General features: G+C 64.7%; 95 protein-coding genes (2 of these 95 only partly in view). 61 read left to right on the forward strand and 34 right to left on the reverse strand.

The features are described from left to right. The 13 genes from HSDC_RS01245 to HSDC_RS01305 all read left to right on the forward strand — a co-directional run. Positions 1 to 527, forward strand: partial view of an N-acetylglucosamine-6-phosphate deacetylase gene (locus HSDC_RS01245; protein ID WP_064698109.1) — the 3' end only. It extends 595 nt beyond the left edge of the window; 527 of the gene's 1,122 nt are visible here — the last part of the coding sequence; its start codon lies off the left edge, out of view; its stop codon occupies positions 525 to 527. Next, positions 511 to 1,530: an SIS domain-containing protein gene (locus tag HSDC_RS01250; protein WP_211612770.1), complete on the forward strand. Its 1,020-nt coding sequence runs from the start codon at positions 511 to 513 to the stop codon at positions 1,528 to 1,530. Before HSDC_RS01245 ends, HSDC_RS01250 begins: the two co-directional genes overlap by 17 nt. A gap of 57 nt (positions 1,531 to 1,587) precedes the next feature. Beyond that, a complete protein-coding gene (gene ptsP / locus HSDC_RS01255; protein WP_064698111.1) occupies positions 1,588 to 4,140 on the forward strand; it encodes a phosphoenolpyruvate--protein phosphotransferase in 2,553 nt (850 codons plus the stop codon). Next, entirely contained in the window at positions 4,137 to 5,831 is a 1,695-nt protein-coding gene (gene nagE, locus HSDC_RS01260; RefSeq protein ID WP_064698112.1) for an N-acetylglucosamine-specific PTS transporter subunit IIBC, read from the forward strand. Before ptsP ends, nagE begins: the two co-directional genes overlap by 4 nt. Before the next feature lie 129 nt (positions 5,832 to 5,960). Then, positions 5,961 to 6,758 (forward strand): Cof-type HAD-IIB family hydrolase, encoded by a 798-nt coding sequence (locus tag HSDC_RS01265; protein ID WP_064698113.1) that lies wholly within the window; start codon positions 5,961 to 5,963, stop codon positions 6,756 to 6,758. Positions 6,759 to 6,907: 149 nt separating this feature from the next. Continuing rightward, positions 6,908 to 7,633, forward strand: a complete 726-nt coding sequence (locus tag HSDC_RS01270; RefSeq protein WP_064698614.1) for a response regulator — start codon at positions 6,908 to 6,910, stop codon at positions 7,631 to 7,633. 77 nt (positions 7,634 to 7,710) lie between these two features. After that, the gene (locus HSDC_RS01275) at positions 7,711 to 9,111 is read left to right on the forward strand and encodes an ATP-binding protein (protein ID WP_244534416.1); all 1,401 of its coding nucleotides are present in this window, start codon (positions 7,711 to 7,713) and stop codon (positions 9,109 to 9,111) included. Positions 9,112 to 9,240: 129 nt separating this feature from the next. Then, the gene (locus tag HSDC_RS01280; protein ID WP_244534397.1) at positions 9,241 to 10,479 is read left to right on the forward strand and encodes an AGE family epimerase/isomerase; all 1,239 of its coding nucleotides are present in this window, start codon (positions 9,241 to 9,243) and stop codon (positions 10,477 to 10,479) included. A gap of 255 nt (positions 10,480 to 10,734) precedes the next feature. Beyond that, on the forward strand, positions 10,735 to 12,012 hold the full coding sequence (locus HSDC_RS01285; protein ID WP_064698115.1) for an ABC transporter substrate-binding protein: 1,278 nt from the start codon (positions 10,735 to 10,737) through the stop codon (positions 12,010 to 12,012). 59 nt (positions 12,013 to 12,071) lie between these two features. Next, positions 12,072 to 13,013: a carbohydrate ABC transporter permease gene (locus HSDC_RS01290; RefSeq protein WP_064698116.1), complete on the forward strand. Its 942-nt coding sequence runs from the start codon at positions 12,072 to 12,074 to the stop codon at positions 13,011 to 13,013. Then, on the forward strand, positions 13,006 to 13,884 hold the full coding sequence (locus tag HSDC_RS01295) for a carbohydrate ABC transporter permease (protein WP_064698117.1): 879 nt from the start codon (positions 13,006 to 13,008) through the stop codon (positions 13,882 to 13,884). Before HSDC_RS01290 ends, HSDC_RS01295 begins: the two co-directional genes overlap by 8 nt. A 311-nt stretch (positions 13,885 to 14,195) precedes the next feature. After that, complete coding sequence (locus HSDC_RS01300) at positions 14,196 to 15,317, forward strand: ABC transporter ATP-binding protein (protein ID WP_064698118.1); 1,122 nt, start codon at positions 14,196 to 14,198, stop codon at positions 15,315 to 15,317. Positions 15,318 to 15,330: 13 nt separating this feature from the next. Continuing rightward, positions 15,331 to 16,569, forward strand: coding sequence for a YbiU family protein (locus HSDC_RS01305; protein WP_064698119.1), 1,239 nt, complete (start codon positions 15,331 to 15,333; stop codon positions 16,567 to 16,569). An 18-nt stretch (positions 16,570 to 16,587) separates the two neighbouring features. Here HSDC_RS01305 and HSDC_RS01310 read toward each other — a convergent pair whose 3' ends face one another. The 5 genes from HSDC_RS01310 to HSDC_RS01330 form a co-directional block, all read right to left on the reverse strand. After that, positions 16,588 to 17,646, reverse strand: a complete 1,059-nt coding sequence (locus tag HSDC_RS01310; RefSeq protein ID WP_064698120.1) for a YcjF family protein — start codon at positions 17,644 to 17,646, stop codon at positions 16,588 to 16,590. Next, on the reverse strand, positions 17,643 to 19,034 hold the full coding sequence (locus HSDC_RS01315; RefSeq protein WP_064698121.1) for a YcjX family GTP-binding protein: 1,392 nt from the start codon (positions 19,032 to 19,034) through the stop codon (positions 17,643 to 17,645). Before HSDC_RS01315 ends, HSDC_RS01310 begins: the two co-directional genes overlap by 4 nt. 27 nt (positions 19,035 to 19,061) lie before the next feature. Next, entirely contained in the window at positions 19,062 to 20,231 is a 1,170-nt protein-coding gene (locus tag HSDC_RS01320; RefSeq protein WP_064698122.1) for an MFS transporter, read from the reverse strand. Then, entirely contained in the window at positions 20,222 to 21,109 is an 888-nt protein-coding gene (locus HSDC_RS01325) for a GlxA family transcriptional regulator (RefSeq protein WP_064698123.1), read from the reverse strand. The genes HSDC_RS01320 and HSDC_RS01325 overlap by 10 nt, the downstream gene beginning before the upstream one ends. Before the next feature lie 155 nt (positions 21,110 to 21,264). Further along, a complete protein-coding gene (locus HSDC_RS01330; protein WP_064698124.1) occupies positions 21,265 to 22,860 on the reverse strand; it encodes a solute:sodium symporter family transporter in 1,596 nt (531 codons plus the stop codon). A gap of 226 nt (positions 22,861 to 23,086) precedes the next feature. Here HSDC_RS01330 and HSDC_RS01335 point away from each other — a divergent pair, with 226 nt between their 5' ends. Both HSDC_RS01335 and HSDC_RS01340 read left to right on the forward strand, forming a co-directional pair. Continuing rightward, complete coding sequence (locus HSDC_RS01335; RefSeq protein WP_064698615.1) at positions 23,087 to 23,632, forward strand: DUF924 family protein; 546 nt, start codon at positions 23,087 to 23,089, stop codon at positions 23,630 to 23,632. 51 nt (positions 23,633 to 23,683) lie between these two features. Continuing rightward, positions 23,684 to 23,926 carry a GlsB/YeaQ/YmgE family stress response membrane protein gene (locus HSDC_RS01340; RefSeq protein WP_064698125.1) on the forward strand — a complete coding sequence of 81 codons (243 nt, stop codon included), beginning with the start codon at positions 23,684 to 23,686 and terminating at the stop codon, positions 23,924 to 23,926. 91 nt (positions 23,927 to 24,017) lie between these two features. On the opposite strand, the gene gabT is transcribed toward HSDC_RS01340, so the two are convergent. Beyond that, positions 24,018 to 25,313 carry a 4-aminobutyrate--2-oxoglutarate transaminase gene (gene gabT, locus HSDC_RS01345; protein WP_064698126.1) on the reverse strand — a complete coding sequence of 432 codons (1,296 nt, stop codon included), beginning with the start codon at positions 25,311 to 25,313 and terminating at the stop codon, positions 24,018 to 24,020. Positions 25,314 to 25,346: 33 nt separating this feature from the next. Further along, complete coding sequence (locus HSDC_RS01350) at positions 25,347 to 26,792, reverse strand: NAD-dependent succinate-semialdehyde dehydrogenase (protein WP_064698127.1); 1,446 nt, start codon at positions 26,790 to 26,792, stop codon at positions 25,347 to 25,349. Positions 26,793 to 26,999: 207 nt separating this feature from the next. On the opposite strand from HSDC_RS01350, the gene HSDC_RS01355 reads away from it, so the two are divergent. After that, positions 27,000 to 29,459, forward strand: coding sequence for a DUF1266 domain-containing protein (locus HSDC_RS01355; RefSeq protein WP_064698616.1), 2,460 nt, complete (start codon positions 27,000 to 27,002; stop codon positions 29,457 to 29,459). A 293-nt stretch (positions 29,460 to 29,752) separates the two neighbouring features. Next, positions 29,753 to 30,397, forward strand: coding sequence for a C40 family peptidase (locus tag HSDC_RS01360; protein WP_244534398.1), 645 nt, complete (start codon positions 29,753 to 29,755; stop codon positions 30,395 to 30,397). 7 nt (positions 30,398 to 30,404) lie between these two features. On the opposite strand, the gene HSDC_RS01365 is transcribed toward HSDC_RS01360, so the two are convergent. Beyond that, complete coding sequence (locus HSDC_RS01365) at positions 30,405 to 31,283, reverse strand: LysR family transcriptional regulator (RefSeq protein WP_064698128.1); 879 nt, start codon at positions 31,281 to 31,283, stop codon at positions 30,405 to 30,407. Between the two features lie 87 nt (positions 31,284 to 31,370). Between HSDC_RS01365 and HSDC_RS01370 the strand changes: the two genes are divergently transcribed. Further along, positions 31,371 to 32,678, forward strand: a complete 1,308-nt coding sequence (locus HSDC_RS01370) for an MFS transporter (RefSeq protein WP_064698129.1) — start codon at positions 31,371 to 31,373, stop codon at positions 32,676 to 32,678. On the opposite strand, the gene msrA is transcribed toward HSDC_RS01370, so the two are convergent. After that, the gene (gene msrA / locus HSDC_RS01375) at positions 32,600 to 33,214 is read right to left on the reverse strand and encodes a peptide-methionine (S)-S-oxide reductase MsrA (RefSeq protein ID WP_064698130.1); all 615 of its coding nucleotides are present in this window, start codon (positions 33,212 to 33,214) and stop codon (positions 32,600 to 32,602) included. The genes HSDC_RS01370 and msrA overlap by 79 nt on opposite strands. 163 nt (positions 33,215 to 33,377) lie before the next feature. On the opposite strand from msrA, the gene HSDC_RS01380 reads away from it, so the two are divergent. Together HSDC_RS01380 and HSDC_RS01385 are read left to right on the forward strand one after the other, a co-directional pair. After that, the gene (locus HSDC_RS01380; protein ID WP_064698131.1) at positions 33,378 to 35,516 is read left to right on the forward strand and encodes a dihydrolipoyl dehydrogenase family protein; all 2,139 of its coding nucleotides are present in this window, start codon (positions 33,378 to 33,380) and stop codon (positions 35,514 to 35,516) included. A 26-nt stretch (positions 35,517 to 35,542) separates the two neighbouring features. Continuing rightward, positions 35,543 to 36,172 (forward strand): CDP-alcohol phosphatidyltransferase family protein, encoded by a 630-nt coding sequence (locus HSDC_RS01385; protein ID WP_064698132.1) that lies wholly within the window; start codon positions 35,543 to 35,545, stop codon positions 36,170 to 36,172. A gap of 153 nt (positions 36,173 to 36,325) precedes the next feature. On the opposite strand, the gene HSDC_RS01390 is transcribed toward HSDC_RS01385, so the two are convergent. Next, positions 36,326 to 36,808, reverse strand: a complete 483-nt coding sequence (locus HSDC_RS01390; RefSeq protein WP_064698133.1) for an FKBP-type peptidyl-prolyl cis-trans isomerase — start codon at positions 36,806 to 36,808, stop codon at positions 36,326 to 36,328. Positions 36,809 to 37,014: 206 nt separating this feature from the next. On the opposite strand from HSDC_RS01390, the gene HSDC_RS01395 reads away from it, so the two are divergent. After that, entirely contained in the window at positions 37,015 to 37,296 is a 282-nt protein-coding gene (locus HSDC_RS01395) for a hypothetical protein (protein ID WP_064698134.1), read from the forward strand. 71 nt (positions 37,297 to 37,367) lie between these two features. Here the strand turns inward: HSDC_RS01395 and HSDC_RS01400 are convergent, their stop codons facing one another. The 10 genes from HSDC_RS01400 to HSDC_RS01445 form a co-directional block, all read right to left on the reverse strand. Then, a complete protein-coding gene (locus HSDC_RS01400; RefSeq protein WP_064698135.1) occupies positions 37,368 to 37,835 on the reverse strand; it encodes an outer membrane lipoprotein in 468 nt (155 codons plus the stop codon). A 233-nt stretch (positions 37,836 to 38,068) separates the two neighbouring features. Further along, the gene (locus HSDC_RS01405; RefSeq protein WP_064698136.1) at positions 38,069 to 38,290 is read right to left on the reverse strand and encodes a hypothetical protein; all 222 of its coding nucleotides are present in this window, start codon (positions 38,288 to 38,290) and stop codon (positions 38,069 to 38,071) included. Between the two features lie 431 nt (positions 38,291 to 38,721). After that, positions 38,722 to 40,320: an isocitrate lyase gene (locus HSDC_RS01410; protein WP_064698137.1), complete on the reverse strand. Its 1,599-nt coding sequence runs from the start codon at positions 40,318 to 40,320 to the stop codon at positions 38,722 to 38,724. Between the two features lie 330 nt (positions 40,321 to 40,650). Beyond that, complete coding sequence (locus HSDC_RS01415; RefSeq protein WP_064698138.1) at positions 40,651 to 41,085, reverse strand: GNAT family N-acetyltransferase; 435 nt, start codon at positions 41,083 to 41,085, stop codon at positions 40,651 to 40,653. A 5-nt stretch (positions 41,086 to 41,090) separates the two neighbouring features. Then, positions 41,091 to 42,266: a cupin domain-containing protein gene (locus tag HSDC_RS01420; protein WP_064698139.1), complete on the reverse strand. Its 1,176-nt coding sequence runs from the start codon at positions 42,264 to 42,266 to the stop codon at positions 41,091 to 41,093. Positions 42,267 to 42,462: 196 nt separating this feature from the next. Beyond that, positions 42,463 to 43,842, reverse strand: a complete 1,380-nt coding sequence (purB, locus tag HSDC_RS01425) for an adenylosuccinate lyase (protein WP_064698140.1) — start codon at positions 43,840 to 43,842, stop codon at positions 42,463 to 42,465. 28 nt (positions 43,843 to 43,870) lie between these two features. Continuing rightward, positions 43,871 to 44,509, reverse strand: a complete 639-nt coding sequence (gene hflD / locus HSDC_RS01430; protein ID WP_064698141.1) for a high frequency lysogenization protein HflD — start codon at positions 44,507 to 44,509, stop codon at positions 43,871 to 43,873. After that, positions 44,506 to 45,618 (reverse strand): tRNA 2-thiouridine(34) synthase MnmA, encoded by a 1,113-nt coding sequence (gene mnmA, locus HSDC_RS01435; RefSeq protein ID WP_064698142.1) that lies wholly within the window; start codon positions 45,616 to 45,618, stop codon positions 44,506 to 44,508. Before mnmA ends, hflD begins: the two co-directional genes overlap by 4 nt. Before the next feature lie 184 nt (positions 45,619 to 45,802). After that, entirely contained in the window at positions 45,803 to 46,252 is a 450-nt protein-coding gene (locus HSDC_RS01440) for an NUDIX domain-containing protein (RefSeq protein WP_064698143.1), read from the reverse strand. After that, positions 46,249 to 46,854, reverse strand: coding sequence for a pseudouridine synthase (locus HSDC_RS01445; RefSeq protein WP_064698144.1), 606 nt, complete (start codon positions 46,852 to 46,854; stop codon positions 46,249 to 46,251). Before HSDC_RS01445 ends, HSDC_RS01440 begins: the two co-directional genes overlap by 4 nt. Before the next feature lie 279 nt (positions 46,855 to 47,133). Here HSDC_RS01445 and HSDC_RS01450 point away from each other — a divergent pair, with 279 nt between their 5' ends. From HSDC_RS01450 to clpA, 3 genes are all read left to right on the forward strand, one after another. After that, positions 47,134 to 49,368 (forward strand): NADP-dependent isocitrate dehydrogenase, encoded by a 2,235-nt coding sequence (locus tag HSDC_RS01450; RefSeq protein WP_064698618.1) that lies wholly within the window; start codon positions 47,134 to 47,136, stop codon positions 49,366 to 49,368. 206 nt (positions 49,369 to 49,574) lie between these two features. Then, positions 49,575 to 49,940 (forward strand): ATP-dependent Clp protease adapter ClpS, encoded by a 366-nt coding sequence (gene clpS, locus HSDC_RS01455; RefSeq protein WP_064698145.1) that lies wholly within the window; start codon positions 49,575 to 49,577, stop codon positions 49,938 to 49,940. Between the two features lie 138 nt (positions 49,941 to 50,078). Beyond that, complete coding sequence (gene clpA, locus HSDC_RS01460) at positions 50,079 to 52,358, forward strand: ATP-dependent Clp protease ATP-binding subunit ClpA (protein ID WP_064698146.1); 2,280 nt, start codon at positions 50,079 to 50,081, stop codon at positions 52,356 to 52,358. A 117-nt stretch (positions 52,359 to 52,475) separates the two neighbouring features. Here clpA and infA read toward each other — a convergent pair whose 3' ends face one another. The 3 genes from infA to aat form a co-directional block, all read right to left on the reverse strand. Further along, entirely contained in the window at positions 52,476 to 52,694 is a 219-nt protein-coding gene (infA, locus tag HSDC_RS01465) for a translation initiation factor IF-1 (protein WP_013332816.1), read from the reverse strand. 129 nt (positions 52,695 to 52,823) lie between these two features. After that, complete coding sequence (locus HSDC_RS01470) at positions 52,824 to 53,561, reverse strand: arginyltransferase (RefSeq protein WP_064698147.1); 738 nt, start codon at positions 53,559 to 53,561, stop codon at positions 52,824 to 52,826. Beyond that, positions 53,551 to 54,330, reverse strand: coding sequence for a leucyl/phenylalanyl-tRNA--protein transferase (aat, locus tag HSDC_RS01475; protein ID WP_064698148.1), 780 nt, complete (start codon positions 54,328 to 54,330; stop codon positions 53,551 to 53,553). Before aat ends, HSDC_RS01470 begins: the two co-directional genes overlap by 11 nt. A gap of 151 nt (positions 54,331 to 54,481) precedes the next feature. On the opposite strand from aat, the gene HSDC_RS01480 reads away from it, so the two are divergent. Continuing rightward, a complete protein-coding gene (locus tag HSDC_RS01480; RefSeq protein ID WP_064698619.1) occupies positions 54,482 to 57,685 on the forward strand; it encodes a DNA translocase FtsK in 3,204 nt (1,067 codons plus the stop codon). Between the two features lie 111 nt (positions 57,686 to 57,796). After that, complete coding sequence (lolA, locus tag HSDC_RS01485; protein WP_064698149.1) at positions 57,797 to 58,426, forward strand: outer membrane lipoprotein periplasmic chaperone LolA; 630 nt, start codon at positions 57,797 to 57,799, stop codon at positions 58,424 to 58,426. Positions 58,427 to 58,513: 87 nt separating this feature from the next. Here lolA and HSDC_RS01490 read toward each other — a convergent pair whose 3' ends face one another. Further along, positions 58,514 to 59,671, reverse strand: a complete 1,158-nt coding sequence (locus HSDC_RS01490) for an MFS transporter (RefSeq protein WP_064698150.1) — start codon at positions 59,669 to 59,671, stop codon at positions 58,514 to 58,516. A 130-nt stretch (positions 59,672 to 59,801) separates the two neighbouring features. On the opposite strand from HSDC_RS01490, the gene HSDC_RS01495 reads away from it, so the two are divergent. After that, a complete protein-coding gene (locus tag HSDC_RS01495; RefSeq protein WP_064698151.1) occupies positions 59,802 to 61,181 on the forward strand; it encodes an aminotransferase-like domain-containing protein in 1,380 nt (459 codons plus the stop codon). A gap of 1 nt (position 61,182) precedes the next feature. Here the strand turns inward: HSDC_RS01495 and HSDC_RS01500 are convergent, their stop codons facing one another. Next, positions 61,183 to 62,523, reverse strand: a complete 1,341-nt coding sequence (locus HSDC_RS01500) for a replication-associated recombination protein A (RefSeq protein WP_064698152.1) — start codon at positions 62,521 to 62,523, stop codon at positions 61,183 to 61,185. 179 nt (positions 62,524 to 62,702) lie between these two features. Here HSDC_RS01500 and HSDC_RS01505 point away from each other — a divergent pair, with 179 nt between their 5' ends. The 4 genes from HSDC_RS01505 to HSDC_RS01520 all read left to right on the forward strand — a co-directional run bounded on the left by HSDC_RS01505 (position 62,703) and on the right by HSDC_RS01520 (position 70,401). Beyond that, positions 62,703 to 63,248, forward strand: a complete 546-nt coding sequence (locus HSDC_RS01505; protein WP_064698620.1) for a hemerythrin domain-containing protein — start codon at positions 62,703 to 62,705, stop codon at positions 63,246 to 63,248. A 152-nt stretch (positions 63,249 to 63,400) separates the two neighbouring features. Then, positions 63,401 to 64,177: a glutamate racemase gene (murI, locus tag HSDC_RS01510; RefSeq protein ID WP_064698153.1), complete on the forward strand. Its 777-nt coding sequence runs from the start codon at positions 63,401 to 63,403 to the stop codon at positions 64,175 to 64,177. 82 nt (positions 64,178 to 64,259) lie between these two features. Further along, a complete protein-coding gene (gene trmA / locus HSDC_RS01515; RefSeq protein WP_064698154.1) occupies positions 64,260 to 65,366 on the forward strand; it encodes a tRNA (uridine(54)-C5)-methyltransferase TrmA in 1,107 nt (368 codons plus the stop codon). Positions 65,367 to 65,559: 193 nt separating this feature from the next. After that, positions 65,560 to 70,401 (forward strand): NAD-glutamate dehydrogenase, encoded by a 4,842-nt coding sequence (locus HSDC_RS01520; RefSeq protein ID WP_064698155.1) that lies wholly within the window; start codon positions 65,560 to 65,562, stop codon positions 70,399 to 70,401. An 82-nt stretch (positions 70,402 to 70,483) separates the two neighbouring features. On the opposite strand, the gene mgtE is transcribed toward HSDC_RS01520, so the two are convergent. Continuing rightward, entirely contained in the window at positions 70,484 to 71,836 is a 1,353-nt protein-coding gene (mgtE, locus tag HSDC_RS01525; protein WP_064698156.1) for a magnesium transporter, read from the reverse strand. A gap of 180 nt (positions 71,837 to 72,016) precedes the next feature. Here mgtE and HSDC_RS01530 point away from each other — a divergent pair, with 180 nt between their 5' ends. Further along, positions 72,017 to 73,054 carry a quinone-dependent dihydroorotate dehydrogenase gene (locus tag HSDC_RS01530; protein ID WP_064698157.1) on the forward strand — a complete coding sequence of 346 codons (1,038 nt, stop codon included), beginning with the start codon at positions 72,017 to 72,019 and terminating at the stop codon, positions 73,052 to 73,054. A 68-nt stretch (positions 73,055 to 73,122) separates the two neighbouring features. Here HSDC_RS01530 and rmf read toward each other — a convergent pair whose 3' ends face one another. Next, positions 73,123 to 73,329, reverse strand: a complete 207-nt coding sequence (rmf, locus tag HSDC_RS16315) for a ribosome modulation factor (RefSeq protein WP_073292025.1) — start codon at positions 73,327 to 73,329, stop codon at positions 73,123 to 73,125. Positions 73,330 to 73,588: 259 nt separating this feature from the next. On the opposite strand from rmf, the gene rlmKL reads away from it, so the two are divergent. Both rlmKL and HSDC_RS01540 read left to right on the forward strand, forming a co-directional pair. Further along, positions 73,589 to 75,790, forward strand: coding sequence for a bifunctional 23S rRNA (guanine(2069)-N(7))-methyltransferase RlmK/23S rRNA (guanine(2445)-N(2))-methyltransferase RlmL (rlmKL, locus tag HSDC_RS01535; RefSeq protein ID WP_064698158.1), 2,202 nt, complete (start codon positions 73,589 to 73,591; stop codon positions 75,788 to 75,790). Beyond that, the gene (locus tag HSDC_RS01540; protein ID WP_244534399.1) at positions 75,787 to 76,158 is read left to right on the forward strand and encodes a glutaredoxin family protein; all 372 of its coding nucleotides are present in this window, start codon (positions 75,787 to 75,789) and stop codon (positions 76,156 to 76,158) included. The genes rlmKL and HSDC_RS01540 overlap by 4 nt, the downstream gene beginning before the upstream one ends. 61 nt (positions 76,159 to 76,219) lie before the next feature. Here HSDC_RS01540 and HSDC_RS01545 read toward each other — a convergent pair whose 3' ends face one another. Next, positions 76,220 to 77,890, reverse strand: coding sequence for an electron transfer flavoprotein-ubiquinone oxidoreductase (locus tag HSDC_RS01545; RefSeq protein WP_064698159.1), 1,671 nt, complete (start codon positions 77,888 to 77,890; stop codon positions 76,220 to 76,222). Between the two features lie 384 nt (positions 77,891 to 78,274). Here HSDC_RS01545 and HSDC_RS01550 point away from each other — a divergent pair, with 384 nt between their 5' ends. The 8 genes from HSDC_RS01550 to HSDC_RS01585 all read left to right on the forward strand — a co-directional run bounded on the left by HSDC_RS01550 (position 78,275) and on the right by HSDC_RS01585 (position 85,117). Next, a complete protein-coding gene (locus HSDC_RS01550) occupies positions 78,275 to 79,027 on the forward strand; it encodes an electron transfer flavoprotein subunit beta/FixA family protein (protein ID WP_064698160.1) in 753 nt (250 codons plus the stop codon). Further along, complete coding sequence (locus HSDC_RS01555; RefSeq protein ID WP_064698161.1) at positions 79,024 to 79,950, forward strand: electron transfer flavoprotein subunit alpha/FixB family protein; 927 nt, start codon at positions 79,024 to 79,026, stop codon at positions 79,948 to 79,950. Before HSDC_RS01550 ends, HSDC_RS01555 begins: the two co-directional genes overlap by 4 nt. 159 nt (positions 79,951 to 80,109) lie before the next feature. After that, positions 80,110 to 80,877 carry a DUF3450 domain-containing protein gene (locus HSDC_RS01560; RefSeq protein WP_064698162.1) on the forward strand — a complete coding sequence of 256 codons (768 nt, stop codon included), beginning with the start codon at positions 80,110 to 80,112 and terminating at the stop codon, positions 80,875 to 80,877. Further along, the gene (locus tag HSDC_RS01565; RefSeq protein WP_064698163.1) at positions 80,874 to 82,262 is read left to right on the forward strand and encodes a MotA/TolQ/ExbB proton channel family protein; all 1,389 of its coding nucleotides are present in this window, start codon (positions 80,874 to 80,876) and stop codon (positions 82,260 to 82,262) included. The genes HSDC_RS01560 and HSDC_RS01565 overlap by 4 nt, the downstream gene beginning before the upstream one ends. Then, a complete protein-coding gene (locus HSDC_RS01570) occupies positions 82,243 to 82,779 on the forward strand; it encodes a MotA/TolQ/ExbB proton channel family protein (RefSeq protein ID WP_064698164.1) in 537 nt (178 codons plus the stop codon). The genes HSDC_RS01565 and HSDC_RS01570 overlap by 20 nt, the downstream gene beginning before the upstream one ends. Then, positions 82,772 to 83,176, forward strand: coding sequence for an ExbD/TolR family protein (locus HSDC_RS01575; RefSeq protein ID WP_064698165.1), 405 nt, complete (start codon positions 82,772 to 82,774; stop codon positions 83,174 to 83,176). Before HSDC_RS01570 ends, HSDC_RS01575 begins: the two co-directional genes overlap by 8 nt. After that, positions 83,176 to 83,970 (forward strand): energy transducer TonB, encoded by a 795-nt coding sequence (locus HSDC_RS01580; protein ID WP_064698166.1) that lies wholly within the window; start codon positions 83,176 to 83,178, stop codon positions 83,968 to 83,970. The genes HSDC_RS01575 and HSDC_RS01580 overlap by 1 nt, the downstream gene beginning before the upstream one ends. Before the next feature lie 4 nt (positions 83,971 to 83,974). After that, positions 83,975 to 85,117, forward strand: coding sequence for a tetratricopeptide repeat protein (locus HSDC_RS01585; protein ID WP_064698167.1), 1,143 nt, complete (start codon positions 83,975 to 83,977; stop codon positions 85,115 to 85,117). A gap of 54 nt (positions 85,118 to 85,171) precedes the next feature. On the opposite strand, the gene xthA is transcribed toward HSDC_RS01585, so the two are convergent. Both xthA and HSDC_RS01595 read right to left on the reverse strand, forming a co-directional pair. Next, positions 85,172 to 86,005 carry an exodeoxyribonuclease III gene (gene xthA / locus HSDC_RS01590; RefSeq protein WP_064698168.1) on the reverse strand — a complete coding sequence of 278 codons (834 nt, stop codon included), beginning with the start codon at positions 86,003 to 86,005 and terminating at the stop codon, positions 85,172 to 85,174. A gap of 2 nt (positions 86,006 to 86,007) precedes the next feature. Then, on the reverse strand, positions 86,008 to 86,244 hold the full coding sequence (locus HSDC_RS01595; RefSeq protein WP_064698169.1) for a hypothetical protein: 237 nt from the start codon (positions 86,242 to 86,244) through the stop codon (positions 86,008 to 86,010). Between the two features lie 148 nt (positions 86,245 to 86,392). Here HSDC_RS01595 and rhlB point away from each other — a divergent pair, with 148 nt between their 5' ends. The 3 genes from rhlB to HSDC_RS01610 all read left to right on the forward strand — a co-directional run bounded on the left by rhlB (position 86,393) and on the right by HSDC_RS01610 (position 90,920). Beyond that, positions 86,393 to 87,667 carry an ATP-dependent RNA helicase RhlB gene (gene rhlB, locus HSDC_RS01600; RefSeq protein WP_064698170.1) on the forward strand — a complete coding sequence of 425 codons (1,275 nt, stop codon included), beginning with the start codon at positions 86,393 to 86,395 and terminating at the stop codon, positions 87,665 to 87,667. Between the two features lie 224 nt (positions 87,668 to 87,891). Further along, positions 87,892 to 90,033, forward strand: coding sequence for an ATP-dependent DNA helicase DinG (gene dinG, locus HSDC_RS01605; protein ID WP_064698171.1), 2,142 nt, complete (start codon positions 87,892 to 87,894; stop codon positions 90,031 to 90,033). A 29-nt stretch (positions 90,034 to 90,062) separates the two neighbouring features. After that, positions 90,063 to 90,920, forward strand: coding sequence for an Nmad3 family putative nucleotide modification protein (locus tag HSDC_RS01610; protein WP_064698172.1), 858 nt, complete (start codon positions 90,063 to 90,065; stop codon positions 90,918 to 90,920). Positions 90,921 to 90,975: 55 nt separating this feature from the next. Here HSDC_RS01610 and HSDC_RS01615 read toward each other — a convergent pair whose 3' ends face one another. Continuing rightward, on the reverse strand, positions 90,976 to 92,055 hold the full coding sequence (locus tag HSDC_RS01615; protein WP_064698173.1) for a 3-deoxy-7-phosphoheptulonate synthase: 1,080 nt from the start codon (positions 92,053 to 92,055) through the stop codon (positions 90,976 to 90,978). Between the two features lie 327 nt (positions 92,056 to 92,382). Between HSDC_RS01615 and rpoE the strand changes: the two genes are divergently transcribed. The 11 genes from rpoE to acpS all read left to right on the forward strand — a co-directional run bounded on the left by rpoE (position 92,383) and on the right by acpS (position 103,127). Next, complete coding sequence (rpoE, locus tag HSDC_RS01620) at positions 92,383 to 92,991, forward strand: RNA polymerase sigma factor RpoE (protein WP_064698174.1); 609 nt, start codon at positions 92,383 to 92,385, stop codon at positions 92,989 to 92,991. 189 nt (positions 92,992 to 93,180) lie between these two features. Next, positions 93,181 to 93,924, forward strand: a complete 744-nt coding sequence (locus HSDC_RS01625; RefSeq protein WP_064698175.1) for a sigma-E factor negative regulatory protein — start codon at positions 93,181 to 93,183, stop codon at positions 93,922 to 93,924. After that, complete coding sequence (locus tag HSDC_RS01630) at positions 93,924 to 94,943, forward strand: MucB/RseB C-terminal domain-containing protein (protein ID WP_064698176.1); 1,020 nt, start codon at positions 93,924 to 93,926, stop codon at positions 94,941 to 94,943. Before HSDC_RS01625 ends, HSDC_RS01630 begins: the two co-directional genes overlap by 1 nt. Positions 94,944 to 95,100: 157 nt before the next feature. Continuing rightward, positions 95,101 to 96,537, forward strand: a complete 1,437-nt coding sequence (locus HSDC_RS01635) for a DegQ family serine endoprotease (RefSeq protein WP_064698177.1) — start codon at positions 95,101 to 95,103, stop codon at positions 96,535 to 96,537. Positions 96,538 to 96,713: 176 nt separating this feature from the next. Further along, positions 96,714 to 98,531 (forward strand): translation elongation factor 4, encoded by a 1,818-nt coding sequence (gene lepA, locus HSDC_RS01640; RefSeq protein ID WP_064698178.1) that lies wholly within the window; start codon positions 96,714 to 96,716, stop codon positions 98,529 to 98,531. 15 nt (positions 98,532 to 98,546) lie between these two features. Further along, positions 98,547 to 99,353: a signal peptidase I gene (gene lepB / locus HSDC_RS01645; protein WP_064698179.1), complete on the forward strand. Its 807-nt coding sequence runs from the start codon at positions 98,547 to 98,549 to the stop codon at positions 99,351 to 99,353. Positions 99,354 to 99,396: 43 nt separating this feature from the next. Next, positions 99,397 to 100,086, forward strand: a complete 690-nt coding sequence (gene rnc, locus HSDC_RS01650) for a ribonuclease III (RefSeq protein WP_064698180.1) — start codon at positions 99,397 to 99,399, stop codon at positions 100,084 to 100,086. Then, positions 100,083 to 100,982: a GTPase Era gene (era, locus tag HSDC_RS01655; RefSeq protein ID WP_064698181.1), complete on the forward strand. Its 900-nt coding sequence runs from the start codon at positions 100,083 to 100,085 to the stop codon at positions 100,980 to 100,982. Before rnc ends, era begins: the two co-directional genes overlap by 4 nt. A gap of 122 nt (positions 100,983 to 101,104) precedes the next feature. Beyond that, positions 101,105 to 101,806, forward strand: coding sequence for a DNA repair protein RecO (gene recO, locus HSDC_RS01660; protein WP_064698182.1), 702 nt, complete (start codon positions 101,105 to 101,107; stop codon positions 101,804 to 101,806). Positions 101,807 to 101,952: 146 nt separating this feature from the next. Further along, complete coding sequence (pdxJ, locus tag HSDC_RS01665; RefSeq protein WP_064698183.1) at positions 101,953 to 102,753, forward strand: pyridoxine 5'-phosphate synthase; 801 nt, start codon at positions 101,953 to 101,955, stop codon at positions 102,751 to 102,753. Beyond that, positions 102,750 to 103,127, forward strand: a complete 378-nt coding sequence (acpS, locus tag HSDC_RS01670) for a holo-ACP synthase (RefSeq protein ID WP_064698184.1) — start codon at positions 102,750 to 102,752, stop codon at positions 103,125 to 103,127. Before pdxJ ends, acpS begins: the two co-directional genes overlap by 4 nt. Here acpS and HSDC_RS01675 read toward each other — a convergent pair. Then, positions 103,067 to 105,793, reverse strand: coding sequence for an ATP-binding protein (locus HSDC_RS01675; RefSeq protein ID WP_064698185.1), 2,727 nt, complete (start codon positions 105,791 to 105,793; stop codon positions 103,067 to 103,069). The two genes, acpS and HSDC_RS01675, sit on opposite strands and share 61 nt — an antisense overlap. Positions 105,794 to 105,911: 118 nt before the next feature. On the opposite strand from HSDC_RS01675, the gene cysM reads away from it, so the two are divergent. Genes cysM through ppc form a run of 5 tightly spaced genes read left to right on the forward strand, consistent with a single transcriptional unit; the run spans position 105,912 to position 114,020 of the window. Further along, positions 105,912 to 106,808, forward strand: a complete 897-nt coding sequence (cysM, locus tag HSDC_RS01680; RefSeq protein WP_064698186.1) for a cysteine synthase CysM — start codon at positions 105,912 to 105,914, stop codon at positions 106,806 to 106,808. A 1-nt stretch (position 106,809) separates the two neighbouring features. Next, positions 106,810 to 108,249 (forward strand): methyltransferase domain-containing protein, encoded by a 1,440-nt coding sequence (locus tag HSDC_RS01685; protein WP_064698187.1) that lies wholly within the window; start codon positions 106,810 to 106,812, stop codon positions 108,247 to 108,249. Next, positions 108,242 to 110,518 (forward strand): GTP diphosphokinase, encoded by a 2,277-nt coding sequence (relA, locus tag HSDC_RS01690; protein WP_064698188.1) that lies wholly within the window; start codon positions 108,242 to 108,244, stop codon positions 110,516 to 110,518. The genes HSDC_RS01685 and relA overlap by 8 nt, the downstream gene beginning before the upstream one ends. Further along, positions 110,515 to 111,375 carry a nucleoside triphosphate pyrophosphohydrolase gene (gene mazG, locus HSDC_RS01695; RefSeq protein WP_064698189.1) on the forward strand — a complete coding sequence of 287 codons (861 nt, stop codon included), beginning with the start codon at positions 110,515 to 110,517 and terminating at the stop codon, positions 111,373 to 111,375. The genes relA and mazG overlap by 4 nt, the downstream gene beginning before the upstream one ends. Beyond that, the gene (gene ppc / locus HSDC_RS01700) at positions 111,372 to 114,020 is read left to right on the forward strand and encodes a phosphoenolpyruvate carboxylase (protein ID WP_064698190.1); all 2,649 of its coding nucleotides are present in this window, start codon (positions 111,372 to 111,374) and stop codon (positions 114,018 to 114,020) included. The genes mazG and ppc overlap by 4 nt, the downstream gene beginning before the upstream one ends. Before the next feature lie 99 nt (positions 114,021 to 114,119). Here the strand turns inward: ppc and HSDC_RS01705 are convergent, their stop codons facing one another. Both HSDC_RS01705 and HSDC_RS01710 read right to left on the reverse strand, forming a co-directional pair. Further along, positions 114,120 to 114,692 carry a hypothetical protein gene (locus HSDC_RS01705; protein WP_064698191.1) on the reverse strand — a complete coding sequence of 191 codons (573 nt, stop codon included), beginning with the start codon at positions 114,690 to 114,692 and terminating at the stop codon, positions 114,120 to 114,122. A 94-nt stretch (positions 114,693 to 114,786) separates the two neighbouring features. After that, positions 114,787 to 115,343: the 3' portion of a ketopantoate reductase family protein gene (locus tag HSDC_RS01710; RefSeq protein WP_064698192.1), read on the reverse strand. 352 nt of this gene lie beyond the right edge of the window; 557 of the gene's 909 nt are visible here — the last part of the coding sequence; its start codon lies beyond the right edge, outside the window; the stop codon is at positions 114,787 to 114,789.

The following is a 115,343-nucleotide window of genomic DNA, read 5'->3' on the forward strand; positions in this document are numbered from 1 at the left end:
CCTGTGGCTTTACCCACCTATTCAATGCCATGTCCGGATTGCACCACCGCAAGCCCGGCATGGTGGGCGCCGCCATGGCGCATGCGCAATACGCCGAGCTGATTCCCGATCTGCTGCATGTGCACCCCGGTGCCATCCGCGCCGCCCTGCGCTGTATTCCCCATCTTTATGCCGTGACCGACTCCACCGCCGCGGCGGGCATGCCCGATGGCGAATATCGCCTCGGCGAGCAGGCGGTCACCAAATGCCTGGGCGGCGTGCGCCTGGCCGATGGCACCCTGGCGGGCAGTACCCTCACCATGGACCAGGCGCTGCGCAACCTGGTCGGCCTCGGCCAGACCCTGGCCGAAGCCTCCGACCGACTTTCCCGCTATCCCGCCGATTTCCTGGGACGCCACGACCTGGGGCGCCTGACCGAGGGCGCGCATGCCGATCTGGTGGAACTGGATTCTCGATTGAACCTCAGAGCCGTCCATATCGGCGGCCGGCTCGTCGCAGAAGGAGACGCTCATGTCACTGATGCTTGAAGAAGCGCGCAATGCCCCGGAACGCATTCGCGGCCAATTGCAGCGCAACGCCGACGTGCTGGCATCACTGGGCGCGCAATTGCGCGAACGGCCGCCATCCGCCGGCATGACCGTGGCCCGGGGCAGCTCCGATCATGCCGCGGCCTATTTCGCCTATCTCTGCATGAAGCGGCTGGGTATTCCCGTGGCCTCGCTGCCGCCCTCGCTGTCGACGCTGGCCAAGGCGTCCTGGCATCTCGACGGGCAATTGGCGGTGGCTATCTCGCAGTCCGGCCAGAGCCCGGACCTGGTGGCCACCCAGGAAGCGCTGGCGCGGGGCGGAGCCCGAACCCTGGCGTTGGTCAACACGCCGGAGTCGCCGCTGGGCCGGGCCAGCGATCTCGAGGTGCCTTTGTACGCCGGCGAAGAGCGCAGCGTGGCGGCCACCAAGAGCTACCTGGCGACGCTCTCTGCCGCCGCCCAGTTGCTGGCTCACTGGACGCAGGATCAAGACCTGCTGGCCGCCCTGGATACCTTGCCGGAACGTCTGGGTCAGGCAGCCGACCAGGACTGGAGCGAGGCGGTCGAGGCGCTTGCCGGTGCCGACCGCCTGATGGTGATCGGTCGCGGTGCAGGCCTGGCAGTTGCCCAGGAAGCGGCCCTCAAGTTCAAGGAAACCTGTGCCATCCAGGCCGAGCCGTTCAGTGGTGCCGAGGTGCGGCATGGCCCCATGGCGCTGGTCGAGGCCGGCTATCCGGTGCTGGTGTTCGCGCCTCCCGGCGCCGAGCAGGCCGGATTGCTGGAACTGGCCGATTGGCTCGGCGACGTCGGTGCCCGGGTGCTGCTGGCCGGCGACGAGTCGGTGGCCGGGCGCCACCTGACGTTGAGCGATGCCGGTCACGAGGACCTGCAGCCACTGTCGGTGATCCAGAGTTTCTACCGCATGGCGGCGGAACTCGCCGAGGCCAGGGGTAGCGATCCGGATCAACCGCGGCATCTGCGCAAGGTTACCTGCACGTTGTAAGTCTCGGGTGTGACTTGTGCCTGAGGCTGCGACAACAACAACGTATCGGAGTCGATCATGTCTTCCTCCAAACTGACGCTGGTGGCTCCGGCCACTGGCATCGTGACGCTCTTGTCCGATGTCCCGGATCCGGTCTTCGCTGGCGGAACCCTGGGTGAGGGAATTGCCCTGGACCCCCTGGAAACCACCCTGCATGCGCCTTGTGACGGCGAGGTCGTGCAGTGTGCCAAGACTCGGCACGCCCTGAGCCTGCGAAGCGAGCAGGGCGTCGAAGTGTTGCTGCATCTGGGGCTGGATACCGTCGAACTGCAAGGGCGGGGCATCGATCTCCTGGTCGAGGTAGGGCAGCGGGTGAAAGCCGGTGACCCCCTGTGCCGTTTCGATCCCGAGTTGCTGGCCGAGCAGGCCAGCTCACTGATCACGCCGCTGGTGGTGACCGATGATGCTGGCTGGCGTCTGCGTCTCGAGGCGGGTGCCACGGGCGAGCGTGTCGAGCGCGGTGAAGCGCTGATGAGCTTGACGCCCGCCGAGACGTCCGTTGAGACCACGACCGAGCACACCGGGCCATGGCATGAGCGCCGTGTGACGCTGGCCCTGGAAGCTGGCTTGCACGCCCGGCCCGCCGCCAGGGTGCGTGCCATCGTGAAGCGACACGACGCTGAGATGCGGCTCGAGCATGGGAGCGCCGAGGCGCGTGGTGACAGCGTGAGCGCCCTGATGAATCTCGGCCTGGCCGAAGGTGACGAGGTCGTGTTGCGCGCTCGGGGCGATGAGGCCGAGGCTGTGTTGGCAGCTGCCGCCGAGCTGCTGACCACACCGGAGGGCGTCGAGCCGCCGAATGCAGCCGCCCCGGACGCTGCCGTTTCGGCACCTGTTGCTGAGGGGGAAATCGCCGGCCTCGTTGCCAGCCCTGGCCTGGCGATCGGCCCGCTGGTGGCGGTGAGCCTGCCGCTGCCGGCGGTGCCCCATGACGGGCGTGGCGCGGCGGTCGAGCGCGAGGCTCTGCGCGCTGCCCTGGAACGGGTTGGGCGCTCGCTGGAAAGCGCGCGCGAGCAGGCCGAACGTCAGGGCCAGCGCGCCGAAGCGGATATCTTCGAGGCACACCTGGCCTGGCTGGACGATCCGGGCCTGCTCGAGGCAGCCATGGCACGCATCGAGGCCGGGCGCAGCGCCGGCCAGGCCTGGCGTGAAGCGCTGGACGACGAGGCCGAGCAACTGCGTGCCACCGGCAACGCTCTGCTGGCAGGGCGCGTGGCCGATCTGCGCGACCTGCAACGCCATGTCATGGCCGAGTTCGCCGAGGCCGGGTCGGCCCCGCTGCCCGATGTGCCCGAAGGGGCCATCCTGGTGGCGGATGACCTGTCGCCCTCGCAGTTCGTCGATCTCGTCGAGCGAGCCCCCGCCGGGCTGTGCCTGAAAGGCGGCGGCACGACCTCCCATGTGGCGATCCTGGCCCGCGCACGCGGCATTCCCTGCCTGGTGGCAATGGGCGAGGCGCTCGAGGGCGTGGTCGGGGAGTGCGCGGTGCTTGATGCCCATGAAGGGCGACTCGAACCTGCGCCTGACGAGGCACGTCTGGCGACGATCCGCGACGCTCTGCGACGCGATGCCGAGCGCCGTGAGGCCGAGCGTGCCGAGGCCTTCGAGCCGGCGATCACGCGCGACGGACGCGAGGTCGAGGTGGCAGCGAACATCGGCGACAGTGGCGAGGCGCGCCTGGCGGCCGAGTCCGGCGCCGATGGTGTCGGCCTGATGCGTAGCGAATTCCTGTTCTTGGGGCGCCAGTCCGCGCCCGACGAGGCGGAGCAGTGCCACGAATACCAGACCAGCCTGACGGCACTCGGCGGCAAGCCGGTGATCATTCGCACCCTGGATATTGGCGCCGACAAGCAATTGCCCTATCTGCGCCTGCCCGAGGTGCCCAACCCGGCCCTCGGCGTGCGCGGGGTTCGGCTGTGGCATGACCAGGCGGCACTGCTCGACACCCAACTGCGTGCCTTGCTCGGTGTCGCCCCGCTGGATGCCCTGCGCATCATGGTGCCGATGGTCAGCGAAGTCGCTGAACTCGCCTGGGTACGCGAGCGGCTCGAGGCCGTCGTCTCGGAACTTGGCGTTGCCGAGAGGCCCCGTCTCGGTGCCATGGTCGAGGTGCCGAGTGCCGCCTTGTGCGCGGCGAGTCTCGCCGAACAGGCCGATTTTCTGTCCATCGGCACCAATGACCTGACTCAGTACACCCTGGCCATGGACCGTGAGGATCCACGCCTCGCGGCCCGCGCCGATGTCCTGCACCCCGGCGTGCTGCGCCTGATCCAGGCCACCATCGAAGGAGCGGCTGGACGTTGCCCGGTCGGGGTGTGCGGTGCGGCGGCCGGCGATCCGCTGGCTGCGTCCCTGTTGGTGGCGATGGGCGTCGATGAACTATCCGTCGAACCGGCCCGGGTAGCCGCCGTCAAGGCGATGATCCGTCGGCTCGATGCTGCCTCCCTGGCGCGCGAGCTGCCGGACCTGCTGGCGATGCCCGATGCCGCGAGCGTGCGTCGACGTCTCGCCGAACACCATGAATCTGCATTCGAGACCACAACAATAACCCCCGAGAGGATCCCCTCATGATTCAACAACTCGGCTCCCGTCTCATGGCCGGGCTGCAACTGCTCGGACGTTCCTTGATGCTGCCCATCGCGGTATTGCCCGTGGCCGGCCTGCTGTTGCGACTGGGCCAGCCCGACCTGCTGGATATTGCTTTCGTGGCTGCCGCCGGCCAGTCGATCTTCGATCATCTGGCGCTGATCTTCGCCATCGGCCTGGCGGTCGGTTTCGCCGACGACAGCAACGGCGCGGCGGGGCTGGCCGGAGTGGTCGGTTACCTGGTGCTGGATGCGGTGCTTCACACCATCAACCCTGACATCAACATGGGCGTCCTGGCCGGGGTGATCATCGGCACCGTGGGCGGGCTGATCTACAACCGCTACCGGGCCATCCAGCTGCCGGAATACCTGGCCTTCTTCGGCGGGCGGCGCTTCGTGCCGATCGCCACGGGACTGGCGGCCGTGCTGCTCGGCATCGTCTTCGGCTGGGGCTGGCCGGCGATCCAGACGGGCATCGATAGCTTGGGCCACTGGCTGATCGAGGCCGGCGCGCTCGGCAAGTTCGTCTATGGGGCGCTCAATCGCCTGTTGATCGTCACCGGGCTGCACCATGTGCTCAACAGCTTCGTGTGGTTCGTGTTCGGCAGTTTCGATAGTGCCACGGGGGATCTCAATCGCTTCTTCGCCGGTGATCCCAGTGCCGGGGGCTTCATGGCCGGTTTCTTCCCGGTGATGATGTTCGGCCTGCCGGCCGCCGCACTGGCCATGTACCACGCGGCGCCCAAGGGGCGACGTGCCCAGGTGGGTGGCCTGTTGATGTCGCTGGCGCTGACGGCCTTTCTGACCGGGGTGACCGAACCCATCGAGTTCACCTTCATGTTCCTGGCGCCGCTGCTCTATGTGTTCCATGCGGTGATGACCGGCCTGTCCATGGCGCTGATGCAGCTGCTCGACGTGAAGCTTGGCTTTACCTTCTCGGCTGGTGCCTTCGACTATGCCCTGTCCTACGGCCTGTCCACCAATGGCTGGCTGATGCTACCGGTCGGCCTGGCCATGTTCGTGATCTACTACGGTGTCTTCCGCTGGGCGATCCAGCGCTTCGACCTGCCCACGCCGGGCCGTGACGAGGAAATCGCCATGTCCCGCCCGACGGAAGGGCAGGCCAGCGAGCGGGGACCGGCCTTCGTCGCGGCTCTCGGCGGGGCGAGCAATCTGCAGAGCGTCGGCGCCTGTACCACGCGGCTGCGCCTGGTGCTGGCCGATGCCGAGGCCATCGATGAGCCGGCGCTCAAGTCGCTGGGTTCACGCGGCGTGATGCGCCTCGGCGGTGGCGGCCTGCAGGTCGTGCTTGGCCCCATTGCCGATGGCGTGGCCGACGAAATTCGTGCTGCCGTGGCGGCAGCCGGCGTCGAGCCGCCGGTAGCGGAGGTCGATACGCCGCACCAGTCGGCAGAAGACGCCACCGAAGCGGCGTTGCCCGAGGATCAGGTCGCCGCCTGGCTGGCGGCGCTGGGCGGACGCGACAACCTGCGCCATCTTGCTGCCCGGGCCGGCACGCGCCTGCGCGTCGAGCTGCATGACGAGGCCTCGCTCGATACGGCGGCGCTGAAGACCCTGGGGTGCTTCGGTTCCATGGCCGTCGGCGAGCGTACCTGGCATCTGGTGGTCGGTCCGCAGGCCGCTACCATTGCCGCCTCCCTGGCGAAGCACGACTGAGCGTCGTCCGGTGGCCACCGGGCCTGCCATCACGCGAGCCGTGCGGAAAACGCTGAGTCATCCCGTTCGGGGCATCGCCCCGGGCGGGCTGCTAGACTGGCGGCTCATTCATCGTGTGAGGGACAACGCATGACGGCTCACCTGATCGTCACGGATCTCGACGGAACCCTGCTCGGCGCCGACCACGCGCTGGCGGATGTGACAGTCGATACCCTGCGCGCCCTGGCGGGGCAGGGACATCACATCGTGCTGGCCTCCGGTCGTCACTATCGCGACATCCTGGCATTTCGCGACCGCCTCGGTGTCGAGGCCCACATCATCAGCACCAACGGGGCCTATACCCATGCGCCGGACGGTCGCCTGCTCGAGGCGCGCCCCTTGCCGACCGAGCTGGCGCGCGAGCTGATCCGGTTGCCGCGTCCCGAGGCGGTGCGACTCAACCTCTACCATGACGATGAATGGCTGATCGATGCGCCGGCGCCTGAGTTGCTGGCCCTGCATGCACATACCGGCTTCGGCTATCGGGTGGCCGACCTCGAAGGCCTGGATGGCGCGGGCGTAGGCAAGGTGCTCTACATCGGTGAGCCCGCCATGCTCGGCGAGTTGGAGCAACAGGCGCGGCATCGCGCGGCAAGTGAGCTGCATATCACCTATTCCATGGACAACTCGCTGGAGATCATGGCCGGCGGGGTCAACAAGGGCACGGCCTTGTCCGCCTTGCTGGCGGCGCTGGGCATCCCGGCCGAGCGCTGCCTGGCCTTCGGCGACAATCGCAACGACATCGAGATGCTCGATCTGGTCGGCGAGGCCCACGTGATGGCCAATGCCCATCCGGCCCTGATGGAAGCAGTGCCCGCCGCTCGGCGCATCGGCCCGCACGACCAGGCCGCCGTGGCGCAACGTCTGATCGAGCGCTTCGCGCTTTAAGGGACGAGAAGGAGCCGGCGTTGCACTCCGATGGCCGATGTTGCCACCTTGGTGGTATCGCCAGCCCCGTTGGACGAGCCTAGAGTATCGGGCATGACACACTTCGAGACGGCGCTCGCCGAGCGCCACCGATGCCGGTGACAGTGCCGATGACTCCCCCTGCCGCCACCCTGGTCGTGGTCGATGATGATCCGGAAATCCGCGACCTGCTCGCCGACTACCTGACGTGCCACGGTTATCGTGCCCTGATGGCCGAGGACGCGGCGGCGTTGCGCGCCTTGCTCGCCTCCGAGCGTCCCGACCTGCTGATCGTCGATCTGATGCTGCCCGGCGACGATGGGTTCGCCATCTGTCGTGAGGTACGCCGGGACAGCGAGGTGCCGATCATCATGTTGACCGCCAGCCCCGACGAGACCGATCGCATCCTCGGGCTCGAGCTGGGTGCCGACGACTACCTGAGCAAGCCCTTCAATCCTCGTGAACTGCTGGCGCGGGTCAAGGCCGTATTGCGTCGCTGCCGACCGCGTGGTGAGGCGCTCGCTCCGGGCATGGCGAGAGTCGTGGCGTTCGGTCACTGGCGGCTGGATCGGGTGACACGCGAGCTGATCGACGAGCGGGGCGCGCGCAGTGCCTTGTCGGGCGCCGATTTCTCGTTGCTGCAGGTCTTTCTCGAGCATGCCGAGCAGGTGCTCTCGCGGGAGGCCCTGTTCGACCTGACCCGTGGGCGCCCGGCACCGCCGCTGGACCGCTCCATCGACGTGCATGTCTGTCGGCTGCGTCAACGACTGGGTGAGGATGCCCAGCACTCGCAGCTGATTCGCACGGTGCGTGGCTCGGGTTATGTGCTGGCGGCCCAGGTGGATGTGATCGCGTGAGGCGCACCTGGCGATACTGGCGCCGCCGGTTGGCGCGATGGTTGCCTGACTCCCTGCGCGGACGCTTCCTGTTGATCATGGTGGTCGGTGTGCTGGGCGCGCAGCTTGCCAGCTATGCCATCTGGACGGCACAGGCGCGCGATGGCCAGCTCACCCGGCTCGACGAACTGTCGCGCAACATTGCCTACAGCGTTGCCTCCACGGTGCGCTTCTTTCGCTCCCTGCCGTATGACTATCGCCACATCGTGCTCGATCAACTGCGCGACATGGGCGGCACGCGCTTTTTCGTCAGCGTCAACGACCATCGTATCGAGGTGGACGACATCGGCGGAGGGCAGGCGAAGGCACTGGTGATCGACAACTTCCATGGCGTCCTGCGCGACGAGCTCGGCGTGACGAACGCCGAAGTGGCCTTTACGCGCCCCGGTTCCCTGCGTTTGCTCAACAATGAGGTGCTGTTGCGCGACATGCCACCGCGCTGGGGCCAGCACAGCCTGATGAGTGCACCCTTGTCACAACCGATCCTGGTGGTGCAACTGCCGATGGAGCGAGATCAATGGCTCTATGTTGCCACCTTGCTGCCGGTATCGGATGTCTTCCATGGCGGCGACTGGCTGTCCGGAGATCGGTTGTTCGTGGCCTTGATGGTGCTGCTGACGGTCATCGGCTTGTCCTGGCTCGGCATTCGCAGTGCCACCCGGACCCTGGCGCGACTGTCGCGAGCCGCCCGGCGCCTGGGCGACGATCTCGACAGCCCGCCGCTCAGCGAGGGCGGCCCTCGCGAAGTGGCGGCGACCGCTATCGCTTTCAACCGCATGCAGCGTCGGATCCAGCATCAAGTGGAGGAGCGCGAGCGGCTTTTCTCGGCGATTTCCCATGATCTCAAGACACCCATCACCCGCCTGCGACTGCGCGCCGAGATGCTCGACGACCCGGTGCTGCGCGAGCGCTTCTGTGCCTCGCTCGATGAGCTGGATCAACTGGTCAAGGGGGCGCTGGACTCGGTCAAGGGACTCGACATGCACGAGGCGATCGAGTCTATCGAGCCGCGCGCGCTGCTCGATGAACTGGCCAGGGATCTGGCGCTGCAAGGTGGAAATGTCCGGATTTCGGGCGAGGCGGCGCCGGTGGCCGTCAAGCCGCTGGCCTTCAAGCGGTGCCTGGCCAACCTGCTGGAGAATGCCATCTTCTATGGCCAGCGTGCCAAGGTACGGCTCGAGGATACACCGGACAAGCTGCAGGTGACGATTCGCGATCATGGGCCTGGCATCGAGGCGGCGCAGCGCGAGAGAGTCTTCTCGCCCTTTGTGCGGCTCGAACCGTCGCGCAGTCGCCATACCGGTGGCAGTGGTCTGGGGCTGGGCATCGCTCGGCACATCATCCAGGCGCACGGCGGGTGGCTGGCGCTGGACAATCACCCCGATGGTGGGTTGGTGGTGAGCCTGACGTTGCCCAGGGCAGACCCTGAAACGCTGTAATACTTTGCAACATCAGGAAAGATGGCGGCATTGTCGCCGAGCCGTACAGTGGATCGGGCATGCCGGGAGGTAGCAGTCCGCTCCTTGATCCCATTCCCGGTCCTTGACCTCATTCGTAGGGAGAGCCTCGTGAACATCTTCGATCCCGACTTCCTCGATGCCCATGTGCGCAAGGCCATGGCGTTCTACCACCCGCGCGCCATCGACCCGCAGGGTGGCTTCTTCCATTACCTGCGCGACGACGGTGCCATCCTCGACCGTCGGCATCGCCATCTGGTATCGAGCGCCCGCTACGTGGTGACTTATGCCCGCTTCGCGCGGCACAGCGGCGAGGCGGAGTATCGGCACTGGGCGCGTCATGGACTTGACTATCTGGAACGAGCCCATTTCCAGACTGCCTATCAAGGCTACGCCTGGACCCTGGCAGACGGCGAGGTGGAGGATGACACCAACCACTGCTACGGGCTGGCCTTCGTGCTGCTGGCCTATGCCGAAGCGCTCAAGGCCGAGGTGCCCGGGGCGCGGGAGGGCCTCTACGCGACTCACGCCATCTTGCAGCGGCGGTTCTGGGAGCCGCACCACGGACGCTTCGCCGACGAGGCCGACCGACATTGGCGGGTGTCCGGCTATCGTGGCCAGAACGCCAACATGCATGCCTGCGAGGCGTTGATCTCGGCCTTCGAAGCTACTGGCGACGCAGCCTTTTTGACCCAGGCAATGACCATCGCTCGAGCCATCGTCGGCGCCAATCGCGACCATGAACATGGCTGGATCTGGGAGCATTACGATGCCCAGTGGCAACGCGATCTGGACTACAACCGCGACGACCCGAGCCATCTGTTTCGTCCCTGGGGCTATCAGGTGGGGCACCAGACCGAATGGGCCAAGCTGCTGGTCATGCTCGAGCGATACCGTCCCGAGGACTGGCTGTTGCCCACCGCCGAGCGTCTCTTCTCGAGCAGTGTGGCGGCCGGCTGGCATCCGCAGACGGGCGGCCTGGTCTATGGTCTCGATCTGGACGGGCGGATCAGCGACGCCGACAAGTACTTCTGGGTGCAGGCCGAAAGCTTCGCCGCGGCGGCCATGCTGGGCGAGCGGACCGGTCGCGATGTCTACTGGCGCTGGTATCGGCGGATCTGGGACTTCAGCTGGCAGCACATGATCGACCATCGTCACGGCGCCTGGTATCGCCTGCTCAATGCCGACAATCATCGCTATTCCGACGTCAAGAGCCCGGCGGGCAAGGTCGATTATCACACCATGGGGGCTTGTCAGGATGCCATGGCAGCATTGATGGCGAGACGAGATAACTCGGGGCGCCGGGGACAAGCCGAAGAGGAGGTCCGACGCCAGTGGAGGCGCCGGTAGCGTACAGGGAGGTATTCACAGCGCCTCCTTGCAGGCTTGTCGACGGATCAGCCCCGAGCGATCCCTCTGTCCGCAATGACCTGGGGCCTCGCAGGCGAGGCATTATGTGACCGGTCTTTAACATTGTTTCGGCATTGCAATAGTCCGGCAACACTATTCAGTACTTGGTAATCCCCCGGGGAGGAGGAATGCGCTAGCGTGTTGAGAGCCGCTTTCGGCGGCAGCAAGACAACAACAATTCAGGAGGCACGTCCTATGCGCGCATTGATGCGATTCTCTCCACTCCGTCACACCCTGCTGGGGCTGGGCGTGGCCGGCGCCTTGGGTGCCGCCGGGCAGGCTCAGGCCGGCGAGGTGGAAGTTCTGCACTGGTGGACCTCCGGCGGGGAGGCCAAGGCGGTGGGCGAATTGCGCGACCTGCTCGAGGCGGAGGGCCATGAATGGAAGGACTTCGCCGTGGCCGGTGGTGCCGGTGACAGTGCCATGACGGTACTCAAGTCGCGCGCCATGTCCGGCAACCCGCCGGCGGCCGCACAGATCAACGGCCCGGAGATCCAGGAATGGGGCGAGCTCGGTCTGCTTGGCAACCTCGACGCCGTGGCCGAAGAGGCCAGCTGGGACGAACTGTTGCCCGACGTGGTCTCCGAGATGATGCGCCACGACGGCCATTACGTGGCGGTGCCGGTGAACGTGCACCGCGTCAACTGGCTGTGGGCCAATCCCGAGGTGCTCGATGACGCCGGCGTCGAGATGCCGAGCACCTGGGACGAACTGTTCGCCGCCGGCGAGGCGCTGCGCGAGGCGGGCTACGTGCCGTTGGCCCATGGTGGTCAGCCCTGGCAGGACGCCACCATCTTCGAGAGCGTGGTGCTCAGCCTCGGGGGCAGCGATGTCTATCGTCGTGCCTTCGTCGACCTCGATGAGCAAACGCTGAAAAGCGATACCATGATCAAGGCGTTGACCACCTTCAAGCGCCTGCGCGAGTTGATGGACGAGGGCATGCCGGGGCGCGACTGGAACCAGGCCACCGGGATGGTGATCGATGGCCAGGCCGCCATGCAGATCATGGGCGACTGGGCCAAGGGCGAATTCACCGCCGCCGACATGCAGGCTGGTGAGGATTACGTCTGTGCGCCCGTACCGGGTACCGAGGATGCCTTTACCTTCAACATCGACAGCTTTGCCATGTTCCAGCTCGGCGACGAATCCGCGCGGCAGGCCCAGCAGACCCTGGCACGCCTGATCCTGGAGCCGGATTTCCAGAAGACCTTCAATCAGATCAAGGGCTCGATTCCCGCGCGCCCCGACCTCGACATGAACGGCTTCGACAGTTGCGCCAAGCGTTCCATGGAAGACTTCCAGGCAGCGCGGGACGCCGACACCCTGGTGCCCAGCATGGCGCACCGCATGGCCATGCGCAGTGACGTGCAGGGCGCTTTCTTCGATATCATCACCAACTACTTCAACTCGAGCGACATGACCGCCGAACAGGCCGCCGAGCGGCTGGCGCAGGCTGCCAAGCTGGCCATGTGATGTCCTTGCGGCACCCGCCGACGCGGGTGTCGTATTCCCCTCGAGCCTGAGGTAGTGCTATGAAATCCGTTTCGACTTCCGGCGATGTGGCGCGGCCTGTCGGTGTGGCGGTGTCGCGTCCCAGCGTGGCGGGCCATCTCCAGGCCTGGTTGCCCAAGCTGGTGCTGGCGCCGTCCGTGGTGATCTCGCTGTGCTTCGTCTACGGCTTCATGCTGTGGACCTTCATCCTTTCCCTGACCGATTCGCGCATGCTGCCGAACTACGACTTCGTCGGCTTTGCTCAATATGCGCGGCTGATGAACAACGAGCGCTGGTGGGTGGCGGCCACCAATCTCGGTGTGTTCGGCGCGCTTTTCGTCGGCCTGTGCCTGGTACTGGGGGCGGGCCTGGCGATCCTGCTCGACCAGCGCATTCGTCGCGAGGGCATGTTGCGAACCCTCTACCTGTATCCCATGGCGCTGTCGTTCATCGTCACTGGGGTGGTGTGGAAATGGTTGCTCAATCCTGGGCTCGGCATCCAGTCCATGGTGCGTGGCTGGGGCTTCGAATCTTTCACCTTCGACTGGTTGGTGGACCCGAACATGGCCGTCTACACCTTGGTCATCGCGGCGGTATGGCAGGCCTCGGGCTTCGTCATGGCGTTGTTTCTGGCCGGGCTGCGCGGCATCGACGACAGCATCCTCAAGGCCGCCCAGCTCGATGGGGCCAGCCTGCCTCGCGTCTACTGGCGAGTGGTGATGCCTTGTCTGCGGCCGGTGGTGTTCAGCGCGGTGATGATCCTCTCGCACATTGCCATCAAGAGTTTCGACCTGGTGGTGGCGCTGACCGGCGGCGGGCCGGGCTATTCCTCGGACCTGCCGGCAACCTTCATGTACGCCCATGCCTTCACCCGGGCCCAGATCGGCATGGGCTCGGCCAGCGCCATCCTGATGTTGGGCGGAGTGCTGGCCATTCTGGTGCCTTATCTCTACTCGGAATTGCGGAGCCGTCGACATGGATAATGTGATTCGTGCCCGGACACCGGCGGCGCGCGCCTGGCGGCTGCTCCTGCACCTGGTGTTGATCCTGGCGGCGCTCTGGTACCTGCTGCCGTTGGCGGTGATGGTGCTGACCTCCCTCAAGCCTCTCGACGAGATCGGTGCCGGCAGCCTGCTGACCCTGCCCGATAACCCGACGCTGGCGCCCTGGCTGAAGGCCTGGGGATCGGCCTGTACTGGCATGCGCTGTGACGGGGTGAGCGGTTATTTCTGGAACTCCTTTGCCATCGTGATTCCCGCCGTGGTCATCGCCACCCTGATCGGCGCCCTGAACGGCTATGCCTTGACCAAGTGGCGCTTCAAGGGGGCCGAGCTGGTATTCGCCATGATGCTGTTCGGCTGCTTCATCCCGTTTCAGGTCATTCTGCTTCCCATGGCCCAGACGCTGGGCTGGCTGGGGCTGTCGAGTTCTCGGCTCGGCCTGATATTCGTGCATGTGGTATTCGGCATCGCCTTCACCACGCTGTTCTTCCGCAACTTCTACGTCTCGATCCCCGACGAGCTGGTGTCCGCGGCCAAGCTCGATGGCGCGGGTTTTTTCCGCATCTTCTGGCGAATCCTGCTGCCGGTGTCAAAGCCGATCATCGTGGTCTCGGTGATCTGGCAGTTCACCCAGATCTGGAACGACTTCCTGTTCGGCGTGGCATTTTCCGGGCACGACACCCAACCGGTGACGGTGGCACTCAACAACCTGGTCAACACCTCCACCGGTGTGAAGGAATACAACGTCGATATGGCCGCGGCGATGATCGCCGCGCTGCCGACCCTGGTGGTCTATGTGCTGGCCGGCAAGTATTTCGTGAGGGGGCTGACGGCGGGTTCTGTCAAAGGCTAGGGAATGGCTAGTAGCAACGTAAAGCGCTCAGCCAAGAGGATCGGGGGCAAGGCGAAGCGAGGGTCTTTTGCCAGGGGTGAGGAGCACTGCTCCGAACGGGCTGGCCATGGATGGCCAGCACCGGTCCTGCAAGCGAAGCAGGATGCGAGAGCGCCGCAGGGCAAAAGTAGCGCTCAGGGACGGGTTTACAGCGCCCTCGCGGAAGCTTTCCGCCGGAGACGCCAATCAATCTGCAGAGTTGCAGACACAGTTCCTGGTTCGCTGCTTTATCTTCGAGCCAGCCACTGTCGAATAATAACGAGGTAGCTACCATGTCAGCTCTGGAAATCGACAATGTCTGCAAGGATTTCGGTACGACCCGGGTGCTCGAGGAGGTCAGCCTGGCCATCGACTCCGGGGAGTTCCTGATCCTGGTGGGGCCTTCAGGGTGCGGCAAGTCGACCCTGATGAATGCCATCGCCGGCCTGGAGCCGGTCACGTCGGGGCGTATCCTGGTCGGCGGCGACGACATCACCTGGCGAACCCCCGCCGAGCGCGACATCGCCATGGTCTTTCAGTCCTATGCGCTCTATCCGAGCATGACGGTGCGCGGCAATATCGCCTTTGGCCTGGAGATGCGCAAGGTGCCCAAGGCCGAGCGTGAGGCCGCCGTGGAACGGGTCGCCGATCTGCTGCAGATCTCGCACCTGCTGGATCGCAAGCCGGCGCAGCTTTCCGGTGGCCAGCGTCAGCGCGTGGCCATGGGGCGCGCCCTGGCACGGGAACCGCAGATCTATCTCTTCGACGAGCCGCTCTCCAACCTGGACGCCAAGCTGCGCGTCGAGATGCGCACCGAGATCAAGAAGCTCCACCAACGGCTGGGCACCACCATCGTCTATGTGACCCACGATCAGATCGAAGCCATGACCCTGGCCGACAGCATTGCCGTGATGCGCGATGGCCGGATTCTGCAGCTGGGCACGCCGGATGAGGTCTACAACGACCCGGTGGACAAGTACGTGGCGGGCTTCATGGGCTCGCCGTCGATGAACTTCATCGACGCGCGGCTGGACGGCGAGCCCGGGGCGTATCGATTGCATATCGCCACCGAGGGCGAGGCGGCGTTGACGCTGCCGTGGCCGGAATCTCGAGAGACACCGATGTTGGCCGAACGCGTCGGGCAGACAGTGACGCTCGGCCTGCGCCCCGAACACTTCGCCGAGGAGGACACCCGCCTGGGCGACCGGGCCGAGGGCACGCTGCTCTCGGCCAGGGTCAGCGTGGTCGAGCCCACCGGTGCCGATATCCTGCTGCGCCTGCCGCTCGGCGCCACCGAGATCACCGCCCGGGTGGGCCCGGACTGCCGGATCGCATCGGGTGAACGGCTCGGCCTGCGTGTCGACATGCGACGCGCCGCACTGTTCGATGCCGACACCGACGCTCGCCTTGCCTGAGGGGGAAGCCGCCATGACACGAGAATGTACCGACCCTGCCGATACGCTCCGCGCGACGATTCGTGACACGAAGCAGCGCCTGAAACGCGACCTGCCGGATTACCGTGGCGCCTTCGAGCGCGCCCGGGACGACATCCTGGCGCAGGTCGAACGCATCAGGGCGGAACGCGCCGCCGGCGAGCACCCGATTCCCCGCTTCGCGGCCGATGACATCATCGCCGGCCGTCTCTCCGAGGCCGATCGACAGCACATTCGCCAGCGCGGTGCCTGTGCCGTCGCCGGGGTCTTCCCGGCCGAGCGCGCACAGCGCTGGAACGCGCAGATCGGTGATTACCTCGAGCGCAATCGCTTCATGGAACGTCTGGCGAATGCCGCCGACGACCCCTATTTCGGCGAGCTCGAGCAGGGCAAGCCGCAGATCTACGGCGTCTACTGGTCATTGCCCCAGGTGCAGGCGCGCCAGGACGCGCGGCTGCGTGACGTCCAGGTGTTTCTCAATCGCCTGTGGGATGCCGGCGAAGAATTCGATGCCGGTCATCTGGCCAGCTATGCCGACCGGCTGCGCCGCCGCCCCCCGGGCTCGGGCAGCCTGGGGCTGTCGCCGCACGTCGATGGTGGCTCGGTGGAGCGCTGGCTCGACGACGGCTTTCGGTATGTCTATCGCCATGTCTTTCGTGGCGTGCCCGAGCGCTTCGATCCCTTTGCGGGCTTGGGGCGCACGCGGGTGCGCGAGATCGCCTCGCCGGCGGTGTGCTCGATGTTCCGGACCTTCCAGGGCTGGACGGCACTGACGCCGCAACGCTCGGGCGCCGGCACTCTGAACCTGATCCCCATCGCCAACGTGATGAGTTACCTGTTGCTGCGCGCTTTGCAGGACGATGTGCCGGAAGATGACCTGTGCGGCGCCCGGCCCGGTCGTGCGCTTTCGATCGATCCCCATTGGCACGCGCCGCTGCTGGAGGCGCTGACGCCGATTCCCGATCTCGATCCCGGCGACACCATCTGGTGGCACTGTGATGTGGTGCATGCCGTGGATCCCGAGCACACGGGCGAGTACGACAGCAACGTCATGTACATCGGGGCCGCACCCTGGTGTGACAAGAACGCGGCCTACCTGCCGGGCCAGTGGCAGGCCTTCGTCGAGGGGCGCACACCGCCCGATTTCGCGCCGGACGATTTCGAGGTCGACTTCACTGGTCGGGGGTGCCCCGAGGACCTGAGCGCCCTGGGGTGCCAGCAGATGGGAAGATGAGGCACCAGTCTTTGCGGCTCATCGAGCCCCAGGCTTGTCCTTGTCCTCGAGGCGGCGCAACTGCTGCCAGAGTTCCCGGCGCAGATCGGTCAGGCGAGGGCGCTCGGCCTCATCGAACGCCAGCGGTCGGGTCAGGCGCTGGGTGCGCAGCCCGAGTCGCGCGCCCAGCAGGCCGACGCCGAGTCCCTGGGCGGCTCGGGTAGAAAGACGCCCGGCGAGGTCCAGCGAGAGCATCTGCATGCTGGCATCACTGGCCAGTTCCGTGGCGCCGGCGAAGGCCATCTGCCGCAGCACGTCGCGCAGCAGGCTGATCCGGGCAGCGTAGCCGAGCTCCAGGCCGTAGAGACGACAGAGCCGGTCGATCATGGCCAGGTGGCGCCAGGCGACCAGGCCCATGTCGACCAGCGTCAGCGGCGAGACCGCCACCATGACGGCGGTTTCGCCGCTCATGCGCGATATCAACCGCCGGGCCTCGCGATCGCGCGGGGCGAGCAGGTAGTGGGCGAGCAGCGGAGCGAGATCCTGGCCGTCGTGATGTGGCTCGCGGGCGGCAAGAAAGGCCTGCCAATGGGGATGGTCGTCATGCAGGTCGAGCTGGGTCTTGAGATGTCGTGCCAGGGTCATGGCCCGCTCGGGTGAGCACTCGGGCAAGTGAGTCAGCGCTTCGCGCAGGCGGTTGTGGCGGCCGAGTCGGCGCAGGCGCCAGAGTTCACGCAGGATTGCCAGGCCGCCCAGGCCCACGACACCGAGTCCCAGCAACTGCCAGCCGGTGGTCAGCCAGTCGCCGTCGGCCAGGCTGGCGGGCAGACCGGTGACGAACTCGGCCGCGCCGAGGCCCAGCGCGCCGGCGAGTACGCCGAGCAATCCCCAGCGGCGTTTGCGCGGCCGGCCGAGGTGCGCCGAAGGATCCGGGTGAAGGTGATCGTCCGGTTCGTCGCTCGGCGTCAGGGCGCGGCTGGCCTGGTCACTATCGAAGCGGTGGGCCGGTGCCGGATCCGGCGCGCGCGAGGGTGTCTCGGTCTCGAACCGCTGACTCGGGCGGGGATCCGATGTGTCCCGGTGAGAGGCATCGTTCATGTCAGCTTGTCTCCGATCAGCCAGTCGAGGGCGGCATCCATGCGAATGTGCGGCAGGGGGCCGGGCTCCCGCGGCAGGGGCCGAAAGGCCGTGAAGTCGAAGCCCTGGCGCGACCAGAAGTCGGCATCGGGCAGACGCGTCGGCACTTCGCCGGGAAAGGTCAGCACGGCGTCGCCGTCCAGGTCGGTGCCGCGCAGGGCCGGTATCGTCCGCCCCTGGCGTGTGACCTCGCGAACCTCGGTGGCGCGCACCGAGGCCAGGGAAAGTGCCTTGACGGGCACATTGGCGAAGCGCAGGTCCTTGAGGGGCTCGACCAGCAGGGCCTCGAGCAAGGCCACTAGCCGGACATGCTGTTCGGGAGTGACGTGGTCGGCCTTGGTGGCGGCAATGGCCAGCCGGTCGATTCGCGGCGTGAAAAGACGCGACAGCAGGCTGCGCTGGCCGTAGTCGAAGCTCTGCATCAACCGGGACAGGGCGCGCGACAGGTCCTCGAAACGTTCCGGGCCGGCATTGAGCGCGCCGAGCACGTCGATGAGCACGATCTGGCGGTCGAAACGCCGGAAGTGATTACGATAGAAGGGGCGCACGATGTGCTGCTGATAGTAAGCGAAGCGGCGCGCCAGGGTGGCGTATAGGCTGGTGTCGGGCAGGGCCGCCAGGGCCTCGGTAGTCCAGTCGTCGAGGCCGGGCAGGGGGAAGAACTGCAGCACCGGTGCCCCGGCCAGCTCGCCGGGCAGCAGAAAACGACCGGGCTGCAGGTCGGAGAAGCCGGCCTCGCGAGCGGCACGCAGTCCCTCGGCATAGCGTTCGGACAGTTCGGCGAGGCGTGTTTCATCGACCTCGCTGGCCGGGTCGAGATCTGCGATGGCGGCATGCCAATCGGCGAACAGCGCTCGCCGGGCAGGCCCGTCGCCCTCGCATTGCGTGCGGCTCCAACCGGCGAAGTCGTGATCGAGCAGCGGCAGGTCGAGCAGCCATTCGCCCGGATAGTCGAACAGGTCGAGCGTCAGTTCCGCGGTGTGGCCGCGCCACCAGTTGGCATGGGCACGGCGGTAGCGGATCTTCAGGCGCAACTCGCTGATGCCGCGGGTCGGCGTCGGCCAGCTCGGGGGATCGCCGTCGAGGGCCTGCATCGCCTGGTCATAGGGAAAGCGCGGCACGCCGAGGTCCTGCTGGGAGACGCGCTGGGCACCGAGCAAGCGCTGCTCGCGGGCGGCGGCCAGAAGGTCCAGTCGTGCCTCGAGGCCGGCGTGGCGGAGCTGGTCGACCAGCGAGGTGAGAAAGGCGGTCTTGCCGGCGCGTGAAAGCCCGGTGACCGCCAGTCGGAGCTGTCGGTCACGGCCGCGTTCGATCAGGTCCTGCAGGTCGCGTGTCAAATCCTGGGGCATTCAAGAGTCCGCCTGGCGTCCATGTCGTCAGCCTCTAATTTGTGGGCGATGGACGCGGAAGGCAAGACCGAGCAGCACCAGTGGCACGGCGCACAGCGGGATCAACACCACATTGAGCAGCGGCCAACCAAGGCTGGAGACTGCCGGGCCTGCCAGCAGGGCGGTGATGGCTACGGTGGAGAATACCAGGAATTCGTTGGCGGCCTGGGTGCGGGCCTTCTCGGCGGGGCCGTGCGCTTCGGTGAGCAGGCCAGTGGCCGGCAGGAAGGTGAAGTTCCAGCCCACGCCGAGCAGCACCAGGCCTGCATAGAAGCCGGCCAGTCCAGCATCGAGCTGGGCGGTCAGGGCGCTGGCGATCAGTAGCAGGCAGCCGCAGACGATCATGCGCGAGGCGCCAAAGCGGGCCGTCAGGCGGCCGGTCACGAAGGATGGCAGGAACATGGCCACCACGTGCCACTGGATGGTGGTCGAGACATGGTTGAAATCGTGGCCGGCCTCGGCCATCGCCAGCGGCGTGGCGGTCATGGCTAGGTTCATCACGCCGTAGCCGATCATGGCGCTGACTACTGCCAGCACGAAGACCGGCTGACGCACGATCTCGCCCAGCGGGCGCTGCTCGCCGGTAGTGGTGTCGTGGGTGCCGGCGGGCATGCGCACGAAGGCAAGCAATACCAGGGCACAGAGATAGAGTACACCGAGGCCGATGAAGCTGCCCAGGTAGGGCGTATCGGCCAGGCTATGGCTGTGCCGTGCCAGCCAGGGACCGAAGAAGGCCGCCAGCACGCCGCCACCCATCACCAGGCCGATGGCGCGGTCGCGCCCGCCTTCGGGCGCGGCCTCGACGGCGGCGAAGCGATAGAGCTGACCGAAGCCGATGCCGATGCCGATCAGCCAGGTGGCGACCAGGAACAGGTCGAAGCGTTGCGCGTGCAGGGCCAAGACAGCGAGGGCCGCGCCGGCGATGCCCATCAGGTTGCCGAGCACGAAGCCTCGTCGGCGGCCCAGCCTGGCCATGATCAGGGACGCCGGAATAGTGGCGCACATCAGCCCCAGCCATTGGGTTGCCACCGGGGCGGTGGACCAGGCGGGAGCCGGGGCGAGCTGGGCGCCGATCAGCGGCGAGACGGCGATCAAGAGGATATTGCCGCTCACCAGCAGGGCCTGGCAGAGCGAGAGCAGGGATACGGTCAGGGGCATGGAGCCTCCTCGGCGAGTGTCGTGTCGGAGTGGGTACCGAAGCGTTGGCGATAGACCGATGGCGAGACGCCGTACTGGCGGTGGAAGAGGCGCCGTAATTGTTCGGCGCGTCCCAACCGCCATTGGGTGGCCAATCGGTCGAGTGAAGGCGTGGCGCGGGCATCGAGCAGGTGCATTCGCGCCCCTTCCAGACGCAGCCGCGTCAGGTAGGCGCCGGGCGTGGTATCCAGGTGGCGCCGGAAGAGGCGTGAAAGGTGGCGAGGCGTGACGGACAGGTACGCCGCCATGCTCTCGAGATCATGATCGGCGGCGGGGTCGGCATGCAACCGGTCGAGCAGTTCCCGCAAGCGACCGGTGGCGCGTTGCTGATTCAAGAGCGCTTCGCTGAACTGAGCCTGGCCGCCGGGGCGATGCAGGAACATTACCAGTTCGCGGGCGACCTGGCCTGCCAGGGCCGCGCAGTGTCGCCAATGGGTGGTGGCCTGGCGATCATCCAGCAGCCCGGCTTCCGCCAGCAGGAAGGCGCCGGTACAGATGGCCCCCAGCCGTCGGATGTCGGGCGCGAGCTCGCGCAATCCATCGATGTGATAGCGCTGTCGGCATTGGTGGAAGACGCCACTGCCGCCGGCGACCAGCAAGGTATCCGGCGTGCCGAGTGCCTCCAACCCCTGCCAGTCGAGCCCGGCCATCATCGTCAGGCCGCCGTTGGTGACCAGGGTGCCAGGAGAACGGGCGACCAGGTTGAGTTCGTACAGCGACCGGCCAGCGAGGGTGTTGGCGCTGGCGAAGACCTGCCAGGGGCCGGCGACATCGAGCACCTGGCAGTCGGGATAGGCGAGCAGCACCACGCGACGTGCATGGGGCGGTGAGGATGTCATGGGCAACTCCGAAATGTGACGCAGTGGCTTGAGTCTGGCGAAGGTAGGTGATGTCCACAATGACGGATATCCCACCGATAAGGACATGGCCGTGCCAAAAACGACGACGCCCCGCATGAAGGCGGGGCGTCGGGTCGTTCGAGGTCGTGGTGGTGTCAGCCGGCGAAGGCGGCGTACATGATGACGACCAGGATCACCAGGACGATGCCGACAGGTACCGCGCCCTTCCAGGGCGTGAGGTCGACTTCGCCACTGTCTTCGTGCACCCAGGCATCGGGGCGGGGACGCAGCTTGCCGATGACCAGCATGACCACCACCAGCAGCACGAAGACGGCGGCGACGAAGTGGAACTCATGCATGATTTGGGGCAGCTTGTCGAATGGCGGGATGAAGTAGCCGGCGAAGATCAGCAAGCAGCCACCGACCAGAGCGATCTTGGCGGCCATGGCCGGCACTCGGCGTGTCAGCAGGCCGACCAGCACCACCGCCAGGATCGGGATGAAGTAGATGGCATTCATCTTCTGCAGGTAGCCGAACAGGCTTTCCTGGCCGGCCAGTAGCGGCGCGATGGTCATGGCGATGACGGCCATGATCCAGCCGAAGATCTTGCTGGCGCGCACCACCTGCGCCTCGCTGGCGTCCTTGTTCAGCACCCCCTTGTAGAAGCCGAGGCTGAACAGGGTGGTGGTACTGTTCAGGGCCGAGTTGAAGGACGACAGGATGGCGCCGACCATTACCGCGGCGAAAAAGCCGGTCAGGTAGGGCGGCAGCACGTTGAACACCAGGTGGCCATAGGCCTCGTCGGCCTTGATGCCCTGGTCGGCATAGAGGTGATAGGCGATGATGCCGGGCAGGACCAGGTAGATGGGGCCGAGCAGCTTGAAGAACCCGGTCAGCAGCACGCCCTTCTGGCCCTCGGCGAGATTCTTGGCGGCAAAGGTACGCTGGATGATCTGCTGGTTGGTGGTCCAGTAGAAGACGTTGATCAGAAAGACGCCGGTGAACAAGGTGAAGAAGGGCACCTGCTGCTCGGCACTGCCGATGGAGTTCAGCTTGTCGGGGTGAGTCTGCTTGAGCGTCTCCCAGCCGGCCATGATACCGCTACCGTCGCTGATGGCCTGCAAGCCGAAATAGACGATGACGAAGCCGCCGACCAGCAGGCCGATACCATTGAGCGTATCGGACACGGCAACGGTGCGCAGGCCGCCGAACAGGGCGTAGAGCGAGCCGATCAGCCCGACCAGCCAGACGGTCAGCCACAGCAGGGTGGTATCGGACTGGATGCCCGTCAGGCCATGCAGATCGAGCATGCCTTGCAGCCCCATGGCCCCCGAATAGAGGATGATCGGCAGCAGGATCACCGCATAGGCGAGCAGGAAGATCACGTTGGTGATGCGTTGGGTGGCCTTGTCGAAACGGATTTCCAGCAGTTGCGGCACGGTGGCGATGCCACTGCGCAAAAAGCGCGGCAGGAAAAACAGCGCCAGCAGCACCAGGGCGATGACGGCGACCACTTCCCATGCCATCACGCTCAGACCATCGCTGAAGGCAGAGCCATTGAGCCCGACCATCTGCTCGGTGGAGAGGTTGGTCATCAACAGCGAGCCGGCAATCAATGGAAAGGTCAGGCTGCGACCGGCCAGGAAGAGCCCGTTGGTGCTCTTGTGATCGTCGCGGCGGGTGATCCGCCAGGTGATGAAGGCCACCAGACCCGTAAAGAACAGGAAGGAAGCGAGTGTCAAGGCATGCATGTCAGAAGATTCCGTAATCATCGGGGTTTATTGCCGTGTCGCTCGCGCCTTGCGAAGTCAAATTTCGTAAATTTACAGCGACGCAGGGAGTTTAGGAGCCTTGAAAGCATACGCCATACGCCTTTCGTCTAGTATGCTTCCGGGGTTGCCTTCCTTGTCGATGACGGCGAGCTGCTAAGCTGGATGACGGATCAGGAGGTCGTGAGGCAGGAGGGACAAGATGACGATGCAGGAAGGACCCGAGCGGGTGCTGGTCTTCTGGTTCGAGACGCTGGAGCCATCACAGTGGTTTCGCAAGGATTCGACCCTGGATGCCGAGATCGCCGGACACTTCGCCGACACGCTCGCGGCCGCGTTGCGAGGTGAGCTTTGGCATTGGCGTGAGACGCCCCGGGGCCGGCTGGCCGAAGTGGTCGTACTCGATCAGTTCTCGCGCAATATCCACCGCGATACGGCGCAGGCCTTCGCCGCCGATCCCGTCGCCCTGGTCCTGGCCCAGGAGGCGGTGGCCCGAGGCGATGATCAGGCACTCGAGCCCGGGGAACGCGCCTTCCTCTATATGCCGTACATGCACAGTGAATCGCGGGCCATACACGATGAAGCGCTGCGCCTGTTCGATCAACCCGGCCTGGAACGCAGCCTGTACTTCGAGCACCGCCATTGCGAGATTCTCGAGCGTTTCGGGCGTTATCCGCATCGCAATGCCATCCTGGGGAGGCAGTCGACGCCCGAGGAACTGGCATTTCTCGAACAGCCGGGGTCTTCCTTCTGACATCCCGGCAAGGCAACATCATTGACGCCACCAACCGGAAAGGAGAACGGCATGAGTATCATTGCATGGTTGATCATCGGAGGACTGGCGGGCTGGATCGCCGGCAACATCATGCGTGGCGGCGGTTTCGGACTGCTGGGCAACATCGGCGTGGGCATCGTCGGCGCGGTGGTCGGCGGTTTCCTGTTCAGCTTGCTGGGCCTGTCTTCCGGCGGTTTCATCGGTTCGCTGGTGACCGCCGTGGTGGGTGCTGTGGTCCTGCTATGGGTCATCGCCAAGGTCAGGAAAGCCTGACGTCGGTAGCTGGCCGGCATGAAAAAGCGCCGCCCTCATGGGCGGCGCTTCGTTTTTCGGGGCAGGTAATCTCTCCGGGCCAGGTAATGCCTCAGGCGGTAGCGGCCTGCTGGCCGGCCAGTTCCTTCAGGCAGGACTCGATGATGTCCAGGCCTTCCTCGAGGATCGCGTCCTCGATGGTCACCGGCATCAGGAAGCGAATGGTGTTGCCGTACATGCCGCAGGACAGCAGGATCAGGCCTTTCTCGCGCGCCTTCTTGCACAGCGCGCCGGCCAGATCGGCGTCCGGGGCATGCGAGGTCTTGTCGGCGACCACGTCGAAGGCGGCCATGGCGCCCATGTTGCGGGCGTTGTCGATACAGGCGAAGTCACGCTGCCAGGTGGCGAAGCGGCTGGCCAGCTTGTCGCCCAGGGCCTGGCTCTTCTCGAGGATGTTTTCCTGCTCGAAGACCTCGAGCACTGCCAGGGTCGCCGCGCAGGATACCGGGCTGCCGGTGTAGGTGCCGCCCAGGGAGTTGCCGCCGGAGGCGTCCATTACCTTGTCGGTGCCGACCACAGCAGAGATCGGCATGCCGTCGGCCATGCTCTTGGCCATGGTCATGATGTCGGGCTCGACGCCGCTGTGCTCGATGGCGAACAGCTTGCCGGTACGCCCGAAGCCGGACTGTACCTCGTCGATGATCATCAGGATGCCGTGTTCGTCACAGATCTCGCGGATCGCCTTGAGGAAGCTGGGCGGGGCCGGATAGAAGCCGCCTTCGCCGAGCACCGGCTCGAGCACGATGGCCGCGGTGTCCTTGGGGTTGGCGTCGGTCTTGAGCGCCATCTTCAGGCCGCGCAGGGCTTCGTCCTCGCTGACACCGTGGTAGGGCACGGGGAAGGGCGCGCGGAAGACATTGCCCGGCATGGTGCCGAAATCGGTGGCGTAGGGAGCCACCTTGCCGTTCATGGCCATGGTCATGAAGGTACGGCCGTGATAGCCGCCGTCGAAGCAGATCACGTTGTTCTTGCCGGTGGCGGCGCGTGCGACCTTGACGGCATTCTCCAGCGCCTCGGCGCCGGAGTTGGCTAGCATGACCTTGGCATGGCCGCGTACCGGCGTGACCTGGCTGAGCTTTTCGGCCACCTTCACGTAGCCTTCATAGGGCATCACCGTCTGGCAGGTGTGCATCACGCGGTCCAGCTGTGCCTTGACAGCCTCGACCACCTTGGGATGGCGATGGCCGATGTTGAGCACGCCGATGCCACCGGCGAAATCGATGAAGCGGTTGCCGTCGGCATCCCAGATCTCGGCGTTCTCGGCGCGATCGGCGAATGCCGTGGCGGGGCTGGCGGCACCGCTGGCGACATAGCGCTGCTTGAGTTCATTGAGCTGGGCGTTGTTCATGGCTGTCTCCTGGGATCGGAATTAAGAAGGCGATTACAAGCCGCCGACACAGACGTATTTTAGTTCAGTGTATTCATCCAGACCGTGGTGCGACCCTTCGCGTCCCAGCCCGGATTCCTTGACGCCGCCGAAGGGCGCCAGCTCGGTGGACAGGAGCCCCTCGTTGACCGCCACCATGCCATATTCCAGGGCTTCCATGACACGCCAGATACGGCGATAGTCGTTGGCATAGAAGTAGGCGGCCAGGCCGAATTCCGTGGCATTGGCCATGGCGATGGCGTCCTCTTCGGTGTCGAAGCGGAACACTGGCGCCAGTGGACCGAAGGTTTCCTCGGTGGCCACGCGCATGCGCTCGTCGACCTCGCCGATCACCGTGGGCTGGAAGAAGGTGCCACCCAGCTCATGGGGCTGGCCGCCGCAGATCAGTCGGCCGCCCTTGTCGAGGGCATCGGCGATGTGCTCGCGCACCTTGTCCACGGCGGCCTCGTTGATCAACGGGCCCTGGGAGACGCCTTCCTCCAGGCCGTTGCCGACCTGGAGCTCGGCGACGCGGGTGGCCAGCTTGTCGAGGAAGGCGTCGTAGACACCGGACTGCACCAGCAGGCGATTGGTGCACACGCAGGTCTGGCCCGAGTTGCGGAACTTGGAGGCCACGGCCCCCTCCACGGCAGCATCCAGGTCGGCATCGTCGAAGACGATGAAGGGAGCATTGCCGCCGAGTTCCATGGAGGTCTTCTTGACCGTGCCGGCACATTGGGCCAGCAACTGCTTGCCCACGGCCGTGGAGCCGGTGAAGGAGACCTTGCGCACCCGCGGGTCGGTGGTGAGCACCTCACCGATCTCGGCGGGGCGGGCCGCGGTCACCACATTGATGACACCTGCGGGGATGCCGGCTTCCTCAGCCAGTTGTGCCATGGCCAGGGCGGTCAGCGGAGTCGCTTCGGCGGGCTTGATCACCACTGTGCAACCGGCGGCCAGCGCTGGGGCGCACTTGCGGGTGATCATCGCCAGGGGAAAGTTCCAGGGCGTGATGGCGGCCACGACGCCGACCGGCTCGCGCAGCACCAGAAGGCGCTTGTCGGCGCCATGGCCGGGCAAGGTCTCGCCGGCCATGCGCTTGGCCTGTTCGGCATAGAATTCGACGAAGCTGGCGCCATAGGCGACTTCGCCGCGGGATTCGGCCAGGGGTTTGCCTTGCTCGCGGGTCATCAGCCGGGCAAGGGCATCCTGATTGGCCATGATAAGGTCGAACCAGGCGCGCAGCAGGGAGGCACGTTCCTTGGCGGTCTTGCGTCGCCAGTCGCGCCAGGCCGTCTCGGCGGCAGCCACGGCCTGGCGAGCGTCCTCGGCATCGAGATCGGGAATGTTGGCCAGCGTCTCGCCGGTGGCGGGATCGGTGACGGCGAAGTGACGTTCGGCATCGCGCCACTGGCCGGCTACGTAGGCCTTGTCGATGAGCAACGGGATATCGGCGTTCATGGGAAGACTCGCTTGGATGACTATCTTGTTTGACGAGTGTGCATTATTTAAAACATCTCGCCAAGCCCCGCGTCGTCTTTCCCGAGGCGATCTTTCTGGCAGGGAAGTCGAGCATCGGCGCGACGCCCGGTTTCCGTTACACTGTGTCGCCGAATTCACAGGGGCGCGTCGTGCGTTCCCCGAACCTGACGTATGGCGAGGTGTGCCTTGGTCGATCCCTTGAATGCCTGGTGGGCCCAGCAACTGGTGTTGTGCGGTTGGGCCTTCGCGCCTGATCCTCTTGCGCTCGAGCCGGAAGTGGCGCGCTCTCGCCTGGCGAGCCTCGAGGTCGTCGACCGGGGGGAGCTTGGTTGGCGCCTGCTGGAGGCGCTGGACAGCGCTCATCCCGATCCGGCCCGGCTACTGGCTGGTCTGGAAGTGGCGGCCTTGGCTGGGGCGGCTGGGTGGTTGAGCGAGTCTCGGGCCCGGCAGTGGGGCCAACGCCTGGCCGAGGAAGTGCACGCCCACCATGTCAGCCTGGAGGATTGGCTGGCAGCGTTGCGTCGTGCGCGGAACGATGAAGGCTGGGTACACGGTGACGACGGTTTCGCCGACGCCTGCGAGGCCTTGGCCACTCTGGAGAGGGATGGCGACGGCGTGACCTGGGAAATGCTGCGTGACTGGCTGCTTGCCAATCGACAGGCATTGGCATTGTGGCCGGACGAGCCCGAAGCGCGGGTGTGGCGGCTGCGGGCCGCCTTCAGCCCGATCCTGGAAGCCTCGGCGAGCACGCTGGACTGGCAGGGTCTCGAGGCCTGGCTGGCCGAGGCCTGGCAGGTGACGGGGCGTGATGAGCTGATACGGGTGCTCTTGTGGCTGGGTGCCCAGGGCGATCGGCAGGCCTGGGATCTGGATGCCAACCGGCTGCGCGAGGCCGATGCGGAGGCGCGTCGGCGCTGGCACGCCGGTCTGGCGCCGCGCGATCGTGAGGCCGGTCGTGTCCTGCTGGAATTCGTGGAAAGGGGCGAGCCACTGGAATGGGCCGCCTGGGACTGGTTGCGGCTGATCGACCTGGCCTGGGCCGGGGCCTGCCTCGGCTGGCTGGCCGACGACGAAGCCCGGGACATCGCCTTGCACGGCGCGGATCTCATCCTGTGCCGCTACAGCGATTGGCTGGCGCTTGCCCGGGCCTATCAGCGGGGGCGGAGCCTGTTCGAGGGACGGGATCTCCTGGGCGACTTCGAGGCCGATTGGCGACTGCTCCTGCATGCCCCGGCGAGTCCCTGGAAGCCGGTCCTGCAGGAACTGATCGATGCCGACTTGCTGGACGCCGCGCGAGCGCGCATACGCGACTGGCGTCGCGACCCGCGCCATTGGATCCTGGCGCTGGCAGCGGTGCGGGAACCCGAGCTGGCGATGCGCCAGGGGGGGGCGCCGAGCCTGTCGCCGGCGCGGCGCGAAGACGCGCGAGGCTACCTGGCTGAAACCCTTGACCTGCATGCCGATGAAGGCGTGGAGGCGCTGGCCCGTTACTGGTTGCCGGCCCAGGCCCATCACCTCAATCAACTCGCGGCGGATGCAGCCCACGGCGCATTGCCGTCATCGAGAACGCCCTTCGGTCAGGTCGCGGGTGACGACCTGGCTGGGCGCGATGCCCTGGGGCGTGCCAGCCGTCATGCCGCGACCATTCACATGGCGGAGAAATTTGCGTTCCATCTGCAGATGGCCATGGACAGCGAGTGGTTCGAGCGCTCCGACCTGGCGGAACTGGCGGCGGCGCTGCAGGGCTCCTTGTGCCGCTTCTATCCCGATGCCCGCCGCCTGTTGTCGGCCTGGGCGCAGTGGGAGGCCTTGTTGCCCGAGCCCGAGCAGCCGTCCCTGACGGCGGAGATCCTCTGGCATCGTGACGATCCGGGTAGTCTTTTTCACTGGCTCGACTGGCGGGGTGGCGCGTGGCGTGAACCGGGGCCGCGCCCGGGACTCAGCCAATTCACTGCCATGGCCCTGGTCGGTCCGCTCAACAGTGCCATCTGGAGCCTGCCGCAGCCGGAGAGCGAACGCGAATGTGCTTCGATACGGGAGTGGGTGGACGGCCACTACGCCGTGAATGGTCCCGAAGGTCTGGCGGAATTCATCGATTACCTGCTGGAGGTCGGGGATCGTCAGGAGTACCAGATCAACTATGCGCCTTATACCCTCAATCCGGCGCGCCTTGCCTCGGAGATCGCGACCCTGGAAAGCGATGAATGCGGAGAGGAGGAGCGTAATCACCTGTTGCGCCTGAAGCGCGTGCGGGACAACGAGGATGGCTGCAACGATCTGGACCTGACGGCCTGGGATCTGGCCCAGGCAGTGGATCTTGCCATTGCCGGTCGGCAGCTGGACTGGCTGGGCGAGGCAGACTTCCTGTCCCGGCTGCGACGCGCCCATGCCCTGGCGGCCAGTCATTACGGGGGCTGGGAGGAGTACGCGCGAGGCCTCTATGCCGGTTTTTCCTTCTTCATGGGGGAGACCCCCGAGCGCGAGGCCTTTCTGGGCGGCTTTCGCCAGGCCCTGGCGAGCTGGCTCGCCGCCGCGCCGCCGCTGGCGGGGCCTTGGGCGAGTCTGGATTTTCCCGGTGCGCGTCCGCGCCATTGGGCGCCGATGCATGTGGATACCCTGCCGGGAGACGAGCGATTGCTGCATTGATCGTCCGTCGGCGAAAAATTGTTAAATACTGGCATGTATAAGTCGTTGTTCTTGGCTATTATGCAAAAAATGTCTATTCTGAGACGCTATAAGTCCATCCGCGCATGATCGAATCTGATCGGGCATCGGCGGTACCGAGAAAGTTGGCAATACCACAACGATGGCTTCCCGGGCGGTGAACCCGGGCCATGGGCCGATGTGCAATGCCGGATGGCCGGTTCCGGGCCGGGTCGCACGAGACTCGGCAAGCCAAGCGCACCATCAAGGGAGTCTGACAGGGTGAGGGAACAGGGATGATCAACCCGACGTCGCGTCGCCTCGTTTCCGTAGCGTTGTCGTGTGTCATGCTGGTGGGCTGTGCCGCCTCGGGAGGTTCCTCGTCGCCGGACGAGCCGGTGGACAACTACTTCGCTCGCGATCTGCCGGGGCTGCCCGAGGGGTATGATGGCCCGATGATGTCGCCGGCGGACAATCCCATCCGGCAGGCACGACAACTGGGCAATCCGCCTCCCACCCTGATCCGCCAGGCTCTGCTGGCCCAGCACGAGCGCTGGCTGGGCACGCCCTATCGATTGGGCGGTACCTCGCGTCGTGGCGTCGACTGTTCGGCGCTGGTGCAGAATATCTTTGCCGATACCTTTCGCCTCGAGATACCGCGCACCACGGCTCGCCAGATCCATGAGGGGCGTCGCGTGTCGCGTGACGAGCTGCGTCCCGGCGACCTGGTGTTCTTCCGTCCTCCCGGGGCCTATCGTCATGTGGGCATCTATGTTGGCGACGGTCGCTTCCTGCATGCCTCGACATCTCGGGGTGTCAAACTCTCCTCCCTGGATAACCCGTACTGGCAGCGCTATTACTGGCAGAGTCGGCGAGCCCTGGATACCCAGCATCTGGCGCAGCGTCTCGACAGCAGCGTGATCGCCTCCAGCGAAGGGTGAAGGCTACCTAGCGGTTGGCGACCACGAAGTCGACGAAGGCCTGTTCCGCCCGGGACAGGTAGGCGCCTTCGGCCCAGGCCAGCGACAGATCCATCCAGCTCGGTGGGTCGAAGGAGACAGCCACCAGTTCGGGTTCCTCCACGACGCGCCGCAGGAAGGTGGTGATGCCGAAGCCGCGGCGTACGATCGCCTTGGTCAATGGAATCAGGTTCGATTCGAAGGCGATGTTCGCTTCGGTGGCGCAACGCGCCGACAAGGCATCGATGAATTCGCGATGGAAGTAGCCGTCCTGGAACAGCACCAGCGGCTCGGCGAAGAACGCTTCGGGCGTCACGGCGTCGTGTTCGGCGAAGGGGTGTTCCCGAGGCACGCAGACGACCATTTCCTCTCGTGTCAGGTGGCGCCTGGCCAGGTGCCGGCTGGCACCGTCATCGATGACCACGCCCAGGTCCAGCTCGCCACTGGCGATCATGTGCTGCAAGCGTCGCGCGCCGGCTTCCACCACGGTTAGCCGGATGCCGGGATGCCGTGCCTTGAAGCCCATCAGCAAGGGCGGGAAATAATAGGATCCGAGCATCGAGGGAATGCCGATGCGGACCTCGCCCTTTACCAGGTCGTGCAGCTCGCGCATGGCAAGGTGGGTGGTTTCGGCGCGCTCTAGCAACTGGCGGGCATGGTCGACCAGTGCTTCGCCCTCTGGCGTGAGGGTAATGCGGCGCTCGTGGCGATGGAACAGGGTCAGCTCGAGACGACGCTCCAGGTTGGCAATGGATTGACTCACCGCCGACTGGGCAATGTGCAGTTCACGGGCGGCGGCCCCGAAACCGCTTTGGTCGACGACGGTCAGGAAAATCCGCAGGGCGCGAAGGTCGAAGGGCAGGTTCATAAGTCTTGGTGATGGATGCCATCAGAATATTCTGTTTGGCTTATCATGGTAACCGGATGATCATGGTCACCCAAGCCGGAGGTAGTCATGATCGTCGTTCGCAGCCGTGCCTGGTGGCGCGCGACCCTGGCCTTGTGCCTGGGATCCTTGCTGGTGTTTCTCAATCTCTATGTCCCGCAGCCGTTGCTGCCGTTGATGCGTGAGGCATATGGCATCTCGACGCTCGTTGCCAGCCTGGCGATGTCCGTCTCGACGCTGTCCCTGGCCGCGGCGCTGCTGGTCTTCGGCCCCTTGTCGGATGCCATCGGGCGTGCGGGCATCATGCGTCTGACGTTGCTGCTGGCTGGATTGCTGTCGGTGGTGCTGGCCTGCGTAGCGGCGCTTGCGCCGAACTTCGAGCTCTTGCTGGTCCTGCGTGCCGTGCAGGGGTTCGTGCTCGGTGGGCTGCCGGCGGTGGCCATCGCCTGGATGGGAGATGAGTTCGAAAAGCCTGCCCTGTTGTCGGCCGTTGGGCTGTATATCGGTGCCAATACCCTGGGAGGTATCGGCGGGCGCGTGATCGGCGGCACGGTGGCCGAGGTGGGCGGCATCTCGGCCAGTTTCCTCACGGTAGGGTGCCTGACGCTGGTCGGGGTCGTCGTGTTCTGGCGCCTGCTGCCGCCGGCACGATGCTTCCAGGCGCGCCGTTTTCGCTTGCGCGAGGCACGGGCCGGGTTGGCAGCCCATCTGCGCAATCCCATGCTGGTGGGCGCCTATCTACTGGGTGGGCTGAATTTCCTGATCTTCATCAATCAATACAGCTACATCACCTTCCGGTTGGCACAGCCTCCCTTCGAGCTGGGGGAAAAATGGCTTGGCCTGCTGTTCCTGACGTATCTCAGCGGAACCTTTGGCTCGGCCCTTTCCGGTCGTCTTTCGCGTTCGCTTTCCCAGCCTGCCTGCATGGCCTTCGGCATCCTGTTGCTGATGCTGGGCACGGCCGTGACGCTGGCCGATCGGCTGCCCTTGATCCTGGCGGGCCTGACTGTCAATGCCTTCGGTTTCTTCCTGGCCCATTCGATGGCATCGAGCTGGGTGGGGCGTCACGCAGAGCAGGACCGGGGCAGTGCCTCGGCCTTGTATCTGGTGTTCTATTACACCGGGGCGAGCCTGGGAGGCTTCTGGCTGGAGCCTTTCTGGTGGCTGGGGGAGTGGATGGGCGTGGTGCTGGGGTCTTGGCTGGTGCTGGCCGGCACTTTCGCGATCGCCTGTTGGCTGCGCCGCGGTGAACGCCGTCGGGCGGCCGTGAACGAGCCGGCCCGGGCCGGAGGCGCGGTTCAGGGAGGTGTGCTGGCTTCAGCCTCGTCGCCCCAGATTTCCTCGAGGCGCTCCGAGCGTCCGCAGGCTGACTTGTAGAACTGGTATCGCAGGGGGTTCTTGTCGTAGAAATTCTGATGGTAAGTCTCGGCCGGGTAGAAGGCTTCGAAGTCGCTGATCTCGGTGGCGACCTCACGATCGAAGCGTTCGGCCACTGCCTGTCGACTGGCCTCGGCCAGTCGCCGTTGTTCGGCATCCATCGGGAAAAGAGCGCTGTGATAGGAAGGCCCCTCGTCGCAGAATTGCCGGTCTTCGGCGAATGGATCGACATTGCGCCAGAAGACGTGCAGCAGGGTGGCATAATCCACTCGCTCGGGGTCGTATTCGACCTTGACCGCCTCGGCGTGGCCGGTGCCGCCGGCGACCACCTGGTCATAGCTGGGATTGGCCACCTCGCCGCCGCTGAAGCCCGAAGTGGTGGACACCACGCCTTCGACCTTGTCGTAGGCTTCCTCGACGCACCAGAAGCAGCCAGCCGCGAAGACGGCGTTGGCCGTATCGGTGTCGTCGGCCACGACGGGTGAGGCGAAGCCGGCGATCAGCAGCAGCGACGAGAGTCGCGACGGGATTGGCATGATGAGGTTCCTCGGGCGGGGGCATGGCAGAAAAGTCGGGTGTCTTGTGGATTCGATGCCCATATGATGTCAGGGTTCCGTACACCCCCTGTCCAGGGGGAGCCATCGTTATGTCTATCGTCCAGGGTGTCATCGGCGTGAATCCGGGCGTTCGGAGGCTATCTTGACCAACAAGCGTCGCCTGTTGCTGCTGGCGGTGATCGTCGTGGCCATCGTGGCCTTTTTCGTGAGCGGTGCCGATCAGTACCTGAGCCTGGACGTGATCAAGTCCCAGCAGGCGCGTTTTCATGCCTGGTTCGAGGCCAGGCCCGTCACCGCGGTGGGGGCTTTCTTCGCCCTCTATGTGGTCATGGCCGCACTCTCGTTGCCGGGCGCTGCGTTGCTGACGTTGCTGGGCGGTGCGCTGTTCGGCCTGGGCTGGGGACTGGTGATCATTTCCTTTGCCAGCAGCCTGGGGGCGACCCTGGCGGCATTGATCGCGCGAACCTTGGCCCGGGAGCCGCTGGAACGACGCTTTGCCCGGCAACTGGAGCGCATCAATGCCGGTATCCAGCGGGAGGGCGCCTTTTATCTCTTCACGCTGCGGCTGATTCCGTTGTTCCCGTTTTTCGTCATCAACCTGGTGATGGGGCTGACGCGCATGCGTCTGGTCACCTTCTACTGGGTCAGCCAGCTCGGCATGCTGCCCGGCACGGCGGTCTACGTGAATGCGGGCCGTGAACTCGGGGAACTGACGTCCTTGTCGGGCATCCTCTCGCCGACCTTGATCGGGGCTTTCGTGCTGATCGGTATATTCCCTTGGCTCGCCAGGATGCTGGTGTCATGCGTCGAGCGTCGCCGGCTGAATCGGCGCTTCGCTCGGCCGTCCGCTTTCGAGCAGGATATCGTGGTGATCGGCGGTGGTTCGGCGGGCCTGGTGGCGAGCTACATCGCCTCGGCTGTCGGGGCGCGGGTTGCCCTGGTCGAACGCGAGCGCATGGGTGGCGATTGCCTGCATACCGGGTGCGTGCCGTCCAAGGCCTTGATCCGGGCTGCCCGGGTGGTCGCGGAGGCGCGGGATGCGTCGCGCTATGGGGTGCGAGTCGGTGAGCCGGAAGTGGACTTCGCCGAGGTAATGGCCCATGTGCATTGGGCCGTCGAGACGGTGGCGCCGCATGACAGCCGCGAGCGCTATGAAGGCCTTGGGGTCGAGGTGGTCGAGGGCGAGGCCTGCCTCGAGGATCCCTGGCGGGTTCGGGTGGGCGAGCGGCTGATCACCACACGGCATGTCATCATCGCCACTGGTGCACGGCCTCGCATACCATCGCTGCCGGGCATCGAGCGTCTCGATGTGCTGACATCGGACAATCTCTGGTCGCTCGAGTCGCTGCCGGCTCGTCTGGTGATTCTCGGTGGCGGCCCCATCGGTTGCGAGCTTGGTCAGAGTTTCGCGCGGCTGGGCAGCCGGGTCATCCTGATCGAGAGCGGCGAGCGGCTGCTGCCGAAGGAAGATGACGAAGTGTCCGATGCGCTGGTGGCTCGATTGGTCGAGGAGGGCGTCGAGGTTCGGCTCGGGACCCTGGCGCGGCAAGTGATGGCAGAGGGGGATGGCCATGCCCTGGAGGTCGAGAGCGGTGGGCGCGTCGAGACGTTGACATTCGATCGACTGTTGGTGGCAGTGGGGCGACGCGCCGAGGTTTCCGGCCTGGGATTGGAGGCGCTGGGCGTCGAGTTGCGAGAGGATGGCACCTTGTCGGTGGACGAGACATTGCGCTCGGTCTTGCCCAATGTCTGGGCCTGCGGTGACGTGGCCGGCCCCTATCAACTGACGCATGCCAGTGCCCATCAAGCCTGGCATGCTGCGGTCAATGCCCTGTTCGGTGAGTTCCGGCGTTTTCGGGTCAGTTATCGGGCATTGCCGGCGGTGACCTTCACCGACCCTGAGGTGGCACGGGTGGGGCTCAACGAGCGCGAGGCGCAGGCACGCGGCCTGGCGCATGAGGTGACGCGCTATGGATTGGACGAACTGGATCGTGCCATCGCCGATGGACGCCGCGAAGGCTTCGTCAAGGTGCTCACGACGCCGGGCAAGGACCGCATCCTGGGCGCGACCATCGTCGGGCATGGGGCCGGCGAAATGCTGGCCGAATTCACCCTGGCGATGACGCACGGTATCGGCTTCGACAAGCTGCTCGGCACCGTGCATCCCTATCCGACCCGCTCCGAGGCAGTGAAAGCCACGGCCGGGGCCTGGAAGAACGCCCACAAGCCGGAGAGGGTGATTGCCTGGCTTGGCCGCTATTTTGCCTGGCGACGTCGCTGAGATACCCATTGCAGCAAGGAGGAAGCATGCTCGATCGCTGGACCATGCCGTTGACCCAGCCCCCCTTGCGCTGGATGGCGGAGCGCTTGGCACGTTCCGGCGTGCAGCCTGATCAGGTGACGCTGGCAGCCTTCGTGATCGGCATGCTGGCGTTGCCGCTGCTGGCGTGGGAGGCCTATCCGGCGGCCTTGGCGATGATTCTGCTCAACCGACTGGGGGATGGCCTGGATGGCGCGCTGGCGCGGCATGCCGGCAGTGCCAGCGATGCCGGCGGCTTTCTCGACATCGGTCTCGATTTCGTTTTCTATGCGGCGGTAGTGCTGGGCTTCGTGCTGGCCGATCCCGCTGTCAATGCGCTGCCTGGCGCTTTCCTGTTGTTCTCGTTCATCGGGACCGGGACGTCCTTTCTGGCCTTCGCGATCATGGCTGCTCGCCATGAACTGGAGAGACCCCGCTTCCAGCGCAAGGCTTTCTATTATCTGCATGGCCTGACCGAGGGCACCGAGACGGTGCTGGCGCTGGTGGCTTTCTGCCTGTGGCCCGGGCAATTTCCGGTGCTGGCGACCCTGTTTGCCGTGGCTTGTCTCGTCACGACCGCGACGCGACTGTGGGGCGGGTATCGGACCCTGGCGGTGTTGTCCGGGAAAGGAAGCTGATGCCGTCAGCGGGCCGGCGCCGGGAGGTCAGCAAAGGGGCACGACACGAGGATGCCAAGCAGGGAATAGAGGGAAAGGCGGAAGGGGATACAAAAAGGGAGCGACCCGTCGGTCGCTCCCGATATCGAACCATCGGCCCGGCGGGGCAAGCACTCAGTGCTCCTGGTCGCCCTCGCCATGCACATGGCCATGTTCGATTTCTTCCTGAGTGGCCTCGCGGACCTCGGCGATCTCGACGTCGAAGTTCAGCTGCTGGCCGGCCAGCGGATGGTTACCATCGACGGTGACAGTGTCGCCTTCGACCTTGGTCACGGTGACCATCAGCGGTCCACCCTGGGTCTGGGCCTGGAACTGCATGCCGGGTTCCACGTTCTCGACGCCCTGGAATGCATCCCTCGGGACTTCCTGCACCAGCTGCGGCTGCACTTCGCCGTAGCCTTCCTCCGGCTTGACCTGGGCCTGGAGCTTGTCGCCAGCGGCACGACCTTCCATTTCCTTCTCGAGGCCCGGAATGATGTTGCCGGCGCCATGGAGATAGGTCAGCGGCTCACGACCCTCTGAGCTGTCCAGCACTTCACCTGCATCGTTGGTCAGGGTGTAGTGAAACGCGACAACCGAATTTTGCGCAATCTGCATTGATGAACCTTTGGTGAGTGCATGTAAGATAGCATGGTAACGTGGGATCTCAGGTTCTGTCAGTGGCACTGGCGATTTTTCAGGTTATCGTGCGTGCGCCTGAGTCGTATTCACGTCGTGGGCCGCCGGTTGCGTGGCGTGGCGGGCGGGGATACCCTTTGGACACAGAATTTTCCCGCTCTTCCCGACCTGTTGTGGAGAACGTCATGCTCGTGACCTTGATCTGGGTGATCGCCTTCGCCGTGATCCTCTTGCTGTGCCTGAAACGCTGGGAGGCTTCCGTCAGTGGCGTTCTGGACAAGCTGCTGCCCGATATCCTGCGCAGCGAGGACGATCGCTGGGTCTGGTGCCCCGCCATTGCGGTGCTGGGTGCGACCGCGATCGTAAGCCCCGTGGACATGCTGCTGACGCTGTTGATCATTGCCCTGCTGGCCCTGGTCGGTGGCAAGCTGGTCTGCTGGGCAATGAAAAAGGTCGATTTTCACTGACGCCGCGTGATGGTTGACGAAAAAGGGCCCGCCATTGTGGCGGGCCCTTTTTCGTATGCCGCGAGGTTGGTTCAGTAGGGCGCCACGCTGACGTTGCGGCCAGTGCCGATCAGGCGTACTTGTTGACCGACCTGGAAGTTCTGATCCGCTTTCTGCACGACGACGACCTGCTCGCCGTTGTTCTTGCGAATCTCGAGCTCCATTGCATTGATCCGGTTGGAAGACTCCTCGATCTTGGTGCCGGCCACGGCACCGCCGATGGCGCCGGCTGCCGTGGCGAGCTGGCGTCCGGAACCGCCGCCGATCTGGTTGCCGAGCAGGCCGCCGATGATGGCGCCACCACCACTGCCGAGCAGGCCGCCGGCGCGGCTGTCGGCCTGGATCTGCACTGGGCGGATGGCCGTGATGGTACCCAGGGTAACCTCCTGGGCGGATTTCGCCTGGTTGCCGGAGTAGACATTGCCCGAGTAGGGCGATGTGTTGGCGCAACCGGCGAGCGTGAGGGTGCTCAGGACAAGTACGGGAAGAAGACGCTTCATGTGTGACCTCCTTGCCAAATGGCGTGCGTGACGGCGGCGTTGGCCGATAACCTGCTGTCGGGAAACGGCAAACGATGAATGGATTCGTCTCCGAGTCTATCTCGGAGGTATGAATTTGACCAGCGGCCGGCGAAGTCGTGCGTTTCGGTGGTCGGCATCTTCGTCAAGACGCCCACCCCGCCGTCGGGCCGGGATGGGCGTCTTGACGTCTTGCGATGAATGGGAAGGCGCCTTCACTCTTCCTCGTGCAGCGGTTGGGCATCGCCGGAGAGGACCTCATCCCAGGCATCGTCGAGCGAGTAGCCCACTCGATTGTCGATGGTATCGATGACCTTGACGGCGTGTTGCAGAGACTCTCGATTCCCCTTCAGGGCCAGCACCAGTTTGGCGAGGTCCTGCTTGCTGAACGTGCTGGCCATGAGGTCGGCTTGTTGGCTCAGTTCGATGCAGTTCATGTGTAACACCTCTTGATAGGGTCATCCACTGACTGGGTGGCGTCTCGAGCGAGTTCGCCATCCGTGATGACATGGTCGTGTCTTGCTACTCATGTCGGGCCGGGTAAGCGCCCGATGCTGCAGTTGCGAAATGGTCACAAGCGTGGAAGACCATCGCCTCTGGCGCCTGGATCATCAATGAAAGCGCCGTGGTTCGTAGCTCAGGGCAGAGTCGCGGATCGGGGTAACGAAACGCTGGCCTGCACTGTGCCTTGACTATGGTGCAGGACAGCAAAACCGACAATGCCTCCTTGGGGGCACTCTCGGTTGTAACTCGACTACATGGGGCCCCAAAGCCGAGCGTCGCTGTTGGTGAGTTTCACGGAGTCGCGTGAGCCGACACGAAAAAGGGGAGGCGAAAGCCTCCCCGAAGGTGTTGTCGATGGGGGTGGTCAGCCGAACTGGTTCATGGTGTTGGCCTTGCCGCCGGCCTTGAGCGCGGCTTCGCCGTGGAAGAACTCCTTGTGGTCGTCGCCGATGTTGGAACCGGCCATGTCCTGGTGCTTGACGGTGGCGATGCCCTCGCGGATCTCACGACGCTGCACGCCTGACACATAGGCCAGCATGCCTTCTTCGCCGAAGTAGCCGCGCGCCAGGTTATCGGTGGACAGGGCGGCGGTGTGATAGGTCGGCAGGGTGATGAGGTGGTGGAAGATACCCGCCTCGCGGGCAGCGTCGCGCTGGAAGTTCTGCGTCCACTCGTCGGCGAGCTGAGCCAGTGGCGTGGCATCGTACTTCTCGTTCATCAGGTCGGCGCGATCGTAGTCGCTGACGTCCTTGCCTTCGGCCTCCCAGGCGTCGAACACCTGCTGGCGGAAGTTCAGGGTCCAGTTGAAGGAGGGCGAGTTGTTGTAGACCAGCTTGGCATCCGGGCAGACCTCGCGGATGCGGTCCACCATGCCCTTGATCTGGCCGACATGGGGTTTTTCGGTCTCGATCCACAGCAGGTCGGCGCCGTTCTGCAGGCTGGTGATGCAGTCCAGCACCACGCGATCCTCGCCGGTGCCCGGCTTGAACTGATAGAGACCGGAAGCCAGGCGCTTGACCTTGACCAGCTTGCCGTCCTGCTTGATCACCACATCGCCGTTGGCGATATCGTCCGCGGAGGTGATCTCGTCACCATCGAGGTAACGGTTGTACTGATCGCCGAGGTCACCGGGTTCGCGGCTGACGGCGATCTTCTGGGTCAGTCCGGCACCCAGGGAATCGGTGCGGGCGACGATCACGCCATCTTCCACACCGAGTTCCAGGAAGGCGTAGCGCACGGCGTTGAGCTTGGCGATGAAGTCTTCGTGCGGCACGGTGACCTTGCCGTCCTGGTGGCCGCATTGCTTCTCGTCGGAGACCTGGTTCTCGATCTGCAGGCAGCAGGCACCGGCCTCGATCATCTTCTTGGCCAGCAGGTAGGTGGCCTCGGCGTTGCCGAAGCCAGCATCGATATCGGCAATGATCGGCACCACGTGGGTCTGGAAGTTGTCGATCCTGTCGAGCAGCTCCTTGCTTTTCAGTTCGTCGCCGGCCTGCCGTGCGTTATCCAGTTCCCGGAAGAGATGATTGAGTTCACGGCTATCGGCCTGGCGCAGGAAGGTGTAGAGCTCCTCGATCAATGCCGGCACGCTGGTCTTTTCGTGCATCGACTGGTCGGGAAGCGGTCCGAACTCGGAGCGCATGGCGGCGACCATCCAGCCGGAAAGGTAGAGGTAGCGCCCCTTGGTTTCACCGAAGTGCTTCTTGATGGAGATCAGCTTCTGCTGGCCGATGAAACCATGCCAGCAGCCCAGCGACTGGGTGTACTTCGAGGTGTCGGTGTCGTAGGCGGCCATGTCCTCGCGCATGATGGCGGCGGTGTAGCGTGCAATGTCCAGACCGGTCCGGAAGCGGTTCTGCAGCCGGAGACGCGCGGCGTGATCCGGGTTGATATTGTCCCACTTGCCGCACTGGGCTTCACGCTGTTGGGCCAGTGCCTGACGCTCGTCGTTGAAAGCTGCCATGAGTGATCCTCTGGTTTCGAGTTCAAGGAACTGCTGCTGAGTCACGCTTGTGCTGCAACTGCGAAATTCTGTCGCTTTTCGTGGTGATTGACGGGTGGATTTCCACGTCCAGGTCGACATATGACAAGTGATCTTGCTACGCCTCCTGACGACAAGAAGGATCGCTACGGAGGTGTTGGGTCACTTGCCTTGAGGGTCACTATGGTCCCGTATAGCGGGCTTTCACCATTGGTATTTGGGGGGAGAGAGCGTTGTAGCTCGACTACAGAACCCCTTTGAGAGGCCGGGATTCTGTAGTCATCTTTCCGCGAAGGAGGTAGAGAAGGGGAATCAGTCGTCGAGGAAAAGCGTCATGTTGCGATGCGGAATTCCGGCGTCCAGAAAGGTGTCACCATGGGCCTGGAAACCGAGTCGTTCGTAGAAGGGCAGTGCCTGAATCTGAGCGGCCAGGGCCACGCTGGTATCGCCGCGACGTTGTGCCGAGGCGATGGCGGCTTTCATCAGGGCAAGGCCGACGCCGAGCCCTCTGGCGTCCTGCAGTACGGCTACCCGGCCGATGTGTCCGTCGGGCAGCAGTCGCGCAGTGCCCAATGCCTTGCCGGTATCGTCGAGCGCCAGGAAATGCCGGCACTCAGCATCGCGGCCGTCCCATTCCTCCTCCGGTGGCACGGCCTGTTCGTCGATGAAGACACGACGCCTGATGTCACCGGCGGCCTCGCCGAATTCTTCCCAGTCACCCTCGCGAATTTGCACTGCCTGTGTCATGGCATTCATTCCTCATCGGGTTGCGCCCAGTCGAGGCTGCCGGCATCGAGCAGATGCGTCAGGACGCGCGGCGCCTCGGGGTAGTCCAGTAGACGGGCATCGAGCATCGCGGTGCCGGCCAGTTCACGGGCCAGGGCCGCGGGGCAGTCGATGCCATCGCCATCGACGAACAGAGTGGCACGCTCGTCGTCCAGGGCACGCCAGGCGAAGCGCGAACCGAGGCTGCGTTCCAGGCACTCGCCGGCTTGTAGCGCGGCGACAAGCTCGTCTTCCTCGGTGGGCGTCTCGTTGGGCACCAGCTGATCGACATACTTGGGCTGGGTCATGACACGACCGAACCATTGTGCCATCTGGGCGGGGTCGTCCAGCGTCTCGAGAATCAGGGCACGCATGCGGGCCAGCGAGGCATCGTCGAGTTGGGCGGGATCCTCGGGGGGCTCCATGCCGGCATCGGCGTAGCGATGCGAGGCGGGGAGCTGTTCGCCGAGATAGTCGGCGAAGGACGTGATCGCTTCGTCCGCCGACGGCGCACGGAAGCCGACCGAGAACGTCAGGCAGTCATCGGATTGGCTGACACCGTGATGTGCCCAGCCCGGCGGGAGGTAGAGCATGTCGCCGGGCTCCAGCACCCAGTCCTGGCCGGGTTGAACCTCAAAACGTTCGAGGATGCGCAGGTCGATGCCGGCGATGATCGGGGCATCTTCCGGCACGCGGCCGCCGAGCTGCCAGTGGCGTTGACCACTGGCCTGCAGCAGGAAGACATCGTACTGATCCACATGGGGGCCGACGCTGCCGCCCGGTGGGGCATAGCTGATCATGATGTCATCGAGCCGCCAGCGGGGCAGGAAGTCGAAGCACTCGAGCAGTTCGGCCACCTCAGGGATGTAGTGATCCACCGCCTGGACCAGCAGTGTCCAGTCACGTTCGGGAAGCCGGGCGAAGGTGGCCTCGTCAAAGGGGCCGTGGCTGACTTGCCAGGGACCTTCGGGCCCATGTTCCTCGACCAGGCGCGCCTCGACGTTGTCCTCGCAGGCCAGCCCTGCCAGTTCGTCGGGCGAGAGTGGGCTTTCGATATCGGGAAAGGCGCCACGGATCAACAGTGGTTGCTGTTGCCAGTAGTCGCGCAGAAAGTCGGTGGCGGACAGGCCGCCCAGTATCGTGAGGGGCGTATCGGTTGACATAAGGATTCTGGGGCTCGTTTGGGGTGGATAAGCAACCGGGCCATCGCGTGGAGCTGGAAGAGCGCCCGCCTTGCGGGTTTGGGCTTGAAGCTCGAAGCGCCGGGCTCCACCCGGAGCTTGAAGTCATAAGCTTGAAGCTGGAAGAAAAACCTTGACCCAATGATGGAGGGGATCACGCTGTTTTCCAGCTTCCAGCTTAAAGCTTGCGCGCCTGCTCGCTGGCGTTGCCGATGTAGGTCGCCGGCGTCAAGGCCTTGAGATCTTCCTTCACCGCGGCGGGGAGTTCCAGCGTGTCGATGAAGGCGGCAAAGCCGGCCTGGTCGATGCGCTTGCCGCGGGTCAGTTCCTTGAGTTTTTCGTAAGGCTTTTCGATGCCGTAGCGGCGCATCACCGTCTGGATCGGCTCGGCCAGGACTTCCCAGCTGGCGTCGAGGTCTTCGGCCAGGCGTGCGGCATTGGCCTCCAGCTTGCCGATACCCTTGAGCGAGGCCTGGTAGGCGATCAATCCATAGGCCAGCCCGATGCCCAGATTGCGCAGCACGGTGGAGTCGGTCAGGTCGCGCTGCCAGCGGGAGATCGGCAGCTTCTCTGCCAGGTGGCCGAGAATGGCGTTGGCGAGCCCCAGGTTGCCTTCGGAGTTCTCGAAGTCGATGGGGTTGACCTTGTGCGGCATGGTCGAGGAGCCGATCTCGCCGGCCACGGTGCTCTGCTTGAAGTAGCCCAGCGAGATGTAACCCCAGACATCTCGGTCGAAGTCGATCAGCACGGTGTTGAAGCGACACACCGCGTCGAACAGCTCGGCGATGTAATCGTGGGGCTCGATCTGGGTGGTGTAGGGATTGAAGGTCAGGCCGAGTGCCTCGACGAAGGTACGGGCGTTGGCTTCCCAGTCGATTTCCGGGTAGGTGGTCAGGTGGGCGTTGTAGTTGCCCACCGCGCCATTGATCTTGCCGAGGATTTCCACCGACTCGATCTGCTTGAGCTGACGACGCAGGCGATAGGCGACATTGGCCATTTCCTTGCCCAGGGTCGTGGGACTGGCCGTCTGCCCGTGGGTGCGCGAGAGCATCGGCTGTTCGGCGTGCTCGTCGGCCAGGCGGGCGATCTCGTCGGCGACCCGGTGCATCACCGGCAGCAGGGTGGCCAGGCCATCGGTCAGCATCACGCCGTAGGAGAGGTTGTTGATGTCCTCGCTGGTGCAGGCGAAGTGCACGAACTCAGTGATGGCATGCAGCTCGGGCGTGTCGGCGATGCGTTCCTTGATGAAGTATTCGACGGCCTTGACGTCGTGGTTGGTGGTGCGCTCGATTTCCTTGATGCGTTCGGCATCGGCCACCGAGAAGTCGCGTACCAGGGCATCCAGTACCGCGCTGGCTTCGCTTGAGAGGGCCGGCACCTCGGTGATGTCGGGATGGGCAGCGAGGCGCTGCAGCCAGCGGACTTCGACGGTGACACGGGCGCGGATCAGGCCGAACTCGCTGAAATGCTCGCGCAGGATGTCGGCCTTGCTGCCGTAACGGCCATCGACGGGAGACAGGGCGGTGAGGGCGGACAAGGGAAGAGACGTAGGCTGCATGATTCGTGTTCCGAGTGGACGTGGTCGGTTACAGGGTGTCGAGAGCTTTCTTCAGGGCGCTGCGCTGGAAGATCAGCTTCCAGCGACGTCCGCCTTGCTGGTGCCAGAGCAGGGCAAAGCGAACGCCCGCCAGCAGGCAGGCCCGCACGCGTTCCGGCATCATGCGGCTCTGCAGCAGGGAAGGATCGCCCTGGACGACGATGCGCGTCTTGAGGGTGGAGAGGGTTTGCTGGTAGGCCTCGCCGAGGCTGGCGATGATATTCTCGTGGGTTTCGCCGAAATGCTCGGCCTGGGCCTGGGCGCGCGTCAAGCGCTGCCCGAGATCATCCATCATGGCGTTGTTGCCGCGCAGCTTGCTCATCAACATCAGCAGCGAGAAACCGTAGCGCATCACCACCGGATTGGCCTGGCGGCGTCCGAGTACGCCTTCGAGCGTGTCGAGCCCCTGGCGAAGGTTGTTGGGGTGGCCGCCGTAGATGGACTCGAAATCCTTGGGATTGGTGTCCAGGGTGGCGTGGATCAGGGTGTCCCAGGCGCGCTGGTCGACTTGCCCGGTGCGGGCCAGCTCGTCGACCAGGCTGGCGGCCTGGAAGACGCCGGCCAGTGCCAGTGCCTGGCGGCCCGCTGAGGTTTCAGGGGCCGGGTGGATCGGCGTGGATGCGGTCATGCGGCAGCCTCGGTGGCATTCCAGATGGCACGGATCACACCGCCGCCGAGGCAGGTGTCACCGTCATAGAGCACGAGCGATTGCCCCGGGGTCACGGCTCGCTGGGGCTCATCGAAATGCACCTCGACCCCGCCGTCTTCGGTGACCCGCATGGTGCAGGGCACGTCGGCCTGGCGATAACGGGTCTTGGCGCGATAGCGGCCTTCTCGCGCCGGAGGCGCGCCGGCCACCCAGTCCATGGCCTCGGTGGCCAGGCTGTCGGTGTAGAGCAGGGGATGATGCTTGCCCTGCACCACGGTGAGCACGTTGCGCTCCAGATCCTTGCCGGCCACGTACCAGGGCGCATCGGGGTAGTTGGCGAGGCCGCCGATGCCCAGGCCCTGGCGTTGGCCCAAGGTATAGTACATCAGGCCCATGTGCTCGCCGATGACGTCTCCCTCCGGGGTCTCGATGGTGCCCGGCTGGGCGGGGAGATACTGGCTGAGGAAGTCGCGGAAGCGTCGCTCGCCGATGAAGCAGATGCCGGTGGAGTCCTTCTTGCGCGCCGTTGCCAGGCCATGGCGCTCGGCGATGTCACGGACTTCGCTCTTCTCCAGCTCACCTACCGGGAAGAGGCTGCGGGCGATGGCCGATTCGGGCACGGCGTGCAGGAAGTAGCTCTGGTCCTTGTTGGCATCTAGCCCCTTGAGCAGCCGCGCTCGGCCGTTGTGCTCGGCACGGCGCACGTAGTGGCCGGTGGCGATCCAGTCGGCGCCGAGCAGTTCGGCGTACTCGAGGAATACCTTGAACTTGATCTCGCGGTTGCAAAGGATGTCCGGATTCGGCGTACGTCCGGCCTTGTACTCGGCGAGGAAGTGCTCGAAGACGTTGTCCCAGTACTCGGCGGCGAAGTTGGCGGTGTGCAGGTGGATGCCGAGTTTGGCGCACACGGCCTCGGCATCCGCCAGGTCTTCCTTGGCGGTGCAGTATTCGGTGCCGTCGTCCTCGTCCCAGTTCTTCATGAACAGGCCCTCGACATCAAAGCCCTGCTCGAGCAGTAGCTGGGCGGAAACGGAGGAATCGACGCCGCCGGACATGCCGACGATGACCTTGCCCTTGGTGGCTGTCATGGTGCTCTCGGATTGAGTGGGTCGCAAATGGGGAAAGATTATACCTGACAAGAGAGGGAAGCTCGAAGAGCCGGGCTCCGCCCGGAGCTTGAGGTCATAAGCTTGAAGCTGGAAGAAAGACCTTGACCCGATGATGGTGGGGCTCATGCTGTCCTTCCAGCTTCCAGCTCCGCGCGAAGCGCGGCTAGCGCTCGTGAATCGTGTCCATGGGGTAGAAGCGTTCGGCGATGGCGTCGCGGATGCGCCTCATGACCAAGGGGCTTCGCATGCGCCCTTCGCGCTCCAGGGTTTCGAGTTCCTCCAGCGAGAGCCAGTGTACCGCCCGGATGGCCGGGTCGAGCTCGTTGCCGAGGTGGGCAAGCGCCATGCCATGGAAAGCGTGGCTGTGGAAGGTCTTGCCATCGGGCGCCTGATAGACGTACAGCCCCAGGTAGTCGGTGATGCCCACCTGCCAGGCGGTTTCCTCGCGCAACTCGCGCAGGGCGGCGTCACGGATGCGTTCGCCGGGTTCAAGATGCCCGGCGGGCTGGTTGAAAAGGGGATGCGGGCCGCCCCGATCCTCTTCGACCATCAGATAGCAGCCGGCGCGTTCCACCACGGTGGCCACGCTGACGAAGGGTTGCCAGCGGTTCATTTTTGCCTCCTCGTGGATGTGCGGCGCCGTGGGGCGCGACGTGGAGCATTGAGCGTCTCGCAGCGCCATTGTCCCGGCGCCAGGTCGTCGAGAGACCAGGGACCGATGGCGGTCCGCACCAGCCGTAGTGTGGGGTGGCCGACATGGGCCGTCATGCGGCGGACCTGACGATTGCGTCCTTCGGTGATGATGAGCTCCAGCCATTGGGTGACGGGGTGGCGACGCGGGTCCACCGGCGGTTGACGTGCGGGCAGGGCGACATGGTCCAGTCGGCGCACCCGGGCGGGTCGGGTCGGGCCGTCCTTGAGCTCGATACCCCCGCGCAGCGCCGCAAGGGCGGCGTCATCCGGCTGGCCTTCGACCTGGACCCAGTAGGTCTTGGGCTGCTTGTGTTTCGGGTGACTGATGCGGTGGATCAGGTCGCCGTCGTCGGATAACAGTAGCAGGCCTTCGGAGTCGTGATCGAGCCGGCCGGCCGGATAGATGCCCGGCACGTCGAGATAGTCGGCCAGGGTGGCGCGACGCCGGCCCGCGGCATCTCCGCGGTCGGTGAACTGCGAGAGGACGTGGTAGGGCTTGTGGAAGAGATATAGGCGGCTCATGAGGGTATCTTACCGGTCGCAACGTCGGGATGGCAGGGATCGTCTCCGATCGGGTTCATGCGTTGGCGACGGCGGGCTGATATACTGCGCCTCGCTCGCCGGAGCGCCCTCGTCGCTTTTCTGGATCTGGCGTGACCAGCCCCGAGGGATGGCCGATGCCGCGTCGTGACTGTTGTGCCGGGCTGTTCTCACCGTGGTCCCTCTGTCTTCCAGACATCGTGAGCGAGCGCTACCGATCCCGTTTCATGCACCGCAGTGATCAGAGAGATCTACGCCAACATGTCAAAAACGCCGAAGATTATCTATACGCTCACCGACGAAGCGCCGGCCCTGGCGACTCATTCCCTGCTGCCGATCATCGACGCTTACACCGATTCGGCTGGCATCACCGTCGAGACCCGCGATATCTCCCTGGCCGGGCGTATCCTCTCGCAGTTTCCCGACCGCCTCTCCGAATCGCAAAAACTGAGCGATCATCTGGCCGAACTGGGCGAGCTGGCCAAGACGCCGGAAGCCAACATCATCAAGTTGCCCAATATCAGCGCTTCCGTGCCGCAGCTCAAGGCGGCCATCAAGGAGCTGCAGGGCCAGGGGTATCCGCTGCCCGACTACCCTGACGAGCCGAGCAACGACGACGAGCGCGACGTCAAGGCGCGCTACGATCGCGTCAAGGGCAGTGCGGTCAACCCGGTGCTGCGCGAGGGCAACAGCGACCGTCGCGCGCCGCGTTCGGTCAAGAACTATGCTCGCAAGTATCCGCACCGCATGGGCGAGTGGCAGGCCGACTCGCGCTCTCACGTTGCCCACATGAGCGAGGGCGACTTCTACGGCAGCGAGAAGTCTGCCTGCATTGCCGCCGAGGGCGCGGTCAAGATCGAGCTGATCGGTCAGGACGGCAGCACCACCGTGCTCAAGGAGAAGACCCCCGTGCTGGCCGGTGAGGTCATCGACGGTGCGGTCATGAGCCGCAAGGCGTTGAGCGCCTTCGTCGCCGAGCAGATTGCCGATGCCCGAGAACAGGATGTGCTGTTTTCCCTGCATCTCAAGGCGACCATGATGAAGGTCTCCGACCCGATCATGTTCGGCATGGTGGTCAGCGAGTTCTACCGCGACGTGCTGGAGAAGCACGCCGAGGCGCTGGATGAGGTCGGCTTCGATCCCAACAACGGCATCGGCGATCTCTATGCCACCATCGCCAAGCTGCCGGCCGACAAGCAGGCCGATATCGAGGCCGATATCGAGGCGCTCTACGCCGAGCGGCCGCGTCTGGCCATGGTCGATTCCTACAAGGGCATCACCAACCTGCATGTGCCGAGCGACGTGATCATCGATGCCTCCATGCCGGCGATGATCCGGGATTCCGGCAAGATGTGGGGTGCCGACGATGCCCTGCATGATGCCAAGGCGGTGATCCCCGACCGTAGCTATGCGGGCATCTACCAGGCCGTCATCGATGACTGCAAGCAGCATGGCGCCTTCGATCCGACCACCATGGGCAGCGTATCCAACGTCGGTCTGATGGCCCAGAAGGCCGAAGAGTACGGCTCCCACGACAAGACTTTCCAGATTCCTGCCGACGGCACCGTGCGCGTCACCGATGCGGCCGGCGAGGTGCTGTTCGAGCACCAGGTCGAGCAGGACGATATCTGGCGCATGTGCCAGACCAAGGACGCGCCGATCAGGGACTGGGTCAAGCTGGCCGTGACGCGCGCCCGCGAGAGCGGCACGCCGGCGGTGTTCTGGCTGGATGCCCAGCGCGCCCACGACGCCCAGTTGATCGAGAAGGTCGAGACCTATCTCCAGGATCACGACACCAGTGGTCTGGATATTCGCATCATGGCGCCGATGGAGGCGATGCAGTTCTCGCTCGAGCGCATTCGCAAGGGCGAGGACACCATCTCGGTGACCGGCAACGTGCTGCGGGACTACCTGACCGACCTGTTCCCGATCATGGAACTGGGCACCAGCGCCAAGATGCTCTCCATCGTGCCGCTGATGAACGGCGGCGGCCTGTTCGAGACAGGGGCTGGCGGCAGCGCGCCCAAGCATGTCCAGCAGCTCCTCGAGGAGAACCACCTGCGTTGGGATTCCCTGGGCGAGTTCCTGGCGCTGGCGGCCTCCCTGGAGCACCTGGGCAAGACCTTCGACAATGCCCGTGCCAGGGTGATGGCCAAGGCACTGGACGAGGCCAACGGCAAGTTCCTCGACAGCAACAAGTCGCCGTCGCGCAAGGTCGGCGAGCTGGATAACCGTGGTAGTCACTTCTACCTGGCCATGTACTGGGCCGAAGCGCTTGCCGCCCAGGACGAGGACGCCGAGCTCAAGGCACTGTTCGGCAAGCTCGCCGGGGAACTGAGCGCCAAGGAAGCGGTCATCGTCGAAGAGCTCAACGGTGTGCAGGGGCAGCCGGTGGATATCGGCGGCTACTATCATGCCGACAGCGAGCTGGCGGATGCCGTCATGCGCCCCAGCCAGACCCTCAATGCCGCTCTGGAGCTGGTGGCCAAGCGCTGAGCGCTTCCCCGGTTCCATGGCGCCGAGGCGTCCCGGCCCCGTCTGGTTCAAGGGCGGGGCCGTTGCGTTGAGGGACGCTTGGCGCGATAGCAGACAACGATGATGAACCCGCGTGCGCCGACGACGTCCAATACTCGTCGAAGGGCGTCAATGACGGCTTGTCGAGAAGCAAAGTGGTGCTTATGTTCAAAAGAGAGGAGGGAAGGATGGCGGATCGTCTAGCGCCATATCGTGCCGGGATGACACGGCCGCCGGCGCCTGATGAAGAAGGCGACGGTGATGTGGCGGTACAGTCGTCCGAGCCGGAGCTGGCGCATCCGCCGATGTACAAGGTGGTCTTGCATAATGACGACTTCACCCCAATGGAGTTTGTTGTCGAGGTGCTGCAAACCTTCTTCCACATGGACAGCGAGACCGCGGTTCAGGTCATGCTGGCGGTACATACCCAGGGCAAGGCCACCTGTGGCATCTTTACCCGGGATATCGCGGAAACCAAAAGCCACCAAGTCAATCAATATGCACGAGAGTGCCAGCATCCGTTGCTGTGCGACATCGAGGCGGCGGACGATTGAGCATCGGCATGGTCCAAGGGCGTATGGCGACGTAGCGTTGGTGAGATGACTTGCAACGCTGCCGTTTGTGCCCGATGTTGATGATGCCGGACCGAGAAAGATCCGACGCAAGCCCTAAGCGGCGAGAAGGGGACTGCCATGCTGAGCAAAGAACTTGAACTGACCCTCAACACGGCCTTTACCGTAGCGCGATCCAAGCGTCACGAGTTCATGACCGTGGAGCACCTGCTGCTGGCTCTGCTGGACAACGCCTCCGCGGCGGATGTTCTCAAGGCCTGTGGGGCCAATATCGACAAGCTGCGGTCCGACCTGCAGGATTTCATCAATTCCACCACGCCGCTGATCCCCGAGGACCAGGGGGATCGCGAGACGCAGCCGACGCTGGGCTTCCAGCGCGTGCTGCAGCGTGCCGTCTTCCATGTGCAGTCCTCCGGCAAGAGCGAGGTCACCGGTGCCAATGTGCTGGTGGCGATCTTCTCCGAGCAGGAGAGCCAGGCGGTCTATTTCCTCAAGCAGCAGAATGTGGCCCGGGTGGATGCCGTTAACTACATCGCCCATGGCATTTCCAAGATCTCCGGTCACGACGAGAATGCCTCATCGTCGCCGTCGCCCGATGCCGAAGAGGCCGAGGAGGCTGGCGGCGAGACGAGCAGCAATCCGCTGACCGGCTACGCCACCAACCTCAACGAGCAGGCGCGCATCGGCAAGATCGATCCCTTGATCGGTCGCGACCATGAGCTCGAGCGAGTCGTGCAGATCCTGGCGCGTCGTCGCAAGAACAATCCCCTGCTGGTGGGCGAGGCTGGTGTCGGCAAGACGGCCATTGCCGAGGGGCTGGCCAAGCGTATCGTCGAGGAGGACGTGCCCGACGTGATCGGCGATGCCGTTGTGTATGCCCTCGACATGGGCGCCTTGCTCGCCGGCACCAAGTACCGGGGCGATTTCGAGAAGCGCCTCAAGGGGCTGCTGGCCGAATTGCGCAAGCAACCCAACTCGATCCTGTTCATCGACGAGATTCATACGGTGATCGGCGCCGGTGCGGCCTCTGGTGGCGTGATGGATGCCTCCAACCTGCTCAAGCCGCTGCTTTCCTCGGGAGAGCTGCGTTGCATCGGTTCCACCACCTTCCAGGAGTTCCGGGGCATCTTCGAGAAGGATCGGGCGCTGGCGCGCCGTTTCCAGAAGGTCGATGTGATGGCGCCTTCGGTGGACGACACCGTCCGCATCCTCAAGGGGCTGCGGTCGCGCTTCGAGGAACACCACCAGCTCAAGTACACCGATGAGGCGCTCGAGACAGCCGCGAGGCTGGCGGATCGCTACATCAACGATCGCTTCCTGCCGGACAAGGCCATCGACGTCATCGACGAGGCGGGTGCACATCAGCGCCTGCTGCCGCCGGAAGTGAGGGTCGACTGCATCGACGTGGATCAGGTCGAGGCCGTGGTGGCTTCCATCGCCCGTATCCCGCCGAAGAGCGTGTCCAGCTCGGATCGCAAGCTGCTCGAGAATCTCGACCGCGATCTCAAGATGCTGGTGTTCGGTCAGGACGAGGCGATCGATAGCCTGTCCGCGGCGATCAAGCTGTCACGTGCCGGACTCAAGTCGCCGGACAAGCCGGTGGGCAGTTTCCTGTTCGCCGGTCCGACCGGGGTCGGCAAGACCGAGGTGGCCCGACAGCTGTCGCATATCATGGGTATCGATCTCGTGCGTTTCGACATGTCGGAGTACATGGAGCGCCATACGGTGTCGCGGTTGATCGGGGCGCCGCCGGGATACGTCGGCTACGACCAGGGTGGGCTGTTGACCGAGGCGATCACCAAGCAGCCGCATTGCGTGCTGCTGCTCGACGAGATCGAGAAGGCGCATCCCGAGGTCTTCAACCTGCTCCTGCAGGTCATGGATCATGGCAAGCTGACCGACAACAACGGCCGTGAGGCGGACTTCCGCCATGTAATCCTGATCATGACATCGAATGCCGGGGTCGAGCTGGCCACGCGCCGCTCCATCGGCTTCCAGACCCAGGATCACTCGACCGATGCCATGGAGGAGATCCGCAAGACCTTCTCGCCGGAGTTCCGCAACCGCCTGGATGGCATCATTCAGTTCCACTCCCTGCCCACCGAGGTGGTGCGCAATGTGGTGGACAAGTTCCTGGTCGAGTTGCAGGCCCAGCTGGACGAGAAGCGCGTGCAGCTCGAAGTGGACGAGGCGGCTCGGGATTGGCTGGCCGAACGCGGCTACGATCCGGACATGGGGGCGCGTCCGATGGCTCGCCTGATCCAGGAGAAGCTCAAGAAGCCATTGGCCGAGTTGATCCTGTTCGGGGAACTGGCCGAGCATGGCGGCGTGGTGCATGTCAGCGTCGAGGACGGCGAGTTGCACCTGGCCTCGGAATCGGAGCTGGCCGACGCGCCCTGAGGCGGCGCGTCAAGCGCTCCCGTGAACCCACGCCCTGTCTTCGGACGGGGCGTCGTTCGTTTCCGGGACGACATCGAGGGCCGGCGGGAAGCCGCGAGGGCAGTAACCTGTGCTTCCTTAGCGGGAACGGTAGACGATACGCCCCTTGGAAAGGTCATAGGGAGTCAGCTCGACCTTGACCTTGTCGCCGGTCAGGATGCGGATATAGTTCTTGCGCATCTTGCCCGAGATATGAGCGGTCACGACGTGGCCGTTCTCGAGTTCGACCCGGAACATGGTGTTGGGAAGGGTATCGACGACGACGCCTTCCATTTCGATATGGTCTTCGCGTGCCATATAGGCGATTCCTCGCTGGTGATGACGAACAACAAAGCGGCACGATATACGACGGAAAGCCGTCTGTGCCGATAAGGATAGCGCGATATTGTGCCGCATGCCGGCCGTCAAGGCAAAAGGTAGGACGGCTCAATCGAGGATCAGGCGTCGCCATTGACGACCATCGAGTCGTTCCAGGGGGCGAAAGTTCTGCTTGTAGGACATCTTGCGGCATTCCTGGATCCAGTATCCCAGGTAGACGTGGGGTAGACCCAGGTGTCGGGCGCGCTCGACCAGGCTGAGGACCGCGTAGGTACCGAGCGAGCGGCGTTCGAACTGGCTGGCCGGATCGAAGAAGGTATAGATCGCCGACAGCCCGTGCTCGAGCTGGTCGAAGGCGGAGACCGCGAGCAATCGATCGCCCAGCCGCAACTCGAGCAGCTTGGCGTAGTCCTGGTCCAGGGTCAGGAAGGTGCGGTATTGCTCGTAGCTAGGCGGATACATGTCGCCGTCGCTGTGCCGGGTGCGAATGTAGTGGGCATAGAGCGAATAGTGCTCGGCATCGAAGGCGGCGGGACGCACGTGTTCGCTCAGATCGGCGTTGCGATGCATGAGCTTGCGCTGGGTGCGACTCGGCGAGAAGTCGTTTACCGGAATGCGGACCGAGACACAGGCGTTGCATCCCTCGCAATGGGGGCGGTAGAGGTGATGGCCGCTACGCCGGAACCCCATCAGTGTCAGGGCATCATAGACGCCCACCCCCGGAGACTGCTGAGGATCGAGAAACAAGGTGGTCGCCTCGCGCCCCTCCAGATAGCTGCAGGAATGCGGCACGGTCAGGAAGAACCGCAGGTCGCGTATCGGCTGCCGGGGAGTATTACTGCTCAAGGCTGCCGTCTCCTCTCGTCCGTGGCTCCGTCATGATAGCCTCGCCGAGCCGTGTGAACGACCAGGTCGGCGGGGCGATGGCATTCGACGCCAGCAGGTGCTCGCCATCCGGCATGTCACCCAGCCACTGTTCAAGATAGCCGATGAATTCGGCCCGGGCGATGTCCCGGGCGCCGAGACTGGCCAGATGGGCGGTGTGCATCTGGCAGTCGATGAGGCGTCCGCCATCGCGGGCCATGGCCCGTGCCAGCGCCACCAGGGCGATCTTGGAGGCATCGGTCGCGCGCGAGAACATCGACTCGCCAAAGAAGACGGGCCCCAGCGCAATGCCATAGAGTCCGCCGACGAGAGCGCCATCGCGCCAGACTTCCACCGAATGCGCCGCCCCGAGATCGTGAAGTCGGCCGTAGGCCGTGCGCATTTCATCGGTGATCCAGGTGCCTGGCTGATCGCGGCGCGGTGCGGCACAGGCGCTGACGACGGCATCGAAGGCGGTATCGGCGGTGACGTGGAACCCGCCGTTGCGCAGACGCTTGGCCAAGCTGCGACGTACCCGGATCTCGCCGGGCAAGAGTACCATGCGGGGGTCCGGGCTCCACCATAGAACGGGTTGCCCCTCGCTGTACCAGGGGAAGATGCCGCGTCGATAGGCGGTGAGCAGCCAGGCCGGACTCAGGTCGCCACCCGCGGCCAGCAGACCGCCGGGGTCGTCCAGGGCCGTATCGACAGGCGGAAAACGGATGGGGTGCTCGGGCAGCCAGGAGAGCATGCGGAATCTTTCCTTGTGTCGGGGAGGATAGTGTGACGGGCAGCAGGGCGGCACTCAAGTCGTCGAGGCCCCTGTGACGGTGCGCCCAGGCTCGGTATGATTGGCCTTTGTAGAATCTGGAAGACGCCATGTGGCGCAAGGGGATGGCCGCTTGACTGCCAAGAAGAAGTCCGCGCCGCACGGTCGTGCGGCGAATGCCAAGGAAACGGCCAGACGCTTCGGCCTGCGGCTGCAGGGATCGGCCCGCGAGGGTGTGGTGATCCTGCTGCTGGCGGCCTGCGTGTTTCTGCTGCTGGCCTTGTTCAGTTTCGATGCCGGCGACCCCGGGTGGTCGCGAAGTGGCCCGGAGACGGAAGTCGCCAACTGGATGGGGGCCTTCGGCGCCTGGCTGGCCGATGTGCTGTACTCGCTGTTCGGGGCCAGCGCCCTGTGGTGGCCCGCCATGCTCGGGTTTGCCGCCTGGTGGTTGATACGTTCGCGACAGGTGGATTTCGAATGGGATGCCACCCTGCTGGCGGTGCGGTGTGGCGGGCTGGTGCTGTTGCTGCTGGGAACCACCACACTGGGCGCCTTGCACTTCTATCGCCCCGACAGTCCCTTGCCCTATGCAGCAGGGGGTATCCTCGGCGAAGGCCTGGTCGGCGCTCTGCTGCCCATGCTGGGCAGCGGCGGGACCTCGTTGCTCGCGTTGGCCGCCATGCTATGCGGGGTGCCCCTGTTCACGGGCCTGTCCTGGCTGACCATCATGGATGAGCTGGGGCTGCGTGCCATGGCGCTGTGGCGCTGGGCATCGAGCCGTTTTGCCCTGCAGCGCGAGGCGAGCGATACCGAAAAAGCTGCATCGGAGCCGCGGCACGGCAGTCGCCAGCGATCGGCGTTATCCGAGGATGATGCGACAGAGAAGGACGCGGAAGAGAAGGGCGCGGAAAAGAAAGCGGAAGACGAGAGCGAGCCGCTGCGTGGCGCTTGGTGGCGGCGTCTCGTGCCTGGGTTCGACAGCGGCGAGTCGCCGGTTCTGGAAGGGGCGGGGCGTCGCGATCCCGGCTTCGGCAATGATGGTAGAACCGAGATTCCCTGGGAGGTGCCCGACCGCACGCCTTCGGCCAAGCGCCCCGAGGCGGCCTATACCGCTCAGGCTTCCTGGGAGCCCAAGGAGCCGACGATCTCCCTGACGCCGGCAAGTGCCGAGCCATCGCGCCCCACGGCCGAGCGTGAATCGAGCGAACCTTCGGCTCCCCGAGCCTCGGCCTTCGTCGCGCCGCCGTCCTCGGCCAGGGAAAGCACCCCGACGGATACCAAGGCCTCGGACGTCTCGACGTCGAGCGAATCTCCGTCGCTGCGCGAGCCTCGGACGCCACACCGGGTGCCGGAAACCGTTCCCGAGCCGATCCTGCCGGATGATGACGAGATTCCGCCATCCTTCCATGGCACGTCTACTGCATCGGCGCCCGCGCCGTCGTCCGAAAGCGAGTCCGGCGTCGATGACACGGCATCGAGCGCGCTGGATGAAGCACCGCAGGAGCCGTCCGGGTCCGTGTCGACCGGTGCGCCTGACAGTGATGTCCGAGAGGGCGGAGGCAGCGATGTTCGTGACTCTGGGGGCGGTGATATCCGCGCCTCCGGAAACAGCGAGCCCCGGATGACCGAGGCCGCCGAGGCTCCGTCGGTGTCGATGCCGGAGGAGGGCGCCACGCCGCCCGCGTCATCCGGCGACAGCGGCGATGAGACGCCACAAGTCGCTACGGCCGACCAGGCGCGCGAGGCCGCCGACGAGCAGGGGCCGGCCCTCTGGACCGTGGAGCACCTGCAGAGCCAGCGACCCTCCTTCGAGGAGTTTTCCGAGCCGGATGGCGAGCTGCCGAGCTTGCGCGTGCTGACGCCACCGGAGCCGCATCAGCCCAACTACACCGACGAGCAGCTGGCCGAGATGGCCGAACTGCTCGAGACCCGGCTACGCGAGTATGGGGTCAAGGCCGAGGTGGTCGATACCTGGCCGGGACCGGTGATCACACGGTTCGAAATCAAGCCGGCGGCAGGGGTCAAGGTCTCCAAGATCAGCAACCTGGCCAAGGACCTGGCACGCTCGCTGATGGTCAAGAGCGTACGCGTGGTGGAGGTGATTCCGGGGCGGCCCACCGTGGGCATCGAGATTCCCAACCCCCATCGCGCCATGATCCGCCTGCGTGAAGTGATCGATTCCGACCGCTATCAGCACGAAGCCTCGGCGCTGACCGTGGCGCTCGGACAGGACATCGGCGGTGCTGCCGTGGTCGCCAATCTCGGCAAGATGCCGCACCTGCTGGTGGCCGGGACCACCGGGTCGGGCAAGTCGGTGGGGGTCAATGCCATGTTGATCTCCATGCTGCTCAAGGCCCGGCCGGACGAGGTCCGCATGATCATGGTCGATCCCAAGATGCTGGAGCTGTCGGTCTATGACGGCATCCCGCACCTGCTGGCGCCGGTGGTCACCGACATGAAAGAGGCGGCCAATGCACTGCGCTGGTGCGTGGCCGAGATGGAGCGCCGCTACAAGCTGATGGCCGCCATGGGGGTGCGCAACATCGCCGGCTTCAACGAGAAACTCGATGAGGCCGAGCGTGCCGGGGCCCAGGTCGCCGATCCGCTGTGGGAGCCGCAGCCCTGGGAGATGCATCAGGCGCCGCCGGTGCTCGAGAAGTTGCCCTACATCGTGGTGGTGATCGACGAATTCGCCGACATGTTCATGATCGTCGGCAAGAAGGTCGAGGAGTTGATCGCCCGCCTGGCCCAGAAGGCCAGGGCTGCCGGCATTCACCTGATCCTGGCGACCCAGCGGCCGTCGGTGGATGTGGTAACCGGCCTTATCAAGGCCAACATCCCCACCCGCATGGCCTTCCAGGTCTCCTCACGGGTCGATTCGCGCACCATCCTCGACCAGGGCGGTGCCGAGAACCTGCTGGGGCACGGCGACATGCTCTACCTGCCCGCCGGGGCCGGCATGCCGACCCGAGTGCATGGTGCCTTTGTCGATGATGACGAGGTGCACCGTGTGGTCGAAGACTGGAAGCGGCGGGGCGAGCCGGAGTACATCGACGAGATCCTGTCCGGAGGCGTGTCCGCCGATGCCCTGGCCGGCCTCGAGGCCGAGGGCAGCGGCGATGGCGACGATGCCGAGCAGGACGCTCTCTACGATGAGGCGGTACAGTTCGTCACCGAGAGCCGGCGCGCCTCGATCTCGGCGGTACAGCGGCGTTTCAAGATCGGCTACAACCGGGCCGCACGGCTGGTCGAGGCCATGGAGTCGGCTGGCGTGGTCTCGACCATGGGCACCAATGGGGCCCGCGAGGTGCTGGCACCACCGCCTGTCGGCGACTGACGACCATCGTGCAACCACCATGCAAGTTCGGGCGGGGACGCAACTCGCCCGGATCGTTGGGGTCCGAACGAGACAGGACGCCACCACGGACCCGTTCAGGGAGATGACGACATGACAGTGAAGAAGAGCCTCGCCGCCGGTGCCTTGCTGGCCCTGACACCACTCTCGGCGATGGCCGATGACGGAGCCGAGCGGCTGACGCACATGCTCGAGCCGGTCAAGACCTATGTGGCCGATTTCGACCAGGAGATTCTCGACAGTGGCGGGCAGCGCCTCCAGGAGGCCAGTGGCCGGATGTGGCTGGCACGCCCGGGGCACTTCCGTTGGGAAGTGGATGCACCCTACGAGCAGGTCGTGGTGTCGAATGGCGAGGAGGTCACGCTTTACGACCCTGACCTGCAACAGGCCACGGTACAGGCGCTCGACGAGCGCGTGACCCATACGCCGGCGCTGCTGCTATCCGGCAGTACCGATGAGTTGACCGAGAGCTACGAAGTGACCCGTTCGCAGCAGGGCACGGCGGAGACCTTCACGCTGACGCCACGCGAAGCCGACACCCTGTTCGAGTCCTTGAAGCTGACCTTCTATGGCGAGATCCTCGGTCGCTTGCAGATGACCGACAGCACGGGGCAGCGCACTGCCATCGAGTTCGATGATGCACAACAGAACGTGGAGGTGGACGATTCCCGCTTCACGCTCGAGTTGCCATCGGGAACGGATGTGATTCGCGAATCGCCCTGAGGGAAGGGCCTCCTGGCCCCGTTCGTCTCATGGCATCATCGCCCCCGCCGGTCATCCGGTGGGGGCGATGTCGTTCTCGACGCGGCTTCAGGCGGGACGAGGAGCGTGAAGGCGCTGACGTCCCAGGCGGCGGTGAACGGCCAGTGCCGAGGCGAGCAGGAGCATGCCGAACAACGCCAAGGCCGACGCATGTCCGAGCCGGTCCACCAGGGCGCCGGTCGCCACGACCGGCAGACTGAAGCCGATATAGGCCATCAGGAAGAACCCGGCGCTGGCACGAGGTTGCTGGTTCTCGGTGGCATCGAGAACGCCGCTCAACCCGCCCAGATAGATGAAACCATAGCAGGCACTGCTGGCGGCCAGGGCGCCGACCAGAACGCTGCCGAGGCTGCCTGCGAGTGCTCCCCAGGCAATCAGTGCGTAGGCAGATGGCAGGATGAGCAGGCCTAGCCGAACGGAGGTCACGGATGTCAGGCGTCTCGCCAGTGGCTGGAACAGTACACCCCCGCTGCAAATACCCAGGGTCACGAATCCGGACCAGTCGGACAGGCCATGCCGGGCGAGGGTATCGGGAAGAATGGCGATGACCAGACCCACGGTCGCCCAGGCCAGCAGAATCGACAGGCCGAACGGCAGGCTGCCCTGTGGATAGGCGGGGAGGCGCAGCATCGGGACGCTGCGGGAAGCCTCGCTTGTCTGGTCATCGAGGCCCAGCAAAAGGAGCAGGGCGAGGCCCGACATGGCCAGAGACAGCCACAGGCTGGGAGGCGTCAGGCTTGGCTCGTGCAGCAGGAAGGCGCTGGTCATGGCCGCGCCCCAGCCGAAGCCCAGGGAAGTGCTGGCCGTGACCCAGTTCGTCGGGCGCCGGCTGTCCGTGGCGCCGAACAGCGACAGCATGTAGGCGGGTGCCGATATCGAGGTCAGGGCGGCGGCGATCCCCATCAACAGGCGAGCCAGGCCGAGGCTGACGACGCCCGGTGCGATCAGGGTCAAGGCGGTGGCGGCGCCGCACAGGCTGAGCGCGGTCACGATCAAGGCCCGTCGGCCCACGCGATCCGGAAGGCCGCCGAGCAGGATCAATACGGGCAGGATACCGGCCACGTAGGCGGCAAAGGCGAGTGAAGTGGCGGTGACACCGAGCCCGTCATGGGCGGCCAGGGCCGTATAATAGGGCGCCTGGAGATTGACGGCGGTGGTGATCGTGAAAAGGGCAAAAGCGAGTCGCAAGGCATCGAGAGCGCGCATGAGAGATTCCAGTGGCAGAGTTGATGACTGCCAAGCTCTCACTGATGCCCGCCGCGGATAAGATACACTCACGGACGATTTTGTGGGAACTGTTCGGGATTTTGCCGGAACGGTGGACGGAGGAAAGGCTATGCGGTTGGAGATCGACCCGGACGCGGACAAGCCGCTGGTTCAGCAGGTGACCGAGGGCGTTCGGGACTGGGTCGAGCGGCACGGCGCCGGGGGAGTGCGCTTGCCTTCGATCCGGCGTCTTGCCGGTGAATTGGGCGTCAGTCGCAACATCGTCATCGAGGCCTACGAACGGCTGGTTGCCTTGGGGTGGATTCGTTCCCGGCCGGGCTCGGGCTTCTATGTGGCCGAGCGTGTCGTCGCCGACGAGCAGGGCGCTCGCAGTGGCATGGCGGATGTGTCGGGCGAGATGTGGAACCAGTTCCAGGAAGAGGGCGATTCCCTGAGGCTGGGGTGCGGCTGGCTGCCCAGCGACTGGCGGGAGGAGGACGTGTTCGCCCATGCCGTGCGGCAGGTGACGCGGCACTCGTCGAAAGGGCTCTTCGACTACAGTACGCCGCTGGGCTCGCCGGAACTGCGCATTCTGCTGCAGGAGCGCTTGAGGCGGCTGGCCATCGAGGCCGACACCAACCAGTTGCTCATGACCGGCGGCGCTAGCCAGGCACTCGACATCATCGTGCGCTGGCTGCTGCGGCCCGGCGATACCGTCCTGGTCGAGTCTCCGGGGTATTACAATCTGTTCGGCTTGCTGCATTTGCACCGCGTCAGGGTCGTCGGGGTGCGACGCACCGCGGAAGGGCCGGACCCCGAGCATCTCGAGGCCTTGCTCAAGCAATATTCGCCGAAGCTGTTCTTCTGCAACAGTGTCTTCCACAACCCGACCGGCACCACGCTGAGTCCGACCGTGGCCCATCGCGTCCTGCAACTGGCCGAGTGGTACGACATGCGAATCGTCGAGGACGACATCTACGCCGATTTTCAGTCATCGCCCTCGCCTCGGCTGGCCTCGCTGGATGGCATGCGTCGGGTGATCTATGTGGGCAGTTTTTCCAAGAGCCTTTCCTGTTCGCTGCGCGTCGGTTTCATCGCCGCCCCACCGGCGTTGATCAAGCCCCTGGTCGACGTGAAGATGCTGAGCAACATCGCGACCTCGCCGTTCGCCGAGCAGGTCGTGGCGGCCTTGTTGCGCAATGGTGCCTATCGCAAGCTGATGGAGCGGTTGAGGATCAGGCTTTCAGGGCAGATGGCCACCGCCATGGCGCTGGTGAAGGAGGGCGGCTGGGACATGTATGCCATGCCCCAGGGTGGCATGTTCCTGTGGTTGCGGCACCCGATGGTCGAGTCGTCCGGCGAACTGGTGGCACGGGCGCACGGGAAAGACATACGCCTGTCGCCGGGCCAGGTCTTCTTGCCCGATGCCGCCGATTCGCCCTGGCTGCGGATCAATGTGGCCTATACCAATGATCCCCGTGCAGTGGAATTCTTGACCGAGCCGGTTTGACTCAGCCGTCTCCTCGATCGGCCGCGTCGTCGAGGCTGGCCCGCCAGGCCTGCATCTGCTGGAAGCGTTTTTCCTGGCCGTATTCGCTTGGCGCGAAGAAGCGCTCGTAGGGCACGTCCTCCGGCCAGCAATCATGTTGACGGCCCGCAGGGTAGCCGTTGGGTTCGTTGTGAGCGTAACGATATCCCTCGCCATGGCCGAGGGACTCCATCAATTGGGTCGGCGCATTGCGCAGATAGGTGGGCACTTCCAGGCGTGGCTGGGCGGCAACGAACTGCTTGGCACGCTTCCATGCCTGGTCGATGGCATTGCTCTTGGGTGCCACTGCCAGATGAATGGCGGCATGGGCGATGGCGCGTTGGCCTTCATAGTCGCCCAGGCGCAGATAGGCATCCCAGGCGGCCATGGCCAGCGGCAGGGCTCGGGGGTCGGCATTGCCGACGTCTTCCGAGGCGATGGCGGCAAGGCGGCGAATCACGTCCAGGGGGTCGCCGCCTCCCTGCATGAAACGTGCGATATAGAGCAGGGCCGCATCCGGTCGCGAGGAGCGTACCGACTTGTGGATCGCCGAGAGCAGGTCGTAGTAGTGATCGCCTTGTTTGTCGAAGGCGCTGGCCTGGTGGCCGATGACATCCTCCAGGGCGGCACGGGGTAGCCGCTCGCCATCGCCTTCCGGCTCGGTGAAGTCGCAGGCGGTTTCCAGCAGCCCCAGGGCGCGACGGGCATCGCCGGCCGCGGCACGGGCCAGCACGTGCAGGACCTCGTCATCTACGGCGATGCGTCGGGCGCCCAGGCCTCGTGTCTCGTCGGCGAGGGCGCGCTGCAGTACCTCGACCACGTCGTCATCGGTGAGCGCCTTCAGGACATGCACCCGAGCCCGGGACAGCAAGGCCGAATTGACCTCGAAGGAGGGGTTCTCGGTGGTGGCGCCGATCAGCGTCAGCAGGCCGGATTCCACGTGGGGCAGCAGGGCATCCTGCTGGCTCTTGTTGAGCCGGTGGATCTCGTCGAGAAACAGCAGGGTGCTGCGATCCTGACCCTGGGCCACCCTGGCGCGATCCACGGCTTCCCGAATGTCCTTGACGCCAGCCATCACCGCCGAGAGTCGCTCGAGATGGGCGCCGGACTCCTCGGCCAGGATCTCCGCTAGGGTGGTCTTGCCGGTGCCGGGCGGTCCCCACAGGATCATCGAGCGTACCGTGCCGGTCTCGACCATGCGCCGCACTGGCTTGTCCGGACCGACCAGTGCCTGCTGGCCCACATAGTCGGCGAGACGGCGAGGCCTCATGCGCCAGGCCAGGGGCGCGTTCTGGTCGGAGGTGGCTTGCTGGAACAAGTCCATGTCGAGCTCCTTGGGGGTGCCGAATGAAAGACATGATGAACGGGATAGGCAAAGATGGCATCCAGGGTCTAGCTTGATAACTCCGTCGTCCCGACTTGGGGAACCCTTGCCGAGAAGGCGCGTCCAATTCTAGGTGCCTTCCATCCATGCCCGATACAGAGGAGGCCTTCGCCATGCCCATGCTGAACCAACTGCGCCAGGATCATGCCAACATGGCGCGCATGTTGCACGTTCTGCAGCTCAAGCAGAAGACCCTGGCCGACGGCGAACGTCCGAACTTCCAGCTGGTGCGCGAAGTCGTGGATTACATTCTCGATTACATGGATGGTTTCACCTCGCCGCTGGAGGAAATCTGCTCGGAACGCCTGCGTGAGCGCGACCCGCAATGTGGTGAGGTCACCGAGCGCCTGTCCAGGGATTATCGCGCGCTCAGGGCGCGTCTCAAGCGCTTGTCCAATGATCTCGACATGATCCTGATGGATGCGGTGGTGCCCATGGATTGCTTTGCCGACGACCTCAAGGAATATCTCGAAGCCCATCGCAACTATCTGCGAGAGGAGCGCGAACAGCTCTTTCCGCTGATCCGCGAACATTTCAATGATACCGACCTCGATAACCTCGCCAAGGCCCTGCCGGATGGCGCAGCCGCCGAGCTGGAGCGTCTCCAGGCGGCCTATCCGGAACTCTACGCCGAGCTGCGCGATGCGCCGGAGCCGGTGACCTGAGTACCTTCAGCGTCCGCCTCGCCTTGAGGTAGAATGCGTCGCACTTCATGACAAGGTGCGACGCCAATGCATCATCACCTGCGACCCACAGGCCCAGCCTCCCTTTCGTTCCCCGGTCCGGCAAGGACCGGGGGCAACAGAGGCGTGCGCTGATGGCAGGGCCGATTCTGGTGTTCGACTCCGGGGTAGGTGGCTTGTCGGTGGTGGCCTCGCTGCGGCGGCAATTGCCCGATGCGGCGCTGGCCTATGCCTGCGACAACGCCATGCTGCCCTATGGCGTGCGCGACGATGACTGGCTGGTGGAGCGTATCCTCGCGGTCTGTGAAGCGGCGGTGGTGGCGAGTGGTTGCATCGGCCTGGTGGTGGCCTGCAACACGGCCAGTACCCTGGCCCTCGAGGCGTTGCGCGAGCACCTGGCGGTGCCGGTGGTCGGCACCGTGCCGGCGATCAAGCCGGCGGCCGGAATGAGCGAGACCCGCCACATTGGCCTGTTGGCAACCAGCGCCACCGTGGCGCGCCCCTATACCCTGCGCCTGATCCGGGAGTTCGCCGGCGATTGCCAGGTGACGCGTATTGCCGCCGACCCCCTGGTGGTCGAGGCCGAGCGCTGGGTGGCGGGCGAGCGCCCCGACCCTGACGTGCTGCGCCGCACGCTGTCCCCGATGGCGGAGATGGTGAACCTGGATACCATGGTGCTGGGTTGTACCCATTTTCCGCTGTTGCGCGACTGGCTCGTCGCGGCCGCCCCCCGACGCGTGCGGTGGGTCGATTCGGGGGACGCCATTGCCCGTCGCGCCGGTCAGGTGATGACCGATCGTGATTGTCGACAAGGGCGCGAGACAGGCTGGGTCACCGCGCCTTCCGAGGCCCTGTCCCGAGGGCTTTCCGGCTTCGGTTTCACCGAGACCCGCTTGCTGTCACTGGGCTGACGGGTCCGTCCCCGAGCGTGTCGCCCTTTTATTGTTGCGTCTTACCATTCACGCTGTCCCTTCCCGATCATCAGGAGCCGCCGTGGCCATTCCCGTAGTCGATCCTTCCCGCTATGACGAACAGCTCGAAGCCAAGCGCAAGCGTCTCGTCGAGACCTTCGCGCCATTCGCCCCCCCGGCGCTCGACGTCTATCCCTCGCCGCCCAGCCACTATCGCCAGCGTTGCGAATTCCGCCTCTGGCACGAGGGCGATGACCTCTATTACGCCATGTTCGAGATCGACCCCGACGAGCCCGGCAAGAAGCGAGTGGTGCGTCTGGACGACTATCCGGTCGCGAGCCGACGCATCAACGACCTGATGCCGAAGTTGCTCGATGAGATACGAGACCGCCCGGTGTTGCGGCACAAACTGTTTCAGGTGGAGTTTCTCACCACCTTGACCGGCGAGGCGCTGGTGACCCTGATCTATCATCGCCAGCTCGACGAGGACTGGGACGCGGCCGCGCGTGAGCTCGAGCGGACGCTCGACATCATGATCATCGGGCGTGCCCGCAAGCAGCGGCGAGTTCTGACCCGGGATCATGTCTGGGAATGTCTGGAGGTCGATGGCCGTCGCCTGCATTACCAGCAGGTCGAGAACAGCTTCACCCAACCCAACGCCGAGATATGTCGCGCCATGCTGGCCTGGGCGCGGGACGTCACTGCCGGCAGCCAGCAGCGCGATCTGGTCGAGCTGTATTGCGGTAATGCCAATTTCACGGTAGCGCTGGCCGACAATTTTCGCCGTGTCCTGGCCACTGAGATCTCGCGGACCTCGGTGGCCAGTGCCAGGGAGAATCTCGAGGCCAATGCCATCGACAACGTGACAGTGGGGCGCATGTCCGCCGAGGAATTCACCGAAGCGCTCAAGGGAGAAAAGGGTGGTCGACGCGTGGAGGCCTGGGCGCTCGGCGAGTACGATTTCTCCACGGTACTGGTGGACCCCCCTCGTGCGGGGCTCGATGAGGCGAGCTGTCGTCAACTGAGCGAGTACGAGCGTATCGTCTATATTTCATGCAATCCGGATACGCTGGCACAGAACCTGGAGACATTGACGCAGACACACGATGTCACCCGCTTCGCGCTCTTCGATCAGTTTCCCTGGACCCATCATTGCGAGTGCGGGGTGCTGCTGGAGCGACGAGCCTGAATGCGACCTTGGTAGGAAATGTCGTGACGTTGTCAAGGCCGATGCGCAACCGACATGCACCATGAGCAAAGGGGCATGTTGCTGGGGATGAGGCGTCGATTGGCGTAACCTCCCGGTCCAAGGGAAGGCAACGCCCCGCAACTCACATTGTTTTTCGGCCGCCGCCGGCGGCCCCTGGCAGTCGAGGTGATTGATGCTACACGTCGCACAGGAGGAGACCCGCCTGGATCTTCTCAAGCAACTCAAGGAACGGTTGCAAAGCCGTCTGGACAAGGACAAGGCCGCTGCGGTCGACGCCTTCGCTCACCTCTTCTACGCTGCCGTGCCCCTGGAGGATCTGGCTGATCGGCGTCTGGACGACCTCTATGGCGCGACGCTTTCGGTGTGGCATTTCATCCAGCAGTTCGATCCCGACGCCCCCAAGGTTCGGGTGCTCAACCCGGACTTCGAGGAACACGGCTGGCAGTCCACCCATACCTTCATCGCCGTGCTGCACGAGGACATGCCGTTTCTCGTCGACTCGGTCCGCGTGGAATTGAATCGCCGGGGCATGACCGTTCATGCCATCCACAATGCTGTGCTGGCGGTGGCCCGTGACGACGAGCATCGCCTGCAGCGTGTTGCGTCACCGGAAGAGGCCGACGCGCCCGACGCTCGTGAATCGCTGATCGCCATCGAGGTGGATCGCCATTCCAATCTGACCGAGCTCGAGGAGATCGAATCCAGCCTGCAGGAGGTGCTGCGCGAGGTGCGGACTGCGGTGGGCGATTTCGATCCCATGCGCGAGCGTGCCCAGGCGGCCATCGAGGAGCTCGAGGCAAGGCGGCCGGAGCAGGTCGATGCGGCGGATCACCGAGAAGCCATCGAATTCCTGAAGTGGCTGCTCCAGGACAACTTCACGTTCCTGGGCTACGACGAGTACGAGGTACGTGAGGAGCAGGGCCGGCAGCGTCTCGACAAGGTCGAGGGCAGCGAACTCGGCGTCTTCCGGCTGGATCAGCCGCGCTATCGCGAACGCATTCGCACCGATCTCGGTGTCGAGGGCGACCATTACGTGCCGATGCCGCAGCTGATGTCGTTTGCCAAGAGCGCCCATCACGCCAGGATTCACCGGCCCACCTATCCCGACTATATCTCTATCGATCGTTATGATGACCAGGGACGCGTGATCGGCGAGCGGCGTTTTCTCGGCATGTTCACCGCCACGGTCTACAATGAGTCGCCGCGCAACGTGCCGATCCTGCGTCGCAAGCTCCAGGCGGTGATGGATATCGCCGGCTTCAGCCCCAAGGGACACAACGGCAAGCAATTGCTGCAGATCCTCGAGGTCTACCCGCGTGACGACCTCTTCCAGATCGATATCGACGAGCTGGCGCAGACGGCGCTGGGAATCCTCGATATCCGCGAACGTCGCCGCGTGCGGTTGTTCATCCGCGAGGATACCTTCGGCAAGTTCTACTCCTGCCTGGTGTTCGTGCCGCGCGACGTCTTTTCCACCGAGCTGCGGGTGCGGCTCCAGGAGCTGCTCTGCGAAGAACTCGATGCCACCTTCGGGGATTTCAATACCTATCTCTCCGAGTCGGTGCTGGCCCGCATCCAGTTCATCCTGCGCTTCAACGGCGACCAGCCGGTGGAATACGATATCAAGCGCCTCGAGGAGAAACTGGTCAAGCTGGCCCGCAACTGGCGCGACGACCTGCTCAACGCTTCCATCGAGGGCTTCGGGGAGGAGAATGCCAACCTGCTGATGAGCCGCTTTCGCGATGCCTTTCCGGCCAGCTATCGCGAGGATTTCAGCGCGCGTACCGCGGTCTATGACCTGCAGCATATCGGCGAGCTCGACGAGGGAGCGCCGCTGTCGCTGTCGCTGTATCGGCTGATCGAGGAAGAGGGCAGCGGTGTCAATCTCAAGCTGTTCCATCAGGACGCGCCGATCCCGCTCTCCGATGTGCTGCCGATGATGGAGAATCTGGGCCTGCGAGTGATCGGCGAGCGTCCCTACGAGGTACAGGCCAGCGATGCATCCTATTGGATTCATGACTTCACCCTGGAGCATCACACCAGCGTGGAGATGAATCTTCAGGAGATGCGTGGCCCCTTCATCGATGCCTTCCAGCGGATCTGGGCAGGAGAAGCCGACAACGACGCCTTCAATCGACTGATCATCGGTGCCAACCTGGATTGGCGCGAAGTGGCGATGCTGCGTGCCTACGCGCGCTACCTGAAGCAGATTCGCTTCGGCATGTCCCAGGACTACATTGCCACCACCCTGGGTAGCCATCCCGAGATCACCCGCGAGCTGGTGACGCTGTTCGAGCTGCGCTTCGACCCGGCCGAGCGGCCCGGCGAGGAAGAGATCGAGGAGTGCGAATCACGCATCCTGGCGCTGCTCGACGAAGTGCCGAGCCTCAACGACGATCAACTGCTGCGTCGTTACATGGAGTTGATCAAGGCGACCCTGCGAACCAATTATTACCAGCGCACCGAGGATGGCGGCTACAAGGATTACCTTTCCTTCAAGCTGGAACCCTCCCGGGTTTCCGGCATGCCCAAGCCGCGTCCGGCCTACGAGATCTTCGTCTGCTCGCCGCGCGTCGAAGGGGTACACCTGCGTGGCGGCAAGGTCGCCCGGGGCGGGCTGCGCTGGTCCGATCGCCACGAGGACTTCCGCACCGAGGTGCTCGGCCTGGTCAAGGCCCAGCAGGTCAAGAACGCGGTGATCGTGCCGATGGGCGCCAAGGGCGGTTTCGTCTGCAAGCGCATGCCGGAGGGCGCGGATCGCGAGACGGTCCAGAAGGAAGGTATCGCCTGTTACCAGATCTTCATCCGTGCGCTGCTGGATATCACTGACAACCTGGCCGGTGGCGAGGTCGTGCCACCGCGTGACGTGATACGCCACGACGACAACGATCCCTATCTGGTGGTGGCCGCCGACAAGGGCACGGCGACCTTCTCCGACATCGCCAACGAGATCTCCATCGAGTACGGCCACTGGCTGGGCGATGCCTTCGCCTCCGGGGGCGCCAACGGCTATGACCACAAGAAGATGGCGATCACCGCCAAGGGTGCCTGGGAGTCGGTCAAGCGTCATTTCCGCGGCCTGGGCATCAATACCCAGGAAGACGAGTTCAGCGTGGTCGGCATCGGCGACATGGCCGGCGACGTCTTCGGCAATGGCATGCTGCTCTCCGACAAGATTCGCCTGGTGGGGGCCTTCAACCACCTGCATATCTTCGTCGACCCGACGCCCGATGCAGCATCGAGCTTCGCTGAGCGTCAGCGCCTGTTCGACATGCCGCGTTCCAGCTGGGAGGACTACAATGCCGAGCTGATCTCCGAGGGTGGCGGCATCTTCCCCCGTAGCGCCAAGTCGATCACCATCACGCCGCAGATGAAGAAGGTCTTCGGCATTCGCGAGAACAAGCTGTCCCCCAACGAGCTGATCCGCGCCATGCTGGTGTCCAAGGTCGATCTGCTCTGGAATGGCGGTATCGGTACCTATGTCAAGGGCAGTGCAGAGACCGACGCCGAGGTGGGCGACAAGGCCAACGATGCCCTGCGCATCGATGGCCGGGAGCTCAACTGCCGCGTGGTCGGCGAGGGCGGCAACCTCGGCTTGACCCAGCGTGGACGCATGGAGGCCGCCGCCAAGGGCGTGCGCGTTTATACCGACTTCATCGACAACGCCGGTGGCGTGAACTGCTCCGACCATGAGGTCAACATCAAGATCCTCATCGACGAAGTGGTATCCCGGGGCGACATGACGGAGAAGCAGCGCAATCAGTTGCTTGCCGACATGACCGATGAAGTCAGCGAACTGGTGCTGCTGGACAACTATCGCCAGACCCAGGCGCTGGATCTCGCCGAGTTGCTGTCGCGCCAGGGTGTCGGCCCGTACCGGCGTTTCATCAGCGAGCTGGAAGCGGCCGGCCAGATCGACCGCGAGCTCGAGTTCTTGCCCTCCGACGAGGAGCTGCTCGAGCGTTCCCAGCACGAACAGGGCATGACCCTGCCGGAACTGTCGGTGCTGATCTCGTATGCCAAGAGCGTGCTCAAGGGCGACCTGATCGCCTCGGACGTGCCCGACGACCCGACCATCATGCGCTTCGTGGAACGTGTCTTCCCGTCGATGCTGGCCGAGCGGTATCGCGACGAGATGTACGAGCATCGCCTGAAGCGCGAGATCGTCGCCACCCAGGTGGCCAACGACCTGGTCGACCATATGGGCGTGGTCTTCGTACGGCGCCTGATGGATTCCACCGGTGCCGAGCGTGCCGACATCGCCCGTGCCTATGTCATTGCCCGCGACAGCTTCCAGTTGCCGCGCCTGTGGGAGCAGATCGAGGCGCTGGACAACAAGGTGCCGAGCCAGGTGCAGTATTCGATGATGCTCGACCTGATGCGCATGCTGCGCCGCTCCACGCGCTGGTTCCTGCGTCAGCGTACCGGCCTGAACACCCGGGATACCATCGACTACTTTGCGCCACGCCTGGCACAGCTGCAGGAGAACATCGGCAAGCGGCTGCGTGGCGAAGAGAAGGAGCAGTGGTCGGCTCGCCAGCAGGAACTGGTGAAGGCGGGGGTTCCCGAGGCCCTGGCGTCCACCGTGGCGGCGGCGGGCAGCCTCTATGCTGCCCTCGGCATCATTCAGACGGCACGCCAGACCGATGACAAGCCACAGAGGGTCGCCGAGGTCTTCTACGAGGTCGGGGCTCGCCTGGAGCTGCCCTGGCTCATCCAGCAGGTGACCCGGCTCGAGGTTCGCGATGGCTGGCAGGCCAAGGCGCGGGACACCTTCCGTGACGACATCGATCGTCAGCAACTGGCCTTGACCGCCAGTGTGCTGGGCATGGAAGGCGGTCCGCGCGACAGCACCGAGCGCGTCGAGCGCTGGCTGAGCCAGCATGAAGGCATGCACCAGCGCTGGCGTCATCTGCTCGAGGAAGTGGGGAGTGGCAGCCAGGGTGGCTTCCCGCTGTTCGCCGTGGCGGTGCGGGAACTGGTGGATCTTGCCGAAAGCAACAGCGAGGCCTGAGTTCCCCGTCGCGAGGTACGACGCAAGGAGGGCGCCATTCGGCGCCCTCCTTGCGTTACCGCCGGCAAGCTGGCGTGGGGTTCTACAGCAAGAAGATGGTGGCCAGGCCGAGAAAGGCCATGAAGCCGACCACATCGGTCACCGTGGTCAGTACCACCGAGCCGGACAGTGCCGGGTCGATGCCGAGCCGGCGGAGCAGTAATGGAATGGCGATGCCCGACACGCCGGCGGCCAGCATGTTGATGACCAGCGCCGCGGCGATGATGGCGCCGATGGCCAGGCTGTTGAACCACAGGACTGCGAGCGAGGCCACGACCAGCGCCCAGAGCAGGCCATTCAAGGCGGCGATGCCGACTTCCTTGCGCAAGAGCCAGTTGCTGTTGGTGCGGCTGATCTGGCCGAGTGCCAGCCCGCGGATGGCCAGGGTCAGCGTCTGACTGCCGGCGATACCGCCCATGCTGGCGACGATGGGCATCAGGACCGCCAGCGCCACGATCTCTTCCAGGGCATCCTCGAACAGGCCGATGACCCCGGCGGCCAGGAACGCCGTCAGCAGGTTGATGCCGAGCCATACGGCGCGACGCCGTGCGCTGGGCAGCACCGGTGCGAAGAGGTCCTCTTCCTCGTCGAGGCCGGCCATGTTCATCAGCGCCTGTTCGGAGTCTTCGCGGATGACGTCGACGATGTCGTCGATGACGACGCGGCCCAGAAGCATCCCGCGATTATCCACCACCGGCGCCGAGACCAGATCGTGGGTCTGGAAGAGGGTGGCGACGTCGCGGGACTTCATGGTCACCTGAATGCTGTCCACCTCGCTGTCCATCAGGTCGGCCACGGCCATGTCCGGATCATTGGCCACCAGCCGGGCCAGCGACAGAACGCCCGCGAAGCGGCCGTCACGGTCGACCACCATCAGGGCATCGGTGTTGTCGGGAACCATTTCCTTCCAGCGCAGAAAGCGTTGTACCGTCTCCAGGCTGACATCCGCGCGCACGGCGATGGTATCGGTACGCATCAAGCGGCCGATGCTGTCCTCCTCGAAGGCCAGCGTCTCCTGCAGGCGCGCCCGCTGCAGCTCGTCCATGGAGCGCAACATGTCTTCGGCAACCTGGCGGGGCAGGTCCTCGAACAGCTCGGCCAGGTCGGTGGTGTCCAGTCCTGCCGTGGCGGCGACGATTTCGGCGTGGTCCATGTCCTCGAGCAGGGTTGCACGGACCTCGTCGTGAACGTGCAGCAACACTTCCCCGTCGACTTCCTGAGGGACCCTTTCCCATAGCCGGAACCGCTCGTTGGGTGGAAGCGACTCCAGCAGCAGCGCAACCTCGGCGGGTTCGAGGTCGTCGATGACATCATCGACCCATTCCAGCCTTTCCTGCTCGAGTGCCAGATGAATGCGCGACAGGCGGTGTTCCAGTGTCTCGGTCGTATCGGTCATGTCCTTCTCCCTGGCGGCGCGTCATCACGGCGGGGGCGTGCTTGCCCACGCTTCAAGTAGACCATAAAAGGCGTATGGCATGGCAGACGATCTCGGGGCGAGTCGGCCGTGGGTTTCGTCGTTCCGGGTCGGCTGCGCTATACTCGCGCCCGCCTTGTCCGTCGCTTGCCTGGAGCCGCCATGTATTCCCTCGCCCGTTCGCTGTTGTTTCGTCTCGATGCCGAGAAAGCCCATGGCATGGCGCTTTCGGCGCTGGACCTGGCGCATCGTCTCGGCCTGGCGACGCATCTCGGCTCGGGCAGCGTGGACGACCCCGTGACGTTGATGGGCCTGCGCTTTCCCAATCGGATCGGTCTGGCAGCGGGACTCGACAAGAATGCCGACCACCTGGATGCCCTGGGGGCGCTGGGATTCGGCTTCGTCGAGGTGGGCACCGTGACTCCCAAGCCTCAGGATGGCAATCCCCGGCCTCGGCTGTTTCGTTTGCCGGAGGGGGAAGCGATCATCAATCGCATGGGGTTCAACAACGCCGGGGTGGACCACCTGGTCGAGCGGGTGCGCCGCACACGTTACGACGGAATCATCGGCATCAATATCGGCAAGAATCTGACGACGCCGGTCGAGCGGGCGGTAGACGATTACCTGCACTGCCTGCGCAAGGTACATGCGCATGCCCACTACGTGACGGTGAACATTTCTTCGCCCAATACTCCTGGCCTGCGCGACCTGCAGTTCGGCGAACATCTCGACCAGTTACTGGGCACTCTGCGCAAGGAGAGTCGCACGCTCGATCGCGATGCCGGACGGCGGGTTCCTCTGGCGGTGAAGATCGCCCCGGACATGAGCGACGAGGAGGTGGCCCTGGTGGCGCATAGCCTGGCGTCCAATGAGATCGATGCCGTGATCGCCACCAATACCACCGTGTTGCGGGAGGCGGTGGCAGGATTGCCGGGCGCCGAGGAGCAGGGCGGGCTTTCCGGTCGACCGGTGTTCGAGCCTTCCAACGTGGTGATCCGAGCGTTGCGACGCCGGCTGCCGGAGCTGCCGATCATTGGCGTGGGCGGCGTCGACAGCGCCGCAGCGGCCCGGGCCAAGCAGGAGGCGGGCGCCGATCTGGTGCAGCTCTATTCGGGGTTCGTCTATCGGGGGCCTGGCCTGGTCGGGGAATGCGCTCGGGCGCTGCAGGCTCGGCCCTCGGAGAAGGGTGGCGAGGCGTGAAAAAAGCCCATGGCCATGCCATGGGCTTGACGGGTCGTCATCGTGTCTGACGAAACGATGGTCGAAAGTCAGACCACCATGGGGTTCTTGTGGATACCGGAAACACCCGTCATGCCGGACCACTGATCCCCACGACCTTCACGCCAACCGCTCATCCAGTATTCGCGTAGATTGATGTCTTGACTGGGACAGTCGTCACGGGAACGACCTGAGAGACCTGCCTTGTACCCATGCACATAGGCGCGCTGGAAGCGATCACGTTTCTGTCGTTTCATTGGACTACCTCTTGGTGAAGGTGCCGATCGGGAGTCGGTGCGTACGTCACCGGTCCCTTGAAAAGGGGTCGAGGCACCCCTCGACCGGAGTCGAGAGGGTGCGGACCCCATAGACAGGAACGCATGCGTTTACAATCGAGTAGCTACTGAGTAATACATAGCCCAATTTGGTCGCCTCTGTCGACCGATGATTTGTAACAAGGCTCTCATACGCCTGACATGAACGCGCCGGAGTTCCGGCCACGTCGATGGATATCCCATGACCGATAGACAATCCACCGCCCCCGGGGCGTATCTGGCCACCTGCCCCAAGGGGCTCGAAGCGCTGCTGTCCGATGAGCTCACCGCGCTTGGCGCCGAGCCGACCAAGACAACGGTGGCCGGCGTGTTCTTCCAGGGCGCCCTGGCCGATGCCTATCGCGTTTGCCTGTGGTCGCGGCTGGCCAACCGCGTGGTGCACTGTCTGGTCCGGGAGGAGGGCGTGGAGACGCCTGAGCGGCTGCGAGAGGTCAGTGCAGAGATCGACTGGCAGTCTCACCTGGCCGCGGGTTCGACCCTGGCGGTGGACTTCCACGGACGCAGCGATGCCATCCGCCATACACGGTTCGGCGCCCAGACCGTCAAGGATGGCGTGGTGGATCGCCTCCAGGCCGATGGCCGAGCACGTCCACGGGTCGATCCCCGCGAGCCGGACCTGCGCCTCTATGCGAACCTGCACCGTGGTCGGTTGACGCTGGGCATCGACCTGTCGGGCGAGAGTCTGCATCGGCGTGGCTACCGTCGAGGCACGGGACACGCGCCGCTGAAGGAGAACCTGGCGGCGGCCCTGTTGATACGTGCTGGCTGGCCATCGATGGCCCGACAAGGCGCGCCTCTCGTCGACCCGCTGTGCGGTGCCGGTACCTTGTTGATCGAAGCCGCGATGATGGCCGCCGACATGGCGCCCAACCTGTACCGAGAGCGCTTCGGTTTCCATGGCTGGGCCGGCCATGACGAAGCGTGCTGGCGTGAGCTCAAGCGCGAGGCCGATGCGCGAGCCAGCATTGGCCGCAAGCGTTGTCGCAATCGATTGTTCGGTATCGATCGCAGTCCGCCGGCACTGGCGGCGGCCAAGGCCAACGCCATGCGCGCAGGGATTCCGGCGTTGATCGAATTGAGTGGAGGCTCGCTCGGCGAGCTCGATCGTCCGGCCGGACTGGACGAGGAATGCCCCGGCCTGCTCATCACCAATCCGCCGTATGGCGAGCGCCTGGGCGAATTGCCGGAGCTCGTCGAGTTGTACGCTCAGTTGGGCGAGCGGGCCCGTGGCGCCTTCCCCGGCTGGCGATTGGCATTGTTCACCGCGAACCCCGACCTGGGCCATCGCACGGGCTTGCGTGCCCATAAGCACTATTCGCTGAAGAATGGCCCCTTGGATGCTCGCCTGTTGTTGATGGACATCCCCAGAGAGACGGAGATGGCGGCCGAGACAGCGCCGAACAAGCCGACGCGCAGCGAGGGCGCCCAGATGTTCGCCAACCGCCTGATGAAGAATCGCAAGCGGTTGAACAAGTGGCTGAAGCGTTCCGGCGAAAGTTGCTACCGGCTCTATGATGCCGACATGCCCGAATATGCCCTGGTCATCGATGTCTACGGCGATCGCGTGCATGTTCAGGAATACGCCCCGCCGCGTTCCGTGGACCCGGGCCAGGCGCAGAAGCGCCTGCATGAGGCCCTCGGTGTGATACCCGAGGTGCTCGGGGTGGACCCCGCTCAGGTGGTGATCAAGCGTCGTCAGCGCCAGAGCGGCCGGGCCCAGTATCAGAAGCAAGATGCCAGTGGCGAGCGCTTCGAGGTCCGCGAGGGCAGGGCGCGGCTATGGGTCAATCTGCGGGATTATCTGGATACCGGACTCTTTCTCGATCATCGTCCCGTGCGGCGTCTGCTGGCAGAACTGGCCGAAGGCAAGCGCTTTCTCAACCTGTTCTGCTATACCGCCGCTGCCACCGTTCAGGCGGCGCTCGGCAAGGACGAAGGGCGGGGAGCAAGCGACAGCGTCAGTGTCGATCTGTCCAATACCTACCTCGACTGGGCCCGGGAAAACTTCCGCCTGAACCGTCTGGATCCGTCCCGGCACCGGGTGGTGCGCGACGATTGCTTTCACTGGCTGGAAACCGCCGGTGGCCGCTTCGACGTGATCTTTCTTGATCCGCCGACCTTCTCCAATTCCAAGAAGATGGCCGATACTCTCGATGTGCAGCGCGATCACGGACGGCTGGTGCGATTGGCCATGGCGAGGTTGGCGCCGGGCGGCACCCTGGTATTCTCCAACAACCAACGGCGCTTCAAGTTGGACGACGAGCTGGCCGAAGCCTTCGCCGTGGAAGATATCTCGGCGAAGACCTTCGATCCGGATTTCCAGCGTCGTCCGGACCTGCATCACTGTTTTCTGATTCGTCACCGCGACGGGGAGGGAGCGTGACAGCGGAAAGCGAGGAAGTGATCCATCTGACCCTGTATACCACGACGGGCTGCCATCTTTGCGAGGCGCTGGAAGCCTGGCTGGGTCGTCTGGCCAGTGAGCCTGTGCGGCTGGAGCGGGTGGAAGTCGCCGACGATGCGGCCTTGATGGCGACTTACGCAACGCGACTCCCAGTGCTGAAAGATGCCGCGGGTACCGAGCTGGATGGCGGCCACGAACCCGAATGCCTGGCCGCCTGGCTGGCCGATCGAGGCTGGCTGGACACGGCCGCCTGGCAGGAGGTCGCGCAACCGTCGGACGATGACGGGCCGCGAGGGCATGGCGCGGTCATGCGCCAAGGGCGTCGCTATCTCGGAGGCGGCCCATGACATGAAAGGGCCCCGCATCGAGCGGGGCCCTTGCGCATGCGATCACGCGCCTGCAAGTGCGTTACATGTTCGGATAGTTGGGACCGCCTCCCCCTTCCGGTGCGACCCAGGTGATGTTCTGGGCCGGGTCCTTGATGTCGCAGGTCTTGCAGTGCACGCAGTTCTGGAAGTTGATCTGGAACTGCGGCTTGCCGTCGTCGCCTTCGACCACCTCATAGACACCCGCCGGGCAGTAGCGGCTTGCCGGCTCGGCGTATTCGGGAAGGTTGTCGCGAATCGGCAGATCCGGATCGTCGAGCTTGAGATGGCAGGGCTGGTCTTCCTCGTGATTGGTGTTGGAGAGAAACACCGAGGACGCCTTGTCGAAGGACAGCTTGCCGTCAGGCTTGGGATACTCGATCTTCTCGCACTCGGCGGCCTTCTTCAGTGCCGCGTGGTCCGGTGTGGTGTCATGCACCGTCGGCAGCTTGCCGCCGAGGAGCTGGTCGAGGAAGTTGTAGGCACCACCACCGACGGTGCCGTACTTGTGGATCGCCGGGCCGAAGCTGGCGCTTTCCTCGAGTTCCTTGAAGGCCCAGCTGGCCTGCCATTTGTCGCTGAAGGCGGTCAGCTCGGCGCCACCTTCGTCGCCGTTTGCCAGCGCCTCGAAGACCGTCTCGGCGGCTACCATGCCGGATTTCATGGCGGTGTGCAGCCCCTTGATCTTGGCGAAGTTCAGGGTGCCGGCATCGCAACCGATCAGCAGGCCACCGGGAAAGGTCATCTTCGGCAGGCAGTTGATGCCGCCCTTGGTGATGGCGCGGGCGCCATAGGCGACGCGCGAACCGCCCTCGAGGTAAGGCTTGAGCACCGGGTGATGCTTCATGCGCTGAAACTCGTCGAAGGGCGACAGCCAGGGGTTCTGATAGGCCAGATCCATGATCAGGCCGACCACTACCTGCTGGTTCTCGGCATGATAGAGGAACCAGCCGCCGTGGGTGTGCTTGTCCAGCGGCCAGCCGGAACCGTGCAGCACCAGCCCCGGTTCGTGCCGTTCGGCGGGCACATCCCAGAGTTCCTTGAGGCCGATGCCGTAGTGCTGCGGGTCCTTGCCTTCATCGAGTCTGTAGCGTTCGATCAGGCGCTTGCCGAGATGGCCTCGTGAACCTTCGGCGAACAGCGTGTAGCTGGCGCGTAGCTCCATGCCCGGCATATGGCTGTCCTTGGGGGTGCCGTCAGCCGCCACGCCCATGTCACCGACGATGATCCCGCGAACCGTCTCGTCCTCGTCGACGATCACCTCCTGGGCGGCAAAGCCGGGGAATATCTCGACGCCGAGTTCTTCGGCCTGCTCGGCGAGCCAGCGGCACAGGTTGCCGGCGCTGATCACGTAACGGGTGATATCACCGCCGGTGTTGTGCATGGTCCTGGGCACCAGGGCATTGGGCAGCTTCTGGGCCTTCTCGGCATCGCGGAGCAGGTAGAGCTCGTCTCGCACGGCGGGGGTGGTCAAGGGCGCGCCGCGCTCGGCCCAATCGGGGAAGAGTTCATCCAGGGCACGGGGCTCGAAGACGGCACCGGAGAGAATGTGGGCACCGACCTCGGAGCCCTTCTCGACGACGCACACCGTCAGTTCCCGTTCGGCCTCGTTGGCCTGCTGCATCAGCCGGCAGGCCGCGGCGAGCCCGGAGGGGCCGGCGCCGACGATCACCACGTCGACCTCCATGCTGTCGCGCTCTACGTGTTCTGTCATTGTTGATCTCTCCTCCCATGGTGACGACGTCAGTGCCTCTTTGCGGGCCGCCAAGAGAGTGTCGGTCGATGGACGTGGTTGGCCAGCGGCGCCACCCTCTGACGTCGATCCAAATTAAAACGGTCGTTTGCTTCTAGGGGTGCTCCATGATAGGCATAATAGCCGGAAAGGGGCACCCCTTACGATGGGGATGTCACGAGAAGACCTCTCGACTGGCGTGGCGGGATTGTTGCCGTCACCGAGGCTGTGGCACATTGAAGGGGTTTTTTGGCGTAGCGCCTATCAAACGCTTGCATGAAACGTCTAAAAGCATGCCGATCGGTTCTAAGGGGCGCTTCGCCTTCTTCATAACCCGGTTCCGAGACTGAACCTAGCGAGGACAATATGAAGGTACTCGTCGCGGTCAAACGCGTCATCGACTACAACGTCAAGATTCGGGTCAAGCCGGATCACAGCGACGTCGATCTCACCAATGTCAAGATGGCCATGAACCCCTTCTGCGAAATTGCCGTGGAAGAGGCGGTGCGCCTGAAGGAGGCCGGAACGGCGACCGAGGTGGTCGCGGTCACCGTCGGTCCCAAGGCCGCCCAGGAACAGCTGCGGACGGCCCTGGCATTGGGGGCTGACCGGGCCATCCACGTGCAGACCGACGAGCGCGTCGAGTCGCTGGGTGCCGCCAAGGTCCTGGCCAAGGTGGTCGAGGAAGAACAGCCGGACCTGGTGATCCTCGGCAAGCAGGCCATCGACAGCGACAACAACCAGACCGGGCAGATGCTCGCCGCCCTGACCGGGCGTGCCCAGGGCACCTTCGCCTCCGAGCTCAAGGTCGAGGACAGCAAGCTGACGGTCACCCGCGAGATCGACGGCGGCCTGCAGACCCTCTCGCTGGCCTTGCCGGCTGTCGTCACCACCGATCTGCGCTTGAACGAGCCGCGCTATGCCAAGCTGCCCGACATCATGAAGGCCAAGAAGAAGCCGCTGGACACCAAGACGCCGGAGGAACTGGGTGTCGAGATCGCCGGCAAGCTCAAGCTGGTCGGGGTCGAGCCGCCGGCCGAGCGCCAGGGCGGCGTCAAGGTGGGCTCCGTGGACGAGCTCGTGGACAAACTCAAGAACGAAGCCAAGGTGATCTCATGAGCATTCTGGTACTCGCCGAACATCACGATGGTCAACTGGCCGAAGCCACGGCCCATGTCGTGGCCGCGGGCCGGGCCATCGGCGGTGACATCGACGTGCTGGTGGCCGGGGAAAACGTCGGGGCCGTCGCCGAGGCCACCGCCGGTCTCGAGGGCGTGGCCAGGGTGCGCGTGGCCGACCATGCCGTCTACGCTCATCAGTTGGCCGAACCCCTGGGCGAGCTGCTGGTGGCACTGGCCGACGACTATACTCATGTGCTGGCCGCGGCCTCGACCACCGGCAAGAATGTCATGCCGCGCCTCGCGGCGCTGAAGGACGTCTCGCAGATCTCCGAGATCATCGCCGTCGAAAGCGCCGACACCTTCAAGCGGCCGATCTACGCCGGTAACGCCATCGCCACCGTGCAGAGCGAGGACTCGCTGAAAGTGATCACCGTGCGCGCTACCGCCTTCGATGCCGTCAGCACCGGGGCGAGTGCCGACGTCGAGGCCGTCGACACCGTGGTTGACAACGCCTTGTCGTCCTTCGTTGGCGAGGAGCTGGCGCAGAGCGACCGTCCCGAGCTGGGGGCGGCCAAGGTTGTCATCTCCGGCGGACGCGGCATGGGCAACGGCGAGAACTTCAAACTGCTCGATGGCATCGCCGACAAGCTCGGTGCGGCCATCGGTGCCTCTCGGGCCGCCGTGGATGCCGGCTTCGTGCCCAACGACATGCAGGTCGGCCAGACCGGCAAGATCGTCGCCCCCGAGTTGTACATCGCCGTGGGCATCAGCGGTGCTATCCAGCACCTGGCGGGCATGAAGGACTCCAAGGTGATCGTGGCGATCAACAAGGACGAGGAGGCGCCGATCTTCCAGGTGGCCGATTATGGATTGGTCGCTGACTTGTTCGAGGCGCTGCCCGAGCTGGAGCAGAAGCTGTAAGACAGCGCCAGTCGCGCGATGATTGCCGTCGCGCTCGGAGCCGGTCTTTCCGCCAGGGAGGCCGGCTTTTTTGTGCCCCCATGAACACCGCAGGATATTGATAATAATTCTTGTTTGGGGTAGCGTAGCAGCGTTCAGCGCACCTTTCGGGAGACGAGCGTGCAGTATAGACAACCATGGCTCCGCTGGGGCCTGGCGGGGCTTGCCTTGACCCTGGCGACCTCCGCATCGGCTCAGTCATCGCTTCGTGACGAGGCACTCGACGCCCAGCGTACCCAGGCCGAATTGCAGGAACGCATCGACAATGCCGATGAGGCGGTCCGCGAGCAGTTGCGTGAACTGCGTCAGGCACGAGAAGAGGCCCGTCGCCTGCAGAGCTACAACGAGGAGCTGGCACCGGTCGTGGAGCGGCAGGCCGAGACACTCGAGGAGCGTCGGTCTGGCGTCGAGACCTTGACCGAGACCCGCGAGGCGTTGCCGGGCCTGATGCGCGACATGGTCGAGCGCTTGAGAGCCTGGGTCGAGCGCGACATGCCGTTTCTGCGCGATGAGCGCCTGGCGCGGGTCACATCTCTGGAATCCACGCTTTCGGCGTCGGATCTGAGCAGTGCCGAGAAGCTGGAGCGCGTACTGGCGGCGTGGCGCACCGAGCTCGATTACGGTCGCGAACTGGATGCCTGGCGGGGCGACCTGACGGGCGATACGCCTCGGGAAGTGGATTTTCTGCGCGTCGGTCGGGTCGGTTGGTATTACCTGACCCCTGATGGCCACAGTGGCGGCGTCTGGAAGGCCGAATCCGGTGACTGGCAGCCCCTCGATGAGTCGGCCCTGGCGGAAGTCCGCAAGGGGTTGCGCATCGTGCGTGAGCAGCGTGCGCCGGAGATACTCGATCTTCCCGTCTCCCAACCGGTGGAGGATGCCTCATGATCGGTCGCCATTCCGTGATTCGTTGTCTGGGCATCGCCGTTCTGGCGGCCTTGCCGTCGGCTGCCACCCTGGCGCAATCCAGCGAGGATCCGCTGCAGACATTTCAGGCCGAGCGTGAGGCAGCCGAGGCCCGCGATCGCGCCCGACTCGCCGAACTGGTGGACGATCGGCAGGCGCTCGAGAATGCGCTCGAAAAGGCTCGCGCCTCGCTTGCGGCGGCTCGCGAACGGCGCCAGGAACTGGAAGCGCAACAGCAGTCGCAACAGGCCGAGCTTCAGGAGCTGGATGGCCAGATCGATGAGCAGGGCGGCGATCTCGGTGCCGTCTTCGATGAAGTGGCCGGCGTGAGTGGCGAACTTCGCGATGACCTGGGCCAGAGCTGGTTGACGCTCGGCGCCGAGGTGTCGTTGCCGCCACGCCTGGACGACGATGGTGTGCTGCGTTCCCGCCAGGTCGAGACGCTGGCGGACAGCCTCATGGGACTGACGCGTGAGACTGCGCGGATCGTGAACCTGACGGCACCGGTGGCCGGTCAGGATGGGAGCCGCAGCGAGCGGTCGGTGACGCGGGTTGGCGACTTGCTGGCCTTCAGTGATGGCCAACTGTTGCAACGGACCGGCGACGAGGGCGCGCTTTCGGTGCTCGAGCATACGCCAGCTGGGGTCAGTGAACGCCTGAGCGACTTCCAGGCGGGGCAGGGCGATGTGATCTCGCTGGATCCTTCCGATGGGCAGGTGCTCGAGGCCCTGGCCCAGCAGCCGACGTTGCTGGAGCGTTTCCGCCAGGGCGGCGCCGTGGGGTATGTGGTGGTCGTGCTCGGCGCGATCGGCCTGCTGATGGCCCTGTTCCAGTACCTTTACCTGTTGCGCGTCACGGTCACGCTCAAGCGTCAGCTCGGCGATCTGGAGCGTCTGCGCGAGGACAACCCGCTGGGACGGGTTCTCCAGCGGTTCCATGCCCTGGGCGCGGGACATGCCCCCGAGGCGCTGGAAGCACGACTCGATGAGGCCATGCTGGCCGAACAGCCGCGCCTCGAGCGAGGCCAGTCGTTGGTCAAGATGCTGGCGGCGGTCGCGCCGCTGCTCGGGCTGCTGGGCACCGTGACGGGCATGATCGTGACCTTCCAGTCGATCACCGTGTTCGGTACCGGCGACCCGCAACTGATGGCGGGTGGCATCAGCCAGGCGCTGGTGACCACGGTGCTGGGGCTGATCACTGCTGTGCCCTTGCTGTTTGCCCACACGGCACTATCCAGCCGTAGCCGCTCGTTGATCGGCATCATGGAGGGGCGTGCCAGCGCGGTTCTGGCGGATCGCCTGGAGGCTGATCAAGCCGCCGCCTCCGCCACCGCGGCGACGAAGCGCCATGCCGATGCTCTGGCTTGATCCACTCACTCGATTGGTCGATGCCGGTGGCCCGGTGCTGGTGGTCATCGCCGGGGTGGCCATGCTGCTGTTCTCGGTAGCCCTCGAGCGCTGGTGGTTTTTCCGCTTCCAGTATCGCCCGGCACGCCGGCAGCTGGTGAATCGCTGGGTGGCGCGGCGCGATCGAGCGAGCTGGAGTGCCCTGACCCTGCGCGAGGTCTGGGTGCGCGAGTTGATCGCCTCGCTGCGCGGTCCCTTGCCCTGGCTCAAGCTGCTGGTGGTTATCTGTCCGCTGCTGGGCCTGCTGGGCACGGTCACCGGGATGATCACGGTCTTCGATAGCCTGTCGGTCAGTGAGGTCAACCAGGCGCGTGCCATGGCCGACGGCGTGGCACGCGCCACGCTGCCCACCCTGAGCGGGATGGCGGTGTCGGTGGTGGGCCTGCTCTTCATCACCCGCCTGGAACACATCATCCGGCGCGAGGATCAGCGGTTGCATGACCGCCTTGCCCGCGCCGCGGAGGACGCACATGCGTAGACGTCGACTCGGTACCGCCGATGAGTCCAGCGAGGTCAACCTGACGCCGATGCTGGATGTGGTGTTCATCATGCTGATCTTTTTCATCGTCACCACCAGCTTCATCAAGGAAAGCGGCGTCGAGATCGAGCGCCCCGAATCAAGTGCGGCCTCGCCGCGTCCCGATGCCCAGGTCCTGGTGGCGATCACTCCCGAAGGGGCCGTCTGGGTCGACGGCGAGCCCGTGGACATCCATCGCGTCGGGCCAGCGGTGGCCGACATGGTCAGCGACGAGGGATCGGTGGTGATTCAAGCCGATCGTGATGCCACGACCGGCGTGCTGATCGAAGTGATGGATCGCCTGCGCGAGGCCGATGTCGAGCAGGTCGCGGTGGCGGCGCAACGGAGCGGCGCCTGATGTTGCGTCGTGCCTTCGCCCTGGTTGCCGGCGCGGCCCTGGCGCTGGTGCTGTTCATTCTGCTGGCGCTTCTGGTGGTGCCGCCGAAGGCCGAGCCCGAGAAGCGCCTGGAGACCATGACCCTGAGCATGGCCGAGGCTACGGCCGAGGAGTCCGAGCCGAGTCCGACCTCCACGGCCAGTGCCCCATCGCCGCCGGCTGCAACGCCTCCGCCGCCTCAGCCTGCCCCGGCGCCGAGCATCAACAGCGAGATTGCCTTGCCGGAGCCTGAGCTGGAACCGATGGAGGCACCCGATGTGCCGATGGAGGCGTCGTTGCCGGAGCTTCAGGAAACGCCGCCCGAGCCTCAGCCGAAACCCGAGCCTCAGCCCCAGCCGGACCCCGAACCGGCGCCGGAGCCAACCCCTGAGCCGTCTCCAACGCCCGCGCCTGAACCGGCCGCTCAGCCCTCGCCAGCCGCCAGTGAGTCGCAGTCGAGCGAGTCGTCCGGTGCGGCGGGCGGCTCGGCAGCATCACAGGAGCCCGTGGATGTGGGGACGTCGGCCAAGCCGACGCGACGGGACGATCCGACATATCCTTCGCGAGCCCAGCGTCGGGGCATCGAGGGGTATGTGGTGGTGCAGTTCATCATCCGCCGGGATGGCAGTGTGGATCCGGGCAGTATTGAGGTGCTGGAAGCGAACCCGCCTAGGGTGTTCGATCGTGCTGCCAGGCAGTCGATCACCGATTGGCAGTTTCAGCCATCGGACCAGCGCCGGCGGACGCAGCAGCGTTTCGAGTTCAAGTTGAGGTAGCCGCATGCGCCATGTCTTTTATGCTTGCATCCTGGTCGCCGGCGTCTGGTTGGTGGCCTCGCCGTCCTGGGCGGCACCAACACTGCCCGGTGGCATCATCGACGATCTCAAGGGGCTCGAGGCGCGTCTCGAGTCCGGCGAATATGCGGCCGTCGAGGCAGAGGCGTCCCAGCAGGCCGAGCGGCTCGCGGGGGGCAATGCCTCGGATCGATGGGCTCGCGCACTCTACCTGCAGCTCGCCGCCAATGCTGAGGTGCATCGTGGCAATGTGCAGGCGGCCGTCGAACACCTGGCGACCGCGCGTGGCATCGAGGGCGTCGAACGCGACCAGGCGGATCGTTGGCTGAGGCAGGAGGCCGGGCTGCGTGCGCGCCTTGGCGAGTCTGAGCGGGCCAGGCAACTGTTGGGCGATTGGCTCGAGCGTCACGGTGGTGACACCGATGCGTACTGGCTGATGGCGCAACTGCAGGCCGAGGCCGCCCATTGGGGGCAGGCTGCCGATTGGGCCCAGCGGGCCCTGGAAAGCGATGCGTCGCCCACGCGGCAGCGCCTGGGGCTGGCGGCCACGGCCTTGCAACGCGCCGGTCGGGAGGATGCCGCCTTGGCGGTGCTGGAGCGCCAACTGGCGGGGGCCGAGGGTGATCCCGATGCTTGGCGCCGTGCGGCGGGCCTGGCACAGCGCATGGGCGATCCGGAGCGGGCCGCGGCGTTGTGGGAGACGGCCTGGCGGCGAGGCGTGCTGAGCGGTGCGGACGACCTGATGCAACGCATCCGGCTGCACCTGGCGGCGGGGACACCGGCGCGTGCGGCGGAGATTCTGGAGCGAGCGCTGAGCGCGGGCAACCTGGAGGATTCCCTGGAGAATCGTCGTCTGCTGGCCGAAGCCTGGCAGGCGGCTCGGGATCGCGACCAAGCCCTGACGGCCTGGCGCGAGGTGGCCGAGCAGGGCGCTGCCGCCGAGGACTGGCTGCGGCTGGGGCAGCTGGCTGCCGAGTGGGATCGCCTCGAGCTGGCCCGTGAAGCCCTGCGCCGTGCCCGTCAGGGTGGGGCTGCCGAGGCGAGCGACTGGCTGGCGTCGTTGCCCGAAGAAGAAGTGCCTGACGGTGCCTCGGGCGACGATGGAGAGGGCGCAGAGGGCAACGGTTGACGATGCCGCGCCTCGAGCGAGGACACGGCTAACGCCGCATTGGCTCGGGACAGCTCAGCTCAGGTCGAGCTCGGTCCACACCGGCGCATGATCTGAAGGCTTTTCCATGCCACGCAGGTCGTAGTCGATGCCAGCGTCGGCAATGTGCGTTACCAGCGGGGCGGTGGTCAGGATGTAGTCGATCCGCAGGCCGCGCTTCGGGTCGCGATCGAAGCCCCTGGAGCGATAATCGAACCAGCTGAAGCGGTCGTCGACCTCGGGGTAGCGGTGGCGATAGCTATCCGAGAGTCCCCAGGCCTTGAGTGTCTCCAGCCACTCGCGCTCTTCCGGCTGGAAACTGGTCTTGCCTTCGCGCAGCCAGCGCTTGCGGTTGGATTCGCCGATACCGATGTCGATATCCGCCGGGGAGATATTGAAGTCGCCCATGATCGCCAGGCGTTCATCCGGGCGATGGTGGTCATTCAACAGTGACATGAGCTGGGCGTAGAAGCGACGCTTGTGAGGAAACTTCACCGGATGCTCGATGTTCTCGCCCTGGGGGAAGTAGCCGTTCCAGACGGTCAGCGGTTCCCCGTCGGCACCACGCAGGCGCACGCCGATCATGCGGCGCTGGGCGTCCTCGTCGTCATCGGGAAAGCCGCGCTGGACGAGCTCGGGTTCCTCCGGGCATTGCTCGCGGCAGCACATCAGGGCCACGCCATAGTGCCCCTTCTGCCCGTGGTAATAGACGCGATAGCCCAGCGCTTCCACCGCCGCGACCGGGAACTCGCTGTCCTGGACCTTGGTTTCCTGCAGGCCGATCACCGCCGGACGGTGGCGGTCGACCAGCGCCTCGAGCTGGTGAAGGCGGGCTCGAATACCGTTGATGTTGAATGACACCAGGCGCATCGTCAGTCGTCCTTGTCGCGGGAGTTATCGGGATGAATCTCGATCGGTTGGCCGGCCTCCTGGCGTTCCTGCTTGCGGGCAGCCTGAAGCTTGCGTTGCTGGCGTTTCTTCTGACTGAAACGGCGTGACGGACCGACCTGGTCGGGGTTGTCGTGGCGCCACTGCTTGTAATCCTTGCGTCGCCCGGTGCGAATCGTCACCTTGTCGGAAAGCGAGCGGGTCTTCTTTCGGCGTGTCATGACGCATGGCTCCTTGAATAATGCCGGCATTCTAGCAGGCCCGGGCGTACCGTCGACAGCGATGGGTGCGCCCTCAAAGCGCGAGAACTGGTACAATGGCGGTTTGTGTCACGCATCCATCCACAACACGGACGAGACAGCACAGCCTATGAGCGAGTCGGAACAGACCACAGCACCGGCCCAGAACCGCAAGCCCAAGCGTCGCCGCCGCAAGCCGCGCCGCCGCCAGTCGAACTGGGACCTTCGCCAGTTCCAGGTGCCCGCGGTGGCGGGCAAGTGGCGTTTTCACGACTTCGATCTGCCGCTGCCGCTGATGCGGGCCATCCACGCCCAGGGGTTCGAGTATTGCACGCCGATCCAGGCCGAGGCGTTGACCCATACCCTGCTCGGTGGCGATGTGGTTGGCAAGGCGCAGACCGGCACCGGCAAGACGGCCGCCTTTTTGATCTCCATCCTGGCCTACTTCCTGGAAGAAGAGGCACCCGATGGACAGAAGCCGGGCGCGCCCCGTGCGCTGATCATCGCGCCGACCCGTGAGCTGGCGCTGCAGATCGAGAAGGATGCCAAGGCACTGGCGCGCTTCACCAATCTCAATGTCGCCAGCGTCGTCGGCGGCATGGATTACCAGAAGCAACGCGATGGCCTGGGCAAGAAGCTGGATATTCTGGTCGCCACGCCCGGCCGGCTGCTGGACTTTCACCAGAAGCGCGATGTCGATCTCACCCAGGTCGAGGTGCTGGTGCTCGACGAGGCGGATCGGATGCTGTCGATGGGCTTCATCCCGGACGTCAAGCGGATCATCCGCCATACGCCGAAGACCGAGGAGCGTCAGACCTTCCTGTTCTCGGCGACCTTCACCGAGGATATCCTCAACCTGGCCGCGCAGTGGACCCATGAGCCGGCCCACGTGGATATCGAGGTGACCGTCGACAACGCCGCCGATATTGACCAGCGCGTCTACCTGGTCGGCGATGACGACAAGGAGCGCCTGCTGGTCAAGCTGCTGCAGCAGGAAAGCTTCGACCGGGTGATGGTGTTCGGCAATCGCCGTGACCTGGTGCGCAAGCTCGATGGCCTGCTGCGCAAGGCAGGCATCAATGTCGCCATGCTCTCCGGCGATGTGCCCCAGAACCAACGCATTCGTACTCTCGAGCAATTCCGCGAGGGCGAGGTCCAGGTGCTGGTGGCCACCGATGTGGCCGGGCGTGGCATTCATATCGAGGACGTCAGCCACGTGATCAACTACACCCTGCCCGAGGATCCGGAGGACTATGTCCATCGTATCGGCCGTACCGGCCGGGCCGGTGCCAAGGGTGTGTCGATCAGCTTCGTGGGCGAGGAAGATGCCTTCTCGCTGCCGGAAATCGAACGCTTCATCAATGACAAGCTGCCCTGCGAGCACCCGCCGGAAGGACTGCTCTGAAGCTTGAAGAGCGGTGCTGCGCGCCTGGAAGAATGGAAGACAGCGGCTACGCCGCCTGAAGAATGACTGCCCGGGCTGCGTTGGCCCCTTGGTGAGCGGCGACGGGGACAAGCCAGCGCGGAGGTCCGATTCCAGGGAAGGAGTCGGTAGCGCCCAGGGAAGGGGTTACAGCGCCTCCGCGTCGGCCTGTCACCGCGCAAGCCGCGCTTCTCTATGGATGCATCATGCTTGACGAGGTCCTGAAGGACGAGATTCAGACCGCCTATCGCCGCGTGCTCGAGGGCCTCGAACTCACGCCGCGCTATGGCCAGCGGCTGATGATTGCCGAAATCGCCCGCACCCTGGCTGGCATCGAGACCGACGATGCCGGGCGGCGGACCAGCGATGAGCATGTCTGCGTGCTCGAGGCCGGGACCGGCACGGGCAAGACTCTGGCCTACCTGCTTGCCGCCTTGCCGGTGGCCAAGGCCCGTGGCAAGCGGTTGGTGGTGGCCACCGCGACCGTGGCGCTCCAGGAGCAGGTGCTGCACCAGGATCTGCCGTCGCTCAAGGCGCATAGTGGTCTGGACTTCGACTATGCCCTGGCCAAGGGACGCGGGCGCTATGTCTGCGTGGCGCGGCTCGACCAGGCGATGGATGGCGGCGAGGACAATCCGACCCTGTCGCTTTTCGAGCAGTCGCTGGACAGCGGTGGCGATGACTTCCAGAAGCTGGTGCAGTCCCTCGGCGAGGCCTACGGCAATGGCCGCTGGCAGGGAGACCGGGACAGCTGGCCGGAGGCCATCGATGATGCCCATTGGCGCAAGCTCACCGTCGATCACCGCCAGTGCACCAACCGACGGTGCGGGCACTTCGGTGCCTGTGCCTTTTTCCGCGCACGCCGCGACCTGGACAGCGCCGATATCATCGTCGCCAATCATGACCTGGTGCTGGCCGATCTCGCCCTGGGCGGCGGCGTGGTGTTGCCGGACCCCGGCGACTGCCTCTATGTCTTTGACGAGGGACATCACCTGCCGGACAAGGCGCTCAACCACTTCACCCACCGTTTTGCCGTGGGCGGCGGGTTGCGCTGGCTGCGTACTCTCAAGAAATCGCTTACTGAGCTGAACCAGCAGCTCGGCGTGCAGCCGACGCTGGCGCGCTTGCTGTCCGGACTACCTCAGGCCATCGAGGCGCTCGAGCCGCACCTCGGCGAGGTCTTCTCGCTGGGACATCAGCTTGCCGGCCGGCCGGAAGGGCTCGGCGAGTCCGAGGAGGGCGCCCAGCATCGCTTCGAGATGGGGCGTGTTCCCGACGCCATGCGCGAGGCATCCGGTGCCCTGGTGACGATCTTCGCTGAGCTCTCGCGCACGCTGGAATCCATGAGCGACATCCTGCGCGAGAGCCTGGACCCCGAGAAATCCACCGGCCTGCCACGCGAACAGGCCGAACCCTGGCTGCCGCTGGTGGCGTTGTTGCATGGCCGGGCGCTGGAGGCTCATGCCTTGTGGCAGGCCTTCGCTGAGCCGGATGTCGCGGACGAGCCACCCCGGGCGCGCTGGCTAACCCTGGAACGCTTCGGTGGCGAGCCGGAGCTGACCTTCTCGGCCAGCCCGGTCTCCGCCGCGCATACCCTGGCCAGGTCGCTCTGGGGGCGATGCCATGGCGCCGTGGTCACATCCGCGACCCTGACGGCGCTGGGGCGTTTCGAGCGTTTGCAGGAACGGGCCGGGCTGGCCAATCGTTACCGCTATCAGCGCCTGCCGAGTCCCTTCGATTATTCCCGGGCGGTGCTCAGCGTGCCCCGCGAGGCGGTGGATCCCGCCGACAGGGAAGGACACGAGCGTGCCATCGTCGATTTCGTCGAGGCGCTCGACGAAAAGGAGGCGGTGCTGATGCTGTTTTCCTCCCGCGCCCAGTTGCGCGGCGTGGAACGGGCGCTCAGTCGGGAGCGGCGGGACAGGGTGCTGGCACAGGACCGTTTGCCCAAGCGTGAGCTGGTGGAACGTCATCGCGAGCGGGTCGACAAGGGCGAGGGCAGCATCCTGTTCGGGCTGGCGAGCTTCGCCGAGGGGATCGATCTGCCGGGTGAGTACCTGACCCATGTGGTCATCACCCGGCTTCCCTTCGCCGTGCCTGACGACCCGGTAGGCGCGACCCTGGCCGAATGGATCGAGAGCCAGGGCGGCAATCCCTTCATGCGCATCAGTGTGCCGGATGCGTCCATCAAGCTGGTCCAGGCTTGTGGCCGGCTGATCCGCAAGGAGGCCGATGTCGGGCGCATCACCTTGCTCGATCGGCGGGTTCTCACGCGTCGTTACGGCCGTGCCCTGCTCGATGCGCTGCCACCGTTCACGCGCGAGATCGACGGCCAGGTGCAGGGCTGAGCAGGGGATCGGGCAGGAGAGAAAGCCTCATGAAACTGATCCTGAGCCGCAAGGGCTTCGATTCCTCCGCGGGTGGCGTGCCAAGCCCGATATTGCCCGATGGTCGCCTGGTCGTCCTGCCCATTCCGGATGCGCAATCCTCGATACCCTACGGCGCCATCTCTCATGCCGGCGAGCCCCTGGGGCCGCTTGTCGCCGACCTGACGCGAGGACGGATCACGGCAGATACCGGGGCGCATCTGGATCCCGACCTGACCCGGGAGAGCCTGCCGCGCCAGCCCGGTTGGCGGCCCGTGTTCGGGCAGATGGGCCAGGCGCTTGGCCACTTGCGCAACCAGGGCGTCGGGCCGGGGGATCTGTTTCTTTTCTTTGGTCTCTTCCGCCGCGTCGAGCGGGTCGGAGGGTGTTGGCGGTGGGTCGGCGACGCCGCCCCCTGTCATGTGCTGTGGGGCTGGATGCAGGTGGCGGAGACTCTGTCGCTGAGGGAGGCGTTGCCGGCGTCGTATGCGTGGGCCGGCTATCATCCGCACTGTCAGCGGCAAGGGCAGGCTGCAAATGCCCTTTATCTTGCCCGGCGCCATCTGTGCGTGGGAAGCGATGACGATGACCTGCCCGGAGCAGGCATCTTCGCTCGCTACGCGGCCAAGCGTCGACTGACGGCAGTGGATGCGCCTCGGGTGTCCGATTGGGATCTACCGGACTGGTGGTATCCCGGCGAGGGGCGTGCCCCCTTGAGTTATCACGGCGATCTGCGGCGTTGGCGTCGCGCAGCAGGGCGAACCGCGTTGCGCGCCGTGGCGCGAGGTCAGGAATTCGTGCTGGATACCGAGCAATATCCCGAGGCGCTGCCCTGGGCGCGTGAATTGATACGGCGCCAAGCGAACTGAGGGGTGGTATTCGCCCGCTCGCTGGTGCGGGCGGGCGAGCGAGGTGCCCGAGGTCTCAGGCGCCGTCGCGACGCGAGGCCAGGGTGGCCGCCAGCTTGTCGTTCATTTCCTTGAAGGCCTTCTCGGTGGTCTCCCAGTCGATGCAGGCATCGGTGATGGAGACCCCGTAGGTGAGCTGGCTGATGTCATCGGGAATCTTCTGGTTGCCCCAGCCGATGTTGGATTCGACCATCAGGCCGATGATGGAGCGGTTGCCCTCGAGCAACTGGTTGGTCACGTTCTCCAGTACCAGCGGCTGCAGGCCGGGATCCTTGTTGGAGTTGGCGTGGGAGCAGTCGATCATGATATTGGGCGTGACGCCGGCCTTGCGAAGTTCCTGCTCGGCGAGTGCCACGCTGACGCTGTCGTAGTTGGGCTTGCCGTTGCCGCCCCGCAGCACGACATGTCCGTAACGGTTGCCGCGAGTGCGAATGATCGCGACCTTGCCGGACTGGTCGATGCCGAGGAAATTGTGGGGGTGGGCCACCGACTGCAGGGCGTTGACGGCCACGTCGAGGCTGCCATCGGTGCCGTTCTTGAAGCCCACCGGAGAAGACAGGCCGGAGGCCATCTCGCGATGGGTCTGGGACTCGGTAGTACGGGCGCCGATCGCCGACCAGCTGATGCAGTCCTGCAGATACTGTGGCGAAATCGGGTCCAAGGCCTCGGTGGCCAGCGGCAGGCCCAGCTCGGCGAGTTCCACCAGCAGCTGACGGGCGGTGTGCAGGCCTTGCTCGATCTCGAAGGACCCATTGAGGTGCGGGTCGTTGATCAGGCCTTTCCAGCCCACCGTGGTGCGAGGCTTCTCGAAGTAGACGCGCATCACGATATACAGCGTGTCCTTCACCTCGTCGGCCAGCTTGCGCAGACGACGCGCATAGTCCATGGCGGCATCCACATCGTGGATCGAGCAGGGGCCGACCACCATCAGCAGTCGGGGATCGCGGCCTTCGAGGATGTTCTGGATGGTTTCGCGCCCTTCGATCACCGTGCGTTCCGCCTGCTCGCTCAAAGGGATATGCTGCTTGAGCTCCACGGGCGTGATGAGCACGTCCTCGCCGAGGACGTTGAGGTTGTTGACCTGTTGTTCGGACATGTTGCTACCTGTGTCGTGTCAGCGCTGATGAGGGAAATGGGCTTCCCATGTCGAATGGCGCCTACTATCGCCCGCGAGTCGAGCAAATTCAATCATCTGGGAACCGTGAAGCGTGTCGATTGTCACAGCGCCGGCAGGGCGGTCCGGAGCCGCCGGCTTGATGGATGCTCGAGAAACAGGAACACTTGAGCACGACTTTCACGGGCGCACCATGACATTGTGCCTAGCGGCCAGGGCTTCAGGTTGACATTTATGACAGCGACACCCGTTTCATTGCGATGCCGCCAGCCGGCGTTTCGTCATTCTCCCATCCCGGGGAGGCCTTGAATGGGCACGACTCGGGAGACCGATCAGCAACTCGTCGAGCGTGCCCAGAAGGGGGATACCCGGGCGTTCGATCTGCTGGTCAAGAAGTATCAGCACAAGATCATCGGATTGATCGGCCGTTATGTGCATGATCACGCCGAAGTCCAGGACGTGGCGCAGGAGGCTTTCATCAAGGCTTACCGAGCGCTGGGGAAATTTCGGGCCGAGAGCGCCTTCTACACCTGGATGTATCGGATCGCCATCAATACCGCCAAGAATCACCTGGTATCCAAGGGACGACGCCCGCCGGGCAGCGACATGGATATCGTGGATGCCGAGATCGTCGACCACAGCGGTCGGCTGGCCGATATCGAGACGCCGGAGGCGTCGATTGCCCGGGACCAGCTCCAGGCGGCGGTATTCGAGGCCATCGAGGGGCTGCCGGAGGATCTGCGCACGGCGATCACGCTGCGTGAACTCGACGGCCTCTCCTATGAGGATATCGCCAATATCATGGAGTGTCCGGTGGGGACGGTGCGTTCGCGGATATTCCGTGCGCGAGAGGCCGTGGATCAACATATTCGACCACTGGTCACCACGTCCCGCAATCAGGAGACGATGACCGAATGAGGCGAATTTGCATGGTTTTTGTCGATTGGCTGAACTGTCGCGCTGTTGTGACGTCATATGCGGTGACCGGCCTGCTTGCGGTGAGGTAGTGGCTCCTCGGCGCGATCGGCATGGCGGGCCATGCCGGACTACCGGGCTTCCAATGGATGCAAGGCGGGCCAGCCTTGATGAGTGTGAGGGTGTGAAGAAATGAGTCAGAACGCACGGGAATCGCTTTCTGCACTGATGGACAACGAGGGCGATGAGCTCGAGTTGCGTCGTGTATTGAAATCGCTGGACGATGAACCCGATGCGGCGGACACCTGGCGCCGCTACCATTTGATGCGCAGCATGCTGCGTCGCGAGAGCGACGTCGACACGAGCATCGATCTCTCGGTGGGCGTGATGGCACGCCTGGAGGACGAGCCGTTGCCGCTCGCTGAATCGGCGTCCCAGGGGCGGCGTTCCCTGCCGCTGGCGCGCAGCGCTGGTGTTGCCGCTGCGGTATCGCTGATGGTCATCACCGGGGTGCAGTTCTACAACGGAGCCTCGCCGCTCCAGGGGGATGAGGCGTCGTCGCTGGCGTCCAGTGCCGATGCCCCGGCCTCTGTCGGTGTTTCCGGTTCCGGCGGTGCCATGGCGACCAACGTTGCTGCCCCGGCGGCATCGTCCGCCAACAGTGGCGCGATGCGGGTGAGTCAGGGCCCCTCGCTGGCCGACTTGCCGATGTTCCAGTCGTCTTCGGGCAACAGCGGCCTGATGACTGTGGGCGCTGACGCCTATCCGATGATGATGTCACCGAGCCAGCGGCAGTCGATGAGCATGGATCAACAACAGGCCCGCTTGCTGCAGTCCTACCTGAACCGGCATGCCGAGGGCGCCGCCGCCAATGGCGCCGATGTCTGGATGCCGCTGCTGCGTTCCACCGGAAGCGAGCCGCTGGGGCAACGTTGATGTGGCATCGGCGGAAACGCTCGGGCCGCATTGCCTGTGTCCTGCTGGCAGGTTGCGTTGCCTTACCGGCGATGGCCCGGGAGGCGTCGACGACAGCATCTGCCAGCGAGGCCCTCGATTGCGCCGCCCTGGACGAGCAAGAGACGCCGAGTTCGGCCGAGGCCTGGTTCGTCCGCAGTCGCTGGGCGAGTCATTGTTATGCCTTTCAGGCCAGTGCGGTACGCATCGGTGTCGATGGCGTCCGGACACTGGCGCTGTCCCACGACATCGAGGATGGTGTCGAGCGCGAGGTGGCCCGTTTTCTGGATGGCCCTCCGGCGGTCCATGAGCGACGCGGCGGCGCCGCTCGGCTCGGTGGTCTCGGTGGCGAAGGGAGCCCGGAGCGTCTCGGTGCCAGGACCAGGCATCTCGAGGACTTCTATCGTCTTCGCCTGGCCGGCGAGTCGCGCATCGCCAGTCGACACGCGGTCCGTCTCGAGATCGAGCCGCTGGATGACCAGCGTTACGGGCGCCACCTGTGGCTGGATGCGACCACGGCCTTGCCGCTCAAGCAAGTCCTGCTCGACGAGCGCGGTCGTGCCGTCGAAACCTTCCAGATTACCGAGTTGCGTAATCCCCGATTGTATCAAGGGGGGATCGAACGGCTGTCACGGGACGTCGACCAGGACGAGCGCGCCTGGCGTCCTGGCTGGTTGCCTGACGGTTTCGCGTTGCAGGCTGCCGGGACATCCGAGAGTTCGCGCCCCGGTGTGGAGCAACGGATCTACGGCGATGGGCTTGCCACTCTCAGCTTGTTCGTCGAGGTCGTGTCCGGGCAGAAGCTGCTCAAGCCCGGCGTGCATCGCCTTGGCGTATCCCATGCAGCCGTGCGGCATAGCGAGCTGGGTGGGCGCCCGCGCCAGGTGGTGGTCATGGGCGAGCTGCCACCTGCAGTCCTGAAGCGAGTGGCCGAGTCCATCGAGTGGCACGGAGGGCAGAGCACTGCTGCGTCTTCCTCGGATAGCGCTTCTTCCCCGTGACCCGACATGTCTTCTGATGCAGGCGTCGTCGACCGAGCTGACAGCCATGTATCCGTGTTCCCCGGGAATATCTCAGGCTTCTGAACCTTTTCGCACCACTGTGGTTTAGAGGAATGCAAGATCCTCATCCAACCCAACCCTGTCACAGGAGTCTTTCATGACACGCATGACGCGACACCTAGCCCTGTGGATGCTTCTCAGCCTGGCGGTGCTCGCCAGCCAGTCCGCCATGGCGCAGGAGTTGCCGGACTTCACCGGCCTGGTGGAAGACGCTGCCCCGGCGGTCGTCAACATCTCCACCTCGCGTGAGGTGGAAACCCGCAGCATGCCGTTCGACCAGTTTGGCGGTCAGGAACTGCCAGAGATCTTCAGGCACTTTTTCGGTGAACGCTTCGGTGAGCGTTTTGGCGAAGGGATGCCGATGCCGCCCGGGGCCCATGGCCACAGTGAGGAGCGTCGTTCGCTGGGCTCGGGCTTCATCATCAGCGAGGATGGCTACATCATGACCAATGCCCATGTGGTCAAGGGAGCCGATGAGATCCTCGTGCGCCTCAACGATAGCCGCGAACTCAAGGCCGAACTGGTTGGCGCCGATACCAAGACCGACGTTGCCGTGCTCAAGGTCGATGCCGACAACCTGCCGACACTGACCCTCGGCAAGTCCGAGGATCTGAAAGTGGGGCAGTGGGTTGCCGCCATCGGCTCGCCCTTCGGCCTGGATCATTCAGTGACCTCCGGGATCATCAGTGCCATCAACCGGACGCTGCCGCGGGATGTCTATGTCCCCTTCATCCAGACGGACGTAGCGATCAACCCGGGCAACTCCGGCGGGCCGCTGTTCAACCTGGATGGCGAGGTGATCGGCATCAATTCGCAGATCTTCACCCGCAGCGGTGGCTACATGGGCCTTTCCTTCGCCATTCCGATCGATGTGGCGATGGATGTGGCGGATCAACTGCGTAACGACGGCTCGGTGAGCCGAGGATGGCTCGGCGTGATGATCCAGCCGGTGTCCCGTGATCTGGCCGATTCCTTCGGCATGGATAAGCCCCAGGGCGCGCTGATCGCCGATCTCGATCCCGAGGGGCCGGCCGCGCGGGATGGGCTGAAGGCCGGCGATGTCATCCTCGAAGTGGATGGCCAGGCCGTGGATCGCTCCAGCACCCTGCCGCGCCTGATCGGTCGCGTGGCACCAGGAGAGGATGTCGATCTCGAAGTGCTGCGCAATGGCGAACACCAGACCGTGACCGTGTCCGTCGGTGACTGGCCGGATGCCCAGCAGAACGGCAGCGGACAGGATGGGGATACGTCGCCGGCGCGCCTTGGGATCGTCGTCCGGCCGCTGGAGAGTGGCCAGCACGATCAGGCTATCGACCATGGCGTGCGCGTGGTCGAGGTCGACCCCACGGGCATTGCCGCCGAGGCGGGAATTCGGGCCGGTGATATCCTGGTCAGCATCGGTGAACATGCAGTGGAGAGCCCGGAGCAGCTCCGGGAACTGATCGGTGAACTGCCCGAGGATCGCTCGGTACCGGTGCGTCTGTATCGTAACGGCCATTCCTACTACGTGGCCCTGCGGCTGGCGCAGGAGTGATGAAACCTTCGCTCCATGGCCAATCCTGAACAGCGACCCGACGGCCAAGGCCGTCGGGTCGCTGTATCTGTCAGGCGCATGCCGCTACAATGCGCGCATCTTTCTCGCCGCGCTCGCTCGAACGGCGGCACTGGCCAAGCCTGTACGGAGCGCGTACACGAAGCGGACCTTATTGAATGACAGACACTGATAATCGCAAGATAATCAACGGGATACGAAACTTTTCGATCATTGCCCACATCGACCACGGCAAGTCGACCCTGGCCGATCGTCTGATCCAGACCTGCGGCGGCCTCACCGAACGCGAGCTCAAGGAACAGGTTCTCGATTCGATGGATCTCGAGCGTGAACGGGGCATCACCATCAAGGCGCAGTCGGTGACGCTCGATTATCACGCTCAGGATGGCAACGTCTACCAGCTCAATTTCATCGACACGCCCGGGCACGTCGATTTCTCCTATGAAGTGTCGCGTTCGTTGTATGCCTGCGAGGGCGCCCTGCTGGTAGTGGATGCCGCCCAGGGGGTCGAGGCGCAGTCGGTGGCCAACTGCTACACGGCCATCGAGCAGGGGCTCGAGGTTCTGCCGGTGCTCAACAAGATGGACCTGCCCCAGGCCGATCCGGCTAAGGTGGGCGAGGAGATCGAGGAGATCATCGGCCTGGACGCCACCGATGCCTGCCAGGTGTCCGCCAAGAGCGGCCTGGGCATCGATGAGCTTCTGGAGCGCTTGGTGCGTGACATTCCGCCGCCCAAGGGCGATCCCGAAAAGCCTCTGCAAGCGCTGATCATCGATTCCTGGTTCGATAACTACTTGGGGGTGGTGTCGCTGGTGCGCATCTTCGACGGCACCCTGAAGAAGGGCGACAAGATTCGCATCAGCTCGACCGGGCGTGACTGGCAGGCTTCCGAGGTCGGCATCTTCACGCCGCAGCGTCGCCAGACCGATGTGCTGCGTGCCGGCGAAGTGGGCTTCGTGGTCGCCGGCATCAAGGACATCCATGGCGCCCCGGTAGGCGACACCATCATCCATACCAAGACACCGGACGTGAAGCGGCTGCCGGGCTTCCAGAAGGTCAAGCCCCAGGTCTACGCCGGTATGTTCCCGGTCAGCTCCGATGATTACGAGGACTTCCGCGACGCCCTGGAGAAGCTGGCGCTCAACGACGCCTCCCTGGATTACGAGCCGGAAAACTCCGATGCCATGGGCTTCGGTTTCCGGGTTGGTTTCCTCGGGACCCTGCACATGGAGATCATCCAGGAACGACTCGAGCGCGAGTATGACCTGGACTTGCTGACCACGGCACCGACCGTGGTCTACGAGCTCGCCATGAAGAATGGCGAGACGCGCTATGTCTCCAACCCTTCCAAGCTGCCCGACATGGCGGATGTGGAGGAAATGCGCGAGCCCGTCGTGCGTGCCAGCATCCTGGTACCGCAGGACTTCGTCGGCAATGTCATCGCCGAATGCGAGCAACGGCGTGGCACCCAACTGGACATGCTGTTTCTGGGCAGTCAGATTCAGTTGACCTATGAGCTGCCCATGTCCGAGGTAGTGATGGACTTCTTCGATCGCCTGAAGTCCATCTCCAAGGGATATGCCTCGCTCGAATACAACTTCGAGCGCTTCGAAGCCGCCAATCTGTCGCGTCTGGACGTGCTGATCAATGGTGACCGCGTCGATGCCCTGGCGGTGATCATTCATCGCGACCATGCCCACTCACGAGGACGGGCCCTGGTCGAGAAGATGAAGGAACTGATTCCCCGCCAGATGTTCGATGTCGCCATCCAGGCCGCGATCGGTGGCCAGATCGTGGCGCGTTCCACCGTCAAGGCGCTGCGCAAGAATGTGACCGCCAAGTGTTACGGCGGCGACACGACGCGCAAGAAGAAACTGCTCGAGAAGCAGAAGGCGGGCAAGAAACGCATGAAGCAGGTCGGCCGGGTCGAGATACCCCAGGATGCCTTCCTCGCCGTGCTCAAGGTGAACGACTAGGGAAGGACGAAGACAATGGATTTTGCACTTCTGCTGGTGGTGGCGGTGGCGATCACCGGGCTGATCTGGCTGCTCGACCTGATCTGGTGGCGTCCGGCGCGGCGCGCGCGACTGACCGCCAGCACCGAGGCCGGCACCACCGAGGGCATCGACCCGGCAGCGCGCGAGAAGGCGCTCAAGGACCCCTGGCCGGTAGATTATGCCCGCTCGTTCTTTCCCGTGTTGCTGGTGGTTCTGCTGCTGCGCAGCTTTCTGGTCGAGCCATTCCAGATACCTTCGGGGTCGATGCGCCCGACCCTGGAGGTCGGGGATTTCATCCTCGTCAACAAGTTTGCCTATGGACTGCGGCTACCGGTGACCAATACCAAGGTCGTCGATCTCGGTGAGCCGGAGCGTGGCGATGTGATGGTATTCCGCTTTCCGGAAGATCCCTCGGTGAACTTCATCAAGCGCGTGATCGGCCTGCCGGGCGATCATATCCGCTACGAGGACAAGCAACTCTACGTCAATGGCGAGCCGGTGCCCAAGCGCCTGCTGGAAGCTGGCCCTCCCGGAGAGCCCGATGAGTTGCTGCTGGAAGAGCAACTGGGCGAGGTGGCGCATGATATCTACAATAATCCTCGTGATCCGGGACCGCAGGTGCGTGAGCTCGTAGTGCCGGAAGGCCATTACTTCGCCATGGGCGACAACCGCGACCACTCCAACGACAGCCGCTACTGGGGGTTCGTCCCGGAGGAGAACGTCGTGGGCAAGGCCTTCGCCGTGTGGATGCACTGGGATGGTGGTCTGCCGAGCTTTACCGATGTGCGTGGTATTCATTGAGATGCCGGGAACGGCATCGTTGTCATGATATAGCAGGAGCTTCGTGAGCAATTCCCTCGATATTTTCAGCCGCCGCATCGGGCACCGCTTTTCTCAGCCCGAGCTGCTTGAGCTGGCCATGACCCACCGCAGTTATGGTGGTCGCAACAATGAACGCCTGGAGTTCCTCGGCGATTCCATCGTCAACTTCGTCATCGCCGAGGACCTCTTCCAGCGTTTTCCTCAGGCGCGGGAAGGGCAGTTGTCGCGTCTGCGTGCCCGACTGGTCAAGGGGCAGACCCTGGCCGAGCTGGCCCGGGAAATGGAGTTCGGCGAGTGCCTGCGTCTGGGGTCGGGCGAAATGAAAAGCGGTGGTCATCGTCGCGATTCCATACTGGCCGATGCCGTGGAGGCGGTGATCGGCGCCATTTACCTGGATGCCGGCATGGATACCGCGCGGACCCGGGTGCTCTCCTGGTTTGCCGAGCGGCTGGAAACCATCAACCTCCAGGATACCCAGAAGGACCCCAAGACTCGCCTGCAGGAGTTCCTGCAATCCCGCCAGGTCGCGTTGCCGCGTTATGAGGTGATCTCCGTGGAAGGCGAGGCCCATGCGCAGACCTTCACTGTCGAATGCCATGTGGAAATGCTCGAAGAGCACACCCTGGGTATCGGCTCCAGTCGTCGACACGCCGAGCAGCAGGCCGCCGAACAGGCCCTGACGCAGCTCGAGAAAAAGGGAGCGCGAGCATGACCCAGACCTGTGGTTTCGTGGCCATCGTCGGTCGGCCGAATGTCGGCAAGTCGACATTGATGAATCATATCCTCGGTCAGAAGATCTCGATCACCTCGCGGCGCCCGCAGACGACGCGCCATCAGGTGATGGGGATCAAGACCGAGGGTGACACCCAGTTCATCTATGTCGACACGCCGGGCATTCATCTGCTCGAGAAGGATCGCAACAAGGCGATCAATCGTTTCATGAACCAGGCGGCCACTCAGGCCCTGCGTGACGTGGACTGCGTGATCTTCATCATTGATCGCACCCGCTGGACCGCCGAGGATCAGGTGGTTCTGGAGCGACTGGCCACGGTCGAGGCGCCGGTGATCCTGGCCGTGAACAAGGTCGATCGGCTCAACGACAAGTCGGCATTGCTGCCCTGGCTCGACGAGGTGCGCGGGCGTCGCCATTTCGCCGCCATCGTGCCCGTTGCCGCCAAGCACGGCACCAACGTGGCCGAACTCGAGGCCGAGGTCGCCAGGCACCTGCCCGAGAGCGTGCACTATTTCCCCGATGACCAGGTCACCGATCGCAGCCTGCGCTTTTTGGCGGCGGAGCTGGTGCGTGAGAAGATCATGCGGCAGCTCGGCGATGAGCTTCCCTATCAGATGACCGTCGAGATCGAGGAATTTCGAGAAGAAGGACGCGTCACGCACATCAGCGCACTGATCATGGTGGAGCGGCAGGGCCAGAAGAAGATCCTGATCGGTGATCGTGGTGAGCGCATCAAGCAGATCGGGCGCGACGCCCGGCTCGAGCTGGAACGCTTGGTCGGCACCAAGGTCATGCTCAACCTCTGGGTCAAGGTCAAGCGGGGCTGGTCCGATGATGACCGAGCCTTGAAGAGCCTCGGCTATGATTTAGACTGACGCCGTTTTGGGCGTCCGATTTTCGAGGCGCGCAGCGCGTATGCGGCGGGTCTCGTATCCAGCAGTGCGCATTTCTTCAGCTTCGGGCCTGGCTCGGGGTGGCTTCTCATGCACGGCGTCCCATGACTCCTGAACCGGCTTACCTGCTTCACAAGCGGCCCTATCGCGAAACCAGCGCCCTGGTGGAATTGCTGACATTTCACCATGGGCGCGTACGGGCCGTGGCACGAGGGGTACAGCGCCCGGGCAGTCGGCTGCGTGGCGTGCTTCAGCCGTTCGCACCCCTGCATGTCACCTGGAGCGGTAGTGGAGACCTCAAGCGCCTGGCGCTGATGGAAAGCCAGGGAACGGCTGCCATGCTGGCCGGCGAGGGCCTGCTCTGCGGGTTATATGCGAACGAGTTGCTGGCTCGCCTGTTGCCGGTCGAGTTGTCGGTGGACGATGTCTTCGCCTTCTATGCCGCCGCCCTCGATGCCCTGCCGCATCCGGAGGGGCGGGCCGGGGCGTTGCGACGCCTGGAATTTGCCCTGCTCGAGGCCCTGGATGCCGAACCTCGCTTTGTGGGGCCCGATGGCCAGCAACTTGACCCGCAGACACGCTACGTCTTCGATACTGACTCACGGGCTTTCGTTCTCGGTGAGCGAGGCATCGATGGACGTACCCTCAAGCTGCTTGCGACGGGAGACTGGAGTGCCCCTGGCCTGGCCGGGCCGGCCAAGGCGGTAATGCGCGCCGCCCTGGCGCCCTTGCTGGGTAGCCGGCCACTGCGTTCACGGGAGTTGATGCATCAGCTTGCCTCCGCCCGGCTTCGTCGAGAATCGTGAGACGCGGTTTCGCCACTTGACGAGGCAAGAACGGCGCTGCGTACCTGTCAGAAAGCGGAAAATCCCATATCCTGTGTCCGTCTTCCGTCTTCCGTCTTCCGTCTTCCGTCTTCCGTCTTCCGTCTTCCATTTACAAGGAGAGTTTCATGCATCCTCCCCGCATCCTGTTAGGCGTCAACATCGATCATGTCGCCACCTTGCGTCAGGCTCGTGGCACGCGCTATCCCGATCCGGTCCAGGCGGCCTTGCTGGCCGAGGAGGCCGGTGCCGATGGCATCACCGTTCACCTGCGGGAGGATCGGCGCCATATCCAGGAGCGCGATGTGCGCCTGCTGGCGGAGGTGCTCAACACGCGCATGAATCTGGAGATGGCCGTTACCGAGGAGATGCTGGCGTTCGCCGAGGAAATCCGTCCGGCGCATGTCTGTCTGGTACCCGAGAAGCGGGAAGAGGTGACCACCGAAGGCGGCCTCGATGTGGCCGGCAGCCTGGATGCCGTGAGTGAGGCCTGCCGTCGGTTGGCGGCGGTCGGCTGTGACGTTTCGCTGTTCATCGATCCGGTGCCGGAGCAGGTCGAGGCGGCCGCGAGGGCGGGGGCGCCGACCGTGGAGTTGCACACCGGCGCCTATGCCGAGGCGACCGGTGAGGTGGCCCGGCAGGAGCATGTCCGGCTGGTGGCGGCGGCGGAGATGGCTGCTGAACTCGGGCTGGTCGTCAATGCTGGCCATGGCCTGAACTATCATAATGTCGAGGCCATCGCGGCGATTCCCGGTCTGCACGAACTCAACATCGGCCATGCCGTGATCGCGCGCGCGCTCTTCGTCGGCCTCAAGGAAGCGGTGGCGGAGATGAAGCGGCTTGCCATTGCCGGCCAGGAAGCGGGCCTGCTGGCCGCGCTGGACGAGCATGACCACGAGCACGGCGACGAGAGTTGTTGCGGCGCATGATCATCGGAGTCGGGACCGATATCGCCCGGGTGGCGCGTTTCGAGCGCGCCATCGCGCGACATGGGGAACGTTTCGTCGAGCGGTTGCTGGGCGAGGATGAGCGGGTGGACTTCCGCGACCGGGGACGGTCGGCGAATTATCTGGCCAAGCGTTTTGCCGCCAAGGAGGCCTTTGTCAAGGCGCTGGGAACGGGCTTGCGTCACGGCATGCGCTGGACCGAGATCCAGGTGGTCAACGATACGCTCGGCCGCCCCGCGCTGCGGCTATCGGGGCGCGCCGATGAGTTGGCCAGGGCGGCGGGTGTCCGCAGTCTTCATGTGTCATTGTCGGATGAAGCGGCCTTTGCGATGGCCTTCGTGGTATTGGAGAGCTGATGGCTGCCCTGTGAACGCAGGCTTGCCATGGCGGCATAAAGGTCCGGCAGCAACGGTGCCACAGCGTCGCTGCCGCGCGACCTGAGGCGAGTCTCGAGCGTCTCCACCAGCAGGGCCAGGCGCGGCACGCCGCAGTAGCGGCAGGCTCCGTTGAGGCCATGAATGGCATCGAGGAGGGCCTCGTCATCGCCTCGCTCGGCCGCGTCGCGAATGTCCGCCTCGGTTTCCTCGAGCGACGCGATCAGCTGTTCGAGCAGCTGACGGGCCACTCCCTCGCGCCCCCCGGCGAGGCGAGTGCCAAGTGCCAGGTCGATCTCGGCCAGTTCGGTATCCTCGTTGCGGATGGTGCGTGGCGCGAGGGTCGGCTCGGGGTTCTCCGTCTCGAGGCCGGCGCCGAGGTGATGTCGCAGCAACTGGGACAACTGAGCGGTATCGATCGGCTTTTCCAGCATGTCGTCCAGGCCGCTGTCCAGCAGGTCCCGGCGCTGATTATCCTGAACGTGAGCGGTGACGGCTATCACGGGGATGTGGCGCCAGTGCCCTCCGAGACGCCGCAGTGCCCGGGTGGTTTCCACGCCGTCCATGCCCTGCAGGCGAATGTCCATCAGGATCATGTCGAAGGTGGTATGCCGGGCCAGGGTAAGGGCTTCCTCGCCGCTAGCGGCCAGGCTGACCTCGATCCCGGTGCTCTGGACCAGTTCCTTGAGCAGCAGCCGATTGGATTCGGTATCGTCCACGCAGAGGATGTGCCAGGGGCGCGATGCGTCGTCGTGGGGCGTGCCGGCGGCGCTCGTCTTCCGGGGGGCAGATAGCCTCGACTGTCGAATGCGCCGGATGGCCTCGGCCAGGTTATGGCGGGCCAGTGGCTTGCTCAGGATCTCACCGCCATGGGGCAGCGGTGGCTCGTCGGGAAGGTCGGGAGGGCTGGCGTTGACCATCAGCAGCGCTGGGCAGCCGAGCCGTGCCAGTCGTGCCCGCCAGCCGCTCGAGGCGTCGTCGTGCAGTTCCTCGGCGGACAGGCCGATCAACGCCAGTTCCGCGCTGCCGACCTCGACATCGTCGATCTCGAGGGGATGGCCGCCCCAGCGCGACACGAGATGGCGCAGGGCGTGGCGTGTCGTGACATGCGGTTCCAGAATCACCACGCCGGCACCGTCCAGATCGACCTCTCGAGGCCGCTCTAGGTTGCCGTTATTGCTCAAGGGCAACGTAAAGGAGAAGGTCGAGCCCTGGTCGGGGACGCTGTCGACCTCGATCTCGCCGCCCATCTGCTCGACGAGCTGGCGGCAGATGGCCAGACCCAGCCCAGTGCCGCCGAAGTGGCGTTGATGGCTGACGGTTCCCTGGCGGAAGGCGTCGAAGAGTTGCTGCTGGCACGCCTTTGACAGCCCGATCCCGGTGTCGCTGACCGAGATGCGCAGCGTGGTCTGGTTCTGGGCGGTGTCTTCCACCGAGACGCGCACGATGACCTCGCCGCGATCGGTGAACTTGACGGCGTTGTGGACCAGGTTGGTCATGACCTGGCGGATTCGCAGGGGGTCGCCGACCAGCTCCATGGGCACGTCGTCATACACCAGTCCGAGCAGTTGCAGATCCTTCTGCTGCGCTTGTGGCGCCTGGAGGCCCAAGACTTCATCGACCAGGGCGACCATGTCCAGCGGGCGATGCTCCAGTTCCAGCCGGCCGGCCTCGATCTTGGAGAAATCGAGGACATCGTTGACCAGCATCAGGAGGTTGTCGCAGGCGCGCTGGACATGGTCCAGCCATTCTCGCTGTCGCATGCTCAGTTCCGAACGGTGCAGCAGCCGGCAGAAACCGATGATGCCGTTGAGCGGCGTGCGGATCTCGTGGCTCATGTTGGCCAGGAATTCGGACTTGGCGCGGTTGGCCTCCAGGGCGCGTCGGTGAGCCAGATCGAGTTCGATGTTCTGGACCTCGATGGTTTCCATGGATTCCTGGAGCTCCTGGGTCGCCTGCTCGACCTGGGTCTGCAGGTCGTCGTGGGCGCAGGCCAGGTGATCGCGAAGCGTGTTGAGGCGTTGCACGAGCTGGGCGAGTTCCGCCTCGCCAGGCAAGGGAAGGGGCTCGGGGGTCATGCCGGCAGCCAGGCGCGACAGGCTCTCGCTGGCTTCCTCGAGAGGTTGGCTGAGACGACGGACCGTCGAGTAGGCGACCAGGAACAGCAGCAGCCCGGCGAGCAGCAGCAACAGCCCTCCGCTGGCCAATTGGCGATAATAGGCCAGCGGCAGTGGCGAGGCGTCGATATCGAGGAGCAGACGGGCGTCGGTCGCCGGCAGCGACAAGCGCAGTCGCCATTGGGCCCCATCCTGCACCAGGGGAGTGTCGGCAGCGAGAAGCTCGGCGGGCATGTCGCGCAGACGGCCCAGCTCCAGGGGGACATGCCCCTGGGCATCCCGGATGGCCAGGGCTCTGACGTCGTCGAGTTCGAGCAACCGGGAGGCGATGGAGGACAGGCGGTCCGCATGGCCTTCGTTCAGTGCCTCGGCGAGCTCGGGGGTCAGCATCCGGGCGGTTTCGGTCAAGTGGCTGGCGAGTTGCCGATGGTGATGCCGGTCTTCCAGTTCGGCCGCCGCGAAGACGAACAGCCCGAGCAGGGTCAGCGGCAGGACGAGAATGCAGAGCATCAGGCGGGTCTTGAAGGACATCGGGGCGACTCGCGAAGGGAATGTCGTGACCCAGTATGCCACAGCCGGGGCGGATGCCTGTCCAGTCCGGTCGGCCAAGGATATAATGCGTTACAGACTTTTCCATAAGGAAGGCTGCATGCAATTCCCCACCCTGGAGGACACCATCGGCCATACGCCGCTGGTTCGCCTCAAGCGCATCACCGCCGGACGCAACAACACGTTGCTGGCGAAGCTCGAGGGCAACAACCCCGCCGGCTCGGTGAAGGATCGACCGGCGCTGTCGATGCTCGACCAGGCCGAGCAGCGTGGCACCATCGCGCCCGGGGACACCCTCATCGAGGCCACGTCCGGCAATACCGGCATCGCCCTGGCGATGGCCGCCGCCATCAAGGGCTACCGGATGGTCCTGATCATGCCGGAAAGTGCCTCGAGTGAACGCAAGCAGGCCATGGCGGCCTATGGCGCCAAGCTCATCGAGGTCAGCAAGGAAGGGGGGATGGAAGAAGCCCGAGACCTGGCCGAGGCGATGATCGCTCGCGGCGAAGGCAAGCCGCTCGACCAGTTTTCCAATCCCGACAACCCCCTGGCGCACTATCGAACCACGGCGCCGGAGCTTTGGGAGCAGACCGGCGGCACCATTACCCACTTCGTCAGTTCGATGGGCACTACCGGCACCATCATGGGCGTATCGCAGCGCCTCAAGGAATACAATCCCGAGGTGGAAATCGTCGGCCTGCAACCCGAGGATGGTGCCAGCATCGCCGGTATCCGGCGTTGGCCACAAGCGTACCTGCCCGGCATCTTCGATGCTTCGCGGGTCGACAAGGTGCTGGATATCGGCCAGTACGAAGCGGAGGAGCACATGCGTCGTCTGGCGCGAGAAGAGGGCATTTTTGCCGGCGTCTCCTCGGGAGGTGCCCTGGCCGGCGCGCTGCGTGTCGCCGAGACGGTCGAGAATGCCGTGATCGTCTTTATCGTCTGCGATCGCGGGGATCGCTACCTGTCCACCGGCTTGTTCGCCCCGGAGATCTGAGGTGACAGGGCTCGGCAAGCGGCGACCTGCTCGGTCGCGCTCCGGTGTTTCCGGTCTGCAGGAGCGTCGACAGCCAGCGAACGTCGACCGTTCCGCCGGCCCGGAAGGCTCCCATGAGCTCGAGATTCAGGGGCTGGCCCATGATGGCCGTGGCGTGGCGCGTGATGCCAGCGGAAAGACCGTCTTCGTCGAGGGCGCCTTGCCCGGCGAGCGGGTCCTGGCTAGTGTGCATCACCGTCGCAAGCGGTTCGATGAAGCCCATGTGCGTGAGGTCGTCGAGGCCTCGCCGGCGCGTGCCACGCCACCCTGTCGACATTACGGCAGTTGCGGCGGATGCGATCTGCAGCATCTCTCGCTCGAGTCGCAACGTGATCACAAGCGTGAGGTGCTGCGGGAACTGCTGGCCCGTCAGGGCATCGAGCTGCCCGGCACGATATCCCTGCTGAGCGATACCGGTGAGGGGTATCGGCGCCGTGCCCGAATCGGTGTGCGCGTCGATGCCGCCGGGCGCGTGCGCCTGGGCTTCCGGGCCCGGCACAGCCACCGGCTGGTGGATCTGGATGACTGCCCGGTGCTGTTGCCGGCGCTTTCCGCGTTGCTGCGTCCGCTCCGAGAACAGGTCGAGAGCCTCGAGGCTCCGCGTCATGTCGGCCACCTGGAGTTGCTGGCCAGTGATGATGGCGTGACCCTGGTGGTGCGGCAATTGCGCGAGCATGTCGCCGATCAACGCCGCTGGCGAGCGTTCGCCGAGTTGCATCGCCTGAATCTGGGGGCCTGGCTGGGGCGGGAGTCGCCGCGCTTCGAATGGCTGACGGCTCCGCCGATGCTGCACTGTCGCCTTTTGTCGGGCGAGCAGGCGCTCACCCTGGCGTTCGAGCCGAGCGATTTCCTGCAGGCCAACGAGGCCGTCAACCAGCGCATGGTCGACACTGCCCTGGACTGGCTGGCGCCATTGGCGCCGGGCAGCCGGGTACTTGATCTATTTGCCGGTATCGGTAACTTCAGTCTACCGCTGGCGACTCAGGGAGCCGAGGTCACAGCGGTGGAGGGCAAGGCGGCAATGGTCGAGCGCCTGGCGAGCAATGCCGCCCGCAACGACTTGGCGGTGACGGCGCGCCAGGCGGATCTCAATGATGCCGAGGCCTGCCGGCAATTGCTGGAGGCGGCCTCGCCCGAGGTGCTGGTTCTGGATCCGCCACGTAGCGGCGCCGAGACGCTGAGCCGTCAACTGGCGGCAAGGCCGGTGTCCAGGGTGCTCTATATTTCCTGTGATCCGGCAACCCTGGCCCGGGATGCGGCTCGGCTCGTGTCTGCCGGTTACGTCGTCCGGCGTGGCGCGGTGGCCGACATGTTCGCTCACACCTCACATCTCGAATCCATGCTGCTGCTCGAGCATCCGGACTCGGCGCGGCGGTGGCAAGGAGCGTCAACCGATGGTTAAAGTGCGGGAAGACCAGCCGTTAGGCCCTGATGGACGGGTCGATATCGAACGCTGGATCGAACGCCTCGAGGAAGACGTCAAGCTGCGTGCTGTCGACGAGATGCGCGCGGCCTGTGATATCGCCCAGCGGCTGGAGCTGGAATCCGAACGTCCCCACAAGGCTTGGCTCAAGGATGGCTCGAGCTTTCGCATGGGGCTCGAGATGGCCGATATCCTGGGGGAGTTGCGTCTCGACCAGCCGGCGCTGGAGGCAGCGGTGCTGTACCGTGCCGTGCGCGAGCGGCTGATCGGCCTGGAAGAAGTCGAAAAACGCTTCGGCAACGAGGTCGCCGGGCTGATCGATGGCGTGCTGCAGATGGCCGCCATCAGTCCCACCCAGATGCCGACCCAGGGCCTCAGCCAGCACGATCAGCAGGACAACCTGCGCAAGATGCTGGTCAACATGATCGACGACGTGCGGGTGGCGTTGATCAAGATCGCCGAGCGCACCTGTGCGTTGCGGCAGGTACGCGACGCGCCACGGGAAAAACGCCTTCAGGTGGCCCGCGAGGTCTTCGATATCTATGCGCCACTGGCGCACCGGCTGGGCATCGGCCATCTCAAGTGGGAACTCGAGGATCTATCGTTCCGCTACCTGCACGAGGACGACTACAAGGCCATCGCCCGCCAACTGGCCGAGAAGCGTCTGGATCGCGATCGCTACATCCATGACGTGGTAGAGACCTTGAAGTCGCTGATGGATGCCCAGGGCATTCGTCATCAGGTGGATGGTCGCGCCAAGCATATCTATTCGATCTGGCGGAAGATGAAGCGCAAGCGGATCGATTTCTCCCAGGTTCACGATATCCGCGCGGTGCGCATCCTGGTGCCCGAGGTCAGCGATTGCTATGCGGTGCTCGGCATCGTGCATTCGCGGTGGCATCACGTGCCCAACGAATTCGACGACTACATCGCCAATCCCAAGAAGAATGGCTATCAGTCGCTGCACACAGCGGTCTTCGGCCCGGAAGGCAAGGTGCTGGAAATCCAGATACGCACCTTCGCCATGCATGAGGAAGCCGAACTCGGGGTATGTGCCCACTGGCGTTACAAGGGCCACGATACCAGCGCGCGCAGTGCCAGCTACGAGGAAAAGATCGCCTGGCTGCGCCAGGTGCTGGAATGGCAGGAAGAGGTCGGCGACTTCGGCGACCTGCGCGAGGGGCTTTCCAGCGATGTGGCGCCGGATCGCATCTACGTCTTCACGCCGGATGGTCATGTCATCGATCTGCCCCGGGTCGCAACCCCCATCGATTTTGCCTACCGAGTGCATACCGAGGTGGGGCATCGCTGCCGTGGCGCCAAGGTCAACGGGCGCATCGTGCCGTTGACCTATCAGTTGAGCACCGGCCAGCAGGTCGAGATCCTCACCGCCAGCAAGGGAGGCCCCAGTCGCGACTGGCTCAATCCGAGTCTCGGCTACGTCTGCACCTCTCGGGCGCGGGCCAAGATCCAGTCCTGGTTCAAGCATCAGGCCCGTGATCGCAACCTCGAGGAGGGGCGGGCACTGTTCGAGCGTGAGATGAAGCGTCTCGACGTGGAGGACATGGACCTCACCCGGCTGGCCAACAAGGTCAATTACCAAGGCCCCGATGACATGTATGCCGCCCTGGGCGCCGGCGACCTGCGCATCGGCCAGGTATTGCACCAGGCCCAGCAGTTGTTCGGCGAGAGCGACGGCCAGGAGGAGCTCGACAAGCTGCTGGCCAAGCCGCGTCGCGCATCGGACAAGGGGAGCGGCGGCGATATCACCGTGCTTGGTGTCGGCAATCTCAAGACCAGCATGGCCAACTGCTGCCATCCGGTGCCCGGCGAATCCATCGTCGGCTTCATTACCCAGGGGCGTGGTGTCACCGTGCATCGCCAGGATTGCCCGAACATCCTGCAACTGCGCCTCGAGGAGCCGCAGCGAGTGATCGAGGTGGAGTGGGGCGAGCGGGCACGCACCCAGTATCCGGTAGATATCGAGGTACAGGCCTGGGATCGCTCCGGGCTGCTGCGCGATGTGACGGCCGTGCTCAGCAATGACCGGGTCAATGTGCTCTCGGTCAATACCCTGACCGATACCGACGATGGCATTGCACGCATGGCCATCACCGTCGAGGTCGATGGTCTGGAAACCCTGGGACGGCTGTTTTCGCGGATTCAGCAGTTGCCCAATGTCATCGAGGTGCGCCGCCTGCGTTCGGGAGGCAAGGGCAAGGCCAGACGCGGAGGCAAGCGCTCATGAGCCGGCAACGCTACGAACTCGACGACCTGCTGACGCTGATGGCGGTGCTGCGCGATCCCGAACAGGGCTGCCCCTGGGACGTCGAGCAGGACTGGGACAGCATCGTGCCGCATACGCTGGAGGAGGCCTACGAGGTGGCCGATGCCATCGAGCGCCGCGCCTTCGACGAATTGCCGGGCGAGCTGGGCGACCTGTTGTTCCAGGTGATCTACTATAGCCAGTTCGGCGCCGAAGAAGCGCGGTTCGATTTCCACGACGTGGTGCATGTTCTGACCGCCAAGATGCTCCAGCGCCACCCTCATGTCTTCCCGGATGGCACCCTGGCATCGCGTCGTCAGGGCGTCAGCGCCGCCGAGGTACAGACCCGGCAGGTCAAAGCCCGCTGGGAAGCGTTGAAGGCCGAGGAGCGAGATGCCCGCGAGGCCCGCTCGGTGCTCGATGATGTACCGCTGAATCTGCCGGCGCTGTCGCGGGCCGCCAAGCTGTCCAAGCGCGCCGCGCGGGTCGGTTTCGACTGGCCCGACTCGCGCGGTGTGATCGACAAGCTGCGTGAGGAACTCGATGAGGTCGCCGAGGCGCTGGACGCAGGGGATCACGAGCATGTCAGGGAGGAAGTCGGAGACCTGCTGTTTGCCACCGTCAACCTGGCGCGTACTCTCGGTGTCGACCCGGAACGTTGTCTACGCGCAACCAATGCCAAGTTCGAACGGCGGTTTCGTCATGTGGAGTCGGCGCTGGCCGAGGAGGGTGTGCCGCTCGACGACGCCGGACTGGCCCGGATGGAGCATCACTGGCAAGCCGCCAAGCAACAAGAAACCACGCCAACGTCATCGTCGGAAGGAGAGTCTCGATCATGAGTCACGACCTGCACGAATCACTGCGCGACAATGTCAGAATCCTGGGGGACAGCCTGGGGCGCACCATCGCCGATGACCTCGGGCAGGGGTTCGTCGACCGCATCGAGACGATTCGCGGCCTCGCCAAGCGGGGACGCCAAGGCGAGGCCGATGGGCGTCGTGAACTGATCGAATACCTCCGACAGCTTCCCGATAGGGAGCTTCTGCCGGTGACGCGGGCCTTCAACCAGTTTCTCAACCTGGCCAATATCGCCGAGCAGCACTATCGCGCGCGCTTCCGCCGGGTCGAGGACTACAAGCCGGGCAGCCAGCCGGTCCTGGGCGAGCTGCTCGAGCGTGCCCGCGGCGAGGGGCACTCGCCGCGCAAGCTGGTGGAAAGCTTGGCCAACATGCGCGTGGAGCTGGTGCTGACCGCGCACCCTACCGAGGTTATCCGGCGCACCCTGATCCAGAAGTACGACGCCATCGATGACTGCCTGACCGCCATCGAGTCCTCGGCGGACTACCCCGAGCGCGGCGCCCGCGCCCAGGGGCGGCTGGAAGAATTGATCGGCCAGGCCTGGCATACCGACGAGATCCGCCACGAGCGTCCCACGCCGGTCGATGAGGCCAAGTGGGGCTTCGCGGTGATCGAGAACTCCCTGTGGCAGGCGGTGCCGGATTTTCATCGCGACCTGGACAACCTGTTGCTCGACACGGCCGGCGAGCGGTTGCCGCTGGATGCGGCACCGATTCGTTTTGCCTCCTGGATGGGAGGGGACCGCGACGGCAATCCCAATGTCACCTCCAAGGTCACCCGCGAAGTGCTGCTGCTGGGTCGCTGGATGGCGGCCGATCTCTATCTGCGCGATCTCGACCAGCTCAAGACCGAGCTTTCGATGTGGAAGGCCAACAGTGCGCTCAAGGCCGAGGTCGGCGATGTCGCCGAGCCCTACCGCGAGCTGCTCAAGCGCTTGCTGGCGCGGGTCGAGGCCACCCGAGACTGGGCCAAGGCCCAGCTCGACGGCAAGAGCTACGACGGCGGTCCGATCATCGAGACCCGGGATCAGCTTTATGCACCGCTGCTGACCTGCTATCGCTCATTGTGCGACGTGGGGCTGGACACCATCGCCAACGGCGTGCTGCTCGATACCCTGCGCCGGGTGGCGGTATTCGGCGTGACGCTGACCAAGCTCGATCTGCGCCAGGAAGCCAGTCGACATGAGCAGGTCCTGGAAGAACTTACCGACGGCCTGGGACTTGGCCACTACCGTGACTGGGACGAGGAGCAGCGCCAGGAATTCCTGCTGGCCGAACTGTCCTCGCGTCGCCCCCTGATTCCGCGGCGCTGGGAGTGCTCCGCCGAAAGCCGTGAAGTGCTCGATACCTTCCGGGTCGCGGCCGGCGAGCATGCCGAAGCGCTCGGTACCTATATCATCTCGATGGCTGCACAGCCTTCGGACGTGCTCGCCGTGGCGCTGTTGATGAAGGAAGTCGGCGGCGATGCCCGACTGCCCATCGCGCCGCTGTTCGAGACTCTCGATGATCTCAATCGGGCGGGCGACGTCATCGACCGTCTGCTGGCCTTGCCCGGCTATCGCGAACTGACGGGAGACCGTCAGGAAGTGATGATCGGCTACTCGGACTCGGCCAAGGATGCCGGCCAACTGGCGGCCGCCTGGGCCCAGTATCGCGCTCAGGAGGCGCTGGTCGAGGTGTGCCGGCGCCACGATGTCGATCTGACGCTGTTCCATGGCCGAGGCGGCACGGTGGGGCGTGGCGGCGGTCCGGCTCATGCGGCCATTCTCTCGCAGCCGCCGGGATCGGTGAACGGTAGCCTGAGGGTAACCGAGCAGGGCGAAATGATCCGTTTCAAGTTCGGCCAGCCCGAGATTGCCCTGCGCTCCATGGAGATCTATGCCTGCGCCGTTCTTGAAGCCACGTTGCTGCCGCCGCCCACGCCGGAGCCGGCCTGGCGCGAAGAGATGGATCGTCTGGCGGAGGTGGCGCACGGCGCCTATGTGGGCGTGGTGCGCGAGGACCCCGACTTCGTTCCCTATTTCCGTTCAGTGACGCCCGAGAGTGCCCTGGGGCGGCTGCCGCTCGGCTCGCGGCCGGCCAAGCGGCGTCAGGAAGGCGGCGTGGAGACACTACGGGCGATTCCCTGGATCTTTGCCTGGACCCAGACCCGTCTGATGCTGCCAGCCTGGCTTGGCAGCGGCGAGGCCTTTGCCAAACGCCTGGAGGATGAGGGGGGCCTGGAGGTCCTGCGCGACATGCGGGATCGCTGGCCCTTCTTCGGCACTTACCTGGAAATGCTGGAGATGCTGCTGGCCAAGGCCGATGTCAGCATTGCTGCCTATTACGAGCATCGATTGGTCGACGAACCGGCGCTGGAAGCGCTTGGCGAACGGCTACGGGAACGCTTCCGCCGGTTGCATCAGGTGGTGCTGGAAATCCTCGATCAGCGGGAACTGCTCGAGAACACGCCCTTGATCCGTCAGGCCGTGGAAGTGCGCAATCCCTATATCGATCCGCTGCATGGCCTGCAGGCAGAGCTGCTGCAGCGTAACCGGGACGCGGATGGCGCCATCAGCGCCGACCTGTCACGGGCCTTGATGGTCACCATGGCCGGCATCGCCGCCGGGTTGCGCAACACGGGCTAAAGCGCGAAGAACGCGGCCGGCGCTTCGCGACTGGAAGAGGGAAGAACCTCCTTGACGCCCCAAGCCCTGGGGCTAGCCTGGCTTCTTCCTTCTTCCTTCTTAGAAAGGCATATGCACCGAGGCGGTGACCAGGTTGAGATGCGAAAGCGTCGGGTCATCGAAGCGTTCGTACTCGATCTGGCTGATCAGGCGCGAGAACTGCCAACGGGCGCCGAACCCTTCGACCCGCGTGGTGCCGCCGTCCGATGTGGCGGCATTGCCGGTGACCGTTTCGTCTTCCCAGCCCGCCAGGCCGGACTTGGCGTACAGGCCGACATCGCCCAGGCGCACGCCGGCGATCAGACTGCCGCCCAGGCTGGTGGTGTCGATGAGCATCTGCCGGCCGCCAGAGAAGGGAACGTCGTCGCTCTCGCGGTAGCTGAGTTCGGCGCCAAGGTCCAGTGAGGGCAGGCCCGCGGGCGTGAAGCCGGCGGTGAGACGGAAGCCCGAGGTGTATCGGTCGGGGCTATGGAGGTCGCCACCCTGGATCAGCAGGCCGTTGTCGAGACGTGTGAGTTCGGTGGACTGGCCGGTGTAGGAAGGTGTGTCGGCGGCGACCGACAATGCGGTATAGGCACCGGCGACGATCAGCACCAGTGTGGCCAACACTCTTTTTCCAGCACGAAACGTCATGTCCCCTGATCCTGGGTATGGCCGCCTTGCGACCGCGTTGTGTCGAACCTTTTCCAACGCTTTTCGTTTATCTGTCGAAAAATAGCACCAGGCTTCACTCCTTGCCAGGAAATTGCCGCGCGTCGAGTTGCTGGTGGAGTGCCGACAGGTGCGGTGTGTCCAGCCCCTTCTCGCGGGCTGCGCGCAACAAGGGCATCAGGATGGCATCGTGTTCGGTGGGGCGGTCGGCCAGGACGTCCTGCAGCATCGAGGCGCGGTTGTCGGCCGTGGCGGCCACGACGTCCCAGACAAGCGCCGGAAAACCTTGTACCGGTGGCGGGATGGCTTCGGCCGCCATGATCGCTGCCACTTCCTCGATAATGGCGTCGACCATGGGCCGAAAGGCACGATCGCGCAACTGGCCGTTGCGGATACGAAAGCGTGCCACGAGCGGATTGATGGCAGCATTCACCGCCAGCTTGTGCCATAGGCGCACACGAATGTCGTCGACCGCCAGGGTGTCGATGCCGACGGCCGTCAGGGTGGACGCGAGGGTAGCGGCCAGTGCCGAATACTGACCGTCGAGATGGCCGATCCAGGTTTGGCCACGGCCGGCATGCACGACCACCTCGTCGCCGCTGGAATAAGCACCTTCGGTGGTGGTGGCGCAGA

It is taken from the genome of Halomonas caseinilytica (genome assembly GCF_001662285.1).
Lineage (GTDB): Bacteria > Pseudomonadota > Gammaproteobacteria > Pseudomonadales > Halomonadaceae > Halomonas > Halomonas caseinilytica.

Bases quoted from the DNA above. Each gene is read 5' to 3' on its own strand.
- HSDC_RS01250 (WP_211612770.1), top strand. From the start codon at position 511: ATGTCACTGATGCTTGAAGAAGCGCGCAATGCCCCGGAACGCATTCGC.
- ptsP (WP_064698111.1), top strand. From the start codon at position 1,588: ATGTCTTCCTCCAAACTGACGCTGGTGGCTCCGGCCACTGGCATCGTG.
- nagE (WP_064698112.1), top strand. From the start codon at position 4,137: ATGATTCAACAACTCGGCTCCCGTCTCATGGCCGGGCTGCAACTGCTC.
- HSDC_RS01265 (WP_064698113.1), top strand. From the start codon at position 5,961: ATGACGGCTCACCTGATCGTCACGGATCTCGACGGAACCCTGCTCGGC.
- HSDC_RS01270 (WP_064698614.1), top strand. From the start codon at position 6,908: ATGACTCCCCCTGCCGCCACCCTGGTCGTGGTCGATGATGATCCGGAA.
- HSDC_RS01275 (WP_244534416.1), top strand. From the start codon at position 7,711: ATGGTGGTCGGTGTGCTGGGCGCGCAGCTTGCCAGCTATGCCATCTGG.
- HSDC_RS01285 (WP_064698115.1), top strand. From the start codon at position 10,735: ATGCGCGCATTGATGCGATTCTCTCCACTCCGTCACACCCTGCTGGGG.
- HSDC_RS01290 (WP_064698116.1), top strand. From the start codon at position 12,072: ATGAAATCCGTTTCGACTTCCGGCGATGTGGCGCGGCCTGTCGGTGTG.
- HSDC_RS01295 (WP_064698117.1), top strand. From the start codon at position 13,006: ATGGATAATGTGATTCGTGCCCGGACACCGGCGGCGCGCGCCTGGCGG.
- HSDC_RS01300 (WP_064698118.1), top strand. From the start codon at position 14,196: ATGTCAGCTCTGGAAATCGACAATGTCTGCAAGGATTTCGGTACGACC.
- HSDC_RS01305 (WP_064698119.1), top strand. From the start codon at position 15,331: ATGACACGAGAATGTACCGACCCTGCCGATACGCTCCGCGCGACGATT.
- HSDC_RS01310 (WP_064698120.1), bottom strand. From the start codon at position 17,646: ATGAACGATGCCTCTCACCGGGACACATCGGATCCCCGCCCGAGTCAG.
- HSDC_RS01315 (WP_064698121.1), bottom strand. From the start codon at position 19,034: ATGCCCCAGGATTTGACACGCGACCTGCAGGACCTGATCGAACGCGGC.
- HSDC_RS01320 (WP_064698122.1), bottom strand. From the start codon at position 20,231: ATGCCCCTGACCGTATCCCTGCTCTCGCTCTGCCAGGCCCTGCTGGTG.
- HSDC_RS01325 (WP_064698123.1), bottom strand. From the start codon at position 21,109: ATGACATCCTCACCGCCCCATGCACGTCGCGTGGTGCTGCTCGCCTAT.
- HSDC_RS01330 (WP_064698124.1), bottom strand. From the start codon at position 22,860: ATGCATGCCTTGACACTCGCTTCCTTCCTGTTCTTTACGGGTCTGGTG.
- HSDC_RS01335 (WP_064698615.1), top strand. From the start codon at position 23,087: ATGCAGGAAGGACCCGAGCGGGTGCTGGTCTTCTGGTTCGAGACGCTG.
- HSDC_RS01340 (WP_064698125.1), top strand. From the start codon at position 23,684: ATGAGTATCATTGCATGGTTGATCATCGGAGGACTGGCGGGCTGGATC.
- gabT (WP_064698126.1), bottom strand. From the start codon at position 25,313: ATGAACAACGCCCAGCTCAATGAACTCAAGCAGCGCTATGTCGCCAGC.
- HSDC_RS01350 (WP_064698127.1), bottom strand. From the start codon at position 26,792: ATGAACGCCGATATCCCGTTGCTCATCGACAAGGCCTACGTAGCCGGC.
- HSDC_RS01360 (WP_244534398.1), top strand. From the start codon at position 29,753: ATGATCAACCCGACGTCGCGTCGCCTCGTTTCCGTAGCGTTGTCGTGT.
- HSDC_RS01365 (WP_064698128.1), bottom strand. From the start codon at position 31,283: ATGAACCTGCCCTTCGACCTTCGCGCCCTGCGGATTTTCCTGACCGTC.
- HSDC_RS01370 (WP_064698129.1), top strand. From the start codon at position 31,371: ATGATCGTCGTTCGCAGCCGTGCCTGGTGGCGCGCGACCCTGGCCTTG.
- msrA (WP_064698130.1), bottom strand. From the start codon at position 33,214: ATGCCAATCCCGTCGCGACTCTCGTCGCTGCTGCTGATCGCCGGCTTC.
- HSDC_RS01385 (WP_064698132.1), top strand. From the start codon at position 35,543: ATGCTCGATCGCTGGACCATGCCGTTGACCCAGCCCCCCTTGCGCTGG.
- HSDC_RS01390 (WP_064698133.1), bottom strand. From the start codon at position 36,808: ATGCAGATTGCGCAAAATTCGGTTGTCGCGTTTCACTACACCCTGACC.
- HSDC_RS01395 (WP_064698134.1), top strand. From the start codon at position 37,015: ATGCTCGTGACCTTGATCTGGGTGATCGCCTTCGCCGTGATCCTCTTG.
- HSDC_RS01400 (WP_064698135.1), bottom strand. From the start codon at position 37,835: ATGAAGCGTCTTCTTCCCGTACTTGTCCTGAGCACCCTCACGCTCGCC.
- HSDC_RS01405 (WP_064698136.1), bottom strand. From the start codon at position 38,290: ATGAACTGCATCGAACTGAGCCAACAAGCCGACCTCATGGCCAGCACG.
- HSDC_RS01410 (WP_064698137.1), bottom strand. From the start codon at position 40,320: ATGGCAGCTTTCAACGACGAGCGTCAGGCACTGGCCCAACAGCGTGAA.
- HSDC_RS01415 (WP_064698138.1), bottom strand. From the start codon at position 41,085: ATGACACAGGCAGTGCAAATTCGCGAGGGTGACTGGGAAGAATTCGGC.
- HSDC_RS01420 (WP_064698139.1), bottom strand. From the start codon at position 42,266: ATGTCAACCGATACGCCCCTCACGATACTGGGCGGCCTGTCCGCCACC.
- purB (WP_064698140.1), bottom strand. From the start codon at position 43,842: ATGCAGCCTACGTCTCTTCCCTTGTCCGCCCTCACCGCCCTGTCTCCC.
- hflD (WP_064698141.1), bottom strand. From the start codon at position 44,509: ATGACCGCATCCACGCCGATCCACCCGGCCCCTGAAACCTCAGCGGGC.
- mnmA (WP_064698142.1), bottom strand. From the start codon at position 45,618: ATGACAGCCACCAAGGGCAAGGTCATCGTCGGCATGTCCGGCGGCGTC.
- HSDC_RS01440 (WP_064698143.1), bottom strand. From the start codon at position 46,252: ATGAACCGCTGGCAACCCTTCGTCAGCGTGGCCACCGTGGTGGAACGC.
- HSDC_RS01445 (WP_064698144.1), bottom strand. From the start codon at position 46,854: ATGAGCCGCCTATATCTCTTCCACAAGCCCTACCACGTCCTCTCGCAG.
- HSDC_RS01450 (WP_064698618.1), top strand. From the start codon at position 47,134: ATGTCAAAAACGCCGAAGATTATCTATACGCTCACCGACGAAGCGCCG.
- clpS (WP_064698145.1), top strand. From the start codon at position 49,575: ATGGCGGATCGTCTAGCGCCATATCGTGCCGGGATGACACGGCCGCCG.
- clpA (WP_064698146.1), top strand. From the start codon at position 50,079: ATGCTGAGCAAAGAACTTGAACTGACCCTCAACACGGCCTTTACCGTA.
- infA (WP_013332816.1), bottom strand. From the start codon at position 52,694: ATGGCACGCGAAGACCATATCGAAATGGAAGGCGTCGTCGTCGATACC.
- aat (WP_064698148.1), bottom strand. From the start codon at position 54,330: ATGCTCTCCTGGCTGCCCGAGCACCCCATCCGTTTTCCGCCTGTCGAT.
- lolA (WP_064698149.1), top strand. From the start codon at position 57,797: ATGACAGTGAAGAAGAGCCTCGCCGCCGGTGCCTTGCTGGCCCTGACA.
- HSDC_RS01490 (WP_064698150.1), bottom strand. From the start codon at position 59,671: ATGCGCGCTCTCGATGCCTTGCGACTCGCTTTTGCCCTTTTCACGATC.
- HSDC_RS01495 (WP_064698151.1), top strand. From the start codon at position 59,802: ATGCGGTTGGAGATCGACCCGGACGCGGACAAGCCGCTGGTTCAGCAG.
- HSDC_RS01500 (WP_064698152.1), bottom strand. From the start codon at position 62,523: ATGGACTTGTTCCAGCAAGCCACCTCCGACCAGAACGCGCCCCTGGCC.
- HSDC_RS01505 (WP_064698620.1), top strand. From the start codon at position 62,703: ATGCTGAACCAACTGCGCCAGGATCATGCCAACATGGCGCGCATGTTG.
- murI (WP_064698153.1), top strand. From the start codon at position 63,401: ATGGCAGGGCCGATTCTGGTGTTCGACTCCGGGGTAGGTGGCTTGTCG.
- HSDC_RS01520 (WP_064698155.1), top strand. From the start codon at position 65,560: ATGCTACACGTCGCACAGGAGGAGACCCGCCTGGATCTTCTCAAGCAA.
- mgtE (WP_064698156.1), bottom strand. From the start codon at position 71,836: ATGACCGATACGACCGAGACACTGGAACACCGCCTGTCGCGCATTCAT.
- HSDC_RS01530 (WP_064698157.1), top strand. From the start codon at position 72,017: ATGTATTCCCTCGCCCGTTCGCTGTTGTTTCGTCTCGATGCCGAGAAA.
- rmf (WP_073292025.1), bottom strand. From the start codon at position 73,329: ATGAAACGACAGAAACGTGATCGCTTCCAGCGCGCCTATGTGCATGGG.
- rlmKL (WP_064698158.1), top strand. From the start codon at position 73,589: ATGACCGATAGACAATCCACCGCCCCCGGGGCGTATCTGGCCACCTGC.
- HSDC_RS01545 (WP_064698159.1), bottom strand. From the start codon at position 77,890: ATGACAGAACACGTAGAGCGCGACAGCATGGAGGTCGACGTGGTGATC.
- HSDC_RS01550 (WP_064698160.1), top strand. From the start codon at position 78,275: ATGAAGGTACTCGTCGCGGTCAAACGCGTCATCGACTACAACGTCAAG.
- HSDC_RS01555 (WP_064698161.1), top strand. From the start codon at position 79,024: ATGAGCATTCTGGTACTCGCCGAACATCACGATGGTCAACTGGCCGAA.
- HSDC_RS01565 (WP_064698163.1), top strand. From the start codon at position 80,874: ATGATCGGTCGCCATTCCGTGATTCGTTGTCTGGGCATCGCCGTTCTG.
- HSDC_RS01570 (WP_064698164.1), top strand. From the start codon at position 82,243: ATGCCGATGCTCTGGCTTGATCCACTCACTCGATTGGTCGATGCCGGT.
- HSDC_RS01575 (WP_064698165.1), top strand. From the start codon at position 82,772: ATGCGTAGACGTCGACTCGGTACCGCCGATGAGTCCAGCGAGGTCAAC.
- HSDC_RS01580 (WP_064698166.1), top strand. From the start codon at position 83,176: ATGTTGCGTCGTGCCTTCGCCCTGGTTGCCGGCGCGGCCCTGGCGCTG.
- HSDC_RS01585 (WP_064698167.1), top strand. From the start codon at position 83,975: ATGCGCCATGTCTTTTATGCTTGCATCCTGGTCGCCGGCGTCTGGTTG.
- xthA (WP_064698168.1), bottom strand. From the start codon at position 86,005: ATGCGCCTGGTGTCATTCAACATCAACGGTATTCGAGCCCGCCTTCAC.
- HSDC_RS01595 (WP_064698169.1), bottom strand. From the start codon at position 86,244: ATGACACGCCGAAAGAAGACCCGCTCGCTTTCCGACAAGGTGACGATT.
- rhlB (WP_064698170.1), top strand. From the start codon at position 86,393: ATGAGCGAGTCGGAACAGACCACAGCACCGGCCCAGAACCGCAAGCCC.
- dinG (WP_064698171.1), top strand. From the start codon at position 87,892: ATGCTTGACGAGGTCCTGAAGGACGAGATTCAGACCGCCTATCGCCGC.
- HSDC_RS01610 (WP_064698172.1), top strand. From the start codon at position 90,063: ATGAAACTGATCCTGAGCCGCAAGGGCTTCGATTCCTCCGCGGGTGGC.
- HSDC_RS01615 (WP_064698173.1), bottom strand. From the start codon at position 92,055: ATGTCCGAACAACAGGTCAACAACCTCAACGTCCTCGGCGAGGACGTG.
- rpoE (WP_064698174.1), top strand. From the start codon at position 92,383: ATGGGCACGACTCGGGAGACCGATCAGCAACTCGTCGAGCGTGCCCAG.
- HSDC_RS01625 (WP_064698175.1), top strand. From the start codon at position 93,181: ATGAGTCAGAACGCACGGGAATCGCTTTCTGCACTGATGGACAACGAG.
- HSDC_RS01630 (WP_064698176.1), top strand. From the start codon at position 93,924: ATGTGGCATCGGCGGAAACGCTCGGGCCGCATTGCCTGTGTCCTGCTG.
- HSDC_RS01635 (WP_064698177.1), top strand. From the start codon at position 95,101: ATGACACGCATGACGCGACACCTAGCCCTGTGGATGCTTCTCAGCCTG.
- lepA (WP_064698178.1), top strand. From the start codon at position 96,714: ATGACAGACACTGATAATCGCAAGATAATCAACGGGATACGAAACTTT.
- lepB (WP_064698179.1), top strand. From the start codon at position 98,547: ATGGATTTTGCACTTCTGCTGGTGGTGGCGGTGGCGATCACCGGGCTG.
- era (WP_064698181.1), top strand. From the start codon at position 100,083: ATGACCCAGACCTGTGGTTTCGTGGCCATCGTCGGTCGGCCGAATGTC.
- recO (WP_064698182.1), top strand. From the start codon at position 101,105: ATGACTCCTGAACCGGCTTACCTGCTTCACAAGCGGCCCTATCGCGAA.
- pdxJ (WP_064698183.1), top strand. From the start codon at position 101,953: ATGCATCCTCCCCGCATCCTGTTAGGCGTCAACATCGATCATGTCGCC.
- acpS (WP_064698184.1), top strand. From the start codon at position 102,750: ATGATCATCGGAGTCGGGACCGATATCGCCCGGGTGGCGCGTTTCGAG.
- HSDC_RS01675 (WP_064698185.1), bottom strand. From the start codon at position 105,793: ATGTCCTTCAAGACCCGCCTGATGCTCTGCATTCTCGTCCTGCCGCTG.
- cysM (WP_064698186.1), top strand. From the start codon at position 105,912: ATGCAATTCCCCACCCTGGAGGACACCATCGGCCATACGCCGCTGGTT.
- relA (WP_064698188.1), top strand. From the start codon at position 108,242: ATGGTTAAAGTGCGGGAAGACCAGCCGTTAGGCCCTGATGGACGGGTC.
- mazG (WP_064698189.1), top strand. From the start codon at position 110,515: ATGAGCCGGCAACGCTACGAACTCGACGACCTGCTGACGCTGATGGCG.
- ppc (WP_064698190.1), top strand. From the start codon at position 111,372: ATGAGTCACGACCTGCACGAATCACTGCGCGACAATGTCAGAATCCTG.
- HSDC_RS01705 (WP_064698191.1), bottom strand. From the start codon at position 114,692: ATGACGTTTCGTGCTGGAAAAAGAGTGTTGGCCACACTGGTGCTGATC.